The organism is Streptomyces olivaceoviridis, assembly GCF_014650115.1.
GTDB lineage: Bacteria > Actinomycetota > Actinomycetes > Streptomycetales > Streptomycetaceae > Streptomyces > Streptomyces olivaceoviridis.
Genome location: NZ_BMUI01000018.1, coordinates 1 through 114,505 on the forward strand (window position 1 = coordinate 1; position 114,505 = coordinate 114,505).

The 114,505-nt window shown below is 71.9% G+C and carries 99 protein-coding genes and 3 pseudogenes (1 of these 102 cut by a window edge); 61 read left to right on the forward strand and 41 right to left on the reverse strand.

The features are described from left to right. Positions 1 to 196: 196 nt before the first annotated feature. The 7 genes and pseudogenes from IE273_RS28650 to IE273_RS28680 form a co-directional block, all read right to left on the reverse strand. Positions 197 to 593: pseudogene (locus IE273_RS28650) on the reverse strand (Uma2 family endonuclease). Between the two features lie 420 nt (positions 594 to 1,013). Beyond that, positions 1,014 to 2,144: a DNA polymerase III subunit beta gene (dnaN, locus tag IE273_RS28655; protein ID WP_189818212.1), complete on the reverse strand. Its 1,131-nt coding sequence runs from the start codon at positions 2,142 to 2,144 to the stop codon at positions 1,014 to 1,016. An 83-nt stretch (positions 2,145 to 2,227) separates the two neighbouring features. Continuing rightward, complete coding sequence (locus IE273_RS28660) at positions 2,228 to 2,731, reverse strand: YbaK/EbsC family protein (protein ID WP_189818077.1); 504 nt, start codon at positions 2,729 to 2,731, stop codon at positions 2,228 to 2,230. A 32-nt stretch (positions 2,732 to 2,763) separates the two neighbouring features. Beyond that, on the reverse strand, positions 2,764 to 3,654 hold the full coding sequence (gene ddaH / locus IE273_RS28665) for a dimethylargininase (protein ID WP_373309404.1): 891 nt from the start codon (positions 3,652 to 3,654) through the stop codon (positions 2,764 to 2,766). Between the two features lie 173 nt (positions 3,655 to 3,827). Continuing rightward, positions 3,828 to 5,249 (reverse strand): MFS transporter, encoded by a 1,422-nt coding sequence (locus IE273_RS28670; protein WP_189818078.1) that lies wholly within the window; start codon positions 5,247 to 5,249, stop codon positions 3,828 to 3,830. 66 nt (positions 5,250 to 5,315) lie between these two features. Beyond that, positions 5,316 to 6,701, reverse strand: coding sequence for an FAD-binding oxidoreductase (locus IE273_RS28675; RefSeq protein ID WP_189818079.1), 1,386 nt, complete (start codon positions 6,699 to 6,701; stop codon positions 5,316 to 5,318). A 2-nt stretch (positions 6,702 to 6,703) separates the two neighbouring features. Further along, positions 6,704 to 7,036 (reverse strand): avidin-fold protein, encoded by a 333-nt coding sequence (locus tag IE273_RS28680; protein ID WP_189818214.1) that lies wholly within the window; start codon positions 7,034 to 7,036, stop codon positions 6,704 to 6,706. A 176-nt stretch (positions 7,037 to 7,212) separates the two neighbouring features. On the opposite strand from IE273_RS28680, the gene IE273_RS28685 reads away from it, so the two are divergent. The 9 genes from IE273_RS28685 (at position 7,213) to IE273_RS28725 (ending at position 17,628) form a co-directional block, all read left to right on the forward strand. Then, positions 7,213 to 8,472: an ATP-grasp domain-containing protein gene (locus IE273_RS28685; protein ID WP_189818080.1), complete on the forward strand. Its 1,260-nt coding sequence runs from the start codon at positions 7,213 to 7,215 to the stop codon at positions 8,470 to 8,472. Positions 8,473 to 8,561: 89 nt separating this feature from the next. Then, a complete protein-coding gene (locus tag IE273_RS28690; protein WP_189818081.1) occupies positions 8,562 to 9,860 on the forward strand; it encodes a lysine N(6)-hydroxylase/L-ornithine N(5)-oxygenase family protein in 1,299 nt (432 codons plus the stop codon). 33 nt (positions 9,861 to 9,893) lie between these two features. Beyond that, entirely contained in the window at positions 9,894 to 10,259 is a 366-nt protein-coding gene (locus tag IE273_RS28695; protein ID WP_189818082.1) for a cupin domain-containing protein, read from the forward strand. A gap of 3 nt (positions 10,260 to 10,262) precedes the next feature. Continuing rightward, positions 10,263 to 11,891, forward strand: coding sequence for a class I tRNA ligase family protein (locus tag IE273_RS28700; protein ID WP_189818083.1), 1,629 nt, complete (start codon positions 10,263 to 10,265; stop codon positions 11,889 to 11,891). 40 nt (positions 11,892 to 11,931) lie between these two features. Beyond that, the gene (locus IE273_RS28705) at positions 11,932 to 13,053 is read left to right on the forward strand and encodes an NAD(P)/FAD-dependent oxidoreductase (protein WP_189818084.1); all 1,122 of its coding nucleotides are present in this window, start codon (positions 11,932 to 11,934) and stop codon (positions 13,051 to 13,053) included. A 25-nt stretch (positions 13,054 to 13,078) separates the two neighbouring features. Beyond that, positions 13,079 to 14,335, forward strand: a complete 1,257-nt coding sequence (locus IE273_RS28710) for an ATP-grasp domain-containing protein (RefSeq protein ID WP_189818085.1) — start codon at positions 13,079 to 13,081, stop codon at positions 14,333 to 14,335. 23 nt (positions 14,336 to 14,358) lie between these two features. After that, positions 14,359 to 15,657 (forward strand): ATP-grasp domain-containing protein, encoded by a 1,299-nt coding sequence (locus IE273_RS28715; RefSeq protein ID WP_189818086.1) that lies wholly within the window; start codon positions 14,359 to 14,361, stop codon positions 15,655 to 15,657. Positions 15,658 to 15,679: 22 nt separating this feature from the next. Continuing rightward, positions 15,680 to 16,672: an MmcQ/YjbR family DNA-binding protein gene (locus tag IE273_RS28720; RefSeq protein ID WP_189818087.1), complete on the forward strand. Its 993-nt coding sequence runs from the start codon at positions 15,680 to 15,682 to the stop codon at positions 16,670 to 16,672. Between the two features lie 119 nt (positions 16,673 to 16,791). Further along, positions 16,792 to 17,628, forward strand: a complete 837-nt coding sequence (locus tag IE273_RS28725; RefSeq protein ID WP_189818088.1) for an isocitrate lyase/PEP mutase family protein — start codon at positions 16,792 to 16,794, stop codon at positions 17,626 to 17,628. Between the two features lie 49 nt (positions 17,629 to 17,677). On the opposite strand, the gene IE273_RS28730 is transcribed toward IE273_RS28725, so the two are convergent. Together IE273_RS28730 and IE273_RS28735 are read right to left on the reverse strand one after the other, a co-directional pair. Beyond that, positions 17,678 to 19,327: a DUF885 domain-containing protein gene (locus IE273_RS28730; protein WP_189818089.1), complete on the reverse strand. Its 1,650-nt coding sequence runs from the start codon at positions 19,325 to 19,327 to the stop codon at positions 17,678 to 17,680. Then, complete coding sequence (locus IE273_RS28735) at positions 19,324 to 20,799, reverse strand: NB-ARC domain-containing protein (RefSeq protein WP_189818090.1); 1,476 nt, start codon at positions 20,797 to 20,799, stop codon at positions 19,324 to 19,326. Before IE273_RS28735 ends, IE273_RS28730 begins: the two co-directional genes overlap by 4 nt. A 623-nt stretch (positions 20,800 to 21,422) precedes the next feature. On the opposite strand from IE273_RS28735, the gene IE273_RS28740 reads away from it, so the two are divergent. Then, on the forward strand, positions 21,423 to 24,446 hold the full coding sequence (locus IE273_RS28740) for an AfsR/SARP family transcriptional regulator (protein ID WP_308437066.1): 3,024 nt from the start codon (positions 21,423 to 21,425) through the stop codon (positions 24,444 to 24,446). A 53-nt stretch (positions 24,447 to 24,499) separates the two neighbouring features. On the opposite strand, the gene IE273_RS28745 is transcribed toward IE273_RS28740, so the two are convergent. The 3 genes from IE273_RS28745 to IE273_RS28755 all read right to left on the reverse strand — a co-directional run bounded on the left by IE273_RS28745 (position 24,500) and on the right by IE273_RS28755 (position 26,511). After that, positions 24,500 to 24,664 (reverse strand): hypothetical protein, encoded by a 165-nt coding sequence (locus IE273_RS28745; protein ID WP_189818091.1) that lies wholly within the window; start codon positions 24,662 to 24,664, stop codon positions 24,500 to 24,502. Positions 24,665 to 24,799: 135 nt separating this feature from the next. Next, positions 24,800 to 25,168, reverse strand: coding sequence for a hypothetical protein (locus tag IE273_RS28750; RefSeq protein WP_189818092.1), 369 nt, complete (start codon positions 25,166 to 25,168; stop codon positions 24,800 to 24,802). A 125-nt stretch (positions 25,169 to 25,293) separates the two neighbouring features. Next, positions 25,294 to 26,511: a serpin family protein gene (locus tag IE273_RS28755; protein WP_189818093.1), complete on the reverse strand. Its 1,218-nt coding sequence runs from the start codon at positions 26,509 to 26,511 to the stop codon at positions 25,294 to 25,296. A gap of 112 nt (positions 26,512 to 26,623) precedes the next feature. Between IE273_RS28755 and IE273_RS28760 the strand changes: the two genes are divergently transcribed. The 6 genes from IE273_RS28760 (at position 26,624) to IE273_RS28785 (ending at position 33,156) form a co-directional block, all read left to right on the forward strand. Continuing rightward, entirely contained in the window at positions 26,624 to 27,817 is a 1,194-nt protein-coding gene (locus tag IE273_RS28760; RefSeq protein WP_229887649.1) for a DUF4190 domain-containing protein, read from the forward strand. A 149-nt stretch (positions 27,818 to 27,966) separates the two neighbouring features. Then, positions 27,967 to 28,719 carry a GntR family transcriptional regulator gene (locus tag IE273_RS28765; protein WP_189818094.1) on the forward strand — a complete coding sequence of 251 codons (753 nt, stop codon included), beginning with the start codon at positions 27,967 to 27,969 and terminating at the stop codon, positions 28,717 to 28,719. A gap of 388 nt (positions 28,720 to 29,107) precedes the next feature. Next, positions 29,108 to 29,299 (forward strand): SPOR domain-containing protein, encoded by a 192-nt coding sequence (locus tag IE273_RS28770; protein ID WP_189818217.1) that lies wholly within the window; start codon positions 29,108 to 29,110, stop codon positions 29,297 to 29,299. Positions 29,300 to 29,329: 30 nt separating this feature from the next. After that, positions 29,330 to 29,755 (forward strand): (deoxy)nucleoside triphosphate pyrophosphohydrolase, encoded by a 426-nt coding sequence (locus IE273_RS28775; RefSeq protein ID WP_189818095.1) that lies wholly within the window; start codon positions 29,330 to 29,332, stop codon positions 29,753 to 29,755. 112 nt (positions 29,756 to 29,867) lie between these two features. Further along, entirely contained in the window at positions 29,868 to 30,296 is a 429-nt protein-coding gene (locus tag IE273_RS28780) for an ATP-binding protein (protein WP_189818096.1), read from the forward strand. Positions 30,297 to 30,567: 271 nt separating this feature from the next. Further along, positions 30,568 to 33,156 (forward strand): SpoIIE family protein phosphatase, encoded by a 2,589-nt coding sequence (locus IE273_RS28785; RefSeq protein ID WP_189818097.1) that lies wholly within the window; start codon positions 30,568 to 30,570, stop codon positions 33,154 to 33,156. A gap of 66 nt (positions 33,157 to 33,222) precedes the next feature. On the opposite strand, the gene IE273_RS28790 is transcribed toward IE273_RS28785, so the two are convergent. Then, positions 33,223 to 34,848 carry a hypothetical protein gene (locus IE273_RS28790; protein WP_189818098.1) on the reverse strand — a complete coding sequence of 542 codons (1,626 nt, stop codon included), beginning with the start codon at positions 34,846 to 34,848 and terminating at the stop codon, positions 33,223 to 33,225. An 80-nt stretch (positions 34,849 to 34,928) separates the two neighbouring features. On the opposite strand from IE273_RS28790, the gene IE273_RS28795 reads away from it, so the two are divergent. After that, on the forward strand, positions 34,929 to 36,206 hold the full coding sequence (locus IE273_RS28795; RefSeq protein WP_229887651.1) for a glycoside hydrolase family 18 protein: 1,278 nt from the start codon (positions 34,929 to 34,931) through the stop codon (positions 36,204 to 36,206). Here the strand turns inward: IE273_RS28795 and IE273_RS28800 are convergent. From IE273_RS28800 to IE273_RS28815, 4 genes are read right to left on the reverse strand one after another with little or no spacing between them, the layout of a single operon-like run. Next, a complete protein-coding gene (locus IE273_RS28800) occupies positions 36,184 to 36,957 on the reverse strand; it encodes a succinate dehydrogenase/fumarate reductase iron-sulfur subunit (protein WP_189818099.1) in 774 nt (257 codons plus the stop codon). The two genes, IE273_RS28795 and IE273_RS28800, sit on opposite strands and share 23 nt — an antisense overlap. After that, positions 36,954 to 38,909: a fumarate reductase/succinate dehydrogenase flavoprotein subunit gene (locus tag IE273_RS28805; RefSeq protein ID WP_189818100.1), complete on the reverse strand. Its 1,956-nt coding sequence runs from the start codon at positions 38,907 to 38,909 to the stop codon at positions 36,954 to 36,956. The genes IE273_RS28800 and IE273_RS28805 overlap by 4 nt, the downstream gene beginning before the upstream one ends. A 22-nt stretch (positions 38,910 to 38,931) precedes the next feature. Then, the gene (gene sdhC / locus IE273_RS28810) at positions 38,932 to 39,753 is read right to left on the reverse strand and encodes a succinate dehydrogenase subunit SdhC (protein ID WP_189818101.1); all 822 of its coding nucleotides are present in this window, start codon (positions 39,751 to 39,753) and stop codon (positions 38,932 to 38,934) included. A 28-nt stretch (positions 39,754 to 39,781) separates the two neighbouring features. Further along, a complete protein-coding gene (locus tag IE273_RS28815; protein WP_014674766.1) occupies positions 39,782 to 40,066 on the reverse strand; it encodes an Rv0250c family protein in 285 nt (94 codons plus the stop codon). A 313-nt stretch (positions 40,067 to 40,379) separates the two neighbouring features. On the opposite strand from IE273_RS28815, the gene IE273_RS28820 reads away from it, so the two are divergent. The 7 genes from IE273_RS28820 (at position 40,380) to IE273_RS28850 (ending at position 51,487) form a co-directional block, all read left to right on the forward strand. Continuing rightward, a complete protein-coding gene (locus tag IE273_RS28820; protein ID WP_229887653.1) occupies positions 40,380 to 42,707 on the forward strand; it encodes an ABC transporter family substrate-binding protein in 2,328 nt (775 codons plus the stop codon). Positions 42,708 to 42,878: 171 nt separating this feature from the next. Beyond that, a complete protein-coding gene (typA, locus tag IE273_RS28825; RefSeq protein WP_189818102.1) occupies positions 42,879 to 44,786 on the forward strand; it encodes a translational GTPase TypA in 1,908 nt (635 codons plus the stop codon). Positions 44,787 to 45,266: 480 nt separating this feature from the next. After that, positions 45,267 to 46,307 (forward strand): ABC transporter permease, encoded by a 1,041-nt coding sequence (locus IE273_RS28830; RefSeq protein WP_189818103.1) that lies wholly within the window; start codon positions 45,267 to 45,269, stop codon positions 46,305 to 46,307. Between the two features lie 104 nt (positions 46,308 to 46,411). Then, positions 46,412 to 48,205: an ABC transporter substrate-binding protein gene (locus IE273_RS28835; RefSeq protein ID WP_189818104.1), complete on the forward strand. Its 1,794-nt coding sequence runs from the start codon at positions 46,412 to 46,414 to the stop codon at positions 48,203 to 48,205. Positions 48,206 to 48,297: 92 nt separating this feature from the next. Next, on the forward strand, positions 48,298 to 49,275 hold the full coding sequence (locus IE273_RS28840) for an ABC transporter permease (protein WP_014674771.1): 978 nt from the start codon (positions 48,298 to 48,300) through the stop codon (positions 49,273 to 49,275). Between the two features lie 15 nt (positions 49,276 to 49,290). Then, positions 49,291 to 50,352, forward strand: coding sequence for an ABC transporter ATP-binding protein (locus IE273_RS28845; protein ID WP_189818105.1), 1,062 nt, complete (start codon positions 49,291 to 49,293; stop codon positions 50,350 to 50,352). Positions 50,353 to 50,365: 13 nt separating this feature from the next. Next, complete coding sequence (locus IE273_RS28850) at positions 50,366 to 51,487, forward strand: ABC transporter ATP-binding protein (RefSeq protein WP_189818106.1); 1,122 nt, start codon at positions 50,366 to 50,368, stop codon at positions 51,485 to 51,487. A gap of 52 nt (positions 51,488 to 51,539) precedes the next feature. On the opposite strand, the gene IE273_RS28855 is transcribed toward IE273_RS28850, so the two are convergent. The 6 genes from IE273_RS28855 to IE273_RS28880 form a co-directional block, all read right to left on the reverse strand. Further along, a complete protein-coding gene (locus tag IE273_RS28855) occupies positions 51,540 to 52,289 on the reverse strand; it encodes a class I SAM-dependent methyltransferase (protein WP_189818107.1) in 750 nt (249 codons plus the stop codon). A gap of 254 nt (positions 52,290 to 52,543) precedes the next feature. After that, entirely contained in the window at positions 52,544 to 53,587 is a 1,044-nt protein-coding gene (locus tag IE273_RS28860; protein WP_189818108.1) for an ABC transporter ATP-binding protein, read from the reverse strand. A 23-nt stretch (positions 53,588 to 53,610) separates the two neighbouring features. Beyond that, a complete protein-coding gene (locus tag IE273_RS28865; protein ID WP_189818109.1) occupies positions 53,611 to 54,645 on the reverse strand; it encodes an ABC transporter ATP-binding protein in 1,035 nt (344 codons plus the stop codon). Positions 54,646 to 54,697: 52 nt separating this feature from the next. After that, positions 54,698 to 55,678: an ABC transporter permease gene (locus tag IE273_RS28870; protein ID WP_189818110.1), complete on the reverse strand. Its 981-nt coding sequence runs from the start codon at positions 55,676 to 55,678 to the stop codon at positions 54,698 to 54,700. Positions 55,679 to 55,796: 118 nt separating this feature from the next. After that, on the reverse strand, positions 55,797 to 57,560 hold the full coding sequence (locus IE273_RS28875) for an ABC transporter substrate-binding protein (protein WP_189818111.1): 1,764 nt from the start codon (positions 57,558 to 57,560) through the stop codon (positions 55,797 to 55,799). An 80-nt stretch (positions 57,561 to 57,640) separates the two neighbouring features. Next, on the reverse strand, positions 57,641 to 58,669 hold the full coding sequence (locus IE273_RS28880) for an ABC transporter permease (RefSeq protein ID WP_229887654.1): 1,029 nt from the start codon (positions 58,667 to 58,669) through the stop codon (positions 57,641 to 57,643). Between the two features lie 472 nt (positions 58,670 to 59,141). Here IE273_RS28880 and IE273_RS28885 point away from each other — a divergent pair, with 472 nt between their 5' ends. Genes IE273_RS28885 through IE273_RS28905 form a run of 5 tightly spaced genes read left to right on the forward strand, consistent with a single transcriptional unit; the run spans position 59,142 to position 64,707 of the window. Continuing rightward, positions 59,142 to 60,767: a peptide ABC transporter substrate-binding protein gene (locus tag IE273_RS28885; protein ID WP_189818112.1), complete on the forward strand. Its 1,626-nt coding sequence runs from the start codon at positions 59,142 to 59,144 to the stop codon at positions 60,765 to 60,767. A gap of 6 nt (positions 60,768 to 60,773) precedes the next feature. Beyond that, positions 60,774 to 61,697 carry an ABC transporter permease gene (locus IE273_RS28890; RefSeq protein ID WP_189818113.1) on the forward strand — a complete coding sequence of 308 codons (924 nt, stop codon included), beginning with the start codon at positions 60,774 to 60,776 and terminating at the stop codon, positions 61,695 to 61,697. Beyond that, positions 61,690 to 62,673: an ABC transporter permease gene (locus IE273_RS28895; RefSeq protein ID WP_189818114.1), complete on the forward strand. Its 984-nt coding sequence runs from the start codon at positions 61,690 to 61,692 to the stop codon at positions 62,671 to 62,673. The genes IE273_RS28890 and IE273_RS28895 overlap by 8 nt, the downstream gene beginning before the upstream one ends. Positions 62,674 to 62,681: 8 nt before the next feature. Beyond that, the gene (locus IE273_RS28900) at positions 62,682 to 63,656 is read left to right on the forward strand and encodes an ABC transporter ATP-binding protein (RefSeq protein WP_189818115.1); all 975 of its coding nucleotides are present in this window, start codon (positions 62,682 to 62,684) and stop codon (positions 63,654 to 63,656) included. After that, positions 63,649 to 64,707, forward strand: coding sequence for an ABC transporter ATP-binding protein (locus tag IE273_RS28905; RefSeq protein WP_189818116.1), 1,059 nt, complete (start codon positions 63,649 to 63,651; stop codon positions 64,705 to 64,707). The genes IE273_RS28900 and IE273_RS28905 overlap by 8 nt, the downstream gene beginning before the upstream one ends. A 100-nt stretch (positions 64,708 to 64,807) precedes the next feature. Here IE273_RS28905 and IE273_RS28910 read toward each other — a convergent pair whose 3' ends face one another. Continuing rightward, positions 64,808 to 66,949: a S9 family peptidase gene (locus IE273_RS28910; RefSeq protein WP_189818117.1), complete on the reverse strand. Its 2,142-nt coding sequence runs from the start codon at positions 66,947 to 66,949 to the stop codon at positions 64,808 to 64,810. Positions 66,950 to 67,122: 173 nt separating this feature from the next. Between IE273_RS28910 and IE273_RS28915 the strand changes: the two genes are divergently transcribed. From IE273_RS28915 to IE273_RS28925, 3 genes and pseudogenes are all read left to right on the forward strand, one after another. Then, positions 67,123 to 67,317 (forward strand): hypothetical protein, encoded by a 195-nt coding sequence (locus IE273_RS28915; protein ID WP_014674786.1) that lies wholly within the window; start codon positions 67,123 to 67,125, stop codon positions 67,315 to 67,317. A 957-nt stretch (positions 67,318 to 68,274) separates the two neighbouring features. Further along, positions 68,275 to 69,936 (forward strand): annotated as a pseudogene (locus IE273_RS43885) (DEAD/DEAH box helicase family protein); the annotation flags it as partial. A gap of 529 nt (positions 69,937 to 70,465) precedes the next feature. Beyond that, the gene (locus IE273_RS28925) at positions 70,466 to 70,969 is read left to right on the forward strand and encodes an N-6 DNA methylase (RefSeq protein WP_229887663.1); all 504 of its coding nucleotides are present in this window, start codon (positions 70,466 to 70,468) and stop codon (positions 70,967 to 70,969) included. Positions 70,970 to 70,981: 12 nt separating this feature from the next. Here IE273_RS28925 and IE273_RS28930 read toward each other — a convergent pair whose 3' ends face one another. Together IE273_RS28930 and IE273_RS28935 are read right to left on the reverse strand one after the other, a co-directional pair. Further along, a complete protein-coding gene (locus tag IE273_RS28930) occupies positions 70,982 to 71,191 on the reverse strand; it encodes a DUF397 domain-containing protein (protein WP_189818118.1) in 210 nt (69 codons plus the stop codon). Continuing rightward, positions 71,188 to 71,913, reverse strand: coding sequence for a Scr1 family TA system antitoxin-like transcriptional regulator (locus IE273_RS28935; RefSeq protein ID WP_189818119.1), 726 nt, complete (start codon positions 71,911 to 71,913; stop codon positions 71,188 to 71,190). Before IE273_RS28935 ends, IE273_RS28930 begins: the two co-directional genes overlap by 4 nt. 214 nt (positions 71,914 to 72,127) lie before the next feature. Between IE273_RS28935 and IE273_RS28940 the strand changes: the two genes are divergently transcribed. The 11 genes from IE273_RS28940 (at position 72,128) to IE273_RS28990 (ending at position 82,749) form a co-directional block, all read left to right on the forward strand. Continuing rightward, complete coding sequence (locus tag IE273_RS28940) at positions 72,128 to 72,535, forward strand: ATP-binding protein (RefSeq protein WP_189818120.1); 408 nt, start codon at positions 72,128 to 72,130, stop codon at positions 72,533 to 72,535. 225 nt (positions 72,536 to 72,760) lie between these two features. Beyond that, positions 72,761 to 73,690, forward strand: a complete 930-nt coding sequence (locus IE273_RS28945; RefSeq protein ID WP_189818121.1) for a helix-turn-helix domain-containing protein — start codon at positions 72,761 to 72,763, stop codon at positions 73,688 to 73,690. A gap of 52 nt (positions 73,691 to 73,742) precedes the next feature. Next, positions 73,743 to 74,360, forward strand: a complete 618-nt coding sequence (locus IE273_RS28950; protein ID WP_189818122.1) for a Uma2 family endonuclease — start codon at positions 73,743 to 73,745, stop codon at positions 74,358 to 74,360. Between the two features lie 119 nt (positions 74,361 to 74,479). After that, positions 74,480 to 75,160, forward strand: coding sequence for a hypothetical protein (locus tag IE273_RS28955; RefSeq protein WP_229887656.1), 681 nt, complete (start codon positions 74,480 to 74,482; stop codon positions 75,158 to 75,160). 48 nt (positions 75,161 to 75,208) lie between these two features. Beyond that, on the forward strand, positions 75,209 to 76,069 hold the full coding sequence (gene mshB, locus IE273_RS28960; RefSeq protein ID WP_189818123.1) for an N-acetyl-1-D-myo-inositol-2-amino-2-deoxy-alpha-D-glucopyranoside deacetylase: 861 nt from the start codon (positions 75,209 to 75,211) through the stop codon (positions 76,067 to 76,069). Then, the gene (locus tag IE273_RS28965; protein ID WP_189818124.1) at positions 76,066 to 76,482 is read left to right on the forward strand and encodes a DUF6113 family protein; all 417 of its coding nucleotides are present in this window, start codon (positions 76,066 to 76,068) and stop codon (positions 76,480 to 76,482) included. Before mshB ends, IE273_RS28965 begins: the two co-directional genes overlap by 4 nt. Positions 76,483 to 76,675: 193 nt before the next feature. Continuing rightward, positions 76,676 to 79,135, forward strand: a complete 2,460-nt coding sequence (locus IE273_RS28970) for a hypothetical protein (protein ID WP_189818125.1) — start codon at positions 76,676 to 76,678, stop codon at positions 79,133 to 79,135. Between the two features lie 140 nt (positions 79,136 to 79,275). Continuing rightward, positions 79,276 to 80,202: an ABC transporter ATP-binding protein gene (locus IE273_RS28975; RefSeq protein WP_189818126.1), complete on the forward strand. Its 927-nt coding sequence runs from the start codon at positions 79,276 to 79,278 to the stop codon at positions 80,200 to 80,202. After that, positions 80,199 to 80,939: an ABC transporter permease gene (locus tag IE273_RS28980; RefSeq protein ID WP_189818127.1), complete on the forward strand. Its 741-nt coding sequence runs from the start codon at positions 80,199 to 80,201 to the stop codon at positions 80,937 to 80,939. The genes IE273_RS28975 and IE273_RS28980 overlap by 4 nt, the downstream gene beginning before the upstream one ends. A gap of 5 nt (positions 80,940 to 80,944) precedes the next feature. Further along, positions 80,945 to 82,138: a sensor histidine kinase gene (locus IE273_RS28985; protein ID WP_189818128.1), complete on the forward strand. Its 1,194-nt coding sequence runs from the start codon at positions 80,945 to 80,947 to the stop codon at positions 82,136 to 82,138. Continuing rightward, positions 82,135 to 82,749, forward strand: coding sequence for a response regulator transcription factor (locus tag IE273_RS28990; protein ID WP_189818129.1), 615 nt, complete (start codon positions 82,135 to 82,137; stop codon positions 82,747 to 82,749). The genes IE273_RS28985 and IE273_RS28990 overlap by 4 nt, the downstream gene beginning before the upstream one ends. 15 nt (positions 82,750 to 82,764) lie before the next feature. Here IE273_RS28990 and IE273_RS28995 read toward each other — a convergent pair whose 3' ends face one another. Together IE273_RS28995 and IE273_RS29000 are read right to left on the reverse strand one after the other, a co-directional pair. After that, positions 82,765 to 83,631, reverse strand: coding sequence for a transglutaminase family protein (locus IE273_RS28995; RefSeq protein WP_189818130.1), 867 nt, complete (start codon positions 83,629 to 83,631; stop codon positions 82,765 to 82,767). A 546-nt stretch (positions 83,632 to 84,177) separates the two neighbouring features. Further along, positions 84,178 to 85,182: pseudogene (locus IE273_RS29000) on the reverse strand (GNAT family N-acetyltransferase); the annotation flags it as partial. Between the two features lie 140 nt (positions 85,183 to 85,322). On the opposite strand from IE273_RS29000, the gene fdxA reads away from it, so the two are divergent. Both fdxA and IE273_RS29010 read left to right on the forward strand, forming a co-directional pair. Further along, a complete protein-coding gene (gene fdxA / locus IE273_RS29005; protein ID WP_014674796.1) occupies positions 85,323 to 85,643 on the forward strand; it encodes a ferredoxin in 321 nt (106 codons plus the stop codon). A 132-nt stretch (positions 85,644 to 85,775) separates the two neighbouring features. Continuing rightward, entirely contained in the window at positions 85,776 to 86,873 is a 1,098-nt protein-coding gene (locus IE273_RS29010; protein WP_189818131.1) for a bifunctional succinyldiaminopimelate transaminase/glutamate-prephenate aminotransferase, read from the forward strand. Positions 86,874 to 86,971: 98 nt separating this feature from the next. On the opposite strand, the gene IE273_RS29015 is transcribed toward IE273_RS29010, so the two are convergent. Both IE273_RS29015 and IE273_RS29020 read right to left on the reverse strand, forming a co-directional pair. Beyond that, on the reverse strand, positions 86,972 to 87,454 hold the full coding sequence (locus IE273_RS29015; protein WP_189818132.1) for an ATP-binding protein: 483 nt from the start codon (positions 87,452 to 87,454) through the stop codon (positions 86,972 to 86,974). Positions 87,455 to 87,740: 286 nt separating this feature from the next. Then, positions 87,741 to 88,757, reverse strand: a complete 1,017-nt coding sequence (locus tag IE273_RS29020) for a VldE C-terminal domain-containing protein (protein WP_189818133.1) — start codon at positions 88,755 to 88,757, stop codon at positions 87,741 to 87,743. Positions 88,758 to 88,862: 105 nt separating this feature from the next. Here IE273_RS29020 and dapE point away from each other — a divergent pair, with 105 nt between their 5' ends. Then, positions 88,863 to 89,942, forward strand: a complete 1,080-nt coding sequence (gene dapE / locus IE273_RS29025; RefSeq protein WP_189818134.1) for a succinyl-diaminopimelate desuccinylase — start codon at positions 88,863 to 88,865, stop codon at positions 89,940 to 89,942. 106 nt (positions 89,943 to 90,048) lie between these two features. Next, positions 90,049 to 90,807, forward strand: a complete 759-nt coding sequence (locus IE273_RS29030; RefSeq protein WP_189818135.1) for an LOG family protein — start codon at positions 90,049 to 90,051, stop codon at positions 90,805 to 90,807. 55 nt (positions 90,808 to 90,862) lie between these two features. On the opposite strand, the gene folP is transcribed toward IE273_RS29030, so the two are convergent. Then, entirely contained in the window at positions 90,863 to 91,723 is an 861-nt protein-coding gene (folP, locus tag IE273_RS29035; protein ID WP_189818136.1) for a dihydropteroate synthase, read from the reverse strand. 138 nt (positions 91,724 to 91,861) lie between these two features. Between folP and IE273_RS29040 the strand changes: the two genes are divergently transcribed. Together IE273_RS29040 and IE273_RS29045 are read left to right on the forward strand one after the other, a co-directional pair. After that, positions 91,862 to 92,227 (forward strand): DivIVA domain-containing protein, encoded by a 366-nt coding sequence (locus IE273_RS29040; RefSeq protein WP_189818137.1) that lies wholly within the window; start codon positions 91,862 to 91,864, stop codon positions 92,225 to 92,227. Continuing rightward, a complete protein-coding gene (locus IE273_RS29045; protein ID WP_189818138.1) occupies positions 92,224 to 92,811 on the forward strand; it encodes a DNA-3-methyladenine glycosylase I in 588 nt (195 codons plus the stop codon). The genes IE273_RS29040 and IE273_RS29045 overlap by 4 nt, the downstream gene beginning before the upstream one ends. Before the next feature lies 1 nt (position 92,812). Here the strand turns inward: IE273_RS29045 and chcB are convergent, their stop codons facing one another. Next, positions 92,813 to 93,616 carry a 2-cyclohexenylcarbonyl CoA isomerase gene (gene chcB, locus IE273_RS29050; protein WP_189818139.1) on the reverse strand — a complete coding sequence of 268 codons (804 nt, stop codon included), beginning with the start codon at positions 93,614 to 93,616 and terminating at the stop codon, positions 92,813 to 92,815. 376 nt (positions 93,617 to 93,992) lie between these two features. Here chcB and IE273_RS29055 point away from each other — a divergent pair, with 376 nt between their 5' ends. Further along, positions 93,993 to 94,160, forward strand: a complete 168-nt coding sequence (locus tag IE273_RS29055; protein WP_018544333.1) for a DUF3117 domain-containing protein — start codon at positions 93,993 to 93,995, stop codon at positions 94,158 to 94,160. A gap of 82 nt (positions 94,161 to 94,242) precedes the next feature. On the opposite strand, the gene IE273_RS29060 is transcribed toward IE273_RS29055, so the two are convergent. Further along, a complete protein-coding gene (locus IE273_RS29060) occupies positions 94,243 to 94,941 on the reverse strand; it encodes an O-methyltransferase (protein WP_308437068.1) in 699 nt (232 codons plus the stop codon). A gap of 235 nt (positions 94,942 to 95,176) precedes the next feature. Here IE273_RS29060 and sigE point away from each other — a divergent pair, with 235 nt between their 5' ends. Continuing rightward, positions 95,177 to 95,893, forward strand: a complete 717-nt coding sequence (gene sigE, locus IE273_RS29065) for an RNA polymerase sigma factor SigE (RefSeq protein WP_189818140.1) — start codon at positions 95,177 to 95,179, stop codon at positions 95,891 to 95,893. After that, positions 95,890 to 96,936: a zf-HC2 domain-containing protein gene (locus IE273_RS29070; protein WP_189818141.1), complete on the forward strand. Its 1,047-nt coding sequence runs from the start codon at positions 95,890 to 95,892 to the stop codon at positions 96,934 to 96,936. Before sigE ends, IE273_RS29070 begins: the two co-directional genes overlap by 4 nt. Positions 96,937 to 97,162: 226 nt before the next feature. Here IE273_RS29070 and IE273_RS45490 read toward each other — a convergent pair whose 3' ends face one another. Next, positions 97,163 to 97,546, reverse strand: coding sequence for a hypothetical protein (locus tag IE273_RS45490; RefSeq protein WP_444545928.1), 384 nt, complete (start codon positions 97,544 to 97,546; stop codon positions 97,163 to 97,165). Between IE273_RS45490 and IE273_RS29075 the strand changes: the two genes are divergently transcribed. From IE273_RS29075 to IE273_RS29085, 3 genes are all read left to right on the forward strand, one after another. Continuing rightward, positions 97,541 to 99,058, forward strand: a complete 1,518-nt coding sequence (locus IE273_RS29075; protein ID WP_444545927.1) for a S1C family serine protease — start codon at positions 97,541 to 97,543, stop codon at positions 99,056 to 99,058. The two genes, IE273_RS45490 and IE273_RS29075, sit on opposite strands and share 6 nt — an antisense overlap. Before the next feature lie 84 nt (positions 99,059 to 99,142). Next, positions 99,143 to 99,610 (forward strand): sec-independent translocase, encoded by a 468-nt coding sequence (locus tag IE273_RS29080; RefSeq protein WP_189818142.1) that lies wholly within the window; start codon positions 99,143 to 99,145, stop codon positions 99,608 to 99,610. Positions 99,611 to 99,859: 249 nt separating this feature from the next. Then, positions 99,860 to 100,525, forward strand: coding sequence for a hypothetical protein (locus IE273_RS29085; RefSeq protein WP_189818143.1), 666 nt, complete (start codon positions 99,860 to 99,862; stop codon positions 100,523 to 100,525). Positions 100,526 to 100,570: 45 nt separating this feature from the next. On the opposite strand, the gene IE273_RS29090 is transcribed toward IE273_RS29085, so the two are convergent. Then, on the reverse strand, positions 100,571 to 103,192 hold the full coding sequence (locus IE273_RS29090; protein WP_189818144.1) for a DUF6185 family protein: 2,622 nt from the start codon (positions 103,190 to 103,192) through the stop codon (positions 100,571 to 100,573). Between the two features lie 178 nt (positions 103,193 to 103,370). Between IE273_RS29090 and IE273_RS29095 the strand changes: the two genes are divergently transcribed. After that, positions 103,371 to 103,772, forward strand: coding sequence for a hypothetical protein (locus tag IE273_RS29095; protein WP_189818145.1), 402 nt, complete (start codon positions 103,371 to 103,373; stop codon positions 103,770 to 103,772). A gap of 131 nt (positions 103,773 to 103,903) precedes the next feature. On the opposite strand, the gene IE273_RS29100 is transcribed toward IE273_RS29095, so the two are convergent. Genes IE273_RS29100 through IE273_RS29110 form a run of 3 tightly spaced genes read right to left on the reverse strand, consistent with a single transcriptional unit; the run spans position 103,904 to position 106,974 of the window. Then, positions 103,904 to 105,037, reverse strand: coding sequence for an Mrp/NBP35 family ATP-binding protein (locus IE273_RS29100; RefSeq protein ID WP_189818146.1), 1,134 nt, complete (start codon positions 105,035 to 105,037; stop codon positions 103,904 to 103,906). A gap of 43 nt (positions 105,038 to 105,080) precedes the next feature. Further along, complete coding sequence (locus IE273_RS29105) at positions 105,081 to 105,695, reverse strand: DUF1003 domain-containing protein (protein WP_189818147.1); 615 nt, start codon at positions 105,693 to 105,695, stop codon at positions 105,081 to 105,083. Continuing rightward, on the reverse strand, positions 105,685 to 106,974 hold the full coding sequence (locus IE273_RS29110; protein ID WP_189818148.1) for a magnesium transporter MgtE N-terminal domain-containing protein: 1,290 nt from the start codon (positions 106,972 to 106,974) through the stop codon (positions 105,685 to 105,687). Before IE273_RS29110 ends, IE273_RS29105 begins: the two co-directional genes overlap by 11 nt. 229 nt (positions 106,975 to 107,203) lie before the next feature. On the opposite strand from IE273_RS29110, the gene IE273_RS29115 reads away from it, so the two are divergent. Continuing rightward, a complete protein-coding gene (locus tag IE273_RS29115; protein WP_373309406.1) occupies positions 107,204 to 107,947 on the forward strand; it encodes a hypothetical protein in 744 nt (247 codons plus the stop codon). A gap of 43 nt (positions 107,948 to 107,990) precedes the next feature. On the opposite strand, the gene IE273_RS29120 is transcribed toward IE273_RS29115, so the two are convergent. Together IE273_RS29120 and IE273_RS29125 are read right to left on the reverse strand one after the other, a co-directional pair. Next, positions 107,991 to 108,506 (reverse strand): hypothetical protein, encoded by a 516-nt coding sequence (locus IE273_RS29120; protein ID WP_189818149.1) that lies wholly within the window; start codon positions 108,504 to 108,506, stop codon positions 107,991 to 107,993. A gap of 33 nt (positions 108,507 to 108,539) precedes the next feature. Further along, complete coding sequence (locus tag IE273_RS29125; protein WP_014674820.1) at positions 108,540 to 109,664, reverse strand: magnesium and cobalt transport protein CorA; 1,125 nt, start codon at positions 109,662 to 109,664, stop codon at positions 108,540 to 108,542. Between the two features lie 458 nt (positions 109,665 to 110,122). Between IE273_RS29125 and IE273_RS29130 the strand changes: the two genes are divergently transcribed. Then, entirely contained in the window at positions 110,123 to 110,707 is a 585-nt protein-coding gene (locus IE273_RS29130) for a suppressor of fused domain protein (RefSeq protein ID WP_189818150.1), read from the forward strand. Positions 110,708 to 110,758: 51 nt separating this feature from the next. Here the strand turns inward: IE273_RS29130 and IE273_RS29135 are convergent, their stop codons facing one another. Then, the gene (locus IE273_RS29135; RefSeq protein ID WP_189818151.1) at positions 110,759 to 111,982 is read right to left on the reverse strand and encodes an MFS transporter; all 1,224 of its coding nucleotides are present in this window, start codon (positions 111,980 to 111,982) and stop codon (positions 110,759 to 110,761) included. Between the two features lie 170 nt (positions 111,983 to 112,152). Between IE273_RS29135 and IE273_RS29140 the strand changes: the two genes are divergently transcribed. The 3 genes from IE273_RS29140 to IE273_RS29150 all read left to right on the forward strand — a co-directional run. After that, a complete protein-coding gene (locus tag IE273_RS29140) occupies positions 112,153 to 112,794 on the forward strand; it encodes a DUF6758 family protein (protein ID WP_189818152.1) in 642 nt (213 codons plus the stop codon). A 186-nt stretch (positions 112,795 to 112,980) separates the two neighbouring features. After that, positions 112,981 to 113,838, forward strand: coding sequence for a PHP domain-containing protein (locus IE273_RS29145; protein WP_189818153.1), 858 nt, complete (start codon positions 112,981 to 112,983; stop codon positions 113,836 to 113,838). Positions 113,839 to 113,955: 117 nt separating this feature from the next. Next, on the forward strand, positions 113,956 to 114,505 hold the 5' portion of the coding sequence (locus IE273_RS29150) for a MarC family protein (RefSeq protein WP_014674825.1). The gene runs 56 nt beyond the window's last position; only the first 550 of its 606 coding nucleotides appear in the window; the start codon lies at positions 113,956 to 113,958; its stop codon lies off the right edge, out of view.

The window sequence follows — 114,505 nt, forward strand, 5'->3', positions numbered from 1 at the left end:
AAACAGAACACGACTCACGAGGCGGCCAAAGACCTCAAGACCAGATCACTAGGTGCGCACGTACGTCGCGGATGGACTCTATGGGGAGCGGCAGCGTCATGCGCCCAAGCGTGCCGAGTGTGCCATGTGTACACAAGCGCGGTTCGCGCCGGGTCCTGCGTCTTCCGCGTTCAGGTGGCGACCAGGTGCCGACTGTTCAGCCGCTCCGGGGAGGGGTGAGCTTGCCGAGGTCGACACTGATCTCGAAGGGCACCGGGCGCTGGAGGGCACCCCGGAAGATGCCGGCCGTGCCAGGTGCGGTCGGGGTCGTAGGGCAGGTCCGTCAGCAGGAGGTCCGGCTCGGGACGGTTGCGCGCGTCGAGGCGGATCGTCATCTCCCGCTCGACCTCGACGCCGGCCGGCGCCTGCGCCATGAGCGTGGTGGTCAGGGCGGTGACGAGACGGCCGTGCCAGGACCGCTTGGGCGACATCACGAATACGAGGGCCCCGTCGATCAGCTCCGTGTGGCGCGGAGCCTCGGGGAAGTGGTCCAGGTCCTCCGCGAACCAGCCTTCCGCGCGGGGCGGGCGCATCCAGGCGGGCAGTGCGGTCATGGCTTCACGGTAGCGCCTGCCGTGGGGGCGAGCCGGGTGCTCCGCCGGAGCCTGCGATCCGGGCCTCGCCACGGCCGCGAGCGCCTACGGGGTGGGGGATGACGCCTCCGTCCAGCGCGTCATGACGGATGTGCTTCGGCATCGAGCCCGGCCGGGTTACGCAGCCCTCCTGCGGTGCCCTCCAGCAGGCGGCGCGATTCACCAGCCGGTCAGCAGGCGGCGTGCGTCCGGCGCCGCGCTCGGCTGCTCCCGGGCGGGCGCCGAAATCGCCGGTCAGCGGTTCCGGAGAAGCTCCGGCCCAGGTCGGAGCGAGCGTGCAGCCAGAAGGGGCCGAGCCCTGCGGGGCCCGGCCCTTTCGTCGGTCGCGCGGCTGGATCGGTGCCGGGGTTACCGGCGGCCAAGGACCACCGGCCCCCTCCGTCAGCTCAACTGGCGTACCGACATGAGCAGATGGCGGTGTTCTTCGTGGGGCGTGTGGTCCGCGTCCGGCAGGCCGCTCAGCATCGCCCGTTGTCCGGAGCCCAGGAGTTCGAAGCGCACCTGCGGGGCGTTGAAGGAAGCGAGGGCTTCCAGCAGGTACGCCGGGTTGAAGGCGACCGCGATGTCGTCGGCGCCCTCCAGCGTGGCCGCGAGCCGCTGCGAAGCGACGTCGTCCTCGTACCCCGCCTGGAGCAGGACGGTTCCCTGGGCGGAGAAGTCGAGCCGGATGGGGCTGTTGGGCTCGGCGACGACCGCGACACGGCGGACCGCGTCGACGAGCGGCTCCCGCTGCGCGACCGCGACAGCCGGGCCGTCCAGCGCGAACAGCTTGTCGTAGCGCGGCAGTCGCCCTTCCAGCAGCCGCAGCGTCGTACGCATCCCGGCTGCCTCGAACGAGATCAAGCCGCCGCCCGAGCCGTTGAGTCCGACGCGAAGGGGGCCGGACTTCGCCAGCGAACGGGAGATCTCGGTCAGCCTGCGGCCTGGTACCACCACCTCCACGGCCTCGGAGCCGGTTTCCGCGGGCTGCCAGGACACCGTACGCACCGCATAGCGGTACCGGTCCGACGCGGCCAGCGTCATCGACTCGCCGTCCAGCCGCACCTGGATTCCCGTGAGCACCGGGAGCGTGTCGTCACGGCCCGCCGCGATCACGACCTGCCCGACGGCGGCAGCGAGTTCGGCCGCGTCCACCACTCCGCGACAGGCCGGAAGCTCGGGCAGCGCCGGGTACTCCTGTGTGGGCAGCGTCGACAGCCCGAAGCGCGTACCGCCCCCGTCCATCGTGAAGCGCACGCCCTCCAGCGCGCACCGCACCATCGCATCGGGCAGCACCCGGCAGATGTCGAGCAACCGGCGCCCGGGCACGAGCACCTGACCGGGTGCCGGCGTCTCCGCCGCCACCTCGATGTCGGCGGAAGCCTCGTAGTCGAAGCCCGAGACGCGCAGCCGGCCCTCCCGGGCGTCCAGCAGCAACCCGCCCAGCACCGGCACGGGTGAACGGGCGGGCAGCGACTTGGCCGCCCACCCCACTGCCTCCGCGAGAGCGCCCCGCTCGATCCGGAACTCCATCAGCGCATCCCCCATCACGTCGTACCCGTTGAACCGCGCACGCTATACGTCGCCACTGACAACGCCCGCGGACCACAGGCCGTTCAGGGGGCGCTCGCTATCGCGGCCACGCGGGGCGCGACCAGCGTGCGGTAGCAGGCCGTGCGCAGCGCCACCGACTCGTCGAGGCGCCCCGCGTTGAAGAAGATCTCCTCGTGCGTGAAGAGGGCCGGGTCGGCGACCACCTCCAGTTCCGGGTCGAAGCTCAACGGCATGATGCAGCCGCTGACACAGCCCGTCAGCTGCTCGGCGACCTCCCGCGCCGCGAAGGACGCCTCCCGGCCGGCGTACAGCGCGGTGAGCGCGGGCAGGTCGACCCTGCGGTCCCCGGGCACCACCGCGATCACGTACCGACGCCGCTTGCTGCTCAGCGCCACCCTGATGACCAGGCTCTTCGCGGCCTGGTCCAAGCGGTGGCCGCGCAGCGCGCTGGCCAGGTCGGTGCGTCCCTGCGGTGCATGGTTCAGCAGGCGGTACCGGGCGCCGCCCCTGGCGAGCAGGTCGAGCAGGCGGGTACGGCTGTCCGCAGTCGCGAGCGCGGAGGACATGGCGATCCTTTTCTGGGAGAGGTGTCGGCGGCTCAGCGGTCGCGCAGCTCCAACGTGCAGCACTTGACGCTGCCGCCCGCCTTGAGCAGTTCGGTGAGCTCGACCCCGATCGGTTCGAAGCCACGGGCCCGCAACTGGGCCTGCAATCCCTTCGCCGCGGTCGGCAGCAGCACATGGCGTCCGTCGGAGAAGGCGTTGAGCCCGAAGACGGCGGCGTCCTGCGCCGTGGCGATCACCGCGTGGGGGAACAGGGCCCGCAGTACGGCCTGGCTGCCCGGAGTGAAGGCGTCGGGGTAGTACATGATCTCGTCGTCGGACAGGACCGCGAGGGCGGTGTCCAGGTGGTAGTGCCTCGGGTTGACCAACGTCAGCGAGGTGACCGGCAGCCCGAAGAACTCCTGGGCCTCGGCGTGGGCACGGATGTCGGTGCGGAAGCCGGTCCCGGCCAGTATCCGTCGGCCGACGGTGAGGAGATCGCCCTCGCCCTCGTTGATGTGCTCGGGCCACAGCACGTCCTGGTAGCCGCGCTCCTCGAACCAGCGCAGGTAGGCGGGCCCCTCGGCGGTGCGCTCGGCGTGCCGGAAGCGGGCGCCGAAGACCCTGCCGTCGACGACGGTGGCGCCGTTGGCCGCGAACACCATGTCGGGCAGCCCCTCGACCGGCTTGATCTCCTCGACGCTGTGGCCCAGTTCGAGGTAGAGGTCGCGCAACTGCTCCCACTGGCGCACCGCGAGCATCGTGTCGGTGTCGCGGCCGGGGTTCATCCAGGGGTTGATCGAGTACGTGACGTCGTAGTGCCGCGGCCGGCACATCAGCAGCCTGCGGCGGGTGGCGGTACGGGTGCGCTGCTCCGCCGGGTGCGTCGAGACGCTGGGCGCGATGGTGTCGGTGACCGGCACGGTGGCTCCTTCGACTGTGCTCATGGGTGATGAGGTACGGAACGGGTCTCACGGGTGGTGAGGTGCGGAACGGGTCTCACGGGTGGTGAGGCGAGTGGGCTCACGGGTGGTGAGGGGCTCAGGGTGGTGAGGGTGTCCGGCCCGCGTGCGGTGGTGGGGCGGGCGGACGGGCGGGCCGGGGCGCGGGTGTCGGTCGTTCAGCGTCCGCTGGGGATCGCGGTCTCGCCGGGGACTTCCTCGACAGCGGCCGTCACGCGGGCCTCGCCGGCGTCCTCCGCCGCGACGGTCTTCTCAGCGGGGTCCGGCTCGGCCGGTTCGGTCCGCTCGGCCGCGTCCGTCCGCCCGGCCGGGTCCGTGTCCTCGGCCGCGTCCGTGTCCTCGGCCGCGTTCCGCGGTTCGTCCGACGACCGCAGGCCGGCGAAGGCCAGGGCCGCCGCCACCGTGCCGAGGACCGCGCAGGTCGCCCAGACACCGTCGCCGTAGTGGGTCCACATCAGCATGCCGAGCGCCGGGCCGACCGCCGAGCCGAGGCCGAACACGGTCTGGGACGCGGCGATGTAGCGACCGCGGACCTTCTCGTCGGCCTTCGCCGGGTGCGCCCACAGGGTCGGTCCGCTGATCATGAGGCCGCCCACGCTGACGGCGGTGGTCAGCAGGACCAGCGCGGGCACGCTGCCGGGCAGGCCGTAGCCGGCGATGCCGAGGCAGTAGACGAACGTGCCCACCGTGGCGGCCGTGCTCGCACGCCAGCGGCTGATCCGTGCGGTCACCGCCAGCTCGAAGCTGATCAGCAGGGCCGAGGACAGGGTCAGCACACCGCTGTACAGGGAGGTGGGGTGGCCCGCCTCGTCGAGGTCGACCGGCAGCACCGCGAAGAACTGGGCGTACACCAGGGCGCTGAGCAGCATGGAGCCCAGGTAGAGCAGGAAGCGGTGGTCGCGCACCATGGTCCCGTACGCCGAGCGGTGGGCCTCCCGCGCGGCGCCGGGGTGCTGTGCGCCGGCGGTCGGTGCCGGCCGGGGCAGCAGGATCGCGGCGAGCAGGGCGTAGGCCAGCGCCGTCGAGCCGTCCACCCAGAACAGCAGGTTCCAGTCGATCTGGATGAGGCCCGCGGCGAGCAGCGGGCCGGCCGCCGCGCCGATGTTCATGGCGATGCGCAGCATGGAGAAGCCCATGACGCGGAACTCGTCCGGCATCAGGTCGCTCAGCAGCGCGGAGGCGGCCGGGCGGTACGACTGCGTCATCAGGCCGAGGACGACGACCACGCCGAGCAGGAGGGGGTAGTCGCCGGGGTCGGCCAGCCAGGGGATGAGGAAGACCAGCACGGCCGAGCAGCCCATCGCCGTGGTGATGGTGTTGCGGCTGCCGAGCCGGGAGGTCAGTTCGCCGCCGAGGACGGTGCCCGCCACCGCGCCCACGCCGTAGGCGCCGAGCAGGAAGCCCGCCTTGTCGACGCCGTACCCGCGGTGCGTCAGGTACAGCACCAGGAAGGTCTGTACGAAGGCGCCGAGCTGGTTGAGCAGCACACCGCCGAGGAGGTAGCGGACCGAGCGGGGCGTGGCCCGCAGGGCGTCGAGGACACCGGGCGCGGCGTTCTCCTTGGACTTGGACACACTCATCGCTTCACCTTCGTAGGGGGGAGAGGGGCCCTCCCGGGCCTTCGGCAGCCCGGAGCGGACCGGGTGTCAGGAACCGACGGCCTGGTCGAAGGAGAAGACACCCTCGGGGTCGTACTTCTGCTTCACCTGGACCAGGCGCCCGTAGTTGGCGCCGTAGTAGGCCTCGCGCCAGTTCGTGAGGCGCGGGTCGACGAAGTTCTGGTAGGCGGACCCGGTGACGTGCGGGGCCATGTCGGCGTGCAGGCCGTCCAGCCAGTCGAGGTTGGCGGCGATCAGGCCGGGGTCGTCGTCGTCCGTCCAGGAGGTGTCCATGGAGACCAGGAACAGGGTGTCCCGGTGGACGAAGGCGGTGGCGTCCGGGGCCACCCGGTTGATGGCGCCGCCCCAGGAGAACAGGCCGACCCCGCCGCCGTCGGCGTTGTGGCTGCCGGGCCAGCGCTCGACCCAGGACAGCATGGTCTCGACGCCGTCGCCGGACAGCGGTTCGCGGATGTAGTTGGAGCGCAGCGCGAACTGGTCCCCGGAGGTGGCATGGACCATGTACTTGTTGGCCTCCCAGAACGTGCGCTCGGCGACGTCCCTGGACACCGGGGTGGCCGCGGTCAGGACCGGGTCCAGGATCTCCAGGCACTCGCTCGCCGGGCCGAAGTACTGCCCTTGCAGGGTGACTTCGGCGTTGTCCCGGATCGCGCCGGGTCCGGTGCCGTGCGTCCACACACCGAGCCGGGCCGCGAAGTCGTCCGGCGCCCGGCGGACCATGTGCTGTCCGGCCTCCAGGACGGCGGCGGAGTCGGACCACTTCCAGGTGACGTAGAAGGTGGTGACGTCCGGGACCGGGTGGGCCTGGAAGGTGAGGGAGACGTTGATGCCGAAGTTGCCGCCGCCGCCGCCCTTGCAGGCCCAGAACAGGTCGGGGTTCTCCCGCTCGTTGGCCACCGCGAGGGAGCCGTCGGCGAGGACCACTGTGGTCTCCACCAGGGCGTCGGCGGTCAGGCCGTAGCGGCGGGCGGCGAAGGCGGCGCCACCGCCGAGCGCCAGGCCCGCGACGCCGACGGTCGGGCTGGTGCCGGTGGAGAAGACCATCTCGTACGGCTGCATCGCGTCGTAGACATGGCTGATCTTGGCGCCGCCGCCCGCGACGACCAGGCCGGTGGAGCCGTCGGCGCGGGTCTCGGTGAGCCGGCTGAGGTCGATGACCAGGCCGTCGTTGACGGAGTAACCGGCGAAGCTGTGGCCGCCGTTGCGGGCGACGACCGGGACGCCCTGCTCGCGCGCCCACACGAGGGCCCGCTGGACGTCCGCGGTGTGGGCCGCGGTGAGCACGGCGGCCGGGGTGCGGTGCTTGTAGCGCGTGTTGAACAGGTGCGAGCCGACGCGGAAGCCGGGGCTGCCCGGCAGGAAGACGCGCCCCTCCACCTCGCGGGCCAGCCGGGAGTAGTCGACGCCGGCCACCGTCAGCGCACCTCCTCGATGGCGGAGACGCCGCTCGCGGCGTGGGCACCGTAGCGCTCCCAGCGCTCGTGCAGCCGTATCCGGCCGTCGGTCAGGACCTCGGGGGTGTTGACGCTGTGGCCGGAGATCACCCGGCCGTCGTCGAGAACCATGCTGTACGAAAAGCTGATCACACCGTCCGTGTCGCGGGTCCCCGCCAGGGAGCCGCGCCGTACGTCGCCGCCGGTGAAGTCGGCCCAGACCAGATCACCCTGCTGCCGGTACAGCGCGATGGGCGCGTCGTCGGCCGGGTCGGCCAGGACCTTCCGGAATCGCTTGCCGTCGTAGTTGATCACGTCAGCCATGGAACAGGCGGGCGCGATTGCCCGGAAGGGTCCTGCCGGACGGCCAATCAACCGGACGTGAACCCGGGCCGCGTCCGGGTTGATTGTCCCTCCCGGACATGGCTTCCGGGCAACCCGCGCACCCCGTGGAATCGCCCTGTCACTCGGATTCAGGAGGCGATCAGCGCGTGGACGACAACAGTGCCGGCGAGGCCGCGAAGGACGTGATCCTGCTCATCGGGTGCGGGCTGCGCAAGTACCGCGAGTACCTGCTGGCCGGTGCCGCGGCGACGCACCCGGTCTGGCTGTTCACGGACGACGAGCCCGACTGGCAGACACCCTGCCTCAGCGGGCACACGGTCGTGGACCTCACCGACCGGGACGCCGTGCTCACGGCCGCCCGGGAACTGGCGGAGCGCGTCACGGTGCGCGGTGTACTCAGCTGGGACGAGACCCTGATCGTGACGACCGCGCACGTGGCGGAGGCACTCGGCCTGCCCGGCGCGGGCGTGGACGGCGTGGAGGGCTGCCGGGACAAGTACCGCAGCCGCCGGCTGCTCACCGAGGCGGGCATCGACCAGCCCCGTTACGCCTGGGTGGACACCGCCGAGGAGGCGCTCGCGGCGGCGGAGGAGATCGGCTACCCGGTCGTCGTCAAGCCGCGCGGCATGGGCGCCAGCATCGGCGTCGTGCTCGCCGCGGACGCCGGCGAGGTCGCCGAGGCGTTCCGGACCGCCGACGAGTCCAGCCGGATCGGAGCGGTGTCCTACCGCGGCGGGGCGCTGGTCGAGGAGTACCTCGAAGGGCCCGAGATCAGCGTCGACGCGGCCGTCGTGGACGGCGAGTACCACCCGATGTTCGTGGCCCGCAAACAGGTCGGCCTCTTCCCCTACTTCGAGGAGATCGGCCACCACGTCGCCGCGGACGACCCGCTGCGCACCGATCCGGAACTGCTGGCGATGCTGCGGGCCGCGCACCGCGCCATCGGCTACGGCTCCGGCATCACCCACACGGAGGTCAAGCTGACCTCCCGCGGTCCGGTCATCGTCGAGATCAACGGGCGGCTCGGCGGCGACCTCATCCCGCGCCTGGGGCAGCTCGCCACCGGCATCGACCCGGCCCGCGCCGCCGTGCGCGCCGCGCTGGGACAGCGCCCCGACTTCACCGACACCGAGCACCGCACGGTCGGCATCCGCTTCGGTTACCCGCCCGAGGACTGCGTGGTCCGCTCGGTCACCCCGCCCGCCGCCGCCGAGGGCCTGCTCGCCGCCGAGGCGATGGCCGGACCCGGCACCGAACTGAGGCTGCCCCCGAACGGCTACCTCGCCCGCCACTCCTACGTCATCGTCGCCGGCGCGGACCCCGCGCAGACCGCCGCCCGCCTGGACGCGGCGGCGGCCCTGGTCGTCCTCGACCGGCAGCCGCTGACCGTGCCCGTCCCTGCGTGAACCGGGCCCACCGGCCCGGGACCGCCCGGCGTGAACCGGGCCCACCCCACCCCCGGAACCAGACCGCCGACACCTCTGAGGAGAACCACATGGCACACCGCACAGTCGAACTGCTCGCCGTCGGCGCGGGTCCGGCGAACCTCGCCCTCGCGGTCGCGCTGGAGGAACTGGCGCCCGACCTCGCGGACCAGGCCCTCGTCGTCGAGCGCGAGGAGAACGTCGTATGGCAGCGGGGCATGCTGCTCCCCGACGCCCTCAGCCAGGTCTCCTTCCTCAAGGACCTGGTGACCATGCGCAACCCGCGCAGCGAGTTCTCGTTCCTCAGCTTCCTGCACGCCCGCGGCCGGCTCGACGCGTTCGTCAACCTCGGCAGCTTCGTGCCGTACCGCAGCGAGATATCCGAGTACCTCCAGTGGGTGGCGGACTCGCTGGAGCGGACGCGGGTGGAGTACGGCCGGACCGTCACCTCGATCACGCCCGTGCACGGCGCGGACGGTGAGATCGACCGCTGGACCGTCGAGTTGGCGGACGGCGAGACCATCGGCTGCCGCTACCTGGTGATCGGCGCCGGACGGGACGCGCACGTGCCCGCCGTGTTCGAGGGGCTCCCGGCCGAGCGGGTCATCCACTCCACCGAGTACACCCGGCGGATCGCCGGCGTGCCGGCCGGCCGGCCGCCGCGGGTCGCCGTGGTCGGCGGGGCGCAGAGCGCGGCCGAGCTGTTCGGCGCGGCCCTGCGGGACCTGCCCGGCTGCCGGCCGACGATGATCATGCGCTCGATCGGTCTGAACGGCTACGAGAGCAGCAAGTTCACCAACGAGCTGTTCTACTCGTCGTTCGTCGACGAGTTCTACGACGCCGAGCCCGAGGCCCGCCGCCAGCTGCTGGCCGAGATGCACCGCTCCAACTACGGCGGTCTGGCCCCGGCCACCCTCGACTCGCTCTACCGGCAGTTCTACCAGGACCGGCGCACCGGCTCCGACCGCCTGGGCATGATCACCATGACCGACATCACGGGCGCCACGACCGACGGCGACGACATCGTGCTGACGCTCACCGACCGCCGCACCTCCGCCACCCGCGAGCTCCGCTGCGACCTGCTGCTCCTCGGCACCGGGTTCGTCCGCGAGATGCCCCGCATGGTGCGCGCGCTCGGCGGCGCGCTCGGCCTCGACCAGATCGCCGTCACCCGCAACTACCGCCTGGAAACCGGCCGCCAGGGTGCCGCCGCCTGCTATCTCCAAGGCGTCAACGAGGCCACCCACGGCATCGCCGATTCCCTGCTCAGCGTCCTCGCCGCACGCTCCGCGGAGATCACCGAGGACATCCTCGCGCACCGCGCCGGCCGGCCGGCCGGCGACCGTGAGCCCGCCCTCGCCGCGGCCTGACCACCACCGCTTCCCACCCAGCAGAGAGACGACATGCTCATCAAGCACCTCGACCGCGCCGGTCTCACCCACGAGAACGGCCTCGACGCCCAGCGTCTGCTGCCCTGGTCCGAACTGAACGCCCCCTTCGAGGGCTCCTGGTGCGTCATCCGCCCGGGTACCGCGTCCACCGCGCACTCCCACCACGAGTACGAGATCTTCATCGCCCTGCGGGGCGAGGCGTTCCTGGAGGCCGACGGCGAGCGCGTGCCGTTCGCCGCCGGCGACATCGTCCACTTCCCGCCGCACCACGAGCACCGCGTCGTCAACGACTCCGACGCCGACTTCGAGATGTACAGCGTCTGGTGGGACGCCGAGATGGCCGACCGCTTCACCCACCGCCACGCCCGGGAGGCCTGAGCCATGGACCAGCCGACAGGACAGCGGCGCACGGTCATCATCGGCCCGCCCCCCACCCCCAACGGCGACCTGCACGTCGGCCACATCGCGGGCCCGTACATGGCGGCGGACGTGCACGCCCGTTACCTGCGGGCCACCGGGCAGCCGGTGCTCTACACGACGGGCACGGACGACAGCCAGACGTACGTCGTCTCCAGCGCGGCCAAGCTGGGCACCACCCCGCAGGACCTGGCCGCGAAGAGCTGGCGGGAGATCCGGGAGACGCTCGGCCTGATGGGCGTCTCCGTCGACGGGTTCGCCCCCTTCGACGACGGCTACCGCGCGATGACACTGGACTTCCTCACCCGGCTGCACGACGCCGGCAAGTTCCGGCTGCGCACGGTGAAGTTGCCGTACGTCGAGGCGACCGGCGAGTTCCTGATGGAGGGCCTGGTCAGCGGCGGCTGCCCGGTGTGCCTGGCGGTCAGCCGGGGCGGGCTGTGCGAGGGCTGCGGGCACCCCAACAACTTCGCCGAGCTGACCGACCCGCGCTCCACCGTCGACCCCGCGGCCGAGGTGACCTACCGGGAGACGCAGATCCTGGTCCTGCCGCTGGAGGAGTACCGGGAGCAGCTGACCGCCTACCACCGGGCCAAGGAGTCCACCTGGCGCCCGCACATCGTGCAGCTGATGCGCGAGCTGCTGGCCCGCCCGCTGCCGGACTTCCCCATCACCTATCCCACCGGATGGGGGATCCCGGCGCCGTTCCCGCAGACGCCGGGCCAGGTCCTCAACGCCTGGGCCGAGGGCATGCCGGCCTCGATGTACTGCACGGCCGTGGCCCAGCGCGCGCACGGCGAGCGGCCCGCGAGCGACGACGAGTTGTGGCGCGCGGAGAACGGCATCCGGCTGGTCTACTTCCTCGGCTTCGACAACGCCTACTTCTGGGGACTGACCCACCTGTCGCTGCTGCTCGCCCACGAGGGCCGCTACGTGGTCCCGGACGCGATCGTCAGCAACGAGTTCTACGAGCTGGAGAACGAGAAGTTCTCCACCAGCAAGGGCCACGTGGTGTGGACGCGCGACCTGGTGCGCGAGGTCCCCCGCGACCTCGTCCGCTTCCACCTCGCGCTCACCGCGCCGGAGCACGCCCGCACCAACTTCTCCCGGGCCGCCCTGGAGAAGATCACCGGCGAGCGGCTGGTCGACCCGTGGAACCGGCTGGGCGCCCTGCTCGGCAAGGCGGTCGCCGAACTGGGCCTGGAGGGGCACGAGCTGCCGGTGTCGCCGCAGGCGAACGCGCGCCGGGCGGCGATGGCCGAGCGGTTCGAGGCCGGTTACCGGCTCACCGGCTACAGCCTCAGCCGCACCGCCGACCTGATCCCGCTGCACACCGAGCGGCTCCTGGGCCGGGCCGAGGCGCTGACGGCCGGGCCGGTCCCGGCCGACCGCACCGCGTCCGCGGCCGAACTGGGGGACCTCTTCGCGGAGCTGCGCACCCTGATCGCCGCGGCCTCGCCGATCCTCATCGACCTGGCCGAACAGGCGCGGGCCGAGGGCGGCTTCGACGGCACGTTCGCCGTCGCTCCCGAGGAGCGGACGACCACGCCGTTCACCGTTCCGGCGCTCGGCCGCACCACCGCCGAGAGCTGAGCGACCGCCGCACGACCGAGAGAAAGAAGGGAGGTGCCCGATGCGTGTCACCGTCGTCGGCGGCGGGGTGATCGCCCTGCTGACCGCCGTGGAGTGCGCCCTGGACGGACACCGGGTCACGGTGGTCGACCAGGGGCCCATCCCGTACAGCCGGGCCACCTCTTTCGACCAGCACCGGATCATCCGGGCCCTGCACCCGGACGATCCGCTCGCCACCGCCGCCGCGCTGCGCGCGCACCGCCGCTGGCTGGAACTGGAGGAGCTGTTCGCCACCCGCTTCTACGAGCGGGTCGGCGCGCTCACCGTGCTCCCGCCCGCGGCGGCGGACGCGGGCACGGTGCTGCTGGCCGACGCCGGGGGACGCGCGCGCACGCTCACGGCGGACGCGCTCGCCGACCGCTACCCGCACCTCTCCCTCGGCGGCGCCGCCGGCGCGGTCCTGGAGGACGACGCCGGAGTGCTGCTCGCCGAGCGGGTGCTCTCCGCCTGCGTCGGCTGGCTGAGGTGGCAGTCGGGCGTCGGTCTGCTCGAACACCGGCCCGCGGTCGCGGTGGACGGGGAGCGCGGACGGGTCACGCTCGCCGACGGGCAGGTGCTGGACGGTGACGGTGTGGTGGTCGCGGTGGGGCCGTGGGCGCGCCGTCTGCTGCCCGAGCGGGTGGCGAAGTCGCTCGCCCTGTACCGGCAGTCGTTGCTGTACTGCCGGGTGCCCAGGGGCGCGGCCGAGGCGTGGGCCGCCACACCGGCCGTCCCCGCCCTGGGCACCCGGCGCGGTGCCTGGCTGATCCCGCCGGTGGCCGGTACGGCGCTCAAGCTCAGCTCGGCCGCCGTCTGCCGCCAGGTCGACGACCTCACCGACAACGCCACGCCCGAGCGGTGGCAGCAGGAGCTGACGGCCGAGTTCGGCGACCTGCTGCCGGGCTTCGGACCGGCCTGGGTGCTCGGCACCAAGGACTGCTACTACCTGTCGCACGCCGAGACCGGTGGCCCCCTCGTGGTCTCCCTCGGCGGCTCGGCCCACGCGTACGCGGCGTGCGGCGGTTCGTCGTTCAAGTTCGCGCCGCTGATCGCCCGCACCCTCGCCGACCGGGTCCTGGGCCGCGTCCCCGACCGAACGGGCCTGGCGGCCCTGGACGCCGACCCCCTCGACGCCCGGCCCTGATCCCTTCCATCCGAGAGGAACCGCCATGAAACTCCTGGCGCTCGAAGCCCGGCAGAACGCCACCTACTACATCTCCCGCTACGAGCAGGTCGTCGGCCTCGGCGCGGACCTGTACGTGCTCAACGGCGAGGGCACCGAGGACTTCTGGCCCGCCGACCGCTACCGCACCGCCGGCTCACGGTCCATCGAGGCCCTGATCGCGGCGGCCAAGGAGTGGCACGCCGAGGAACGCTTCGAGGGCGTGTTCACCTTCTCGGAGTCGGGGGTGCTCGCGGTCGCCGCGGTGGCCGAGGCCCTCGGCCTGCCCGGCATCGGCGTGGAGGCCGCACGTGCCAGCCGGAACAAGCTGCTGATGCGCCAGGCCCACGAGCGCGGCGGCGCCGCCCACCCGCACTTCCGCTTCGTCACCACCGAGGCCGAGGCACTCGCCGCCGGCCAGGAGTTCGGCTACCCGGTGATCGTCAAGCCGACCCTGGGGGCCGCCTCGAACTACGTCTTCCGTGCCGACGACGCGGCCGAACTGCGTGAGCGCTACGCCCAGGCCGCCCAGGGCCTGACCGAGCTGTCCTGGTACGCGATGGAGGCCGACGGACTGGACCTGGGTCCGCACGGGCTGCTGGTGGAGTCCTTCCTCGACGGCGACGAGTTCCTCATCGAGGCCCTCGCCTGGGACGACGAGGTGTACCTCGGCTCCATCGTCGACCGGGTCACCGCCGAGGGCGACACCTTCGACGACGACGTCCACCACGCCCCGACCGCGCTCACCCCGGCCCAGGTCGAGGCCGTGCACGAGGTCGTCACCGCGGGCGCCCGCGCCCAGGGGCTGCGGCGCAGCGTGCTGCACGCCGAGGTCCGCTTCCACGAGGGCCGCCCGCACCTGGTGGAGATCGCCGTACGGCCGGGCGGCGGCGGCCTGGACCACATGGCCCGCATCTCCGCCGGCTACGACCCGATAGCCGCCGTCGCCGACGTGGCCCGCGGGGTCCGCCCGAAGGCCGGCCACTACCGGCCGACCGGGGTCCACACGGCGGCCCTGTGCCTGCTGCCCCCGGCCTCCGGTCGCGTGGCGCACGTGCACGTCCCCGACGGCCTGGCCGACCGGGACGACCTGTTCTTCCTCAAAGTCACCGCCAAGCCCGGCGACCTGGTCCGCCGCCCGCCCGCGGGCAACAGCATCCTCGGCTTCCTCGGTGTGACGGGCACGTCGTTCGAGGACGCCATGTCCACCGCCGAGGAACTCGCCGCCCAGGTCCGCGCCGACCTGACCGGCCCGGACGCCTGATCCATCCACCAAGGAGTACAGACATGCCCGAACGCCCTGTCGTCATGGTGGGCTTCGTGCCCGTGGCGGTGACCTCGCTCGCGCAGTTCCAGCCCGAGGGCTCCGTGATCGTCATCGACGAACCCGATGTGATCCGCAAGCGCGAGCTCGGGCCGAAGGCCGACGAGGCCCCGGTGGTACGGGAGCTGATCGCCTGGGAGTACCAGCTCGAAGGCGCGGCCGACGCCTTCTACAACGCCCACCCCGACCTCGACCCGGCCGCCGTCGCCCCGCTCCAGGAGTACGCCACGCCCTTCGCGGCCCGCCTCGCCGAACGGTACGGGGTGCCCACCGGCGGCTACGGGGCGCTGCGGATCCTGCGGGACAAGGCCGTGCTGCGCAGGGTCAGCCGGGCCGCCGGCATCCTCAACCCGGAGTCCGTGGAGGTGACCGGCCCCGACGAGGTCCGCGCCTTCATGGCGGAGCACCCCGGGCCGGCCGTGCTGAAGCCGGCCAACCGCCAGGCCGCCCTCGGCACCCGCATCCTCGCCTCCCCCGACGAGATCGACGAGGCCTGGGCGGAGACCACCGCCATGGACGAGGGCGTGATGGTCCCCGACCGCGGGTTCGAGCTCCGCATGCTCGTCGAGCGGTGCGTCCAGGGCCGCGAGTACAGCGTGGAACTGCTCGTGGAGCGCGGGCGTGCGGTGTTCGGCAACGTCACCGGCAAGGAGCTCTACCCCGGCGGCCGGCCGGTGGAGCTGGGCCACCTGGTGCCCGCCGACATCCCCGGCGAACTGGACGCGCTGCTGCGCGCCGAGACCGGGCGCCTGCTGGCGGCCGTCGGGTTCGGCACGGGCATCGCGCACTGCGAGTGGATCGTCGAGAACGGCCGCCCCTACCTGGTGGAGTGCGCCGGCCGCTTCCCCGGCGACGGCATCGTCGACCTGATGGACCGTGCGTACCGCGTCGACCTCGTCCGCGCCTTCTGGACCCTCATGAAGGGCGAACCGCTGAGCGCTCCGCTCCCGGAGAAGGCCCCCGGCGCCGCCGCCATCCGCTTCCTGCACACCGGGGCCGGGGTGGTGGAGGATGTCTCGGGGCTCGACGAGGCACGTGCGCTGCCCGGCGTCCAGGCGTGCTCGGTGACCGTGGAGCCGGGTGCCGAGGTGCGGGAGCTGCGCAGCTCGTGGGACCGTGTCGGTTCGGTCGTCACCGAGGCGGAGACCGGGGCCGAGGCGGTCGCCGCCGCCCGGCGGGCCCTGGACACGATCCAGATCAAGGTCCGCCCCGCGCAGGACGGCCCCGTGCAGGACGAACCCGCGCAGGACCGACCGGCGTAGGTTCCACGACAGAAGGAGAGACATGGCCACCGTCGAGGACGTGCGGCGCCTGGCGGTCGCGTTACCGCGCACCGAGGAGCACCTGATCCGGGACCGGGTGAAGTTCCGTGTCGGCCGGATCGTCTACCTGGCGCTGTCCCGGGACGAGACCACGCTGGGCTTCGCGTTCCCCAAGGAGGAGCGCGCGGCCCTGGTGGCCTCGGAACCGGAGAAGTTCTCGCTGCCCCGGACCTCCGACCTGCGCTACAACTGGGCCCAGGCGGCGCTCGCCGCGCTGAGCCTTCCCGAGCTGACCGAACTGGTCACCGACGCCTGGCGCATGTGCGTCCCCGCGAAGGTGGCCCGCGCCCACCTCGGACCCGACCCCGCGCCGCCCCCGCGCCCGGCCCCGACGCTGGCCGAACTGCGCCTGTCGGCCCAGGTGTTCGCCGCCTACCCGGGCGTCGACCGCAGCTGGCTGGAGCTGCGCGGGCCGGCCGCTCCCGCCCTCGACCTCGGCGACCCGGCCGGCCGCACGGCCCTGCACCGCTGGCTCAACACCTGGGGGTGCAGGCTCCCTTACCCGCGGGAGGGCGAACCGTACCCGCTCGGGGAGGGGCTGGCCGCGTGGACGGACAGCCACCCCCTGCCCGACACACCGCTCCCCGACCTGACCGACCCCGAGATCGACACCGTGGCCACCGCGTACGAGGAACTCGCCCGGCTTCCGGTCAGATTCGGGCCCCGGCCCCGGTCCCTCGGCCCGACGGCCGCCGCGAAGGCGCTCTACGCGCTGCGCCCGCACACCGTCATGCCGTGGGACGCGGCCATCGCCACCGAGCTGTACGGCGCCCGGGACGGCGCCGCCTTCGCCCGCCACCTGCGCACCGGCAGGGCCTGGGCACGGGCCGCCCTCGCCGAGAGCGGACTGAGCGCCGACGCGCTCGTCGCCGACCTCGGCCGGCCCGCCGTCACCCTCGCCAAGGTCCTCGACGAACACCTGTACGTGACCATCACCCGCCGCACGGCGGGCTGACCGTACGCCCGAGTCGTCCGAATACCGCCCCTGTTCCGACCCCCCGTGCAACGATCCGTCGCGATCGTCACCCGAACCGCGGCACAGAGCTGTGCCGACCACGAAAGGCACCGAGAACCATGACAGTTGACCAGAGCACCACGGACAAGGCGCGGCGGCTGCGCGCGCTCGGCTCCGAGTCCGTCCTCGTGCTGCCCAACGCCTGGGACGCGGGCAGCGCCGCCGTGATGGCCGCCGCCGGTGCCCAGGCGATCGCCACGACCAGCGGTGGTGTCGCCTGGTCCCTCGGCAGGGGCGACGGCGAGCAGGCCGACCGGGACGAGATGCTCGCGGCTGCCGCGCGCATCGCCGCCGTGGTCGACGTCCCGGTCACCGTGGACATCGAGAGCGGCTACGGCGCGGCCCCGGACGAGGTGGCGAAGACGGTCACCGCGGTGGTCGCCGCCGGAGCGGTGGGCATCAACCTGGAGGACTCCAAGGCCCCCGGCGGCCCGCTGTTCACCCCCGAGGAGCAGGCGGAGCGGATCGCGGCGGCGCGCGCCGCCGCGACCGCGGCCGGGCTGCCCGAGCTGGTCGTCAACGCCCGTACGGACGTGTACCTGTTCGGCATCGGCGAGGAGTCCGGCCGGCTGGAGGACGTGCTGACCCGCGCCGCCGCCTACGAGCGGGCGGGTGCCGACGGCATCTTCGTGCCCGGCCTGCTGGACCTGGCCGTCCTCGGCGAGCTGACCGCCCGCTCCCCGCTGCCGGTGAACGCCATGGCCGGTCCCGGCGGACCCGGCGTGGCCGAGCTGGCCAAGGCCGGGGTGCGCCGCGTCAGCGTCGGCACCGCGGTCGCCCAGGCCGCGTACACGGCGGCCCGCCGCGCCACCCTGGAACTCCTCGGCTCCGGCACCTACGAGGAACTGGCCGACTCGTTGGACTTCTTCCAGATGAACGGCCTCTTCAGCGCCTGAGCACGGCGGGGGGCCGGTGCCGGCCGCACCGGCCCCCCGCGCGGAACCCTCAGCCCCTCCGCGTCCAGCGCGCGACGACCTGGTCCAGCACGTCGAGCGGCAGCGCGCCGCCGCCGAGCACCAGGTCGTGGAAGGCACGTATGTCGAAGGCCGGCCCCAGTTCCCGGGCCGCGCGCGTGCGCAACCGCTGGATCTCCAGCCGGCCGGTCATGTACGACAGCGCCTGACCGGGCCACTCGATGTAGCGGTCGGTCTCGTTCTGGATCTCCGTCTCGGACAGCACCGTGTGCTCCCGCAAGTACGCCACCGCCTGCTCGCGCGTCCAGCCGAAGTGGTGCAGCCCGGTGTCGACGACCAGGCGGGCGGCGCGCAGCGAGTCCATCGCCAGCATCCCCAACCGGGCCAGCGGGCCCGAGTACAGCCCCATCTCGTCGGCGAGCCGCTCCGCGTACAGCCCCCAGCCCTCGATGTATGCGTTGATCCAGGCGATCCGGCGCAGCCGCGGCAGCCCGGTCAGCTCCTGGGCGAGGGAGAGCTGGACGTGGTGGCCGGGCACCGCCTCGTGGAAGGCGGTGGCCTCGGCGAGCACCCGCGAACGCTCCGTGGGCCGCTCGGTGTTGGCGTGGTACGTTCCCGGCCGCGAACCGTCCAGCGCGGCCGGCATGTACCAGGCCAGGGGCGCGCCCGGCGCCTCGGTGCCCTCCAGCGCACAGGGCAGGGCGGGCAGCCGCCCGAAGCGCCGGGGAGCGGCCAGCTCGGCCCGGGCGATCGCCGTACGGGCGGCCCCGAGCATCTCCTGCGCGCCGCTCCACCGCAGCCGGGTGTCCGTACGCAGCCGCTCCCGCACCTCGGCCGGGGTCGGCGCGCCGCCGAAGGCCAGTGCTCCGACGGGCACGTACTCCCGCTCGATGTGGGCGAGCAGCTCCACCCCGGTGTCGTGCAGCTCCTTGGGCGAGCGGCCGGTGGTGGTGTGGACGCGGGCCAGGGTGGCGTAGTGCTCCTCCCCGTCGGGCAGGTGGCACAGTCCCGGGCGCTCCGGGGACCGCCCCGGGGAGGCGAGGTCCGTGCGCAGTGCCTCGCGGTAGGCGGCGAAGGCCGGGCGCACCCGCTCGTCGACCAGCCGGTCCCGTTCGGCGTGGTGACGGGTGCGCAGCGGCACCGCGCGCAGCGGGTCCCCGGCGGGGTCGGCGAGGTAGGCGTCGAGCCGGGCCACCGCCGTGCGGACCCGCTCGGCGACGGGCAGCCGTCCCGCCCGCAGGCCCTCCCGGTGCCGCTCGGCCGCCTTCGCCAGGTACTCGGGCACCGCCGCCAGCCGTTCCAGGTGACCCCGCTCCTGTTCCTCGTCCGCCGGACGCACCGCGGGCAGGGAGCCCAGCAGCCGGCCGAGGGGGGAGTTCTGGTAGTCGGCGACGGTGTGTTCGATCAGCCGTGTCCCCAGCCGGTCGGCGACGGCCCGCGCCTGCTGCACCACCACGGCCCGGGTCACCTCCTCGGCGGCGTCCGCGACCGGCGCGCGGGCGGCCCGCTCGGCCAGCCGCGCCGCCTCACCGGCCAGGGCCTCCTGCGCCTGCCGTGACGGGTCGGCGAGCCGTCCGAGCGTCTCCGGGCACCCTTCGAGCGCGTCGTCCAGCGGGTCCTCGGCGGCGATCAGGCCGACGGCCTCCTCGGCGAGGCCGGCGACGGGGGTGGGAGTGGTCATGCTGGGGTCTCCTGTGTCATGGCGGGGAAGGGGTGTGCCGCGCCCGGTGCGGGCCGATCGCTGCGCGGACGGTGCCAGGCGGGCTCCGGGCCGTCCGCCGTGGCAGCCGCCCGGGCCAGCGCGAACTGCCTTACCAGCGGCGGCAGTCCGTACTGCCCGGGGACGTCGGTACGCTCCAGCAGCCCGCTGTCGACCACGGTTTCGAGGACGTCCTCCACCGTTTCCACCGTTTCCACCGGCTCTCGCGGCAGCTCCGGCGCGTGCGCGAGGGCGGTGGACGGGGTGCGGATCACCCCGTCCACGGCAGGTGCCGCCCCCGTCGCCGCGAACCGGTGCAGCAGGAGCCGGGCCGGGGGAGTGAGACGGCGGTAGGCGTCCTCGTAGCGCTCGGTGAGACTCTCGTCGCCCACCCGCAGCCGGCCGGACAGCCCGTCGGCGGCGAGGAGTTCGGCGACCGCCTCGGCGAGGAAGGCCTCCGGGCGCGCGGCCAGACGCCGGCCGGCGAGGGTGAGGGCGAGCGGCAGGTCGCCGCACGCCTCCGCGAGCAGCAGACCCGCCCGCGGGGCACCGGCCAGCCGTTCCGCGCCGACGATCCCCGCGAGCAGGTCCATCGACTCGTCCCGGCCGAGGACGGGCAGCGCCAGCCGCCGTACCCCGTCGAGGCCGAGCAGCCGGGACCGCGCGGTGACCACGATCCTGCTGTGGGGCGCGGCCACGAGCAGGTCGCGCACCTGGCGTTCCTGGAGCGTGCCGTCGAGCACGACCAGCAGGCGCCGCTCGTACAGCACCGAGCGGTACAGCCCGATGCGCTGCGCGGGATCGTCCGGGATGAGCTCGGGCGCGATGCCGAGGGACCGCAGCATCCCGCCCGCGATGCCCGGGGCGTCCTTGCGCCCGTCGGCGGCTGCGCCGAGGCTGACGTACACCTGCCCGTCCGGCAGGTCCGCGGCCAGCTCGTGGGCCAGTCGCAGCGCGAGCGCGGACTTGCCCACTCCGGTCGGTCCGTGGATGACCAGCGGCGGGACGGGGCCGGCACCCGCCGCCGTCAGCGCGCGTGCCTCACCCAGCTCCCGGCCCCGGCCGGCCAGCGGACGCGGTTCCATCGGGAGCTGGGCCGGTACGGGCAGCAGTGCCCGTACCGCGGCGGCCCGCAGCCGCGGTTCCGGTGCCTGCTGCGCCGGCTTGACGGCCGGCCCCGGCCCGTCGCCCGCCCGGCCCGCCGCCGCCCGCCAGCGCCGCTCCCAGGTCGCCCGGTCCCCGCCGCAGGCCTCGGCGAAAGCGAGGGCCACCTGGAGGGTGGGCAGCCGGTGACCGGCCGCGGCGTCCGAGAGCACCGAGGCCGAGAACAGCGCACGCCTCGCCAGCTCCCGGTAGCTGGGGGAGCCCGCCGCGACCCGGAGCCGGCGCAGCTCCAGGGCGAAGGCGGTGGCCGGTCCGGCGTCCGGCGCCAGCGGTTTCTCCGGTCTGCCCACGCTCATGCTCCTTGCGATGGTCGGGGGCGGTGTGCCACGGGTTCGCCGCGCGCCCAGCCCTCTCCTGCCTGCCCTCGCAGGGTCCGGCCGGCCGTTCCCGATCCCTTCCCCGAGCGGTACCGGACGGTCCCGGAGCCGGCCGGACGGTCCCCGAGCCGTCCGGCCGGGGCGGGCCGGGGCGGGCCGGGGCGGCCCCGGACGGAAGGCCGTGCACGGCACGGGGTGTTCGCGCCGCCAGGCGTTATGCTTCCGTGGGTTTGGGGGCCCGCCGGGTGAACCGGGGGCATGGGGGGTTGGGGAGCCGATGGCGGCCGAGCGTGGGCGAAACGGCGTGACGAACGCCGTGGGCAGTGCGGCTGCCGAGTCCCGCCGAGTCCTGCCGGTTGGCCGTGCCCGTCGGGCGCGGGGCCCGTCCGGTGCCCGCGAGCACCGGACGAGGACGGCGCACGGCCCGTCCTGTGTGCTGTCCGGTCCGCTGGGGGACCCGTCGGGCGGGGACCGACTGTGCCTCGGCGGTGCCCTTCGGGAGCGCGTTCCGGCGCTGCCGCCGGTGTCCGCGTGCCTGGTCGCGGTGCCCCGGCCGGCCGGGGCGGCGCGGGAGGACGGAATCAAGGGGGAGAAGCTTGCTGGGACAACATGCCGAAGACCGGCTGCGCTTCAACGTGCTGGGGCCGCTGGAGGTCTGGGCGGGGGAAACCCGGCTGAGACTCGGCGGACTGGTCCAGGAGCGGGTGCTCGCCACCCTGCTGCTTGAGCCGGGCAGGCTCGTTCCCGTCTCGCGGCTCGTCGAGGCGGCGTGGGAGGAGGAACCTCCGGCCACCGCGTCGCACCAGGTCCGCAAGGCGGTGGCCGATCTGCGGCGCCGCATACCCGGCGGGAGCCAGGTCGTCATCACCGACGGCCCCGGCTACCGCGTCGCCGTCCTTGAGGACCAGCTCGACCTGACCGAGTTCACCGTTCTGGTCCGCCGGGCCAGGGCCGCTGCCGAACAGGACCAGACGCCCCAGGCGGTCGAGGCACTGCGGACCGCCCTGGAACTGTGGCGCGGACCTGTCCTCTCCGATGTCGCCGGCCCGGTGATCTCCGCCGCCGCCGCCGCGCTGGACGAGCGCCGCCTCGCCGCCGCGGAGCAGCTCTTCGAGCTGTGCCTCGGCCTCGGCCAGGCCGCCGAACTCGTCGCCGACCTGCGCGACCTGACGGCGAAGTACCCGCTGCGGGAGAACCTGCGCCGGCAGCTGATGCTCGCGCTGTACCGCTCCAGCCGGCAGGCGGAGGCACTGGAGGAGTACGCCCGGGTCCGGGACCTGCTGGTGGAGGAGCTGGGCATCGACCCGGGCCAGCAACTCACCCAGGTCTACGAGGGGATCCTCCGGGAGAGCCCCGACCTGGCCGCCCCGGAGCCGCCCGCGCCCCCCGCGCCGGCCGCGCCGGTGCCGGCCCAGGCACCGTGCACCCTGCCCTACGACCTGGCCGACTTCTCCGGCCGCGACCGTGAACAGCGCGAGCTGCTCGACTGCGCACAGCGGTCCGTCGCCTCCACCCCCGGTATCGTCGCCATCGACGGCATGGGCGGCTGCGGCAAGACGGCCCTGGCCGTGCGCGTCGCCCACCGGCTGGCCGACGCGTACCCCGATGGCCGGCTCTACATCAACCTGCGCGGTTACACACCGGGCGAGCAGCCCGTGACCTCGGCGGCGGCGCTCGCCACCCTGCTGCGCGCGCTCGGCATCCCCGGCGACCAGATCCCCGACGACCTGGAGGGCCGGACCGCCGCCTGGCGGGCCGCGCTGACGGGCCGACGGCTGCTCCTGCTGCTCGACAACGCGGTCGACGCGGCCGACGTCCGCCTCCTCATGCCCCCGTCCCCGGGCTGCCTGGTCCTGGTGACGAGCCGCAGCCGGCTGCTGGACCTCGACGGGGCGCACTGGACCTCGCTCGACGTCATGTCCGGCGACGACAGCGTGCTGCTGGTGTCGAAGACGCTCGGCGCCGAGCGGGTCGCGGCGGAACCCGAGGCGTCGGCCGAGCTGGCCCGGCTCTGCGGCCATCTGCCGCTCGCCCTGCGGATCGCCACCGCCCGGCTGCGCAACCGGCCGCGCTGGACGGTCGGTTACCTGGTGGACCGGCTGTGCGACGAGACGCGCCGGCTCGACGAACTGAGCCTGGGCGAACGGAGCGTGGCGGCCACCCTGCGCCTGTCGTACCAGACGATGGCGGCGCAATCCCGCGTCGCCTTCCGGCTGCTGGCGCTGCACCCCGGCTCCGACATCGACGTCCACTCGGCCGCGGCCCTCCTGGGCACGGACACCCGTGACGCCGAGGACATCCTTGAGCACATGCTCGACGTCCACCTGCTCCAGCAGCCGGACGTGGGCCTGTACGCCTTCCACGACCTCGTGCGCAGCTTCGCGCTCAGCCTGCGCGGACCGGCCACGGAACAGGAGGACCACGCCGCGGTCGGGCGGCTGCTCGCCTACTACCTCACGGCCACCGAGCGGGCCTGCGACGTCCTCTTCCCCGGGCGGCGCCGCCGTCCGACCGGTCTGCCGGCCACCGGGGCGGAGCTGCCGGACCTGGGTGACGCCCACCGGGCCCTGACCTGGTTCACGCGGGAACACACCGCGCTCAGCGGCGCCGTCGCCCTGGCCCGGACGCACGGGCACGACCGCCACGCGGTGTGGCTGACCCGCGACGTGGTCTTCTACCTCAACGCCCGCGGCCACATCAGCGAGTTCCGCGACCTGAGCCGCAGCGCGGTCGACGTCGCCCGCCGGCTCGGCGATCTGGTGCTGCTCGCGGTGAGCCTGTCCAACCTGGGGGTCGCCTGCTGGAAGCTGGGCCGCTTCGAGGAGGGCGTGGAAGTGGCCCGGGAGGCGCTGGAGGTGGCCACCGAGCTCGGTGACCGGGACACCGAGGCCCACTCGGAGTCCACCCTCGGCCTGCTCAACAGCGTGCTCGGCCGTTTCGACGAGGCCCTGCCGCACCTGGTCCGGGCCGTCGACCTCGGCCGGGAGCTGGGGAACGCGCGCTCGGAGTCCGAGAGCCTGACCATTCTCAGCACCCTGTACGAGCAGTGGGGACGGTATCCGGAGGCGGTGGAGGCGGCACGGCGGGCCGTCGAACTCGACCGGCGACTCGGCAACCGCGAGAACGAGATCGTGTCCGTCACCGACCTCGCCCTCGCGCTGCTGGGCCTGGAGGAGTACACCGAGGCCCAGCAGTGCCTCGAACGGGCCCGGCGCATCGGCGACCAGACCCACGACCCCGGCAACGTCGGCGTCCTGCTCGCCCTGTCGGCCGACGTCCAGCACCGCCTGGGCGACACAACCGACGCCGCGCGCCTCGCGGACCACGCCCTGGAACTCGTCAGGTCGAGCGTGGTGCCGATCCGGCAGGTGAAGACCGAGAACATACTCGGCCGGCTGTGCACCCGGCAGGGCGATCCCGCCAAGGCGCTCCACCTGCACACCAGTGCCCTGAAGACCGCTTCGGGCATCGGGTACCGGATCGAGGAGGCCCATGCCCTGGCCGGCCTGGCGCGGGCCTGCGAGGCCCTCGGCGACCACGCGGCGGCCCGGCAGCACGCCGGGGCCGCCGCCGGGCTCTTCGACACGATGGGCGTACCCGAGATCGGCCGGAGCCGCTGAGGCGCCGCGGCGCGCGGCTCCCGCACCGGGCTCTGCCGTGCGGGAGGCGGTGGTCAGCCGGCGGAGGACGCGGTGATGACGGTCGGGCCCTGGTTCTCGGCGGTCACATGGTGCCCGGCCGGCCGGTCGGCCGCCGCGTTGTGCTGGGCCGCCGCGCCCAGTGCGAACACCAGCGCCACCGCGGCCATCCCGAACAGACCCGCCAGCTTGTCACGCATCGTCTTGTCCCCCCTGTGATGTCCTGTTCTCGACACCACTGATGCTGCTGGGAGCCGTTCCCGGACCGTTCCTCCCGCGATACCGGGAACCACGGCCCCCACGGGAACGGCTCCCCCGCCCGGCTACGGGTACGGCTACGGCTGCGGCGGGGCGGGGACCAGTCCGGTGCACGCCACCACCCGCGGGCCCTCCGCGAGCAGGACCACCGACGTGCGGACCGTCCCCGAGCTGTGTCCGGTCATGTCCAGCAGGGCCCGTACCACCGAACGGAGTTCGACCTGTTCGTCCGGGGTGGCCGGCGACGGCTCCGCACTGCCGCGCCGCCGGGCGTCCACGGCGACGACCTGGTGCATGCCGCTCTCGGTGACCGTGGTGATCAGGAACTCGGTACCCTCCGGCAGTGCCCGCGTCCCCCGGGGCCCCAGGCTGCCGACGCGGGCGAGTTCCTGGTTGATGCGGTGCAGGACCGAGTCGTCGGCCGGGCTGTACTCCGGACGCTTCACGGCATCCTCCTTCTCCAGACGTGTGTCCCGGTCAGAATTCCGGCACCCGGCCCCGTTCACCTCCCACGCCGTTCCCGTCCGGGTCCCGCTCGCTGTGCGCCGTCGGCAGGAGGACCGGTGCCGCCTCACCGAGCGGGGGACGGCACCGGGTACGGCGCCGGTTCCGTCACCCAGCCCGCCGCCAGCACCAGGCGGGACTCGCGGTGGGTGGCCAGGAACGCGAAGGGACGGTCGAAGGCGACGCGGACGACCGTCGTCTCGTACCGGTACTGCGGGACCCCGCCGGCCGGCACCGGCATGACCGCCGTCACCGCCGCCGCGCGGAAGCCGAGCGCGCCGAACTGGGCCACGGCCGACTGGCGGGCCTCCCCGACGGCCAACGGGTAAGGGCTCACCCCCGGGAAGTGGCCGGTCGCGGTGTCCGTCGCCGCGCCGAGGCCGAACAGGCCGGGCAGGGCGAGCAGATCGTGGTCGGCCCGTACCTCGTACGCCACCGTCGTCACGTCCAGCGTCGTCGGCTGCGGCGCGGTCGCCGGCTGCTGCTCCACGTGCAGGCCGGGGCCGACGTGCCCGTGCGGCAGCGCGCCGCCCCCGGTCAGCGGCAGCCCGCGCTCCACGACCCCCACCCCGGCCGCCAGCACCTGACCCGGAGTCATCCGCTCCTCGCCCAGTACCAGATGCACGTCGACACCGTTGTCCCCGGGCACCGTCAGCGCGGTGACGAAGCCGTCCGGCGTGCCCGTCACCCCCACCCGGTCCGGCCGCACGCTGCGCCGGTGCAGGCCGCGCAGGGTACGGCCCTGCCAGGGGCCGGAGCCGGGCCGCAGCGGCTGCTCCGTGAACGGCTGCCGCCACTCGGTGCGCAGCGCGAGGGCGGTGGCCAGCACCATCCGCGCCTCCCGGGTCAGCGTCACCGGCATGCGCTCGACCAGCCCGCCGGTCCGCTCGGCCGCCCAGGCGTCCAGCCGCTCCTGCGCGGTGACGAGGTCGTCCCCGAAGACCCCGTGGGTTCCGGCGGGCAGCCCGGCCCGCCACTCCTCCCGCAGGGCCAGCCCGTGGTGCGTCCACAGGCCGAGCGCCGCGTCCAGCCCGGTGACCCCCGCCAGCCCGGCCAGCAACTCCCGCGCGGCACCGGCCGCCTGCTCGGCGGGCACGCCCAGCGCGCCGGCCAGTTCCGCCCGCGCCGGGCCCGCCGCGCCGTCGGCCAGGAAGGCCAGCAGCGGCCACACGCCCGGCGCCGAGAACACCGTGCCCTCGCCGTTCAGGGCCTGTGCCCACCGGGCCGTCAGCCCGTTCACTCGCCGGACGGTCTCCCCGGCCACCGTGCTCGTCTCCACCCGCATTCCGCCCCCGCTCCGGTCACGCTTACCATGCGGCCAGTCGTACGTCAGTCCAGCCGCCGGCCGGCCGCCGGTCCCCTGTGCCGCCGCCGCCCGATCCAGGAGCACGGTACCGGTGTCCCTCCCGCCGCCTCCCGGCCCCCACCAGCCGCACGAGCCGTACCAGCCACCCCGGCCGCGGCCGGCGGAGCCGTACGGCCCGTCGCCGTACCCCCGACAGCCGGGCGGCGCCCCGGAATTGCCCGCCTACCGGGGGTGGTCGCAGGGCTACCACCCCCACAACCACCCGGCGCCGGTCAACGGCCTCGCCATCGCCTCGCTGGTGCTCGGGGTGCTGTGCTGCCTGCCCGGGGCGGGGCTGGTGCTCGGGCTGGCCGGGCTGCGTCAGATCCGCCGGCGCGGCGAGCGCGGTACGGGGCTGGCCGTGGGCGGCGCGGTGCTGTCCGGGGCCGGGCTCGTGCTGTGGGCGGTGCTGATCGCGACGGGCGGCGCCTCGGCGCTGTGGCACGGGTTCGAGGACGGCGTACGCGGCGGCAGGACCCTCGCGCCGGCCAAGGGCGAGTGCTTCGACACGCCGGGGGGCGCGCTGAGCGGTGACACGTATGACGTGGACAGGGTCACCTGCGCCGGCGCGCACGACGGCGAGGTGTTCGCGACCGTCACGCTCCCCGGCGGCCCCTACCCCGGGGACGACGCGGTCGGCGACGCCGCCGACGAGCGCTGCTGGAACCTCCGGGACAGCTACGCGATGGACGGCTGGGCGGTCCCGCGGGACGTCGACGTGTACTACCTGACGCCGACCGAGGACGGCTGGGCCGCCGGGGACCGCGAGATCACCTGCGTGTTCGGCAACACCGCCGAGGGCGAGGACCTGACCGGGTCGCTGCGCAACGACGAGACCGTTCTCGACACCGACCAGGTCGCCTACCTGAAGGCCGCGCACGTCCTCAACGCCGCCCTGGACACCGCTCCCGGGGAGGAGTACGTCGAGGACGACCTGCCGGGGCACAAGGCCTGGGCGGGCCGGGTGTCGGCCGCGCTGGGCGAACAGGCCCGGATGCTGCGCGCCCACGACTGGCCCGCCGGTGCCCGCGGGCCCGTGGCCGCGCTCGCCGCCGACCTGGACAAGGCGCGCGCGCAGTGGGCGAAGGCCGCGCGGGCCGGGGACGCGGACGCCTTCTACGAGCACTACGACACCGGCTTCGACCTCATCGACCCGTCCCGGGGGGTTCCCGCGCGCAGGGCCCTGGGGCTCGCCACCACCGTGCCGGCCGGCGACGGCGGATCCGACACGAGCGTCCAGGTGTGAGAGCGCGCCTATACGGGGCAGAAAGCGCCTGGGTAAAGCCCTCCCCGGGCCTTTGTCATCACATCGAGTGATTCTCTGGCCTTTGCTTGCACGGCTCAACCCACGGTTGCCAGGCTGTAGCTGTCTGTACAACCTGATGGGAGCGGCCAGTGACTTTCGGTGAGCAGCCGGCGTACCTGCGTGTCGCGGGTGATCTCCGCAAGAAGATCGTCGACGGTTCGCTGCCGCCCCATACCCGCCTCCCCTCGCAGGCCCGCATCCGCGAGGAGTACGGCGTCTCGGACACGGTCGCGCTGGAGGCCCGCAAGGTGCTGATGGCCGAGGGCCTGGTCGAGGGCCGCTCCGGCTCGGGGACGTACGTGCGCGAGCGGCCCGTGCCCCGGCGGGTCGCCCGCTCCGGATACCGCCCGGCCGGCGGCGCCACCCCGTTCCGGCAGGAGCAGGCCGACGCCTCGGTGCGCGGCACCTGGGAGTCCAGCAGCGCGCAGGCCGAGGCCGGCGCGGCCATCGCCGAGCGGCTCGCGATCCAGACCGGCGACCGGGTCATGCGCACCAAGTACCTGTTCCGGGAGGCCGGCGAGCCGATGATGCTCTCCACCTCCTGGGAACCCCTCGCCGTCACCGGCCGCACCCCGGTGATGCTGCCCGAGGAGGGGCCGCTCGGCGGGATGGGCGTGGTCGAGCGCATGCGGGCCATCGACGTCATCGTGGACAACGTCACCGAGGAGGTCGGCGCGCGCCCCGGCCTCGCCGAGGAACTGCATCTGCTCGGCGGTGTCCCCGGGCACGTGGTCCTGGTCGTGCAGCGCACCTACTTCGCCTCCGGGCGCCCGGTGGAGACCGCCGACGTGGTCATCCCGGCCGACCGCTACCGGGTCGCCTACCACCTGCCGGTCAAGTGAGCGCCCCCGTCCGGGCGGCCCTCCGCGCGCCCCTCCGCGTGAGGTAGCGCACACCCCGATGCGCCGCCCGGGCCGTCACGGGCGCCGTCCTGCCCTCGCCGACGCCGCCCGAGGCGCAGCAATCCGGCCGTTTTCGCAGGTGGCCCGGGGTGCCTCCGGCATGCCCCGCACCCGGGACGGCCGCGTTCCCGACGGCGCGTTCGGCCCCGTGCGCCCCCGGCGTTCTGGCTCGATGCGTACCTCTTTGTGAAAAGCCGTATTCGCAGCGTGAAGGTTGGGCGTACGCTCGGGCATATGCGGATTGCGGTTTCCTTATGCGGGGCCCGGCGGGGGCCCGGGCCCGGGGGAGGGCGGGGCGGTGCGAGAAGGAGCGCGGGCGGTGGGGGCCATGGGTGAGGGCACGGTGTCCCTGCCCTGGATCGTGATACGGCAGGACGACAACGGCAATCGCTACCGCGTCGGCCGGTACGCGACCCGCGCGGAGGCGCAGAAGATCGCCGACAGCCTCGACGACCGGGGGCACAAGCAGCTCTACTGGGTCGAGCGCATCGGGCAGAACGGGGACGGCACGCAGAACTGACCGGTCGCGTGCTCCCGTAGGCTCCGCTCCATGACGCGTACGACCCCCGAGGCGGAACGGATCGTGGTGGTGGGAGCCGCCCTGCTCGACGGTGGCAGACTGCTGGCCGCACGCCGCAGCGCGCCCGCCGACCTGGCCGGGCGCTGGGAGCTGCCCGGCGGCAAGGTCGAGGCGGGGGAGCGGCCCGAGGACGCGCTGGTGCGTGAGCTGTGCGAGGAACTGGGCGTCGACGCCGAGCCGGTCGACCGCGTGCCCGGCACATGGCCGCTGCCCACGCCGTACGTCCTCCATGTGTGGACCGCCCGCCTGCGCCCCGGCTCGCCCCCGCCCCGGCCCCTCCAGGACCACGACGAACTGCGCTGGCTGACGCCGGACCGGATCTGGGAGGTCGACTGGCTCGACCAGGACGTCCCGGCGGTCCGGGAGGTGGCGGCCACGATCGGGCGCGGGGCTTAGGTGCACGGCCCCGAGTGGAGCGCGCCCGTTCGTGCCACAGTGCGCCCTCTCACGCGGTACTGCGACCCGGATATCGGGTATGTGCCCAATAACCCCATGAAACCGGACATGGGTGGGCTCGCTGGCCTGGGAAGTGATCGGCGTGATCGACACCGATGGCGACTGCGCCGAGTGGACGTTTCCCGCGGAACCGGGCGTCGTGCGCAGCGCCCGTGCGGCCGTCCGGTCCCAGCTGCACGGCTGGCATCTCGACTGCGTCGCCGACCTGGCCGCGCTGCTGGTCAGTGAGCTGGTCACCAACTCGCTGCGGCATGCCACCGGCCCCATCGGCGTACGGCTCGTCCGCCCCGCCGGGCTCGACCGCACGCTGCGCGTCGAGGTCTCCGACCCGCTCCCCGACCTGCCGCGCGAACGCGTCGCCCACCCCGAGGACGAGAGCGGACGCGGCCTCCAACTGGTCGCCGGCTCCTCGCTCGACTGGGGAACCCGGCCCGGCGCGAGCGGAAAGACCGTCTGGTTCGAACTGGCGGTGCCCGGGTGACGGCACGACACGCGCAGGGGCACGGGGTGTACAGCCGACAGCGTGCCGTCCATCGTGCGCGCCGGGGGCGCACATGGTCCGACGGTGCGTGATTCGGCGGTGTGTTCCCTGGTTAGAAGAGTGGGAGTGTTGTCACGGACCGGTCCAAAAAGCACCTGGACCGAGCTGTGATCGTGAACACCGTGTCGTGCGGCGCCGTAGTGCTGGATACTGCGGGCAGCCGCCCCCGGTGACCGGTGCCGGACGCGGTGAGTTGGAGGGGACGGTTCGCGTGAGCGAGATACCAGCGAAGGCCACGGAGTCCGAGGACCCGTCGGACGGCGCGAGGAGGCATGCCGTGGAGGCCGCCGCGGCGCCCGGTGACGCCATGTGGCAGAGCAGTCCGCCCGGTTCCATCTACGACTACATCAAGGTCGCGTCCTTCTCCATCAGTCCCGGCGGGCTGGTCGACCAGTGGAGCCTGCGCGCCGAGCAGCTCTTCGGCATCCCCGCCGCACGCGCCGTCGGCATGGACCCCATAGAGGCCTTCGTCGATCCCGACCTGCGCGAGCGCGGCCAGCGGAAGATGGCCGAAATCCTCGACGGGCGGGAGTGGACCGGAGTGGTGCCGTTCCGGCTGCCGGACCGGCCGGACGGCACGCGCGGCGAGGAGGGCCTGGCCGAGGTGTACGTCATGCCGACGCGCACCGCCGAGGGCGACAAGGCCGCCGTGTGCATCGTCGTGGACGTCCGCACGCTGCGCAGCATCGAGACCGACCTCGCCGCCTCGCAGGCAATTTTCGGTCAATCCCCTTTCGGATTCCTGCTGATCGACACGGACCTGCGGGTGCGCCGCGTCAACCTGCGGTTCGTCTCCGTCTTCGGCGGCACCCCGGACGACCACCGGGGCAAGGGAGTTCAGGACTACCTGCCGCGCGGTGAGGCCGAGCGGGTCTCGGCCACGCTGCGGCGGGTGCTGGAGAGCGGCGAGTCCATCACCGACATGCACGTCACCGGCTTCGTCCCGGGCTCCGAGGAACGCCGGCACTGGTCGGTCAACCTCTACCGCGTGCAGAGCGGCAGCGGCCGGCCCATCGGCGTCGCCTGGCTCGGCACCGACATCACCTCCCGTCGCGCCGCCGCCCGCGAGGCCGCCGCCGCCCGGCGCAACCTCGCCCTGCTCAACGAGGCCGGCGCCCGCATAGGCAACTCCCTCGACCTGGAGACCACGGCCCGCGAACTCCTCGACGTCGTCGTCCCCGGCTTCTGCGACCTCGCCACCGTCGACCTCTACCAGGGCCTGCTGACCGGCGACGAGACCCCGCCCGGCCTCGCCGACGGCAGCGCCGAACTGCGCCGCGTCGCCTTCGCCAGCGCCGTCTCCGGTGCGCCCTTCGGCAGTTCCGGGAAATCCGTCGAGGTCGGCGCGGTGCACCACTTCCCGTTCACCTCGCCCTGCGCGGACGCCCTGCGCACCGCCCGTCCGCAGCGCGTGCCCGCCGAGGAGGGCGGTCTCGTGCAGTCCACGCTGGCGGTGCCGATGGTCGCCCACGACACCGTCGTGGGACTCGCTCAGTTCGCCCGGACGAAGGGCAGCGAGCCGTTCGGCGACCGCGACCGGGACCTCGCGGTCGAACTGGCCGCACGGGCCGCCGTCTGCATCGACAACGCGCGCCTGTACCGCCGGGAACACGAACGGGCGTTGATACTGCAACGCTCCCTGCTCCCACCCGGCGACCCCGAGGCCTCCGGCCTGGACATCGCCTGCCGCTATCTGCCCGGCAACACGGCGACGGAGGTGGGCGGTGACTGGTTCGACGTCATCGAGCTGCCCGGTCACCGCACGGCGTTGGTGGTCGGCGACGTCATGGGCCGGGGCCTCAGGGCGGCGGTGGCGATGGGCGAACTCCGCACCGCCGTACGCACGCTGGCCCTGCTGGACCTGGAACCGGCGGAAGTGCTCTCGGCGCTGGACGAGATCGCGCGGGGCCTCGGCACGCCGGGCGGCGTCCAGCAGGCGACCCGTACGGCCCGTCAGCCCCGGGACGCGGACCTCTCCGAGGTGTACCTCGCGACCTGCGTGTACGCCGTGTACGACTCCGTCACCAGACGCTGTACGTTCGCCAACGCCGGGCATCTGCCGCCGGTGCTGGTCGAGCCCGGTGAGGCGGCGCTGATGCTCGACGTGCCGCCCGGCATGCCGCTGGGCGTGGGCGGCGAGCCGTTCGAGGAGGTCGAGGTCGAACTCCCCGAGGGCGCGCTGCTCGCGCTCTACACGGACGGCCTGGTCGAATCCCGCGACCACCCGCTGGACGAGGGGCTCCAGGCCTTCGTCGGCGCGCTCACCGACCCCTGCCGGCCCCTGGAGGACGTCTGCGACCACGTCCTCAACACCCTCGACACCCACCACGGCGAGGACGACATCGCCCTGCTGATGGCCCGGGTGCAGGGGCTGCCCGCCGAGTCCGTCGGCGACTGGACGCTGCCGCGCGAGCCGCGCAGTGTGGGCCGGGCCCGGGAGTACGCCCGCGGACAGTTGCTCTCCTGGGATCTGGAGCCGCTGGTCGACACGACGGAACTGCTGGTCAGCGAGCTGGTGACGAACGCGTTGCGGTACGGCGAGGGGGACATCAGGCTACGGCTCCTTCTGGACCGCACCCTGGTCTGCGAGGTCTGGGACTCCGGCCTGGTCCAGCCCCGGCGCCGACGGGCCCGGGACACCGACGAGGGCGGACGCGGGCTCCAACTGGTCGGGCTGCTCAGCGCGGCCTGGGGCTCCCGGCGGACGCCTCACGGCAAGACGGTCTGGTTCGAGCTGCCGCTGCCCGGCGGAGAGGGCAACCTCACCGACCCGGCGGAGGCGCTGCTGAGCCTGTTCTGACCCCGGCCCGCCTGGAGGAGGTCCCCGCCGCCGGTGCCGGTGTGGGGGCGTCCCCGGACGACGGCCCTACCTGTGCAGCCGGGAGCGGCTCTGTGGGCCGCCGAACGCGGGCGGGGGACCGCCGTCCGGGTCCTCTCCGAGGAGGATGCCGCCCAGCACCGCACCGGCGGGGCCGGTCGCGTCCCCCTCGCTGCCGTGGGCCCGGACATCCCGGTCGGCCAGCCTCCGCGCCTCCCCGGCCACGACGTCGGCGCACCCCGTGTTGCCCGCGCCCAGCTCGCGTACCGCCTCCGCCAGCCGGGCCCGGGCCTCCGCACCCACCGCCCCCCGGTGCACCCCGACGAACTCCTCCGCCCCGGCGACCGAACTGCGCGCCACGAGCAGCGCCGCCGCGCCCAGCACCCCCGACCGCACCCCCGTCAGCCGCTCGACGGCCCGAGTGATCCGGCGCAGCGCGTCCAGCGGGTCGTACGCCCCACCGGTCAGCTCCTCGCGGACCACCGCCAACACCCCGTCGACGTGGGCCGACCGGGCAGCCGGTTCCCCCAAGGCCGGCGAGCCCCGCTCGGTCTCACGCCGGACCACCGCCGGCCCCTCGTCGGCGGGCGCCGGCCGGGCCTCCGGCTCACCCGGTGTCGGTGAGGTGCGCCGGGCCGCCGCCAGCTCCGCCTCCGCGCCGGTCAGCGTGGCCGGTACCAGTCCGGCCGCCTCCCGTACCTGGGCCGCGAGCCGCTCCACCCCGCCCACCAGCACCCCCGCCTGGGCCACCGCGCCCTCGCCCGCGCGCAACTGCCACGCGGCCCGCCGTGTCTCGCCCACATCGGCGGCCTGCCGGGCCTCGTTCAGCCGGGCGCCGGCGAACACCAGCCGGTCCTTGGCCTGTTCGACGTACCCGGTGACGGACCCGGCGACCGAGCGCGCGTACCGCTCCCGCAGCGCCGCCAGGGTCCTCTGCGCGGTCATCGTCCGCGCCGCCAGCTCCCGGAACCGCTCCTCGGCCACCTCCAGCGCCGCGCGCATCCCCTCCTCGTCCGCCGTGAGACCCCGCAACCGGTCCAGCGCCTCCGCCTCGGCGTCCAGCCGGCGCCCGGCCTCCGCACAGCGGCCGATCACCCCGACCAGCGCCTGACGCCGGGCCCCCGCCTCCTCGGGGACGCCCTCCTCGTACCGCCGCCAGACGGCGAACGCCGCCGACAGCTCGGTCCCGGCGGCCCGCAGCGCGTGCGTGAACGGCTCGGTCCGCTGCTCCCCGAACCGTTCCCGCACGAAGGACAGTTCCTCCCGGCTGGTCCGTACGCAGTCGTCGGCCAGTCGCAGTGCCGTCCGGGCCTGGCGTTCGGAGGCGGCCGGGGCGGGCACGGGAGGATGCGCGGGGAGGCTCCCCGGGGTGGTCCGGGTCCGGGTCCGGCGGGTGCGCCGCAGCCAGCCGTATCCGGCCAGGGCCACGGCCGCGACCCCGGCGATGAGCGGCAGCACGAGGTCGGCGGTCGACGTGCCGGTCTGCTGCGGCGCGGCGGCGCTCGCCACCGCGCCGGCGGGCCCCACGGGAACCGGAGCATGGGTATCGACCGTCATCACCGGCAACACCAGCCACCCGGCCCCCACCAGGGCGCCCAGCACGGTATGCGCCACCCGCACCCGTATGTGCGCGGTGGCCCGCCGGGGCCGGCCCCGGAACAGGGAGGACGTCACATTTCGGAGCGTATGGGCAGGTAGACGGCTCCGCGAGCGGGACGGATACGGGTGGGGGACCAGGCGGACAGGGGGGCGGAATGGACGAGAACCGGACGGACGAGAACCGGACGCGCGGAAACCGGACCGATGGCGTCCGGACCGAGGACGTCGGGACCGAGGACGTCGGGACCGATGACGTCCATACCGACGACGCCGATACCGACGGCGTCCCTCCCGACAGCGTCCCTCCCGGCGGCGCCCCGACCGGCGAAGACCACCCGGCGCCGGACCGCGTCCAGCAGGACCGCCCCCACCCGGACGACGCCGGACCCCAGACCGCCCCCCGCCCCCGCCCCCGCACACGCCGCATCCTCCGGATCGCCGCCGGCCTCCTCGCCCTGCTCCTGCTCCCCCTCCTCACCGCCGAGACGGCCCTCCGTCTCAACTACACCGGCGACCCCGCCCCCGGCACCCGCACCCGGCACCAGGACGCCCTCTGGCTCGGGCACGCCTGGGTGGACGGACGCAGGACCGACCGGGACGTCGAGGCCCTCGCCCGCCGGCTGAGGGGCACGGGGATCCGCGATCTGTACGTCCACGCGGGGCCGCTCGAACACGACGGGACCCTTCCGGCGTCGGCGTACCCGAAGGCCCGCCGGCTGATCGCGGCCGTCCACCGGGAACTCCCCGGCGTCCGCGTCCATGCCTGGCTCGGCGACAAGCTGGCCAGTGAGAGCCCGCACGGCCTGCGCCTGGAGCGCGCCGCGACCCGGGCGGCGATCGTCGCCTCGGCCCGGCAGATCCTCGCCGCCGGTTTCGAGGGCACCCACTTCGACCTGGAACCGCTCCACTCCGGCGACCGCGACTACCTGTCCCTCCTCGACGACCTGCGCGACCTCACCCACGCCCGGGGCGCCGTCCTCTCCGTCGCGGCCCACCAGATCGACCCGCTGCCCGCCTTCCACTCCTTCTGGGGCGCGACCACCGGCCACCCCAAGTGGTGGTCGCAGGCGTACTTCGGGCAGGTGGCCCGCCGGGTGGACCAGATCGCCGTCATGTCGTACGACACCATGCAGCCGCTGGAGAGCCTGTACGGCGGCTATGTGGCCCAGCAGACCAGCCTCGCCCTGGAGGTCACCCCCGAGAGCACCGACCTGCTGATGGGCCTGCCCTTCTACCACGAGAACCGGTTCGGTCACCGGGCGCGCGCCGAGACCGTCCCGGCCGCCGTCCGCGGGGTCCGTCTCGGGCTGAGCCGCACGGACGCCGGCCGCGCCCGCTTCGGCGTGGCCCTCTACGTGGACTTCGCGGCCACCGAGGCGGACTGGCGGGCATACCGGGAGGACTGGGTGACTACGCCCCCGACCGCCTCCTGATCTTCGAACCCAGCCAGACCAGCGGGTCGTACTTGCGGTCCACCGCGCGTTCCTTCAGCGGGATCAGGGCGTTGTCGGTGATCTTGATGCCCTCGGGGCAGACCTCGGTGCAGCACTTGGTGATGTTGCAGTAGCCGAGGCCATGGTCGTCCTGGGCGGTGCGACCGCGGTCCAGGCCGGTCTCGGCTGCCGCGTCCAGCGGGTGCATGTCGAGTTCGGCGACGCGCATCAGGTAGCGCGGGCCGGCGAAGGCATGCTTGTTCTCCTCGTGGTCCCGCACCACATGGCAGGTGTTCTGGCACAGGAAGCACTCGATGCACTTGCGGAACTCCTGCGGGCGGTCCACGTCCTCCTGGAACATGCGGTACTCGCCGGGGCCGAGACCGGGGGGCGGCACGAAGGCCGGGACCTCGCGCGCCTTTTGGTAGTTGAACCCGACGTCCGTCACCAGGTCCCGGATCACCGGGAAGGCGCGCAGTGGGGTGATCGTGATCGTCTCCGCGCGGTCGAAGACCGACATGCGGGTCATGCACAGCAGCCGGGGGCGGCCGTTGACCTCCGCCGAGCACGAACCGCACTTGCCCGCCTTGCAGTTCCAGCGCACGGCGAGGTCGGGGGCCTGGGTGGCCTGGAGGCGGTGGACGATGTCCAGGACCACCTCGCCGTCGTTCACCTCGACCGTGAAGTCCTTCAGGCCGCCGCCCTGTTCGTCGCCCCGCCACACCTGGAAGCGGGCTTCGTAGCTGCTCACTCGTACAGCTCCTCTTCGGCGAGGTACTTGACCAGCTCCTCCTTCTCGAAGAGGGCGAGCAGGTCCGGGCGGATGGGTTCGGTGGTCTCGCGGGTGAGGCGGATCTGGCCGCGGGCCGGGTCGGTCGCCGCGAGGCCGCCGGCGGGGTCGGCGAGGGTGCACAGCAGGTTCACGTTGCGCCAGGCCCGGTCCATCCGGGGATGGTCCTCGCGGGTGTGCCCGCCGCGCGACTCGGTGCGCTCCAGCGCGGCCCGGGCCACGCACTCGCTGACCAGCAGCATGTTCCTGAGGTCCAGGGCGAGGTGCCAGCCGGGGTTGAACTGGCGGTGGCCCTCGACGCCGGCCCGCCGGGCCCGCACCCGCAGCTCGGCCAGCTTGTGCAGGGCCTGCTCCATCTCGCCCTCGCGGCGGATGATGCCGACCAGGTCGTTCATCGCCTGCTGGAGTTCCTGGTGCAGGGTGTACGGGTTCTCCCGCGGGCCCGCCTCGCCCTCCGCCCCGGCGGAGAACGGCCGCAGCGCCTCCGCCGACGCCGCGCCGACCTGGGCGTCGTCCACGGGCGGGCGCCGGTGGGCCAGTGCCCGCGCGTACTCCGCCGCGTGCCGGCCGGCCCGGCGCCCGAACACCAGCAGGTCCGAGAGGGAGTTGCCGCCGAGCCGGTTGGAGCCGTGCATGCCGCCGGCCACCTCACCGGCCGCGTACAGCCCGGGCACCCCGCGCGCCGCCGCCGTGTCGGAGTCGACGGCGATGCCGCCCATCACGTAGTGGCAGGTCGGCCCGACCTCCATCGCCTCCGCGGTGATGTCGACGTCCGCCAGCTCCTTGAACTGGTGGTACATGGACGGCAGCCGGCGCCGGACCACCTCGGCGGGCATCCGGGTCGACACGTCCAGGAAGACCCCGCCGTGCGGGGAGCCCCGGCCCGCCTTCACCTCGGCGTTGATCGCGCGGGCCACCTCGTCGCGGGGGAGGAGTTCGGGCGGCCGGCGGTTGTGGTCGGGGTCCTCGTACCACCGGTCGGCCTCCTCCTCCGACTCGGCGTACTTCTCCTTGAAGACCTCCGGGATGTAGTCGAACATGAACCGCTTGTCCTCGGAGTTCCGGAGCACCCCGCCGTCCCCGCGCACCGACTCGGTGACGAGGATGCCCTTCACCGACGGCGGCCAGACCATGCCGGTCGGGTGGAACTGCACGAACTCCATGTTGAGCAGCGGGGCGCCGGCCAGCAGCGCCAGCGCGTGGCCGTCGCCCGTGTACTCCAACGAGTTGGACGTTACCTTGAAGGACTTGCCGATGCCGCCGGTCGCGAGGACCACGGCCGGCGCCTGGAGGACGAAGAAGCGGCCGGTCTCACGGTCGTAGGCGAAGACGCCGCTCACGCGGCCCGCGGCGGAGCCGCCGTCGGACGCGGTGTCCTTGAGGATCCGGGTGACCGTGCACTCCTGGAAGACCTTCAGCCGGGACTCGTAGTCCCCGGTCTCCTGGAAGTCCTCCTGCTGGAGCGCGACGATCTTCTGCTGGAGCGTGCGGATCAGCTCCAGGCCCGTACGGTCGCCCACGTGGGCCAGGCGCGGGTACTCGTGCCCGCCGAAGTTCCGCTGCGAGATGCGGCCGTCCTTCGTACGGTCGAACAGCGCGCCCCAGGTCTCCAGCTCCCACACCCGGTCCGGGGCCTCCCGCGCGTGCAGTTCGGCCATCCGCCACTGGTTGAGGAACTTGCCGCCGCGCATGGTGTCGCGGAAGTGGACCTGCCAGGTGTCGTGCTCGTTGGCGTTGGCCATCGCCGCCGCGATGCCGCCCTCGGCCATCACCGTGTGCGCCTTGCCGAACAGCGACTTGCAGATCACCGCCGTACGGGCGCCCCGCTCGCGCGCCTCGATCGCCGCGCGGAGGCCCGCGCCCCCGGCGCCGACCACGACGACGTCCCACTCCTGCCGGTCGACCACGGACATCAGTCAGTCCCTCACTGGATCTCTAGAAGAAGCGCGGATCGTCGAAGACCCCGGACGCGACCAGGTAGACGTAGAAGTCGGCGAGCGCCACGCTGAGCAGCGAGGCCCAGGCGAGCTGCATGTGGCGGGCGTTGAGCCGGCCGACGAACTGCCAGGCGCGGTAGCGCACGGGGTGCCGGGAGAAGTGCTTGAGCTTGCCGCCGACGATGTGCCGGCAGGAGTGGCACGAGAGGGTGTACGCCCAGATCAGCAGGATGTTGGCGAGGAAGACCAGGGTGCCCAGGCCCATGTGCCCCCACCGGTAGTGCTGGTCCCGGAAGGCCAGCACGGTGTCGTACGTCAGCACGCCGGCCACCAGCAGGGCGGCGTAGAAGAAGTACCGGTGGATGTTCTGGAGGATCAGCGGGAAGCGGGTCTCGCCGGTGTACGTCCGGTGCGGCTCGGCCACCGCGCAGGCGGGCGGGGACGCCCAGAAGGCACGGTAGTACGCCTTGCGGTAGTAGTAGCAGGTCAGCCGGAAGCCGAGCGGGAAGATCAGGATGATGACGGCGGGGGAGATGCCCCACCAGCTCCCGAAAAGGTCGGCGTTGGGCCCGGCGCGCATGGTCCGGCAGTTCTCCGCCAGGCACGGCGAGTAGAACGGCGAGACGTACGGGGCCGCGTAGTAGTGGGCGTTCGCGAAGGCCCGCCAGGTCGAGTACACGACGAAGGCCAGCAGGCCGGCCGCGGTGGCGGCGGGCGCCAGCCACCAGCGGTCGGTCCGCAGGTGCGGGGCGGCGATCGCGGCGCGCGTACGGGTGCGTACGCCACCGCTGTTCTGTTGGGGTTCCGTACCAGTAGCCAAGGGGGACTCCGGTCGGTTCGGGGGAGTGTCAGGGGGCGCGGCGGTCGCGGGCGCCCAGGCCCTCGTCGTCCGAGTCCGTCCACAGGCTGATGTCGTACGGCGCGTCGGAGATGGTGACGAGGTCGGGCCGGCGTGGCGTGGCCGGGGCGGCGGCCTCCCGCAGCAGTGCCACGCTCTCACGCAGGTGGTCGGCGTCCAGGCGGACCCGGCGTATCTCCAGAGCGCTGCCGAGCTGGTGTTCCAGGCGGCTCACCGACCGGTTGAGGTCGTCGAGGCAGCGCTGGACGGCGTTGATGTCGTCGTGCACGGACATGACTTGCCCTCGCTTCCGCGGGTCCGGCGGCCATGGGCGGCAACGTTCATGCGCCTTGGAGTGTTGCGCCTCACGCACGCCGGTGTGAAGGGATGTGCAGCGATTGGCCGAGGCGCACGGATGCACCGCCCGGTGTGTTGCGCCGCACGGGTGGGCTTGCCGGCCGTCGTCGCCGTGTCGCCCACCGTGGCCGGATCCTTTCCTCTTCAGTGGCCGCATAGATCTGATCAGCTCCATATACCGCCAAACGTGATCAGCTCCATATACCGACAAATGCGAGCATAAGGCCCGTGGCTTCCTGGAGGTAGCAGAGATGTCCTACGACGGCGTTGGGCAGCGCCCCACAGGGGTGCGGGGCTCCCTCGACGGGCGGCTCTGCCGCGGGGCGCGACCAGCCACGACGCACCCGCAGCCGGCCGGCGGCCGGTCCCGGCACGTGAAGCGCGCCCTCGTCTTCCTCGGCGCGAGCGCCCTCGCCGTCCCCCTCCTCGCCGGCTGCGGCGAGGACGACGAGGCCGGCACCCCCCTCGCACCGCAGGACATCGCTCTCGTCACCCGCGACAAGGTCGCCGACGGCGGCACCCTGAAGTGGGCCGTGGACGCCGTACCGGAGACCCTGAACACCTTCCAGGCCGACGCCGACGCCGGCACCAGCCGCGTCGCCCAGGCCGTGCTGCCGTCCATGTTCCGGCTGGACGCCGCCGGGCGGCCGGTGCCCAACCCGGCCTACCTGGAATCGGCCAAGGTCATCGAGACCGAGCCGCGCCAGGTCGTGCTGTACAAGCTGAACCAGCAGGCCGTCTGGACCGACGGCCGGGAGATCGGCGCCGCCGACTTCGTCGCCCAGTGGCGCGCCCTGTCCGGCAGGAACAGCGCCTTCTGGACCGCCCGCAACGCCGGCTACGACCGCATCGCCAAGATCGAGCGCGGCGCCAGCGACCTCCAGGTCCGGGTGACCTTCTCCCGCCCCTACGCCGACTGGAAGTCGCTGTTCTCCCCGCTGTACCCGAAGGACGTCACGGGCACCCCGGACGCCTTCAACGACGGCGCCCGGCGCAAGCTGAAGGTCACCGCCGGGCCCTTCAAGGTCACGAAGGTCGACACCGCCAAGAAGGACGTCGTCCTCACCCGCAACCCGCGCTGGTGGGGGAAGCCCGCCAAGCTGAACGAGATCGTGCTGCACGCCGTGTCGCGCGACAAGCGGGCCGCCGCCCTCGCCGACGGCAGCGTGGACCTCGCCGAGATCGACTCCGGCGACGCCCAGCGGATCGCGCTCGCGGGCCGCGAGAAGGGCACCGGCACCCCGCTCCAGGGCGCCGGGGGCAAGACCTCTGCGAAGAAGCTGCGCGACTGGGCGCTCGCGCACGGCTTCGACTCCGACCAGGTGCACGCCGGCCAGAACAAGCTGCGCAAGGCCATCACCCGGTACCTGGAGCAGCAGCAGGCGCTGCGGGACGTCGAGGTCCGCAAGTCCCTGGAGCCCGCCTACACCCAGCTCGCCCTCAACGGCTCCACCGGTCCCCTCGCCGACGACCGGGTCCGCCGGGCCGTCGCCCGCGCCCTGGACCGTGTGGAGCTGGCCCGGCTGGTGCTCACCCCGCTGGGGCTGCCCGCCGTGCCCGTCGGCAGCCACCTCGCCCTGTCCGGGCAGGCCGCCTACGCGGACGCCAGCGGCGCGATCGGCGGCCAGGACGCCAAGGAGGCGCAGGCGCTGCTCGCCGACGCCGGCTGGGTGCGCGGCGGCCCGCTCAAGGAGCAGAAGAAGCCCGAGAAGGCGGCCGGCCCCGAGCGCCCCGCCGAGGACGTGTCGAACGGCGGCAAGGACGGCGAGTACATCGTCGGGGAGGACGACGACGAGAAGGGCCGCGACGACGGGCCCGGCGACGGCGGCGGCCAGGCCGGCGGCGGGAACCACGGCGGTCCGGACCGCGACGGCAAGGGCAAGCACCACGAGTCCGCCGGCGACCAGCACGAGCACCCCGACCAGCACCTCGTGCGGGAGGGCAAGCACGGCGGCGCGCCCGGCGCCTACGCCCCCCAGGGCACGGCCGCCCCGGCCGCCGCGCCCGCCGGACCGCTCGCGAAGGACGGCAGGCCGCTCGCGCTGCGCTTCGTCCTGCCCTCCGGGTCCGGCTCGCAGACGCTGAACTCGGTCGCCGAGCGGATCTCCGCGATGCTGGAGCAGGTCGGCATCCGCACGACGATCACGAAGGTCTCCGACGAGAGCTACTTCAAGGACCACATCGCCGCCGGCGACTACGACCTCGCCCTGTACTCCTGGCCGTCCTCCGCGTTCCCGGCGACGGACGCCCGGCCCATCTACGCCAAGCCGGTCGCGGCGGCGGACGGCTCGGTGAACGTCGAGCAGAACTACACGCGGGTCGGCACGGACCAGGTCGACCAGCTCTTCGACCAGGCCGCCACCACGCTGGACGAGGACGAGGCGCGTTCCCTGATCCGCAAGGCCGACGCCCGCATCTGGGCCGCCGCCGGCTCGATCCCGCTCTACCAGCGGCCCCAGCTGGTGGGGGTCCGCAAGAACGTGGTGAACGCCGGGGCCTTCGGCTTCGGGACGCCGGTCTACGAGGACATGGGCTTCCTGAAGAAGGGGGCGAAGGTTTCGCCGAGCCCGGCCAAATAGCCGTCGCCGGGGGCGTGGGAGGCGGCCTGAGCTGCACCTTCGTATCCCGGCGAGCTCCCGCGGCAGAGGCCACGTACCATGGGGTGAGGCCGTGGCGTGTCCAGCCCGGCAGGGCCCGCGCGACGGACGTACGCGCAGGGCAGTCCGCACACTCCGGGAGTACGCCACACTATGGCCACGCGCCACGACATTCGCAACGTCGCCATCGTCGCCCACGTCGACCACGGCAAGACCACCATCGTCGACGGGATGCTGAAGCAGGCCGGCGCCTTCGCCGCCCACCAGCTCGACCAGGTCGACGACCGCGTCATGGACTCGAACGACCTGGAGCGTGAGAAGGGCATCACGATCCTCGCCAAGAACACGGCGGTGAAGTACCACCCCAAGGACGGCGGGGAGCCCATCACCATCAACATCATCGACACCCCCGGCCACGCCGACTTCGGCGGCGAGGTCGAGCGCGGTCTGTCGATGGTCGACGGCGTCGTGCTGCTCGTGGACGCCTCCGAGGGCCCGCTGCCGCAGACCCGCTTCGTGCTGCGCAAGGCGCTCCAGGCCCGGCTCCCCGTCATCCTGTGCATCAACAAGACGGACCGTCCGGACGCCCGTATCGACGAGGTCGTCAACGAGACCTACGACCTCTTCCTCGACCTGGACGCGGACGAGGAGCAGATCGAGTTCCCGATCGTCTACGCCTGCGGCCGTGACGGCATCGCCTCGCTGACCAAGCCGGACAACGGCACGGTCCCGGCGGACTCCACCAGCCTGGAGCCGTTCTTCTCCACCATCCTGGAGCACATCCCGGCCCCGACCTACGACGAGGACGCCCCGCTCCAGGCGCACGTCACCAACCTGGACGCCGACAACTTCCTCGGCCGTATCGCCCTGCTCCGGGTCGAGCAGGGCGAGCTGCGCAAGGGCCAGACGGTCGCCTGGATCAAGCGGGACGGCTCCGTCAGCAACGTCCGCATCTCCGAGCTGATGATGACGGAGGCGCTCACCCGCAAGCCGGCCGAGAAGGCGGGCCCGGGTGACATCTGCGCGGTGGCCGGTATCCCGGACATCATGATCGGCGAGACGCTGGCCGACCCGGAGAACCCGGTCGCGCTGCCCCTGATCAAGGTCGACGAGCCGGCGATCTCCATGGTGATCGGCACCAACACCTCCCCGCTGGTCGGCCGTGGCGCCACCGGCAAGGGCGCCGACAAGAAGGCGGCCGTCAAGGACCGCAAGGTCACCGCCCGCCAGGTCAAGGACCGCCTGGACCGCGAGCTGATCGGTAACGTCAGCCTCCGTGTCCTGGAGACCGAGCGTCCGGACGCCTGGGAGGTGCAGGGCCGTGGTGAGCTGGCGCTCGCCATCCTGGTCGAGACCATGCGCCGCGAGGGCTACGAGCTGACCGTCGGCAAGCCGCAGGTCGTCACCAAGGACGTCGACGGCAAGACGTACGAGCCGATGGAGCGCATGACGATCGACGTGCCCGAGGAGCACATGGGTGCCGTCACCCAGCTCATGGGCGTGCGCAAGGGCCGCATGGACAACATGTCCAACCACGGCTCCGGCTGGGTCCGCATGGAGTGGGTCGTCCCCTCCCGTGGCCTGATCGGCTTCCGCACCGAGTTCCTGACGCAGACCCGTGGCACGGGCATCGCCCACTCCATCCACGAGGGCTTCGAGCCGTGGGCCGGCCCGCTCCAGACCCGGAACAACGGCTCCTTGGTCGCCGACCGCTCCGGTGCCGTCACCGCGTTCGCGATGACGAATCTTCAGGAGCGCGGCGTGCTCTTCGTGGAGCCGGGCACCGAGGTGTACGAGGGCATGATCGTCGGCGAGAACTCCCGTTCCGACGACATGGACGTCAACATCACCAAGGAGAAGAAGCTCACCAACATGCGGTCCTCGACGGCCGATGTGACCGAGTCGATCGTTCCGCCGCGCAAGCTGTCGCTGGAGCAGTCGCTGGAGTTCTGCCGCGACGACGAGTGCGTCGAGGTGACCCCGGAGGCCGTTCGCATCCGCAAGGTCGTGCTCGACCAGCGGGAGCGGGCGCGTGCCGCGAGCCGCGCCAAGCACGGCTGATTCCCGGCCAGCTGAGCCCGGGTTCCCCCACGGTGGGGGAACCCGGGCTTTTTGCAACCCGTTTTCGGGCGCCCCATGTCCGACATGCGGAGATCGCTGCCCGATAGCCATGTAACAAGTCCGTTTCGCGCCTTCTTCTGACGAACAGTTTGTCCAGATTTTGGAAGGTGTAGGCGTCAGCTGTGACTGAATTGAGATCTACGGGCAGTGGTCGGTGGTCGACCCATGGCAGATAGTTAGCCGCGTAGCGCTCGGGTCAATGGGTCTCGCGCTGTGGGGACAGCGCCGACTCACGAGCACCACGGGGTTTCTGACCCTCCGTCAGGGGTGTCGGAGGGAAGACGGAAACCCTCGACAGTTGGTGAACACGTGAAGTCATGAGGAGGGAACCCCGGTAACTACGCGCGTCCGACTGCGGTCACGCGCGTTCTCGGAGTACGCGGACACCTCTCACGCTTATACCTGTGAAACGGACGAACCGTGACAAGTCCTATCAATGTAGAGGGCGGCGGGGCTCCGGTCGTCGTCGACGGCGCACCAGGGCCGGAGACGAAGAGCGAACCCGTCACGCTCGCGGGCCGGTCCCCCGGCCAGCTGATGTGGCTGCGCTTCAAGCGCGACCGCACGGGCGTCATCTGCGCCGTGGTGGTGATCGGCTACTTCGTCGTCGCCCTGCTCGCCCCGCTGCTGGTGAAGCTGACGGGAACTGATCCGTACACCCTGTACGGCCAGGATCCCACCTACGCCGACAAGCCCGTCCTCGACGAATTCGGGCTTCCGCTGGGTTACTTGGGGGGCGTCTCCGGCGACCACTGGTTCGGCGTCGAACCGCAGTACGGCCGCGACCTCTACGCCATGCTGCTGTACGGCATGCGCACCTCGCTGTACATGGCGCTCGGCATCACCGTGCTCATCATGGTCACCGGTGTCGTGATCGGCCTGATCGGCGGGTACTCCGGCGGTCGCACGGACTACTGGATCGGCCGCGGCACCGACTTCTTCCTCTCCTTCCCGCAACAGCTGTTCTTCATCGCCTTCATGCCCGTCGTCACGTCCTTCTTCGTGGATCCCCGCGAGGAGACGCCGACCTACTTCCGCGCCCTGGCCATGCTGATCGTGCTGTGGCTGCTGGGCTGGATGGGCATGGCCCGCATCGTCCGGTCGACCGTACTGTCCCTGCGCGAACGGGAGTTCGTGGAGGCGGCCAAGGTCTCGGGCGCCTCGCCGTGGCGGATCGTGCGCAAGGAGATCCTGCCCAACGTCGTCACCCCGATCCTGGTGCAGTTCACGTACCAACTGCCCAGCACCATCCTCAGCATCGCCTTCCTGTCCTTCGCGGGTGTGGGGTTCGTCGAGCCGACGCCCGACTGGGGACGCCTCTTCGCCGCCGGCGCCCGGTACGCCGAGCAGGACCCGGCGTTCATGTTCTTCCCCGGGGTGGCGCTGGTGGTCTTCGTCCTGTGCTTCAACCTCCTGGGGGACTCCGTACGGGACGCGTTCGACCCCAAGTCCGGGCGGTAGGTCGTCCGTTGGGTGGGGGGTGGCTGCCGCCCCCGTCGGCCCGCACCCGGCCGGCGCCCGGCAGATCTCACGGATAACAACCGACAGGTAGGTGGATTCGCCACATGATGTCTCATCGCGCCCGCGGAGCGCGTGCCGTAGTGATCGCCATCGCGGCCGGCTCCCTGGCTCTCACGGGCTGCTCCAAGAACGAGGGCGGCAAGTCCGGCAAGGACTCCAAGAAGGACCAGAAGGAAGCGGCGGTCCAGTCGAAGGCGGTCACCTATGTCGACGCCGCGGGCTCGACCGGACCCGCGAAGGACGTGCCCGGCGCCAAACCCGGCGGCACGATCACGGTGTACCAGGAGGCGGGCCTGTCCCACCTGGACCCCGCCCAGATCTACGTCTCCGACGCCGGCCAGGTCGCCAACCTGCTCTTCCGCCGCCTGACCCAGTTCCAGGAGGACGACAAGGGCAACGTGTCCGTCGTCGGCGACCTCGCCACCGACTCCGGCAAGTCCTCCGACGGCGGCAAGACCTGGACCTTCACGCTGAAGGACGGCATCAAGGACGAGAACGGCAACCCGATCACCGCGGCCGACGTCCGGCACAGCGTCGAGCGCCTGTACGCGAAGTTCGTCTTCGACGGCCCGACCTACCTCCAGACCTGGCTGAGCGGGGCCGACTACCGCAAGGCCCTGCCCGGCGGCGGCTTCGACGGCAAGCACCTGCCGGCCTCGGTGCTGGACACCCCGGACGACAAGACGGTGGTCTTCCACTTCGACCAGCCGCGCCCGGACCTGCCGCAGACGCTCGCCATGGCCGGCTACTCCATCGTCCCGGCGAAGGGCGACACCAAGGAGAGGTACGAGAAGAAGCCGGTCGCCACCGGCCCGTACAAGATCGCCGAGAACAAGGCCGGCAAGACCCTGAAGCTGGTCAAGAACACCAACTGGGACCCGAAGACCGACTCCGTGCGCCACCAGTACGTCGACGGCTTCACCATCCAGTTCGGCGTCACCGAGTCCACCCAGACCAAGCGCCTGATCGCCGACGAGGGTGACAACAAGAACGCCATCCAGCTCACCAACGGCGTCGAGGCCACGCAGATCCAGGACGTCATCAACAACCCGGAGGCCAGCAAGCGCACGGTCAAGGGCTACCAGCCCTACGTCATGACCCTGACCTTCAACCTCGACCGGGTCAAGGACAAGAAGGTCCGCGAGGCCGTCACCTACGCGGTCAACTCCAAGTCCCTCATCGCCGGTGAGGGCGGCGCCTACGGCGGTGACGTCGCGCCGAACTACTTCGCGCCGACGCTGCCCGGCTACGAGCCGAGCTACGACCCCTACGGCCGGCTGAAGACCCCGCAGGGCAACATCGCCAAGGCCAAGGAGATCCTCAAGAGCGTCCCGGCCGCCGAGAAGAAGATCGTCTTCGCCTACGCCAACAGCGAGGCCGGCCAGAAGCGCAAGGTCGCCATCGAGGACGCCCTGACCAAGGTCGGGTTCGACGTCGTCGCCAAGGAGGTCGACTCTGCGAGCTACTACGAGCAGATCGGCAAGCTCAAGAACCCGTACGACGCCTACATCACCGGCTGGGGCCAGGACTGGCCGTCCCCGGGCACGGTCGTCACCCCGATCTACGACGGCTCGCAGGTCTTCGACGGCTCCTCGAACTACTCGCACGTCAAGGACCCGAAGGTCGACGCCCTCATCAAGAAGGCCATGACGCAGAACCCGACCGACGCCGCCAAGACCTGGAAGGAAGCGCACCACTACCTGCTGGAGAACGTCATCCCGGCGGCGCCGCTGTGGTACACGAAGCAGTTCCAGATCTCCGGCTCCAACGTGGGCGGTGCCCGCTACGGCTCGGTGTCCAGCCTCATCGACATCAACCGGCTGTACCTGAAGTCGTGACCCGCGGCTGACCCAGGGGGCGCGCTCCGCAGCGAGCGCGCCCCCTGTCCGAGCGCCCCCTACCCACCGTCTCCGCAGAGAGCCAGCCCGCCATGCTTCAGTTCATCATCCGGCGCACGGTCGGCGCCTTCGTCACGCTCTTCCTCATCGGGGCGGCGACGTTCTTCCTCTTCGTGGCCGCACCCTCCGACTACGCCTCCCTGGCCTGCGGCAAGGACTGTTCGCCCCAGCGGCTCGCGGACATCCGGGAGGCCCTCGGGCTCAACCTGCCCCTGGCCCAGCAGTTCTGGGACTTCATGTCCGGCATCGTGACGGGCCGCGACTTCCCGACCGGGCACTGCTCGGCCCCCTGCCTGGGCGTGTCGTTCTACTCGGGGGACATGGTCTGGAGCACCATCATGGACCGGTTCCCGCTGACCCTCACCCTGACCGCCGGAGGCGCGATCGTCTTCCTCGTCATCGGCGTCGGCGCGGGCATGATCGCCGCCTACCGGCGCGGGACACTGGTCGACAAGGTCGCCACCGGCGCGTCCATGGTGCTGAGCTCGTTCCAGATCTACTTCCTCGGCCCGATCGTGCTGACGGTCCTCGTCTACAGCACCGGCTGGATGGAGGACCCCAAGTACGTGCCCCTCACCCAGGACCCGGTCGGCTGGTTCGTCGGGATGTCGATCCCGGTCTGCGTGATGGCCACGATCTTCACCGCGCAGTACACCCGTATGGCACGCTCCTCGATGATCGAACAGCTCGCCGAGGACCATGTGCGCACCGCCCGGGCCAAGGGCATGTCACGCAAGTACGTCTTCCTGCGCTACGCCTGGCGCGGCTCGCTCATCCCGATCGTCACCGTGCTCGGCATCGACGTCAGCTCCATGCTGGGCGGCGCCGTCGTCACCGAACTGACCTTCTCCCTCCAGGGGATCGGCCGGCTCGCCGTGGACGGCGCGGTCAACAAGGACCTGCCGCTGACCATGGGGGTCATGCTGTTCGGCGCCTTCTTCATCCTGATCATCAACATCCTGACCGACATCACCTACGCGTGGATCGACCCCCGCATCCGGCTCTCCTAGGAAGAACCAGCCATCGTGACCACAGTGACCAAGGCCGAGGGGGCACCGGCCCCGACCGGGCCGGACGGATTCCTCTCGGTACGCGATCTCCAGGTGACGTTCTCCACCGAGGACGGCCCGGTCAGGGCCGTCGACGGCCTCTCCTTCGACCTGCACCGCGGGAAGACCCTCGGCATCGTGGGCGAGTCGGGCTCGGGCAAGTCGGTCACCAACCTGACGATCCTCGGGCTGCACGACCCGATGTTCACGACGATCGACGGGGAGATCCTCCTCGACGGCAAGGAACTGATCACCGCCACCGAGAAGGAGATGGAGAAGCTCCGCGGCAACCGGATGGCGATGATCTTCCAGGACCCGCTCACCGCGCTGTCGCCCTTCTACACGATCGGCCGGCAGATCGCCGAGCCGTACATGAAGCACACGGGCGCCTCGAAGCGCGCCGCCTGGGAGCGGGCCGTGGAGATGCTCGCCAAGGTCGGCATCCCCAACCCCAAGGAGCGCGCGCGGGACTACCCGCACCAGTTCTCCGGCGGTATGCGCCAGCGCGCGATGATCGCCATGGCGCTGGTCTGCGACCCGGACCTGCTGATCGCCGACGAGCCGACCACGGCGCTGGACGTGACCGTGCAGGCGCAGATCCTGGACCTGCTCAAGGACCTCCAGCGGGAGTTCGGCACGGCGATCGTCTTCATCACCCACGACCTCGGGGTCATCGCCGACATGGCCGACGACATCATGGTCATGTACGCCGGGCGCGCGGTGGAGCGCGGCACCGTCGACGAGGTGCTCAGGGCGCCGCAACACCCGTACACCTGGGGCCTGCTGAACTCCATGCCCCGGCTGGACTCCGACCTCGGCACCCCGCTCTCGCCGATCCCCGGCACCCCGCCGAGCCTGCTCAACCCGCCGACCGGCTGCCGCTTCCACCCCCGGTGCACCTTCCGGGACCGGGTCGCGGGTGACCGGTGCGTCACCGAGCGCCCGCTGCTGGGACCGGACCGTGCCTCGGCGTGCCATCTGGGCACGGAGCAGAAACGCACCATCTTCATCGAAGAGATCAGGCCCCGTCTGGGCTAGGAGGACAACCGTCATGAAAGAGGACCTGGTCCTCCCCACCACCCGCGAGGCCGGTGACGACGCGGTGCCCGAGCCGCTGCTGAAGGTCTCGGGGCTGGTCAAGCACTTTCCGGTCAAGGGCGGCTTCCCGATCCGGCGGACGGTCGGCGCGGTGCAGGCCGTCGACGGCCTGGACTTCCAGGTCGCCGAGGGCGAGAGCTTCGGCCTGGTCGGCGAGTCGGGCTGCGGCAAGTCGACCACCGGCCGGCTCATCACACGCCTGCTGGAGCCCACGGCCGGCACGATCACCTACCGCGGCCAGGACATCAGCCACGCGAACCGCAAGCAACTCGCGCCGATCCGGTCCGAGATCCAGATGATCTTCCAGGACCCGTACGCCTCGCTGAACCCGCGCCAGACCGTCGGCAAGATCATCTCCGGTCCGATGGAGATCAACGGCATCAACCCGGAGGGCGGCCGGGAGCGGCGAGTCCGCGAACTCCTGGAGATCGTCGGTCTCAACCCCGAGCACTACAACCGCTTCCCGCACGAGTTCTCCGGCGGTCAGCGCCAGCGCATCGGCGTCGCCCGCGCCCTCGCCCTGGAGCCGAAGCTGATCGTCGCCGACGAACCGGTCTCCGCGCTCGACGTCTCGATCCAGGCCCAGGTCGTCAACCTGCTCCAGAAGGTGCAGCGGGAACTGGGCATCGCGTTCGTCTTCATCGCCCACGACCTCGCGATCGTGCGGCACTTCTCCCAGCGCGTCGCGGTCATGTACCTCGGCAAGATCATCGAAGTGGGCGACCGGGACTCCCTCTACACCCGCCCGCGGCACCCCTACACCCACGCCCTGCTCTCCGCCGTCCCCGAGGTGACCCTGACGGCAGGGGAGGCGCAGCAGCGCGAGCGCATCCGCCTCGCCGGCGACGTGCCGTCCCCCATCTCCCCGCCCTCCGGCTGCCGCTTCCGCACCCGCTGCTGGAAGGCACAGGACAAGTGCGCGGCCGAGGAGCCCCCGCTGCTCCAGCTCTCCGGGAACCGGGGCGGCCACCTGACAGCCTGCCACTTCCCGGAGGAGCCGACCGTCGAGGCCCGCGAGGAGGACATCGTCCTGGACCCGGCACTGGCGGCACTGGAGGAGGACCAGGCGGACTAGGGTCCTTCGCTCGGACCGCGCCGGGCTCGCGGGGTGACCTGACCGAAAGGCGCTAGCGGGACCCGGCCCGGCGGGCCACCGTGATGATCTCCGGGGCGGTGTCCGTCAGCGGGCCCCGGTTCCAGTCGCCGTACTGTTCGGTGACGGTCAGGTCCGCCTCCGTGAGGAAGGCCGCCAGCGTCCCGCCGTCCAGGAAGCGCAGGACGCTGTGGTTGATCCGGGGGGCGGGCCAGGCGGGGCCGGCGTAGGTTTCCGTGAAGTGGACCCGGCCCCGGTCCAGGTCCGCGCCCCGCACCTCGTGCCACACCCGCGCCGGCGTGCCGTCGCCGGCGGTGATCTCGTGCACCCGGTCCGGGGTCCACCGCTCCCAGGCACGGGCACCCGGGTTGCGGGTCTCGAACACCAACCGCCCCCCGTCCCGCAGGGCCGCGCGGGCGGCGCGCAGGCAGGCCCGGATCTCCTCGTCCGTCACCAGCTCCTGGAAGGCGTGCCCGGTCATGACGACGAGGTCGAACTCCTCCTGCCACCGCCGCACCCGCACATCGCCGAGCACCCACTCGACGTCCGGCCGGGCCCGCCGCGCCTGGACGAGCATGGCGGCGGCCGGATCGAGGCCCATCAGCCGCCCCCGGTGCCCCTCGGCCCGGGCCCGCCGCAGCAACCGACCGGTGCCGCACCCGATGTCCAGCACGGAGCCGGCGTCCCGCAGCAGACCGAGGTAGAAGTCGTCACCCGGTCCCCAGGGATTGAGGCTGTCGTAGAGAGCGGCGAGCGAGAGATCGGCAAAGACGTGATCCACCACCGCGGCAGTCTGACACACGGTGTTGAACGGTGGGTCAGGAACGGGGTACTTCTCGACGTCTTCCTACCGACGGGGTCGTCGGCGCCGGCCGACCCGGAAGGCGGACCCGCGGACAGCGGGCGCCCGGAACGCGGAAGAGGGCCCGTGCCTGGGGAGGCGCGGGCCCTCGTCCCCTGGAACGGACGATCAAGGGCTCGGGTCAATGGGCCGTGAAAGTCCGATCCGCAAGGGGGCGGCTGACGGAAAGGGGTGTGTCAGGCCGCCGCCTCGGGGTCCTTGGAGAGACGGGGGGCCGGGATCGTGGGCTCCGTCTCCGGGTAGTGGCACGCCGTCAGGTGGCCGGGCTTGTTGCCCTCCGCCTGCACCAGCGGTGGTGCCTCCGTGGCGCACTTCTCGGTCGCCTTCCAGCAGCGGGTGCGGAAGCGGCAGCCGGAGGGCGGGTTGATCGGCGACGGCACGTCGCCGGTCAGGCGGATGCGCTCGCGCGGCTCCTCGTCCACCGTGGCCTCGGGCACGGCGGAGAGCAGGGCCCGGGTGTAGGGGTGGCGCGGGTTGTCGTACAGGTCCTCGCGGTCACCGATCTCGACGATCTTGCCGAGGTACATGACCGCGACGCGCTGGGAGAAGTGCCGCACGATCGCGAGGTCGTGGGCGATGAAGACGAACGCGATGCCCAGTTCCCGCTGCACCTTCTGGAGCAGGTTGACGACCTGGGCCTGGATCGAGACGTCGAGCGCGGAGACCGGCTCGTCGGCGACGATCAGCTTCGGCTCCAGGGCGAGGGCGCGGGCGACGCCGATGCGCTGGCGCTGACCGCCGGAGAACTCGTGCGGGAAGCGGTTGTAGTGCTCGGGGTTGAGACCGACGATCTCCAGCAGCTCGCGGACCCGCTTCTCCCGGCCGCCGGGCGGGTTGATGCCGTTGATCTCCATCGGACCGGAGATGATCTTGCCGACCGTGTGCCGCGGGTTCAGCGAGGCGTACGGGTCCTGGAAGATCATCTGGATCTCGGACCGGATCGGCGCGAGTTCCTTGCGGTTCGCGTGGCTGATGTCCTGGCCGCGGTAGGTGATCGTGCCGGCCGTGGGCTCCAGCAGGCGGGTGATGAGCCGGCCGGTGGTCGACTTGCCGCAGCCCGACTCGCCGACCAGGCCCAGGCTCTCGCCCTCGGCGACCTGGAAGTCCAGGCCGTCGACGGCCTGCACCGCGCCGACCGTCCGCCGGATCGGGAAGCCGCCCTTGATCGGGAAGTGCTTGGTCAGCCCGGAGACGTCCAGGAGGGGAGTGGTGTCGCTCATTGGTGAAATCCGTCTCTTGTACGTCAGTGGGCCTTGGCAGCCGTGTCGGTGAGGTACTCGCGACGCTGCTCGTCCGTCAGATGGCAGGCGCTGCCGCGACCGTCCACGATCTCCAGCAGCGGGCGCTCCTTGGCGCACCTGCCGTCCGGGACCTTCTCCGCGAAGGCACAGCGCGGGTGGAAGCGGCAACCGGTCGGCGGGTTCAGCAGCGACGGCGGCGAGCCCGGGATCGGGTTGAGCGGCACGTCCACCGGGCCGTCCAGGCTCGGCATGGAGCCGAGCAGACCGAAGGTGTACGGGTGCTGCGGGGTGCGCAGCACCTCCGCCTTCGGGCCGCGCTCCACGCACCGGCCGCCGTACATCACCAGCACGTCGTCGGCGATGTCCGCGATCACACCCAGGTCGTGGGTGATGAAGATGATCGCGGTGCCGAACTCCCGCTGGAGGTCCTTGAGTAGGTCCATGATCTGGGCCTGCACGGTCACGTCGAGCGCGGTCGTCGGCTCGTCGGCGATCAGCAGCTCCGGGTCGCACACCAGCGCCATGGCGATCATCGCGCGCTGGCGCATACCGCCGGAGAACTCGTGCGGGTAGCTGTCCACCCGGCGGTCGGGCTGGGGGATGCCGACGCGTTTGAGCATCTCGATGGCCCGCGCCCGCGACTCGGCCTTGGAGGCGCCGGTGTGCTTGCGGTACACCTCGCCGATCTGCGTGCCGATGGTGTGGTACGGCGACAGCGAGGCCAGGGCGTCCTGGAAGATCATCGCCATCTTGTTGCCACGGAGGTGCTCCAGCCTCTTCTCCGGGGCGCCGTTCAGCTCCTCGCCGTCCAGCTCGATGGAGCCGTCGATCGCGGTGCTGTCCGGGTTGTGCAGGCCCAGGATGGCCAGGTTGGTGACCGACTTGCCGGACCCCGACTCACCCACGATGCCCAGCGTCTTGCCGCGTACGAGGTCGAAGGAGAGGCCGTCGACGGCCTTGACGACGCCGTCCTCGGTCGAGAAGTGCACCTTCAGGTCCTTGACGGACAGGAAGGGCTGCGAATCGGTGCTCGTCACGGGGACGCTCCAGAGGGGGGTGATGCGGGGTAGCTGGCGGAGGAGGGCGGGGTCAGGCGAGCCGGATCCGCGGGTCGATCATGGCGTAGCAGGCGTCGACGACGATGTTGGCGATCACCACGAAGGAGGCCGTGATGATCATGACGCCGAGCAGCATCGGCAGGTCGTTGTTGATCACCGACTTCACGGCGAGCAGGCCGATGCCCTGGAGGCTGAAGGTCTTCTCGGTGATCATCGCACCGCCGAGCAGCACGCCCATGTCGATGCCGAAGATGGTGACGATCGGGCCCATGGCGCCGCGCCAGGCGAAGCGGAAGAACACGTTGCGCCGGGACATGCCCTTGGCGCGGGCGGTGCGGACGTAGTCCTCGGTGAGCGTCTCGACCAGCTGAGAGCGGGTCATACGGGTGTAGTTGGCGGTCCAGATCAGCGCCAGCACCAGCCAGGGCACGAGCAGACCGGTGAACCAGGCACCCGGGTTCTCGCTGAACGGGGTGTAGGAGGGCTGGTCCAGCAGGTGCGACTGGTAGACGAGGAGGTACAGGGCGACCGGGCCGACGAAGTAGATCTGCATCGAGGAGGCGACCAGCGAGGCCGAGCTGGCGATCTTGTCGAGCGGCTTGCCCTGCTTGACCGCGGCGAGCATGCCGGTGCCGATACCGAAGATCAGGAAGACGACGGCGGAACCGATGGCGAGGGAGGCCGTGGTCGGGAAGCGGTCCCAGACGGTCGCGAGGACGGGCTCGCGGTTGATGAACGAGTAGCCCAGGCAGGGGGCGTCGCAGTGGCCGAAGCCGGGGTAGTCGCGGCCCACGAAGATGGCCTCGAGCCAGTGCCAGTACTGGACCGGCAGCGGGTCCGAGATCCCCATGTTGTGCCGGATCACGTCGAGCGTCTCCGGGGTGCAGACCTTGCCGCAGGCGATCCGGGAAGGGTCGCGCGGCACCGCGTAGAAGAGCATGTACGTGACCGCGCTGATGATCAGCAGCGTGACCACGGCGCCGAGGAGCCGGCGGACGAGGAAGCGAAGCATGGGGGTTGGCTTTCCTGGGAGGGCCGTCGTGCGGAACGGGCCGGGACGGGATGACCGGGGGCCCGGTGGACGAGCCGAGGGTGGGGCGGCCGGAGCCGCCCCACCTCTCAGGTGTGGATCAGGCCTTGACGTACATCTTGTAGAGCATGCAGCCGTCGAAGTTCGGGTCCATCTTGACGTTGCCGAGCTTCGAGCCGTGGAGGTACAGGCGCTTCATGTAGACGTCGGGGATGAAGGCACCCAGCTCCGTGACCTGCTTGTCCAGGGCGGCCCACATGGCGTTGGCCTTGTCCTGGTCCGTCTCCGCCGTGGCCGCCTTGATGGCCGCGTCGACGTCCGGGTTCTTCAGGTGGCAGTAGTTGGTGCCCTGGTCCACCACGTTGTGGCTGTCGAACAGCGGCTGGAAGACCGAGTAACCGGTCGGCCAGTCGGCGGACCAGCCACCCCAGTAGATGTCGTACTCGTTGTCGACCTTGCCGATCTGGTCGTACCAGGTGGTGGAGTCGATGCCCTTGGTGACGACGTCGAAGCCGGCCGCCTTGAGGGCGTTCTCGACGACGACCTTGACCTTGGCGTTGATCGGGTCCTGCTGGTAGGCGTAGACGACCTTGGTGCCGAGCTTGCCGGCCTTCTTCAGGACCGCCTTGGCGGCGGCCGGGTCGCCGGCCGGGTTCTTCAGCTTGCCCCAGACGTCCTGCGACTTGTAGCCGGCGACGAGCGGGCTCATGATGCCGGTCGCGTAGTCACCGCGGTGCGTGCCGCCCTGGATGGAGCGGATGCCGGCGGTCGGCCAGGCCTTGATGATGGCCTCGCGGACCTTGATGTCGGTGACGCGGGTCTGGTTGATCCAGTAGACGCTGGTGCCGCTGCTCAGGTCCTCGAAGAGGCGGTCCTTGGCCTTGGCGGTGGCCTGCTGGACCTTCGCCTGCGGGACGGTCCGCCAGGACACGGCGTACTGGTCGTTGCCCGAGTCGGCGATCAGACGGTCGGCGGCGGTCTCCGCCTCGATGCCGAAGGTGAAGTCGAACTCGTCCGGGTAGGCGTTGCGGATCGGGTCCGTCTTCGGGTCCCAGTGCTCGTTGCGGACCAGGACCATCGACTTGTCGGTCTGGTGCGACTTGACCTTGTACGGGCCGTTGGAGAACGGCTTCTTGTCGTAGTTCTGCTTGGTGTCGTGCTTCACCGGGTTCGGCGCGTACGAGTGCATCGCGACGACGTAGTTGAAGTCCGGACGCGCCTCGGAGAGGTGGAAGGTGATGGTCTTCCCGCTCGTCGTGATCGACTTGAGGTGCTTGTTGCCCTTGAAGGGACCGGGGTAGGACTTGCGGTACTCCTGCGTGCCCGTCAGCCAGGTCTGGGCGTACACGGCGCCCTCGGTGATGAAGTTGGCGAAGGCGCGCTCGAAGCCGTGGCGGACGTCGTCGACGGTGACGTCGGAGCCGTCCTCCCACTTCACGCCGTCCTTCAGGGTGAAGGACCAGGTCTTGCCGCCGTCCTTCATGGTGCCCGTGTCGGTGGCGAGGTCACCGACCAGGGTCATGGAGCCGTCGTCGCCGACCTTGTAACCGGTCAGGGTGCGGGCGAGGACGATCACGGCCAGCGAGTTCCACGCGTAGTAGACGCGCTGCGGGTCGAGGTGCGAGAAGTCGTCGTCGTTCAGCAGGTAGACCTTGCCGCCCTTCCTGGCGCCGGAGACCTCCGGAGCCGGGCCCTGCGAGTCCGCCGCCGTACCGATCTTGACGGTGGTGGTGTGGGCCTTGGCCGCTTCCTGCTTGCCGGTGCCGGTGCTGCTGGAGTTGCCGCTGCTGCACGCGCTCAGCACGGTGCTGGAGGCGGCGGCAACACCGGTGGCTATCAGGAAGTTTCTGCGCGAGAAGGACATCGCATCCTGCCTTGAAGTGGGTTGATGAGAGAAGCCCGGCACCCCGGCGTCCTTGCCGTGGTCCTGAAGGAGGGCCGGAGTCAGCGCTTGGTCTTCGGGTCGAGCGCGTCGCGCACCGAGTCACCGAGGAGGTTGAAGGCCAGTACGAACATCACCATCGAGATGCCGGGGAAGAGCAGGAAGGTGAAGTCGTCCTGGTAGAAGCCGGCGGCGTACCCGATCATGACGCCCCAGTCGGGGGTCGGGTCCTGCATGCCGACGCCGAGGAAGGCGAGGCCCGCCTCCGTGGTGACCATCGCGGGCAGCAGGAGCGTGCCCTGGATCAGGATGGGCGTCCACAGGTTGGGCAGGAGTTCCTTGAAGATGATGCGGGCCGGAGACGCGCCCGTGACCTTCGCGGCCTCGACGAACTCCCGCTCGCGCAGGGCCAGCACCTGACCGCGCAGCAGCCGGGCGATGGAGGCCCAGCCGAAGACGACCAGGAGGGTGATCAAGGAGACGACGACGATCGAGGTGGGCGTGTCCTCGTTGCTGGCCACGAAGAGGCTGAGGACCACGGGCGTGAACGCCACGAAGAACAGCTGCTGCGGGAAGGCGAGCAGGATGTCGATGACCCGGCCCAGGATCCAGTCCGTCTTGCCGCCGATGTAGCCGGCCGTGACGCCGATCACCACACCGACGATCATGATGAGCACCGTGATCACCGTCGCGAGCAGCAGCGAGTTGCGGACCGCGTACAGCAGGAAGGTGAAGACGTCACGTCCGAGCTGCGGGTCGATGCCGAACCAGAACTCGCTGTCGATGCCGCCGTTCGGCTTCGCCGGGAGGCCGTTGTCGCCCAGCAGTCCGGGCGTGTTGATGCCGTACGTCGTGTACGGGTCCTTGCCGTACAGCTTGGCTATGAGCGGCGCCGCGAGGCCGATCACGAAGAAGAGGATCACGATGATCGCCGAGGCGACGCCAACGCGGTCCCGCTTGAAGCGGCGCCAGGCCAGCTGCCCGGGGGACCGGCTCTCGCTGCCCTTCGACCCGTCCGAAGTGATCGACTTCTCGACGGTCTCGTCGGTCACCTCAAGCGGGGCAGCCGCGGATGGAGTTGGGGGGGTCATGGTGCTCCTGGCCCAAGGGAGGGTCTGATGACTCCGCAGGGCGCTCCCCTACGGGCTACGCCGGACTTTTTCAACGCAATTCATTCAAGGTCAATAAATTCTCGGCCGCCTTGGTTTTGTCTTTACCTTCTTTACTCTTCCTTGATCGTTCCGTAGCTACGCGGGTAGCGCGCCGTAATCAATCCGTGCTTCACATCGGGCCAATCGGACTAAACGGGCAAGGAGTTCGATATGCGGACGGTGGAGTGTCGACATGCGTACATCGGCCCGCCTCAATCCAACGTTTCGGCATCGTTACGCGAAGATCTATTGCGCTCGTCGCCCAAGATCATCAGGGCGGTCGAGGGGGCGGTGCCTGCATTCGGATGACGTCTCCCCCCAAAGGCCGCTCAATCGGGCGGCGGGCATGCGATACATGCCTTATATGACGATATTGACCGGTAGTGGATCAACGTCGCGGAGGAGGCACGCCATGCGGGGAGTCACGCATGCCCGGGGGGCCGTGTGCGCGGTGGCGCTGGCTCTCGCCGCCACCGGCTGCGGGGGCGGCGGCTCAGGCGGCGGCGCCTCGGGCGCGGTGCTCAGTTCCTCCTGGGGCGACCCGCAGAACCCGCTGGAGCCGGCCAACACCAACGAGGTGCAGGGCGGCAAGGTCCTCGACATGATCTTCCGGGGCCTGAAGAAGTACGACCCGAGGACGGGCAAGGCCACCGACATGCTCGCCCGGTCCATCGACACCCACGACTCGCGCGACTTCACCATCAAGGTGAAGCCCGGCTGGACCTTCTCCAACGGCGAGAAGGTCACCGCCCGCTCCTTCGTGGACGCCTGGAACTACGGCGCGAGCCTGCGGAACAACCAGAAGAACGCCCTCTTCTTCGGCTACATCGACGGCTACGACAAGGTCCACCCCAGCGGCGGCAGGCAGACCGCCGACACCCTGTCCGGGCTGAAGGTGGTGGACGACCACACCTTCACCGTCCGGCTCAACCAGAAGTTCTCCACCTTCCCAGACACCCTCGGCTACGCGGCCTTCGCCCCGCTGCCGCGCGCCTTCTTCACGGACCACGCGGCCTGGCTGAGGAAACCGGTCGGCAACGGTCCGTACACGGTCGCTTCCTATACGAAGGGGTCTCAGATGTCCCTGCGGAAGTGGGACGGCTACCCGGGCCCGGACAAGGCGCGCAACGGCGGGGTCGACCTAAAGGTCTACACCGACAACAACACCGCCTACACCGACCTGATGTCCGGCAACCTCGACCTGGTGGACGACGTGCCCGCCGCCCAGCTGAAGAACGTCAAGGCCGACCTGGGCGACCGCTACATCAACACCCCGGCCGGCATCCTCCAGACCTTCGCCTTCCCCTACTACGACAAGGCGTGGGACAAGCCGGGCTCGGAGAAGGTCCGCACGGGCCTGTCCATGGCGATCAACCGGAAGCAGATCACCGAGACGATCTTCCACGGGACCCGCACCCCGGCCACCGACTGGACCTCGCCCGTCCTCGGCGTGGCCGGCGGCTTCAAGGAGGGCCTGTGCGGCAAGGCCTGCGAGTACCACCCGGACGAGGCCAAGAAACTGATCAAGGAGGGCGGCGGGATCCCCGGCGGCCAGGTGAAGATCACGTACAACGCGGACACGGGCTCGCACAAGGAGTGGGTGGACGCCGTGTGCAACTCCATCAACAACGCCCTCGGCAACGACAAGGCGTGCGTCGGCAACCCGGTCGGCACCTTCGCCGACTTCCGCAACCGCATCGGGCAGCACAAGATGACCGGACCGTTCCGCGCGGGCTGGCAGATGGACTACCCGCTCATCCAGAACTTCCTCCAGCCGCTGTACTACACGAACGCCTCCTCCAACGACGGCAAGTGGTCGGACAAGGAGTTCGACGAACTGGTCGACCGGGCCAACGCCGAGAGCGACCAGACCAGGGCCGTGAAGCTGTTCCAGCAGGCCGAGGGGGTCGTCCGGGACAACATGGCCGCCATCCCGCTCTGGTACCAGAACGGCAGCGCCGGCTACTCCGAGCGGCTGTCCGACGTGGCGCTCAACCCGTTCAGCGTGCCCGTCTACAACGAGATCAAGGTCAGCTGAGCCGCCATGGGGCGCTATGTCGTCCGGCGACTGCTCCAGATGGTCCCGGTCTTCGTCGGGTCCACCCTGCTGATCTTCCTCATGGTCAATGTGATGGGCGACCCCGTCGCGGGGCTGTGCGGGGAGCGGGCGTGCGATCCGGCGACGGCGGCCCAGCTGAAGCGGGAGTTCGGCTTGGACAGGCCGGTCTGGCAGCAGTACCTCACCTACATGGGGCACCTGTTCACCGGCGACTTCGGTACGGCGTTCAACGGGCAGAAGGTCACCGAGCTGATGGGCACGGCGTTCCCCGTCACCATCCGGCTGACGATCGTGGCGATCCTGTTCGAGATCGTCATCGGCATCACGCTGGGCGTCGCCACGGGCCTGAGGCGCGGCCGGCCCATCGACACCACCGTGCTGCTGCTCACCCTGGTGGTGATCTCGGTCCCCACCTTCGTCACCGGTCTGCTGCTCCAACTGCTGCTCGGGGTGCGGTGGGCCTGGATCAAACCGTCCGTCTCCCCGGACGCCGCCTTCGGCGAGCTGATCGTGCCGGGCCTGGTCCTCGCCTCGGTCTCCCTGGCCTACGTCACCCGGCTGACCCGCACCTCCATCGCGGAGAACAAGCGCGCGGACTACGTCCGTACGGCCATCGCGAAGGGTCTGCCCCGGCGCCGGGTCATCACCCGGCACCTGCTGCGCAACTCGCTCATCCCCGTGGTCACGTTCATCGGCACGGACATCGGCGCGCTGATGGGCGGGGCGATCGTCACCGAGCGGATCTTCAACATCCACGGCGTCGGCTACCAGCTCTACCAGGGCATCCTGCGCCAGAACACCCAGACGGTCGTCGGCTTCGTGACCGTGCTCGTCCTGGTCTTCCTGGTCGCCAACCTCCTCGTGGACCTCCTGTACGCCGTACTCGACCCGAGGATCCGCTATGCCTGAGCAGCAGCCGTACGAGGCCGGGCGTGCCATCGCCGGTACCGGGATGGGCGGCGCGATGGACCTCGCGGCGAGCGAGGCGACCACGCTGGAGCGGACACCGGGCGGGCCGGAGGGCACGGGGCCGGCGGGCAAGCCGCGCTCCCTGTGGTCGGACGCCTGGCGCGACCTGCGCCGCGACCCGGTCTTCCTCGTCTCCGCCCTGGTCATCCTCTTCCTGGTGTTCATCTCGGTCCGGCCGTCGGCCATCGCTTCCGGGAACCCGCTCACGTGCGACCTGGCCAGGGCGCAGGACGGCTCGGCTCCCGGGCACCCCTTCGGTTACGACGGTCAGGGCTGCGACGTCTACACCCGCACCGTGTACGGGGCCCGTACGTCGGTGACGGTCGGGGTCCTGGCCACGCTCGGGGTGTCGGTGTTCGGGTCGGTGCTGGGCGGGCTGGCGGGCTACTTCGGGGGCCTGTGGGACGCGGTGCTGTCCCGGATCACGGACATCTTCTTCGCCATCCCGGTCGTCCTCGGCGGACTCGTCCTCCTCTCGGTCGTGACCTCCAATACGGTCTGGCCGGTCATCGGGTTCATGGTGCTGCTCGGCTGGCCGCAGATCTCCCGCATCGCGCGCGGCTCGGTCATCACCGCCAAGCAGAACGACTACGTCCAGGCCGCCCGTGCCCTGGGCGCCTCCGACCCCCGCATCCTGCTGCGGCACATCGCACCGAACGCCGTCGCCCCGGTGATCGTGGTGGCGACCATCGCGCTGGGCACCTACATCGCCCTGGAGGCGACCCTGTCCTACCTCGGTGTGGGCCTCAAACCCCCCAGCGTCTCCTGGGGCATCGACATCTCCGCCGCCTCCCCCTACATCCGCAACGCCCCCCACGCCCTGCTGTGGCCCTCGGGCGCCCTGGCGGTCACGGTGCTGGCGTTCATCATGCTGGGCGACGCGGTCCGCGACGCCCTCGACCCGAAGCTGAGGTGACGTCCGCCGTGCTGCTCGACGCACGCGACCTGCACGTGGAGTTCCACACCCGCGACGGGATCGCCCACGCCGTCAACGGAGTCGGCTACGCCGTCGACGCGGGTCAGACGCTGGCGGTGCTGGGGGAGTCGGGGTCGGGGAAGTCGGTCACCGCGCAGGCCGTGATGGGCATCCTCGACACACCGCCCGGGCGGATCACCCAGGGGCGGATCCTGTTCCGGGGACGGGACCTGCTGACGCTGAAGGGCGAGGAGCGCAGGAGGATCCGCGGCACCGAAATGGCGATGATCTTCCAGGACGCCCTGTCCGCCCTCAACCCGGTGATGACGGTGGGGGACCAACTGGGGGAGATGTTCGTCGTCCACCGGGGCATGTCACGCAAGGACGCGCGCGCGAGGGCCGTGGAGCTGATGGAGCGGGTGCGGATCCCGGCCGCCGCCCAGCGGGTGCGCGACTACCCGCACCAGTTCTCCGGCGGGATGCGCCAGCGCATCATGATCGCCATGGCGCTGGCCCTGGAACCGGCCCTCATCATCGCCGACGAACCCACCACCGCCCTCGACGTCACCGTCCAGGCCCAGGTCATGGACCTCCTCGCCGACCTCCAGCGCGAGTACCGCATGGGACTGATCCTCATCACCCACGACCTGGGCGTGGTCGCCGACGTCGCCGACAGGATCGCCGTGATGTACGCGGGACGGATCGTGGAAACCGCCCCCGTCCACGACCTCTACAAAGCCCCCGCCCACCCCTACACCCGGGGCCTGCTGGACTCCATCCCGCGCCTCGACCACAAGGGCCGGCAGCTCTACGCCATCAAGGGCCTGCCACCGAACCTGACACACATCCCGCCCGGCTGCTCCTTCCACCCCCGCTGCCCCATGGCCAGGGACGTCTGCCGCACCGACGAGCCCCCGCTGTACGAGGTGTCCGAGACGCGGGGCAGTGCCTGCCACTTCTGGAGGGAGTGCCTCGATGGCTGAACCGATCCTCGAAGTCAGCGGCCTGGTCAAGCACTACCCGCTCACCCGGGGCGTCCTGTTCAAGAAGCAGATCGGCGCGGTCAAGGCCGTCGACGGCGTCGACTTCACCCTCGCCCAGGGCGAGACCCTCGGCATCGTCGGCGAATCGGGCTGCGGCAAGTCCACCGTCGCCAGACTCCTGTGCGGCCTCGAACGACCCACCGCCGGCACCATCACGTTCAAGGGCGAGGACATCACCCGGCTGTCCGGCAAGGCCCTCAAAGCCGTGCGCCGCAACATCCAGATGGTGTTCCAGGACCCGTACACCTCCCTCAACCCCCGCATGACGGTCGGCGACATCATCGGCGAGCCCTACGACATCCACCCCGAAGCGGCCCCCAAGGGCGACCGCCGCCGCAGGGTGCAGGAACTGCTGGACGTCGTCGGCCTCGACCCCGAGTACATCAACCGCTACCCCCACCAGTTCTCCGGCGGCCAGCGCCAGCGCATCGGCATCGCCCGCGGACTGGCACTGCGCCCCGAGATCATCGTCGCGGACGAACCCGTCTCCGCGCTCGACGTCTCCATCCAGGCGCAGGTCGTCAACCTCCTCGCCCGGCTCCAGACGGAGTTCGACCTCTCCTACCTCTTCATCGCGCACGACCTGTCCATCGTCCGCCACATCTCCGACCGCGTCGCCGTGATGTACCTGGGCCGCATCGTGGAGACCGGACGCGACAGCGAGATCTACGACCACCCCACCCACCCCTACACCCAGGCCCTGCTCTCCGCCGTCCCCGTACCCGATCCCGACGCCCGCGAACACCGCGAACGGATCATCCTCACCGGCGACGTGCCCTCCCCCGCCGACATCCCCTCCGGCTGCCGGTTCCGCACCCGCTGCTGGAAAGCACAGGAACGCTGTGTCGTGGAGGTCCCCGCGCTCGCCGTGCCGGCCGCCTTCCGCGACGCGGCCGGTCCCGCCGCGCACCCGTCGGCCTGTCACTTCGCGGAGGAGAAGCAAGTGGTGCCGCCGGAGGAGTCCCGGCTGAACGGCAACGGGCCGGGGTGACATGGCGCACCCCGGCCCGTTCACGGCACCCGCACGGCCGTACGTCCTTCAGGATGCCGTGTCCGTATAGCGGCACGACTTCCGTGAAGTTGCCTGTGTGTTAACGCGGTTCACCGGCGTCTGCGGGCCGGGACAGGGACCGGCGGAGGAAGTCCAGCTGGAGCAGGAGCAGGTTCTCCGCGACCGTCTCCTGCGGGGTCATGTGGGTCACCCCGGACAGCGGCAGCACCTCGTGCGGGCGGCCGGCGGCCAGCAGGGCGGAGGACAGGCGCAGGGAGTGCGCGACGACCACGTTGTCGTCCGCCAGCCCGTGGACGACCAGCATCGGGCGGTGCGGCTCGGCGGGGTCGACCAGGCCCGCGTCGTCGATCACCGAGTTGCGCCGGTACACCTCCGGCTGCTCGTTCGGGTCGCCGAGATAGCGTTCCTGGTAGTGGGTGTCGTACAGCCTGAGGTCGGTGACCGGCGCGCCGACCACCGCCGCGTGGAAGACGTCCGGGCGGCGCAGCACCGCCAGCGCCGCCAGGTAGCCGCCGAAGGACCAGCCCCGGATCGCCACCCGGGTCAGGTCCAGCGGGAACCGCTCGGCGAGCGCGTGCAGGGCGTCGACCTGGTCCTGGAGGACGACCGCCGCCACGTCGTCCCGGATCGACTTCTCCCAGGCGGGCGAGCGGCCCGGGGTGCCCCGTCCGTCGGCGACGACCACCGCGAAGCCCTGGTCGGCGAACCACTGGGAGGTGAGGTGGGCGTTGTGCGCGGCGGCCACGCGCTGGCCGTGCGGACCGCCGTAGGGGTCCAGGAGAACCGGCAGGGGAGTGTCACCGGGGTAGTCCCGTGGCATAAGCACGGCGCACGGAATTCGGCGTGCGCCCCCCTGCGTGAGAGTGACCCGGGGGGACAAACCGGGATCTTCGGCGTACGACCGGACAGTAGCCGTCTGTTTTCCGTCACACAGCACCTGGACCCGGGCGCCCGGCCGGTCCAGCGCGGCGGACACGAGGACGGTCACGTTCCCCGCGCGCACCGCCGAGTGCACACCGGGCTCCCGCGACAGGCGCTCCACGCCCAGTTCGTTCACCCGGTACACATGAACTTCGCCAATTTCCGGCGCCTCGGCCTCCGGGCCGGAAGAGGCGGAAACCAGTACGTCGTCCGCACCCACGTCCAGAACCGCCCGCAGATGCAACTGACCGCTGGTCAAGGGACGTTCGCCGACCGCCAGGACTCGTGCGCCGCCCTCGTCCGCGATACGGACAAGCTGCCCCGAGGGGCTCCAGCAGGGCACACCGGCGAACAGTTCCAGCCAAGTTGGATCTTCATCGGCGTGCACCATCCGCGTGGCCCCGGAATCCGGCTCCACCGCCAGGTACAGCTGGCTGCGCTGATCCCGCGCCTGCACCAGCAGCAGCGGCGCACCCGCCTCTGACCAGTGCACACGTGCCAGATACGGGTAGCGCCGGCGGTCCCACACCACCTCCGTGCGCGTCCCGTCCAGCCCGTACACGAACAGGCGGACGTCCGCGTTGGGGGTGCCCGCGGCCGGGTACCGGATGCCGGCCGGCTCACGGTCCGGGTGGGCCGGATCGGAGATCCACCACCGCCGTACCGGCGTGTCGTCCACGCGTGCCACGAGCAGCCGGTCCGATCCCGGCGCCCACCAGAAGCCCCGCGAACGCGCCATCTCCTCCGCCGCGATGAACTCCGCGAGGCCGTAGGAGACGTCCGCCGACTCCGGCTCGGCCAGCGCCCGGTCGCCGTCGCCCCCGGCGCCCACGACCCGCAGCGCGCCCCCGGCGACGTACGCGATGTGCCGGCCGTCGGGGGCCGGGCGCGGGTCGATCACCGGACCTGGGACGGGGAGTTCGCGTGCCGTCCCGGCGCGCAGCTCCGCCGCGAAAAGCCGCCCTGACAAGGCGAAAGACGCCAACTCCAGGGCACTGTCGGTGGCATAGCCGATGATCCCGGCGCCGCCCTCGCGGCTGCGCTCGCGGCGCGCCCGCTCCTCGGCCGAGAGCTCCTCGGCGGCACCCTGGAGGAGCGCGCGCGGATCGGCCGCCAGGCGCTCCGCACCCCCCGGAAGATCCATGACCCACAGGGAGTTGGCCCGGTCGGTGCCCGAGCCGGAACGCAGGAACGCGACACGCGAACCGTCGGGTGCCACGGTGAACGCACGCGGCGCGCCGAGCGTGAACCGCTGGGTCCGGGCGTGCCGACGGGGGAAGGAGTCAGCCTCGGTCGTCATACCCCGACCATATTGGCCATGCGCCCCCTTGTGCGGCTGTGCGCCGATCGATGCGCGAGTACGGATAGTTATGATCACTACCGCAGAGTGGGTAGGAACCTGCTGTCGTCTGCATGGAATTGCTCTACTGATCTGGAACCCGCGTCCCCTGGGATCTTTGGAGGTGAGCCGCCGTGGCACTCTCGATTTCGGCGGTGGTGCTGCTGGCGATCATCGTCTTCCTGCTGATCAAGAAGTCAGGGCTGAAGGGCGGCCACGCGGTCGTCTGCATCCTGCTCGGCTTCTATCTCTCCTCCTCGACCGTGGCTCCCACGATCAGCGAGCTGACGACCAACGTTGCGAGCATGATCGGCAGCATCAAGTTCTGACGGCCGGCGTGGCGACGGCGGCTGGACGACTGGCGACCTGATCCGGTCGCCAGCTGTCCGATCCCGCTGCTCGTAGCCGCCTGACTCCGTAAGCTGTGCCGTCCTGGACGAGCGAGGCTTAGGGGCCGGAGGGCGCACGACGAGAGCGTGGACAAGCGGCTTCGGGGGCTTGCGAAGGCGTCCCCCAACTTCGGGCGCCTTTACGGGTACCAGCCGCTGCTCGCCATCTATGGTTCGCAAGCGGAGCTCACCGTCTTCACCAATCCGAACGTCGCCTACGTCAGCGCAGGCCAGTTCGGTGAGGTGCTGGCCGAGGAGTTCGTCACGCGGACGGGCACGCGTGTCCAGGGGACGAACCAGGTCGACCGCATCAACGCTCTGACCCGGGCCGGCGTCCTCGTCGGCTGGAGCCGTGATGCCTTCCACAAGCTGCGCCGGGGCCGCAACGATGCCGCGCACAACCATCTCTTCGACACCACGAAGGCCCTGGAAGCCCTGAAGCTGTGCTGGCAGCTGGGTGACCTCTTCGACCGCGCCATGGGCGGCACCCGCGCGGTGACCGCGTTCGTCCCCCCCACCTTCCCGGCCGAGACGCCGGAGACCGATCCGCAGGAGATCGCGGAACTGCGCGTGGCGCTGGAGGGGCACCAGCGCACGCTGGCGGAGTCCCGGGTAAAGCTGTCGGAGGTCGGCGACCGCCTGGAGGCGGAGCGCCGAGCCCGTGCCGAGGCAGAAAGGATCATCGCTGGCGCCGAGCAGGCCAAGGCGACGTACGCCGCACAGGTCGAGGAACTGCGGGCACAGGTCGCGGAACTGAGGGCCACCCATCAGCAGCGGTACGACGTCGAACGGCTCAAGCCCCGCCCGATCGCCTCCGCCGCCCGTGACGCGATCGTGGAGCGCGCCCAGCGCCCCGCCCCGCTCAACGAGGTACAGGCACGGGAGAAGATCGATGCCATGCTGGCCAAGGCGGGCTGGCTGATCCAGGACAAGGCGGACGCCAACCCGCTGGCGGGTACGGGCGTCGCCATCCGCGAGTTCACCCTCGCCACCGGCCGCGCCGACTACGTCCTCTACGTCGACGGGAAGATCGTCGGCGTCATCGAGGCCAAGCGCGAGGGGACCCCCCTGGCCGGTGCCCTCGCCCAGAACGAGCGGTACGCGGCGGGCGTGCTCAAGGAGCACGCCCTGGCCGTGTGGCGCCGCGACGAGCCCTTCGCGTTCCGCTACGCCACCACCGGCACCGAGACGTACTTCCTCAACCGTGTGGACCCGGACGCCCGCTCCCGCGAGGTCTTCACCTTCCACCGCCCGGACACCGTCCTCGCGTGGATGCGGCACGCCGACGAGCACCCGGACGCGCCGACCTTCCGAGCGGCCCTGCGGACCCGTATGCCGCTGCTGGAGACCCATGGCCTGCGCATGGCCCAGGTGGAGGCCATCACGGGCCTGGAGGGCTCCCTGGCGGCCGACCAGCCGCGCGCCCTCATACAGATGGCCACGGGCGCCGGCAAGACGTTCACCGCCGTCACCGAGACCTACCGGCTGCTCCGGTACGCGGGTGCCCGCCGGATCCTCTTCCTCGTCGACCGCAACAACCTCGGCCGCCAGGCCCGCGCGGAGTTCGACAAGTACCGCACGCCGGACGAGAACCGGAAGCTCACCGACCTCTACAACGTCGACATGCTGGGCCGCGGCGGCCTCCAGGAGACCTCCTCGGTCGTCATCTCGACGATCCAGCGGATGTACGCCCTCCTGAAGGGCGAGCCGCTGGACGACGGGCCGGAGACCGAGGACCGCGAGGACGACGCGGCCTCGCCCCTGGACGAGTCCTACGTGGCGGACGAGCCGATCACGGTCGAGTACAACCCCGACGTCCCGATCGAGTCCTTCGACGTGATCGTCGTCGACGAGTGCCACCGCTCCATCTACGGCCTGTGGCGCGGGGTCCTGGAGTACTTCGACGCCCACCTCGTCGGCCTCACCGCCACGCCCACCCGCCAGACCAAGGGCTTCTTCGACCACAACGAAGTCTCGCGCTACACCTACGAGCAGGCTGTCGCCGACGGCGTGAACGTCGACTTCGACATCGTGCGCATCAAGACCGACCTGCGGGACGAGGGCGCCGTCGCGACGATCGAGGCGGGCACGACGGTCCGCATCCGCGACCGGCAGACCCGTGCCCAGCGGTACGAGGAGCTGGACGAGGACTTCACCTACACCGCCCCGCAGATCGGCCGCACGGTCATCACGGAGGACGAGGTCCGTGCCGTGCTGACGGTCTACCGGGACAACTGGAAGCGTTGGTTCCCCGGCCGGGCCGACCTCCCCAAGACACTGATCTTCGCCGGTCCCTACGACGACCACGCCGATGAGGTGCTCAAGCAGGTCAAGCAGGTCTTCGGCCGGGGCGACGAGTTCGCCAAGAAGATCACCTACCGCTCCCGCGACAACGGCGACGACCCCGAGGCCCTGATCAACGATCTGCGCAACTCGCCCCGGCTGCGAGTTGCGGTCACCGTCGACATGATCGCCACGGGCACGGACGTGAAGCCGCTGGAGTGCGTGATCTTCCTGCGGCCGGTGAAGAGCCCGGTGATGTTCGAGCAGATGAAGGGGCGCGGTGCCCGTTCCATCGACGCGGACGAGCTGAAGGCGGTCACCCCGGAGGCGGCGCCCGACCTGAAGAAGGACCGTTTCGTCCTGATCGACGCGGTCGGCGTCACGGACTCCCCGCTGGTGGACGCCCGCCCGCTGATCCCGGCCGGAGCCGAACGCGGTGTCTCGCTGGCCAAGCTCCTCGACAAGGCCGGCACGCGGTCCCTGACGGCCGACGAGGCGGAGACGCTGGCGCGCCGCCTGGCCCGCATCGACCGACAGCTGGGCGACGAGGAGAGGACGCTCCTGGCCCGGACGTCCGGGGGAGTGAGCCTGGCCGACCTGGCCCGCCGCATCACGGACGCGGTGGATGTGGACACCCAGGACCGGGCCCGGCACGAGGGCGGCCCCGAACTGGCGCAGAAGCTGGTCCAGGACGCGGTGGCCCCGCTCACCGCCCGCCCGGAGCTGCGCAAGCTGATCCTGGAGATCCGTCACCAGCAGGACCTGTCTCTTCGAGGGCGGCGCGGGCGAGAAGGTCCGCCGCAAGCTGCTCGACGAGTTCGACCTGCACACCATCCTGCGGCTGCCCACTGGCATCTTCTACGCGGGCGGCGTGAAGGCGAACGTCCTCTTCTTCGAGAAGAAGCCCCCGCGCGCGGACGGCAAGCCCCACACCACCGAGACGTGGGTCTACGACTTCCGCACGGGCCAGCACTTCACGCTCAAGCAGCGCCCGCTCACCCGCGCCCACCTGGACGACTTCGTGACGGCCTACCGGCCGGGCGAGCCCCGCTCCTCCCGCGTCGAGTCCGAGGACGAGAACGGGCCGTTCAAGAAGTTCAGCTACGAGGACCTGATCGCCCGCGACAAGGTCAACCTCGACATCACATGGATGAAGGACCCATCCCTCGACGACGCCGACAGCGGCCTGCAGCCCGAGGTGATCGCCGAGGAGATCGTCCGCGACCTCCAGTCCGCCCTGACGGAGTTTACGGCCATCGCCCGCTCCCTGGGCGGCGACGTGGACGTACCGGAGGTCGAGGCCGAGTAGGGGAGTGCCCGGTCAGCCCCCGCTCGCGTACGGCACGAAGCCGGCCCACGCGGCGGGGGCGAAGGCCAGCTGGGGACCCTCGATGTTCTTGGAGTCACGCACGTGGACGGTGCCGGGCTCGGTGGCGATCTCGACGCAGGAGTCGCCTTCTGGCCCGCTGCTGTAGCTGCTCTTGAACCAGGCCAGGTCGGAGGTGTCCGTGGCGGAGGCCTTGCGGATCATGTTTCTCCCAGCATTCGCTCGATGAGGGCCAGTGTCTCCCCGGGCGGAAGAGCCTGCGCCCGGATCGTGCCATACCGCAGGTCGAGAATGCGTAGCTGCCTCGGATCAGAGGCAGGGCGGCCGTTGAATGCGCCGTCGGAACGCCCTACCGCTGTTCCGTCCTCGAACTTCAGCAGTTCGATCCTGCCGCTCATGCCTGGGTGGGCAACGCTGTCCATCGGCATGACCTGAAGTGAGACGTTGTTCAACCGCCCGACTTCCAGCGGGCGTTCGAATTGCTGTTCGAAGAGAGCGCGTGCGTAGTCAGGCGTCTGCAGCAGGCCGGCGATGCTGCTGCACTCGTACACCCCGATCTCGACCGCCCGCGCCTCCAACTGCGCCAGGTCCCGCACCTTCTTCGGATACCGGACCTTCTTCACGTCCTCCCTCATCGCCGCGATGAGGCCCTTGGCGTCCAGCACCTCGTCCGCCGTGTCCAGGTACTCGGGCCGGGGGATGCGCTTCCCGGCCTCGATCTTGTAGACGAGATCCTCGCCGTACCCGACCGCCACCGCGAACTCACCGACCCGCATGCCAGCCGCCTCCCGGCGGAGCCTCAACTGCCGGCCCACCGTGGCCACCACGGCAAGCGCCCAGTCGTCGTTCGGATCCACCTCCCACCCCGGCTCCTCGGACTGGTCCGTCCCGGTCCTGACCCGCACCGCCTCACCGTTCACCGACATGCGTGCCCCTCCGTTGCGTTGCTCCGTACCGTCACGTCCTGCGCGCACGAGCCGTACCGACAGTCCGGACAGCACCGGACAAGCCTTGGGTGATCACGGTACGCAACCCTGTGATTACTCCTCACGGTATGCCCGGTCGGCCACGCTGAGTGACGTGAATCAGGGATTCGCCGAAGCTAGGACTCAACCCGACGGCAGGGTCCGCAACTTCAGCATGCTGCTGTCCTGCACTCCGCGCCGTGCCCGCCTCGCCCGGCTGCTCGCGGTGAACGCGCTGCGGAACCGGGCGCTCCCGGACGAGCGGGCGAGTCACGTCGTCGCCGAGCCGGCGGCCAACGCGGCCATCCACGGCCGCGTACCCGGACGCAGCTTCCGCCTGACGCTCTACGTGGTCGGCGGCACGCTCCGCATCGAGGTCGCCGACACGCGCGGTGACCGGCGGCCCGTGCTGCGGGAGCCCGGAGCCGGCGCCGAGTCGGGCCTGGGGCTTCTCCTCGTGGACGCACTCGCCGACCGGTGGGGAACCAGCGAAGGGTGCTTTCCGCGCAAGACCGTCTGGGCGGAGATCGGCTTCACGGCACCGGAACCCGACCCCACGCGCTCCGGTGCCGTCGGCGACTGAAAGACAAAGAACGCTGGGGGAAAGCACCCCCGCCAAACCCCACCTCCCGCCCGTGGTCGCACTCACTCGGGCGGGTGAACATCTCCGGTCCCACTGGATTTCGCAGCCGCCGAGGCCCGACGCTCGGCGCAGCGCACCACCACAACCGCAGACATGAGACGGCCCCCGCCGGGACGGCAATCCCAGTGCGAGGGCCTGACCACCGAGGAAGAAGAGAGCTTCCCGATGGGTACCGAGAACCCTAGCGTGCCCCCGCACGCCCAGGCCCGCCTTGCGGGCAACAAGCACCCGAACCAGGGGCCCGGCACGGCCCACCGCTCCGGTGGGCTCCAGCACGACAACTCCCGTCACACCACACGCTTCACGGTGGTCGGCAACCACCTGGCGCAGCACAGGGAACTCTCGCTCCTCGCGATCGGACTCGGCGTGCACCTCCAGTCGCTGCCGCAAGGTGCCCCGGTCGACATCAAGACCCTCGCCGCCCGGTTTCCCGAGGGAGCCACCCGTATCGCCGCCGCCCTGCGCGAGCTGGAGGCCCACGGCTACCTGCGGCGCGAGCGCCACCGCACCCCTGCCGGCCGCATCGTCACCCGCACGGTCTCCTGCAACCAGCCGGCGGCGGCCCGCCACCGCTCCGATGCTCACGGCCACCCGGAGGCTCACGCGGAGGCACCGCAGCGGCGGGAGGCGCGCCGGGGGAGCACGCCGTGCCGGGCGCGCGAGAAGCCGACGCCCCGCAAACCGCTCCCCGCCGTGCCGAGCCCCGCGTACGCCGCCCCCGCGCTCCTGGAAGCCGCCACCGGCCTCCTCGCGGACCTCCACCGCCACGACCCCCGGCTGCTCCTCTCCGCCCGCGACACGGCCCACCTGGCCCTCGGCGTCGCCGCCTGGCTGGAGCGAGACGTCACCTCCGCCGCCGTACGCCGTGCCTTGACCGCCGACCTGCCGCCGGAGGGCGTTCGACGCCCCGCGGTGCTCCTGGCACACCGCCTGACCGCCCAGCTACCGCCTCCGCCGCCGTTCCGGGCGCCGGCTGTCCCGCAGCCACCCCGGCACCCGATGCGGAACTGCGACGGCTGCGACCGCGCCTTCCGCTCACCCGACCCCGGAACCCGCTGCCGGGAGTGCCGAACCGAACTCCGGGAGGCCGCCTAGCATGAACGTGACGATCCTTGCCCCTGGGCACAGACGACGAGGAGCGAGCGCCATGACCATCGCACCCGACAACGCGCAGCAGGGCGCCTCCCACGTCTACCGGGCCATGCGCGACTTCGTGCAGTCCATGGACGACACGCTGCCCGGCAAGTTCGAGATCACCAAGGAAGGGATCGTCCACGACATGATGTCGCCCGTGAAGCAGCACGAGCTCACCGTGCTGCGCCTCCGGAAGCGCCTGGAAAAGGTCATGCCGGAGGAGATCGTCGCGCACACGGGTGAACCCGATGTGGAGGGCGAATTCGAGGGGATCATGCGCCGTCCCGACGTCATGGTGATCGCCGAGGAGGACATGGAAGGGGACGGGACCTTCGATCCTCGTACGCTTCTCGCGGCCGTCGAGATCGTCTCCCGTTCCAACCCGGACAACGACTGGGTCGGAAAGATGCGCGACTACCCGCTGCTCGGCATCCCCGTCTACGGCGTGTTCGACCCGCGCACAGGCACCGGTGCCGTATTCACGGACATCCACTCCACACCGGACGGCCCCCGCTACGCCACCCGCAAGGACTTCGTCTACGGCGAGGACGTCACCATCGGGGAGTGGACCATCCCCACGAGCGGCCTGCCGCGCTACCACGACGACGAAGCGGAAGAGACCGAGTCCTGAGGGAGTCGATCCGGAAGCAGAAGGACTTGTTTCGGTCACCTTCGATCGAATTTTGCTCGCCAGCTTGGCCGCCCCCCCTGGCGATTCCGCGATCGTACTCATAAAGATCTTGAGGGAGAGTGATCACGGGGCTGCGCATGGCTGTTTCCAGACCGCAGACGCGTCAGTTCGAGGCGTTCATGACGAACCTGTCCTACGCCCGGCGGATGGTCGAGGCGGGTCGGATGCTCACGCCCTTTCGGTCACCCACGATCGACATCGACGACTTCTATCGGGCGGCCTGGGTCCAGGCCGTCGGTGCCATCGACCACTGGCTGCACGAGGAGGTTCTGCGTCGGGTGGCCGAACTGACCATCAAGGACAGCCCCGAGATGCCGCACCAGCTGCGGATGTGCGAACTGCCGTTGCACCGGGTCGAAGCGGTTCGGCGGGGGGAGGTCACGCTCTCCGAGGCCGTCGTGGAGCACCTGCACGACAAGCTGGCCGTGCAGGCGCTCCAGCACCCCGGCAAGATTTCCGAGGTGCTCAAGCTGGTGACGGAGAAAAAGGTCTGGTTCGAGGCGGCGGGGTGTATCAATCAGCACTTCTTCCAGGGGCGGACCACGTTCAACGAGAAGAAGCTCCGCGGCCGGTACCTGGAAATCACTCAGCGCCGCAACAAAATCGCGCACGACGCCGACCTGATCGACGGCGACCTCAAACAGCGCCGCCCGATCGACGAGGCGGAGGTGACGGACGCCATCGACTGGATCGAGCGGATCGCCCTGGCCATCGCGCACGTCCTCGACGGCGAGGGATGACCGACCGGGGTTCGGCGAACCGCCCGGCCGCCTCATAGGCTGGCCTCCATGACGGAACTGCCCTCCCGGCGTCTTCTCCTGGTGCACGCGCACCCGGACGACGAGTCGATCAACAACGGCGCGACCATGGCCCGGTACGCGGCCGAGGGTGCCCATGTGACCCTGGTCACCTGCACCCTGGGGGAGCGGGGCGAGGTCATCCCGCCCGAGCTGCGGCACCTGACGGGTGCCGCGCTGGGCGCGCACCGGCGCGGCGAGCTGGCCGCGGCCGTGTCCGCGCTCGGCGTCACGGACGCCCGGCTGCTCGGCGGCGCCGGGCGGTACGGCGACTCGGGCATGATGGGCCTCGCCGACAACGACGACCCCGGCTGCTTCTGGCGGGCCGACGTCGACGAGGCCGCCGGGAGGCTCGCCGAGGTGATCCTGGAGGTCCGCCCCCAGGTCCTCGTGACGTACGACGACGACGGCGGCTACGGCCACCCGGACCACGTCCAGGCCCACCGCGTCGCCATGCGCGCGGTCGACCTCGCGGCCGAACGCGGCCACCGGATCGCCAAGGTGTACTGGAACCGCGTCCCGCGCTCCGTCGCCGACGCGGCCTTCGCCCGCCTCCAGGACGAGCTGTCCGCACTGCCGTTCGACAAGGGCGCCGCCGTGGACGACGTACCCGGCGTGGTGGCCGACGAGCGGATCACCACCACGATCGACGGCACCGCGTACGCCGCCGCCAAGGCCGCCGCCATGCGCGCCCACGCCACCCAGATCGAGGTCGCCGAACCGTACTTCGCGCTCTCCAACGAACTCGCCCAGCCGCTGTTCACCACCGAGTACTACGAGTTGGTGCGCGGTCCGGGGCAGCGCGGGGAGACCGACCTCTTCGCCGGCCTCGACCTCGGGGAGGCGTCATGAGCGACGGCGGGAACGGCTCCCTGCTCGCCCAGCCGCTGCGCCCGCCCTCCGCGGGACGGGCCGCCGCCCTCGTCGGCCTGTTCCTGCTCGGCGCCGTCACGGGCCTGGCCGGGGCCCTCCTCCAGGCCGCCTGGTTCCCCGGCGGGCTGCTGCTCGCGCTCGCGGGCGCCGCCGGACTGTTCCTCGGCGGCGCGTACGCCACCGGCGGCCGGGGCGGGGCGGTCGCGCCGGCGGCGGGCTGGGTCGTCGCCGTCCTCCTGCTCACCACCACGCGCCCGGAGGGCGACTACCTCTTCGGCGCGGGCGGCAGTTCCTATCTGTACCTGCTCGGCGGCATGGCCCTCGCTGTGATCTGCGCCACCGTTGGCGCGGGACGGCAACCGCGCGGCGGCCCTGCCCGACTTGGCAAGTGACGTACCACTTCGCCGCGCGGCGCGGGCGCGAGTCCGGTGGGGGTTTCCTCGGCGGTCATGGGATACGCGCCAGAAGTGGCCAGTATGGTGGTGCGCGCCGCCGAGCCTCCCCCAAGTTCTCGACTGCGCTCGAACAGGGGGCACCCCCAGCTGAGGTCGAAACGGGCGGCGGAGCCAACCGGGAGAACCTGCCTTGAGTCGTGAAACTGACACTCCGTCCTCCGGGCCCAACGGGCGCGGCGGAGCCGCATACCCCTCCGGCACGCCGCCGTACGGGACCCCCATGGCTTCCGACGACGGTACGGGCGCGGGCCGTTCGGGCACGCGGCCGGAGGAGAAGAAGACCGAGACCACGCTGACGACCCGGATCCGGATCAACATCCCCGGGTCCCGGCCCATCCCGCCGGTCGTCGTGCGCAAGCCCGTCGGGGACGGCGAGGGCGCCGAGGAGGCGCCGGCCGCCGAGCCGCTGCCCGTGGCCGACCAGCCGTCCGCCGGTACCGCCGAGGCCCCGGCCGAGCCCGCCGCCCAGGCGGAGGAGAAGACCAGCGACTGGTTCGCGCCGCGCAAGTCCGGCGCGCCCAAGGGCGGTCCGGGCGGCGGTGGCACGAACGGCGCCGGGATGTCCGGCGGTTCCGCCGCCACCCCCGCCTCCTCCGGCGTGTCGGGTGCCCGTTCGAGTGGTCCGGGAGCTTCGGGTGCGGCCGGTACCACCGGCGCACGCTCCGGCGGCGGCCGTCCCGGTGGCGTGGTCGGCTCCATGAGCGCGCCGGGCGCTCCCCGCTCCGGCGGCACGAACGGCAAGGGCCTGCCCGGCGCCACCGGCGGCCCGGTCGCCCCGGGGCACGGCGGCGGCACCGGCTCCTTCGACGTGACCGAGGCCCTGACCGCGGGCCCCCTCGGCGGCGGCTCCCGACCCGGCTCCACCGGCTCCGAGGAGCCCCGCCGTGACGACCTGCCGTACTTCTCGGAGAACGGCGGCCAGGACGACTTCGGTACGGGCACGTCGGGCGCCGGGGGCCAGGACGGCTACGGCGCCGGCGCGGCCGGGGCCAACAGGCACGACGGCTACGGCGGTGCCGCGGGCGGTGCCCGCGGGAACGGCGGTCCCGGCGGCGTCAGCGGCTTCGACGGCCCCGGTGGCCATGGCGGCCCCGGCGGCCCGCAGGGCGGACCGGCCGGTCCCACCAGCGGCCCGGTGACCGGCGACGGCACCCTCGTCCCGCCGGCCGCCGGTGGCGTCGGCATGGGGCCGGGCGAGCCCTTCGACGGCCCGGCGGGCGCCGGCTTCGGCGGCCAGGGCACCCCGTCGGCACGCAGCGCCCTTGCCGACATCGCCGATCTCGACGCGCCCGGCGTGGCGGGTGGCTTCAACGGACCCGGCGGTGCCGGCCGGCCCGGCGGTCCCGGCGTCCCCGGCGGTCCGGGGCTCAACCCCGGCGGCCCGGCGGGCCGTGGCCCCGGTGGCGGGCTCAGCGACGACACCGCGATCCTCACCCCGCAGAAGCCGGCCCCGGAGCCGGGCACGCCCGGATACCGGCCCCCGTCCGCCGACAACGTCTCCGGACACACCGTCACCAGCGGCATCCCGGTCGTCCCGAACGCCGGCAAGCCCCCGTTCGGCACCCAGCCCGGCGGCCCGGCGGCGTCCACGGCGCCCAAGCCGGAGCCGGCCGCCGCGCCCAAGGCTGCGGGCAAGCCGAAGAAGAAGGGCCGCAGCAAGCTTATGCTGCTCGTCGTCGGCGTGTTCGTCGTGGCGGGCGGTGCCTACGGCGCCGGACTGCTGATGAACCACACCGACGTGCCCAAGGGCACCACCGTGCTCGGTGTCGACATCGGCGGCGGCACCCGCGACGACGCCGTCAAGAAGCTGGACGACGCCTTCGGCAGCCGGGTGAACAAGCCGCTGAAGCTGGCCGTGGGCGGCAAGACGGTCACCCTCACGCCGGAGAACGCCGGTCTCCAGTTCGACTACCAGGCCACGGTGAGCGGGGCCGCCAAGAGCGACTACAACCCGGTCCACGTCGTCGGCTCCCTCTTCGGGCAGAAGCGCGTGGTCCAGCCGGTCATGCCGGTGGACGAGGAGAAGCTCCAGGCCGCGCTCCAGCAGGCCGGCGGCGGTTCGGGCTCGGCCACGGACGGCACCATCAAGTTCGAGTCCGGCGGCAAGGCCGTGGCGGTCTACGGCAAGGCGGGCAAGGCCATCGACGCGGGCCGCTCGACCACGGCGGTCGAACAGGCGTACCGCACGCTGGTGGAGACGGGCAGCACGCCCCCGGTCGCCGTGCCGACCACCATCAAGCAGCCGACGGTGTCGAACGCCGAGGTGGACCGAGTGATGAACGACTTCGCGAAGCCCGCGATGTCCGGCATCGTCAAGGTGCAGACCGACGCGGCGCACGTCATCCGGTTCGGTCCGCTGTCGCTGCCGAAGATCCTCGGCTTCAAGGCCGTGGACGGCAAGCTCGTGGACACGTACGACCTGGGCGCGCTCAAGGAGGCCTACGGCACCACCTTCGACGGCGTGCAGATCCAGACCGCGACCGGGAAGCGCGGCGTCCTGCCGCAGGACGTGGTCGGCGCGCTGCGCCAGGCCCTGCGGGGCAAGACGGAGGCGGAGCGGGTCGGGGTCATCGACACCAACCCGAGCTAGCCGGCTGATTCCGGGGGCGCCCCTGCCCAGGGGGCGCCCCCTCGCCGTGTCCGTCACCCGCACCGCGTGACATCTGTCATGCGGCACTGAGGACCCCCGACACTGCCCGCTCCCGGGCCCCCGCCGCCAGCATGGACGGCATGACGACGACAGCGGCACCGGCCACCACCCCGGTGGTCGGGTTCGACCAGGTGACCAAGACGTACGGGAGCGTGCGGGCCGTCGACGGCCTCTCGCTCCGGCTGTACCCGGGCGAGACCGTCGCCCTCCTCGGCCCGAACGGGGCCGGCAAGTCCACCACCCTGGACCTGCTCCTCGGGCTCAAGCAGGCCGACGGCGGCACGGTGGGCCTGTTCGGCGGCAGCCCCCGCGAGGCGATCGTGGCCGGCCGGGTCGGGGCGATGCTCCAGAGCGGCGGCCTGATGGACGGCGTCACCGTCGCCGAACTGGTGAAGCTGGCCTGCTCCCTGCACCCGCGGCCGTACCCGGTCTCCGACGTGCTGGCCCGGGCGGGCATCGCCCAGATCGCCGACCGCAAGGTGGACAAGCTCTCCGGCGGCCAGGCGCAACGGGTCCGGTTCGCCCTCGCCACCGCCGGCGACAGCGATCTGATCATCCTGGACGAGCCGACCACCGGCATGGACGTCGCCGCCCGCCAGGCCTTCTGGGCCACCATGCGCGAACAGGCCGACCAGGGCCGTACGGTCCTCTTCGCCACCCACTACCTGGAAGAGGCCGACGCCATCGCGGACCGGGTCCTGGTGCTGCACCGGGGCCGGCTCCTCGCCGACGGCACGGCCGCCGAGATCAAGGCCAAGGCGGGCGCGCGGCGGATCTCCTTCGACCTGGCCGGCGAGATCGACACCGGCGCCCTGCGCGGGCTGCCGTTCCTCACCTCGATCGACGTATCGGGCCAGACCGTCCGCATCCAGTCCGCCGACGCCGACGCGACCGTGCACGCCCTCTACGGCCTCGGTGTCTACCCCCGCAACCTCGAAGTCGCCGGGCTCGGTCTGGAGCAGGCCTTCGTCGCCATCACGGAGGCCGAGGAGGCCAAGCAGTCGTGAACGCCCTCATCAAGCTCGAACTGGCCCGCGCCCTGCGGAACAGGAAATTCCTGTTCTTCTCGGTGCTCTACCCCTCGATCATCTACCTGATCTTCTCCAGCAGCGCCGGCTCGGCCGGGCGGGTCGACGGCACCGGTCTGACCGTCGCCACCTACCTGATGGTCTCCATGGCCTCCTTCGGCGCCCTGACCGCCGTCCTGATGGGCAACAGCGAGCGCATCGCCAAGGAGCGCGAGAGCGGCTGGGTACGGCAGCTACGGCTGACCCCGCTGCCCGGACGCGGCTACGTCCTCGCCAAGACCGCGAGCGCCGCGGTGGTGAGCCTGCCGGCCATCGTCGTCGTGTTCGCCGTCGCCGCCGGCGTCAAGCACGTACGCCTGGACGTCTGGCAGTGGCTCGCGCTCACCGGGGTCATCTGGGCCGGCAGTCTCGTCTTCGCCGCGCTCGGCGTCGCCATCGGCTACCTCGCCTCCGGGGACGCGGTCCGCCCGATCACGATGATCGTCTACTTCGGCCTGTCGATCCTCGGCGGCCTGTGGATGCCGTCCACGACCTTCCCGCGGGTCCTCCAGGACATCGCCAAGTGGCTCCCCACGCACGCGTACGCTGCCCTGGGACGGGCGATCGAGCAGAGCCAGGCCCCGCACGCGGCGGACATCGCCGTCCTCGCCGGCTACTTCGTCCTCTTCGCGGGCGGCGCGGCCTGGCTGTACCGGAAGGACACGCTGAAGGCGTGAGCGCGATGACGGAAGACCCCCTGACCGGCGAGAAGCCGCCGGAACACCAGGTGCGGCTGGGCCAGCGCCCCCGCACCCGGCGGGACCTGCCGGCCAAGGTGCTGTGGATCGGCGTGTGGCTGGTCTTCCTCAGCTCACCGGTCGGCGACCTGGTCGGCGGCCACCACACCGCGCGCGCCACCCTCGCCGGCTCCCTCGGCCTGGCCGCGTTCGTCGGGGTCTACCTGACGCTGGTCTTCCGCAACATGGGCCGGTCCTTCGCGCCCCGGACCGTCGTCGGCCTCATCGCGGTCCTGGCCGTCCTGGCCCCCGTCCTCGCCTACACCCTCGGCAGCGCCTGGCTCGGCCTCTTCGTCTACCTGTCGGTGGCGTGCGGGGCCACCCTGCCGGTCCGGGCGTCGTACTGGGCGATCCCGGCGACGGCCACGCTGATGTACCTCGTCGGGCTGCGCTCGAACGAGAAGGAGGCCCGTGGCCTGCTGTTCCTCGTCGTGCTCATCGGGTTCGCGATGGTCGGTGTCGGGCAACTGGTGCGCACCACGATCGAGTTGCGCAAGGCGCGGGCCACCGTCGCCCAGCTCGCCGCCAACGAGGAGCGGCTCCGCCTCGCCCGCGACCTGCACGACCTGCTCGGCCACTCCCTGTCGCTGATCACGCTCAAGAGCGAGCTGGCCGGCCGGATGCTGCCCGACCACCCCGACAAGGCGGCCCAGCAGGTCGCCGACATCGAGCAGGTCAGCCGGCAGGCCCTGGTGGACGTCCGGGAGGCCGTCACCGGCTACCGGCGGCCCCGGCTCGCCGCCGAACTCGCCGGCGCCCAGGTCGCGCTGACCGCCGCCGGGGTCGTCGCCGAGGTGCCCGCCGAACCCGACCTCGCCGGCGTGCCCGAGGAGGCCGAGTCCGCGCTGGCCTGGGCGCTGCGCGAGGCGGTCACCAACGTGGTCCGGCACAGCGGCGCCGACCGCTGCGTCGTACGGCTGCTGCGCCGTCAGACCCTGGACGGACCGGTGCTCGAACTCTCTGTCGAGGACAGCGGGAGCGGGGGCTCGGGGAAGGGGCCCGGCAATGGCCTGACCGGGCTGACCGAGCGCCTGGAGAAGGCCGGCGGCAGCCTGGAGGCGGGCCGGGCCCGGCACGGGTTCCGGCTCGTCGCCCGTGTGCCCACGGCCGCCGGGGCGGACATAGGATCCGGGGCATGACGAGCATGATCAAGGTCCTCCTCGCCGAGGACCAGTCGATGGTCCGCGAGGCGCTGGCCGCGTTGCTCGGCCTGGAGGACGACATCGAGGTCGTCGCCCAGGTGGCGCGCGGCGACGAGGTCCTCGCGGCCGTCGGCGCGCACGGCGTGGACGTCGCGCTGCTCGACATCGAGATGCCCGGCTGCACCGGCATCGAGGCCGCGGCCCGGGTGCGCCGCGCACATCCAGGGGTCAAGCTGGTCGTCCTGACCACCTTCGGGCGCCCCGGCTACCTGCGCAGCGCCATGGAGGCGGGCGCCGACGCCTTCCTCGTCAAGGACGCCCCGGCCGCGCAGCTCGCCGAGGCGATCCGCAAGGTGCTGGCCGGCGAGCGGGTCATCGACCCCACGCTGGCCGCCGCCGCGCTCGCCGAGGGCGCCAACCCGCTCACCGAGCGCGAACGCGAGGTGCTCCGCGCGGCGGCCGACGGCTCCACCAACGCCGAACTCGCCCAGGCGCTGCACCTGTCCCAGGGCACGGTCCGCAACTACCTGTCGACCGCCATCCAGAAGCTGGCCGCGCGCAACCGGGCGGAGGCGGTACGGATCGCCCGGGACAAGGGGTGGCTGTGAGGGACCACCCCGGACTCAGTTGAGCTTGGACCTCGCCGTGCGCGCCTCCTGCCGGACCTTGCGGGCCGCCGACTCGTCCACCACCTCGATCAGGTCGGCGTAGTGCTGTAGTTCCTCGGCGCCCGCGACGAACTCGCCGCGCTGCACCAGCAGTTGCCCGCGCTCGTAGCGAAGGCGTGCCGGGTGCGAGGGGATGAGCAGCGCCAGCTCCACCGCCCGCAGCGCGACGTCCGACCGCTCCGGCCGGGCCGCCGCCCACGCCCGGATGTTGTTCAGGACGCGCTGGACGACCTCCAGGGGAGGCGCCGGCTCCAGCATCGAGGGGTCCAGGGACGTGCCCGTGGCGCCCACGACCAGCAGCTCGGCGTCCGGCCCGGTGAGCACCCGGCCACCGTCGAACGGATCGGCCAGCACCTGCTCCGCCGCCGACCCGAACCCGACCACGAAGTGCCCCGGCAGCGCGACGCCGTACACGGGGGCGCCCGCCCGGCGCGCGACCTCCAGCCACACCACCGACAGCAGGATCGGCAGCCCGCGCCGTCGCCGCAGCACCTCGTGCAGCAGGGAGGACTCCAGCCGCTGGTAGTCGCCCGGCGTCCCGTGGAACGCGTGGCGGGTGCCGAGCAGCCGCCGTACGGCCTCCGCCCACGCCCGTGGCCCGCCCGGCCGGAACGGCAGCTCGCCCGCCAGCCGGTCCAGCTCCGCCTGCGCGGCGTCGATACCGGCCTCGTCCAGCGAGCCGTCCGTCACCGCGCCGATCAGCAGACACAGCGCCGACAGGTCCGGCCGCTCGGACCGGGCCTCCTCGGCGAACCGCCGCCGCAACTCGGCGGAGCGGTCCTCGGAGGGAGGGTACGGGGGCGGCAGATACGGATGGCTCATGGCAGCCTCATGCCCTTCCACGGCACGTTCTACGGCTCCCCGAAGCGGGATGCCCGCGGTGCTCGGGTCGCCGGGTGGCCGCCGGGCTGCGCCGGGCCGCCACAGCGGCTGCCCGGCAGGGTCGGGCTGCTGGGGTGGTTGGCGGGCTGGGTTCGGCCGCCGGGGCGGTTGCTCGGGTGGGTCGGGCTGCCGGGGTCACTACCCGGCCGGGTCGCGCTGCCGGGATGGCTGCTCGCGCGGGTCCGGCCGCCGGGGCGGTCGCTCGCGCGGGTCCGGCCGCTGGGTATGGCGCCGTGCCGGGGGCGGGTACGGGGCGCGTCACTTGCCTGGGTCCAGGGTCTCGGGGTTCTCGCCCGGCAGGAACCGGGTCTCGGGGTTGTCCTCAGGCAGGGGCCCGGTCTCGGGGGCGCCTTCCGGTAGGGGCCCGGTCTCGGGGGCGCCTTCCGGCAGGGACCCGGTCCCGGGCGTGTCGCCCGGTGAGGGCCGTGTCTCGGGCGTGTCCGCCGGCGAGGGCCGGTCGGCGGTGGTGGGGGGCTGTTCCGGCAGGCCCTGCTCTTCGGGGGCCCGGTAGTGGTGGTAGGCGTGGTGGGGGGTGAAGCCCAGGGCGCGGTAGAGGGCTCGGGCGGAGTCGTTGTCGGTCTCCACCTGGAGCCAGGCCGCCGAGGCGCCCTCCTCCAGCGCGCGCCGGGCCAGCGCGGCCATGACCTCGGTGGCCAGCCCCTGCCGCCGCCGGCCGGGGTCCACCTCGACGGCGGCGAACCCGGCCCACCGTCCGTCCACGACACACCGCCCGATCGCCGCCGGCGGCTCGCCCTCCCCGGCGCCGGGCACGGAGGCGAACCACACCGACGGTCCGGAACCGAGCACCCGCAGGGCCACCTCGCTCACCCCCTTGCGCTGGTACCGCGCGAGCCACGCCTCGTCCGCCGTCCGGGACAGGACCACCCCCGCGCCCCCGGCCCGGTCCGCGACCGGCGCCAGGGCCCCGGTCCACAACTCGGCGGTCACCTCGCGCACCCAGCCGCGCCGCTCCAGCTCCGCGCACAGCATCTCCTGCGTGCCCTCGGCGCCGGTCGCGGTCTGCGCGTACGCGGGCAGGCCGCGCTCGCCGTACCAGCGTCGTACGGCCGCCAGGGCCGCGTCGAGCGGAAGCCCGGGGTCCCCGAGCGGCAGCACGCTGTTGGCGCGCCGCGTGAACCCGCCGGCCGCCCGCAGCTCCCACTCGCCCAGCCGCTCGCTCTCCACCGGCCGCCACGCCCGGGAGGAGATCCGCACGAGTTCCGGGTACGTGGCGGCGGGCCCCCTGCGCCGCGCCGGGGCGGCGGGCACGACCTTCCCGGCGACCAGCGCGGATTGCGGGATCCGGACCCGTTCGCCGTCCCGCCGTGTGATCATGAGCACGCCACCGTCCCATGATGTGAGAACACCCACCGTGTCAGTGAACTTCTCCGGTCCGCCACCGGGTTCGCCCAACCGCCGTACAGAGACCCGTTTCCCCACGTCAGCAGGGGTGATTCGGACCTCCAGGCGTCCTTTCGCCGAGATTTCCACTGGTCAGTTCACCCCTCCTGTTCGGATCATGCTCCGGAACGGAGATACTAGGGGCGGGCATCGACGACGCCGCGCTCCCGCGCGCCAGGCGGCGGAGCCTGAGGAGGCCCGCCAGCGCCCTATCGAGGAGGAACGACAGCGTGACCTACGTCATCGCGCAGCCTTGTGTCGACGTCAAGGACAAGGCGTGCATCGAGGAGTGCCCGGTCGACTGCATCTACGAGGGCCAGCGGTCCTTGTACATCCACCCGGACGAATGCGTCGACTGTGGTGCCTGTGAGCCGGTCTGCCCGGTCGAGGCGATCTTCTACGAGGACGACGTCCCGGAGGAGTGGAAGGACTACTACAAGGCGAACGTCGAGTTCTTCGACGAGCTGGGCTCGCCCGGCGGCGCCAGCAAGCTGGGGCTGATCGAGCGCGACCACCCCTTCGTCGCCGCGCTGCCGCCGCAGGGCGAGTGACCGACTGAGCACCAAGCGGCCGCCCGCCACACAGCGCCGCGCCGCCTCGGTCCCGTACGGCCCGATCAGCCCGATCGGTGCCGCACGGGACCGAGGTGTTTGCCGCACCGTACGAAAGTGAGCCTGATTCCCGTGTCCGCAGTCTCCGACCGGCTTCCCACCTTCCCCTGGGACAAGCTGGAGCCGTACAAGAAGACGGCCGCGGCCCACCCGGACGGCATCGTCGACCTCTCCGTCGGCACCCCGGTCGACCCGGTCCCCGAGCTGGTCCAGAAGGCCCTGATCGACGCGGCCGACTCCCCGGGCTACCCGACCGTCTGGGGCACCCCCGCCCTGCGCGACGCGATCACCGGCTGGCTGGAGCGCCGCCTGGGCGCGCGCGGGGTCACCCACCGGCACGTCCTGCCGGTCGTCGGCTCCAAGGAGCTGGTGGCCTGGCTGCCGACCCAGCTCGGCCTCGGCCCCGGCGACAAGGTCGCCTACCCGCGTCTGGCCTACCCCACGTACGAGGTCGGCGCCCGCCTGGCCCGCGCCGAGTACGAGGTCTACGACGACCCGCGCGACCTGGACCCGGCCGGCCTGAAGCTGCTCTGGCTGAACTCGCCGTCCAACCCCACGGGCAAGGTCCTCTCCCGGCAGGAACTCACGGACATCGTCGCCTGGGCCCGCGCCCATGACGTCCTCGTCTTCTCCGACGAGTGCTACCTGGAGCTGGGCTGGGAGGCCGACCCGGTCTCGGTCCTGCACCCGGACGTCAACGGCGGCTCCTACGACGGCATCGTCGCCGTCCACTCCCTCTCCAAGCGGTCCAACCTGGCGGGCTACCGCGCGGCCTTCGCCGCCGGCGACCCGGCCGTCCTGGGCCCGCTGCTGGAGATCCGCAAGCACGGCGGCATGATGACCTCCGCGCCGACGCAGGCGGCGGTCGTGGCCGCGCTCGGCGACGACGCCCACGTGCACGAGCAGCGCGAGCGCTACGCCGCCCGCCGCGAGGCGCTCCGCGCGGCGCTCCTCGCCGACGGCTTCCGCATCGAACACAGCGAGGCGAGCCTCTACCTCTGGGCCACCCGCGACGAGTCCTGCTGGACCACGGTCGCCCGCCTGGCCGACCGGGGCATCCTGGTGGCCCCGGGCGACTTCTACGGCGAGGCGGGGAAGAACCACATCCGCGTGGCCTTCACGGCGACGGACGAACGAGTGCGAGCAGCGGTGGCCCGCCTGACCGCGTAGCCGGCCCGTCCGTGTCGACGGGGCACAGACCGACGGCGCACAGACCGACGGGGCCCAGGAGAGGCGCCTGGACCCCGTCGGCGTTCACAGCCGGGCGCTCAGCCGCCCAGCGGCAGACCCTTGGTCGGCAGGGAGGACGTCGGCAGGGAGGACGTCGGCAGGGAGGACGTCGGCAGCCCGCCCTTGGTGAGGGCGTCCGTCGGCAGCCCGCCCTTCGTGGCACCGGAGGCCGTGTCCCCCAGGACACCGCCCGCGGTCCCGGCCACGTCGCCCGCGGCCTTCTGCGCCGCCGGGGCCGCCTTCTTCACGGCGGCGCCGCCGGTCTTGCCCGCGGCCGGCACCGCCTGCTCGACCGCCTTGCCGCCCGTGCGGCCCGCGACCGTGGTGACGCTCTGCGCGGCACCGTCGACGGCGTTGCCGACGTGCGCGCCGTCCAGGGCGGTCAGACCGCCCAGGTTCGGGGTGGCCGCCGGCAGATTCGTGGCCGCTCCGGCGGAGCCGGCCGCACCGACCCCGGCAGCCGCTCCCGCTGCGACGAGCAGCGCGGCACGGGCGATCCGGCGGGTCAGAGGGAGGGACATGATGCTCCATTCGACGGGAGAGAACGGTGTCTGTGTCCAAGCCCGTCTCCGGCTCGGACGCCGTGACTACCGCTCGAAGCCCGCGAAGGTTGCGGACGCCCCAGGTAAAGAATGGATAACGCGTCGCATTATCAGGTGTGGATAAAAACGGGCAAAGGACGTCCGCCGGAAATCGTGCAGAATCCTTCCCGCCCTTGATTCCCAAGGGTTCCCGGGACGGGCACGCCATCCGCCCGAACCGTCGTACGCCCCGGCCGCGCACAACCCGCCGGAGTGATCGTCCGTACTACTGTCCGGCCACGATCCGCACCGAGCCCACGGACGTCTCCACGGACTGCCCGGCGGAGCTCTGCGCGCCCCCGGCCCCGTCCGACCCGGCCGTCCGCCACTCGCCGCCGTCGCTCCCCGCGGTCCACACCCGGCCCGCGTACGCCACCCGCTCGATGTGCAGCGCCGAGGAGTGGGCCACCGCCCACTGCGCCAGCTGCCAGCCCCGCTCCCGTTCGCCCCGCCCGGTCGCGTCCGTCTTCGTACCGTCCGGCACCGGGACCGTCACCGTCCGCCCGCGCGCGGTCGCGGTCACGCTCGGCGACGGGGACGGCGACGGCACGGGCGTCCCGCCCACCACCGCGCCGGTCTCCTGGAGCGCGTCCCGCCCGAAGTCCCGTACCAGCGCGGCGCGCACCGCGTCCGGGCCGGTCGCCGAGGTCGTGCGCTGCGGGCGCCCGTCGCAGGTCAGCGTGGCCGCCGCCCGCCCGGTCAGGGCCGCCGCCAGCAGCGTGGCGTCCTGCTCGTGCTTGGCGTACGCCTCCGGGTAGCCGCTGCGCTGCACCCGCTGCGCGGCCACCGTCAGCGGCAGGTCGGTGTAGTCCGGCACCCTGGCCAGGTGCGCGTAGAAGATGCCCGCCGCGTAGGCCGGGTCCATGATCTGCCGCTCGGTGCCCCAGCCCTGCGAGGGACGCTGCTGGAACAGTCCCAGCGAGTCCCGGTCGCCGTGCTCGATGTTCCGCAGCCCCGACTCCTGGATGGCGGTCGCCAGCGCGATCGTCACGGCCCGCTCGGGCATCCCGCGCCCGGTCCCGACGGCGGCGATCGTCGCCGCGTTCGCCGCCTGCTCGGGCGTGAACTCGTACGACGCCCCGTCGTCCGAGGGCGAGACCACCGTGCAGCCGCGCGCACCGCCGCCTCCGGTGACGTACTGCACCACGAGGTACGCGGCGACACCGCACAGGACCAACAGGGCCGCGGCGTAACGGAAGAGGCGCCCGCGGCGCTTGGGACGGGTGGGGGACGGCTCTGACACGCGTACAAGGTACTGGAGCTCCCCGGGCCCCCTGCGCCGGGTCCGCAGGACCGCGCCGTCGTTCGCGCCCCCGGCCCCGGCGGGTGGCGCGTTAGGGTCGTGGCCATGGCCGACACCTCGCTTGACCTCACGCTGGACGCCGCCGCGCTCACCGCGCAGCTCGTGGACTTCCCCTCCGAGAGCGGCACCGAGAAGCCGCTCGCGGACGCCATCGAGGCCGCGTTGCGCGGCCTGCCGCACCTGACGGTGGACCGCCACGGCAACAACGTGATCGCCCGGACGGACCTGGGCCGCGCCGAGCGCGTCATCCTGGCCGGGCACATCGACACCGTGCCGATCGCGGACAACGTGCCCTCGCGGCTCGACGCGGACGGGGTGCTGTGGGGCTGCGGCACGTGTGACATGAAGTCGGGCGTGGCGGTGCAGCTGCGCATCGCGGCCACCGTCCCCGCCCCCAACCGCGACCTGACCTTCGTCTTCTACGACAACGAGGAGGTCGCCGCCGACCTCAACGGCCTGGGGCACGTCGCCGAGGCCCACCCGGAGTGGCTGGCGGGCGACTTCGCGGTCCTGCTGGAGCCCTCCGACGGCGAGGTGGAGGGCGGCTGCCAGGGCACGCTGCGGGTGCTGCTGAGGACGAAGGGCGAGCGGGCCCACTCGGCGCGCGCCTGGATGGGCTCCAACGCCATCCACGCGGCGGCCCCCGTCCTGGCCCGGCTGGCCTCCTACGAGCCGCGCCGGCCGGTCATCGACGGACTGGAGTACCGCGAGGGACTGAACGCGGTGGGCATCAGCGGGGGAGTGGCCGGGAACGTCATCCCGGACGAGTGCGTGGTCACGGTCAACTTCCGGTACGCCCCCGACCGCACCGAGCAGGAGGCCGTCGCGCACGTCCACGAGGTGTTCGCGGACTGCGGCGTGGAGGAGTTCGTGGTGGACGACCACAGCCCCGGCGCGCTGCCCGGCCTCTCCCAGCCGGCCGCCGCCGCCTTCATCGAGGCGGTGGGCGGCACCCCGCGGCCCAAGTACGGCTGGACGGACGTGTCCCGCTTCTCCGCGCTCGGCGTCCCCGCGGTCAACTACGGCCCCGGCAACCCGCACCTGGCGCACAGGCGGGACGAGCGCGTGGAGACCGCGAAGATCCTGGCGGGCGAGGAACGACTGCGGAACTGGCTCACCGCCTAGCCCGTGCGGGGCGCGCCACCGCACGCCGGACATGCCCGGGTCCCCCCGCGGTGACCCGCGTAGATCTAGTCTGAGATCGAACTACCTGCAAGCGGAGGGAGCGCACATGCCTACCGGCAATCCCGAGGGGAAGAAGCAGCCGCCGGACGAGCAACGGCTCGGACCGGTCCTCCGACGGCGGGGCCAGGTGACGGCCAGTACGACCGACCAGCGGCTGCTGGACGAGCGCGCCCCCACGGACTGGGTCCACACCGACCCCTGGCGGGTCCTGCGGATCCAGTCGGAGTTCATCGAGGGCTTCGGCACGCTCGCCGAACTCCCGCCCGCCATCAGCGTGTTCGGCTCGGCGCGGACCCCGGTGGACTCCGCGGAGTACGACGCGGGCGTGCGGCTCGGCCGGGGGCTCGTGCAGGCCGGCTGGGCGGTCATCACGGGCGGTGGCCCGGGAGCGATGGAGGCGGCCAACAAGGGGGCGTGCGAGGCGGGCGGCGTCTCGGTCGGCCTCGGAATCGAACTTCCCTTCGAGCAGGGGCTCAACCCCTATGTCGACATCGGCCTCAACTTCCGCTACTTCTTCGTCCGCAAGATGATGTTCGTGAAGTACGCGCAGGGCTTCGTGGTCCTCCCCGGCGGCCTCGGCACCCTCGACGAGCTCTTCGAGGCGCTGACCCTGGTCCAGACCCAGAAGGTCACCCAGTTCCCGATCGTCCTGTTCGGCGGCGAGTACTGGGGCGGACTGGTGGACTGGCTGAAGAACACGCTGGTGGCCCAGGGCAAGGCGTCGGAGAAGGACCTCCTGCTGTTCCACGTGACGGACGACGTGGACGAGGCGGTGTCCCTGGTGTCCAAGGAGGCGGCCCGCTAGGCGCCCCCACCGGGGGGCCGAGGGGGACGTCCACCCGCCCCGGCCCCCCGGCCGGTCAGGCCAGACCCCGGCGAGCCACGGCGGGGACCCGGTGGCCGGCGATGGACGCCACCATCTCCAGCACCTGACGGGTCTCGGCCACCTCATGCACCCGGTACACCTGCGCCCCCAGCCACGCGGAGACGGCGGTCGTCGCCAGCGTGCCGATCAGCCGTTCCTTCACCGGCCGGTCCAGCGTCTCCCCGACGAAGTCCTTGTTGGACAGCGACACCAGCACCGGCCACCCGGTGGCCGCCATCTCGTCCAGCCGCCGCGTCGCCTCCAGGCTGTGCCGCGTGTTCTTCCCGAAGTCGTGCCCGGGGTCGATCAGCACCGACTCGCGCGGCACACCGAGCGCGACCGCCCGCTCGGCCAGCCCCACGGTCACGTCCAGGATGTCGGCCACCACGTCGTCGTACGTCACCCGGTGCGGACGCGTACGCGGCTCCACGCCCCCGGCGTGCGTGCACACCAGCCCCACCCCGTAGCGCGCCGCGACCTGCGCGAGCCCCGGGTCGACCCCGCCCCACGCGTCGTTCAGCAGATCCGCGCCGGCCTCGCACACGGCCTCGCCGACCTCGGCCCGCCAGGTGTCCACGCTGATGATCACATCGGGGAAGCGCCGCCGTACCTCCGCGACGAAGCCGACCGTCCGGCGCGCCTCCTCCTTCGCGGTGACCTCTTCCCCGGGCCCGGCCTTGACCCCGCCGATGTCGATGATCGCCGCGCCCTCGGCCACCGCCTGCTCCACACGCGCCAGGGCCGGCTCGTCGCCGAAGGTGGCTCCCCGGTCGTAGAAGGAATCCGGCGTCCGGTTCACGATCGCCATGATCACCGGCTCGTGCGGCCCGAATTCCCGCCTGCCCAGCCTGAGCATCCGCTGTGACCTCTCCTAGTACGTTCCGCAGTACGGCCGCCTGCGACCCTAACTGTCAGACTCGCATGGCACGATCGGACCCTGACAGTTTCGGCTTCCGGCACAGCGTCCGGTAACGAGCGTGGGGACCCTGAGGCGATGGTGATGTTCTTTTTCCTGGTCGTCGCGCTGGCCGTCGTGGTCGCCGCGGTGACCCTGGCCGTGGTGGGCGGCGGGGAGAGCGCCCCGCTGCCCGAGGTGGCGCCCGAGCGGCTCCAGGACCCCCTCCCCGCGGACCGCCCGGTGGGCCGCGCGGACGTGGAGGACCTGCGCTTCCCCCTCGCCCCGCGCGGCTACCGCATGGCCGACGTCGACGACGCGCTCGGCCGGCTCGCCGCGGAACTGGCGGAGCGGGACGCCCGTATCGCCGACCTGGAGTCCGCGCTGGCGGGCGCGAGAGCCGCCGCCGCTGACGCGCACCACGCACCGCGGGACCGCGGCGAGGGCCCGGAGGAGGAGCGATGACCACCGGAGCGGCCGTCCCCGGGCCGGACGGCGCCCTGCGCTGTCCCTGGGCCCTGTCCACCGTCGACTACGTGTCGTACCACGACGAGGAGTGGGGCCGCCCGGTCCACGGCGACGACGCCCTCTTCGAGCGGCTCAGCCTGGAGGCCTTCCAGTCGGGCCTGTCCTGGATCACGATCCTGCGCCGCCGTCCGGGCTTCCGCGCGGCCTTCGCCGGCTTCCGCATCGAGAAGGTCGCCGCCTTCACCGAGACCGACCGCGACCGCCTGCTCGCCGACCCCGGCATCATCCGCAACCGGGCCAAGATCGACGCCACCCTCGCCAACGCCCGTGTCCTCGCCGACTGGACCGAGGGCGAGCTGGACACCCTGATCTGGTCCCACGCCCCCGACCCGGCCACCCGCCCGGCCCCGAAGACCCTCGCGGACGTCCCGGCGGTGACTCCGGAGTCGACGGCCCTGTCCAAGGCCCTGAAGAAGCGGGGGCTCAAATTCGTGGGCCCGACGACGGCGTACGCCCTGATGCAGGCGTGCGGCCTGGTCGACGACCACCTGGAGACGTGCGTGGCGAGGAGCGCCCCCTGAGCTACCGCCCCAGGTACTTCGGCTTCTCCTTGTCCACGAACGCCTGGACGGCGATGGCGTGGTCCTCGGACCGCCCCGCCCGGGTCTGGAGCTCGTCCTCCTTCTCCAGCGTCTCGGCGAGGGAATGCGTCAGCCCGAAGGCCACCGCCTCCTTGATCGCCGCGTACGCCACCGTCGGCCCCGAGGCCAGCGCCCGCGCCGCCTTCCCGGCCTCCGCGCGCAGCTCGGCCGAGGGGACGACCCGGTTGGCGATCCCCAGCTCCAGCGCGTCCTGCGCGCCGATGCTGCGCGGGAAGAGCAGCAGGTCGGCGGCGCGGCTCGGGCCGATCACCCGGGGCAGCGTCCAGGAGATCCCGGAGTCGGCGGTGAGGGCCACACCGGCGAACGACGTGTTGAAGGAGGCGCTGTCGGCCACCAGCCGGTAGTCCGCGGCGAGCGCGAAGCCGAACCCGGCCCCCGCCGCCACGCCGTTCACCGCCGCGACCACCGGCTTCGGCGCCCCGGCGAGCGCCCGCACGATCGGGTTGTAGTGCTCCCTGACCGTGGTCATCGTCTGCCCGGCCCCGGTCTCCCGGTCACTGGCCAGCAGCCCGATGTGCTCCTTGAGGTCCTGGCCCACGCAGAACGCCCGGTCCCCGGCGGCGGTCAGCAGGATCGCCCGCACGGCCGGGTCGCCGGCCGCCGATTCCGCCGCCTCCCGCAGGGCGACCTTGGTCGCGATGTTCAGCGCGTTCATCGCCTCGGGGCGGTTCAGCGTGATCGTCGCGAGTCCGTCGCTCACCTCGTAGAGCACGGTGTCGGCCATGGCGCATCCCCTCCGGTTCGCGGCTGGTGACGTACCGCTCAGTACGTCCATGTCTGAGGACAGCATGGCGGAGATCGCCATCCAGGGGCCGGACCGGACGTGTGACCTGCGTCAAAGAAAACCGGGGCGGAAGCCGTCGGCGGATCTTCGTGCGGGGGCGCAGTATCGCAGCCACATCGCCGAATTGGGTGGTTTTGCTCGCGCGCGTTGCCCAAGCGATGCCGACTGATGTTGGTCATCGGGTCCTGCGATGCGGGATAATGGCTTGGAAGCAATGTGTTCGATGCCGGTGTCGCGTGTCCGTTGCGGATGGCGGGTGCCCCGAGGGGCCGTCGGCAGACGATCGATGAGCTGGGTTTCAGGAAGGGGAACGAGCATGGCGGCCATGAAGCCGCGGACGGGTGATGGCCCGCTCGAGGTGACCAAGGAGGGGCGGGGCATCGTCATGCGCGTTCCGCTCGAAGGCGGCGGTCGACTCGTCGTCGAGCTGACCCCTGACGAGGCCGAGGCGCTCGGCGACGCCCTGAAGAAGGTCGTCGTCTGACGTCCCAGCGATCAGTCCTTCCGGCTGCCCCGGCATCGTACGCGGTGCCGGGGCAGCCGCGTTCCCGCCCCCCGGCGCGGCCTCAGCGCTTGACGGCGCACAGCAGGCCGTCGCCCACCGGCAGCAGCGAGGGGACCAGTTCCTGGCTCTCCCGCACGGTGCGCAGCAGCTCGCGCAGCCGCAGCACCTCGGTCGGCTGCGGCCCGGAGTCGACCGTGCGGCCGTTGGCGAACACGCCCTCGAAGACCACCAGGCCACCCGGCCGCAGCAGGCGCAACGATTCATCGAGGTAGTCCGGGTACTCCAGGCGGTCCCCGTCGCAGAAGACGAGGTCGTAGCCGGCGTCCGCGAGACGCGGGAGCACGTCCAGCGCGCGGCCGGGGATGAACCGGGCCCGGTTGCTGGCGAAGCCGCAGACGCGGAAGGCCTGCCGGGCGAACTGCTGGTGCTCCGGCTCCGGGTCCACCGTGGTGAGCACCCCGTCCGGCCGCATCCCGTGCAGCAGATGGATGCCGGACACCCCGCAGCCCGTGCCGATCTCCGCGACCGCCTTCGCGTCCACGGAGGCGGCGAGCAGTCGCAGCGCGGCGCCCGTGCTGGGCGACACCGAGCGCAGCCCTGCCTCGCGGGCCCGGTCGCGGGCCCAGCGCAGCGCTTCGTCCTCGGCGACAAAGGCGTCGGCGAACGCCCAGCTCGTCTGCCGGTTGCCGGTAATGACCCTCTCCTGTCCCCGTGGTTGCCTGGGCGTGACTGTATCCGTTGGCGTCGGGAACCCGCAGATGGGACCGGGCGTTTACGAGGAAGAGCCGGTGACCGGGGATACGACGGGGGGGCGAGAGGTGGATCAGGACGCCGAGCAACTGCTGACGCAGGCGCATGAGCCGTATCAGCGTGCATCAAATTCTCGTAAAACCGCTTATCCGGAGCTAACGGGCGAGGTGGCTATGGTAGGGGCTCCACTGGACACCACCAGAGCCGACAGGGGAGGTGCGGCTGCGCCCGGGGACCGGGGCGGAGTGCTGCGGCGCTTCCTCGGGTCGGCGGGCAGGCCGAAATCCGTGACCGACACCGCTGCCGACAGCCACGCCGCCGGTCTCGCCACAGGCGAGACCCAGACCGCGACCTTCGCCACCGACGCGGACGGGCAGGCGTGGACTCCGCCCGCGTGGGAGGAGATCGTCAGCACACACAGCGGCCGGGTCTACCGACTCGCCTACCGCCTGACGGGCAACCAGCACGACGCCGAGGACCTCACCCAGGAGGTCTTCGTCCGTGTCTTCCGTTCCCTGTCGACGTACTCGCCGGGCACCTTCGAGGGCTGGCTGCACCGCATCACCACCAACCTCTTCCTGGACATGGTCCGGCGCAAGCAGCGCATCCGCTTCGACGCCCTCGGCGAGGACGCGGCCGAGCGCCTGGCCAGCCGCGAGCCCACCCCCCAGCAGCTCTTCAACGACGCCCACTTCGACGCCGACGTCCAGCAGGCCCTCGACACCCTCGCGCCCGAGTTCCGCGCCGCCGTCGTCCTGTGCGACATCGAAGGACTGTCGTACGAGGAGATCGCCGCGACCCTCGGCGTGAAGCTCGGCACGGTCCGCTCCCGCATCCACCGCGGCCGGTCCCAGCTCCGCAAGGCCCTCGCGCACCGCTCCCCGGAGGCCCGCGCGGCCGAGCGGCGCTCCTTCCTGGCCCCCCGTGTCCCCGCTCTGGGGGGAGGGGGCGCGACCGCGTGAGTGGATCTCGGCCGAAACCTGTCGAGGAGGCGCGCCTCGCAGAGCAGCACCTGGGAGACCGGCTCTCCGCCCTCGTGGACGGAGAGCTCGGTCATGAGACGCGTGAGCGCGTCCTCGCCCACCTGGCCACCTGCGCCCGGTGCAAGGCGGAGGCGGACGCCCAGCGCGCGCTGAAGAACGTGTTCGCGGAGGCGGCCCCGCCCCCGCCCTCGGCGAGCTTCCTGGCCCGCCTCCAGGGCCTCTCCGGGGGAGGTGACCCGAACGGCGGCGGCACGCCGTCGCCCGGGGGTGGATTCCTCGGTGGTCCGGCCACGGGACCGTCCGACGCCTCCGACGCCACCGGGCCGTTCGGAGTGAGTCGCGGCGAGCGCCTCCCGTTCGGGTACGTCCCCGCCCGCGCCCCCGGCTTCCTCCCCGCCCGCGCGAACCGCGTCGCGGTTCCCGAGGACCGCGGCTTCCGCATCCATCCCGTCGGCCGCCCGGACGACGGCCGCTCCGCCTCGCGCGGGCTGCGGTTCGCGTTCGCCGCCGCCGGCGCGGTGTCGCTGGCCGCGGTCGCCCTCGGCGGCGTCACCACCTCCCTCCCCGGCGACCTGACCACGGACTTCCGCGGCGGCACCGGCGTCGGCAGCAATGTGATCCCGGCCGGCACCGGCGCGGGCGGAGGCGCGGCCACGCCGGAGACCCAGCGCCGCCGCCCGGCGGGGCCGCTGCTCGCCCAGGGCGGTGCGCCGCTCGGACCGGTCCCGGCGGCGCCGACCACCCTGTCCGCGCCGCTGCTCCCCGGAGTGCCGTCTCCCGTCGCCGGGCAGGACCGGGCCGAGCCGGTGCGCGCCGTGACCGCGCCCGTGCTGGCCGGTGTGGCCGCCGTCTCCCCGTTGATACGCAAGCTCGACGAGACCGTGGCCCTGCCGCTCGCCGACTGGTCCACCACCCCCGGAGTCGCCGGCTTCGGCCTGCTGTCCGCCCCCGTCCCCGACACCGTCCCCTCCGCCGCCCCGGCTTCCCCGGCCGCTCCCGCCGTGCCCCACCAGTCGCCCTGACCGGCCGTTGCGCCCCGGCTCCGCGAACCTGGTTGAATCCTGTGAGACCGCTCCCGCGGCGATGACCCGGGGGCGGTGGACGACGTTCCATGGCCGCGGCAGCGCGCGGTCGCGGCCCAGCCGTGGGGAGAGCATGAACGAGGGGAACCGTGTCCCGCCGGTGGACGGACCGGAGGGGGCGGCGGGAGTGACGCCGGCCGACCGCGTCGAGGCAGCCGGGGGCGCCCTACCGGAAGTCACCGGATCCGACGGCGACTTCGAACTGGCCAAGCCGACAGGGCTGCCGGCCGGCGCGGACGGAGGGGAGACCCACGGGGAAGGCACGGAGGGAGACATCGCGGGAGGGGCTGGGGGAGGAACCGAGGGCGGAACCGGGCCGGCCTTCCGGGGTGGCGCCGGGAGAGACAGCCGGGGTGGCGCCGGGGGAGACCTCCGCGGTGGCGCCGGTGGCGGCGTTCGGGGAGAGGCGGGTGGAGACATCCGCGGGGACGCCGATGGAGACCTCCAGGGAGGCGCCGGCGGAGACGTCCGGGAACGCGCCGGTGGAGACGCCGTAGCGGCCCGGGAGGCCGCCTGGGCGGCCCCCGTAGAGCGGCCCAAGCCGCTGCACGACCCCGACCCGTACAGCACCCCGCCGTACGGCGAACCAGGCCCCTGGGCGCCCGCGCCGCCGGTGCAGCATCCGGCGGCGACCCCGGCGCACGGAACGGTCGTGCCCGCGCCGACGACGCCACCGTCGGCCGCGCCCACGGCACCCCTGCCCGCGGCCATGGCGCACGCACCGGCCCCCGTTCCCTCCGCGCTCGCACCGCACGTGCCCGGCCCCGCGTCGGCCCCGGCCGCCCACGCACCGGCGCCCACCGCCCCCGCCGTCACCGCCCCCGCTCCGGACGGCTCCGACCCCTGGGGCCGTTACGACCCCTGGGCCGGTGGTTCCGCCAAGGAGCAGGTGCCGGCCCGGGGGCCGCTCCAGCAGACCGGTGCGGGCGTGCCGACGGAGCAGCAGCGCAAGAGGAGCGCGCGGCGCATCCTGTTCGCGTGGACCCTGGTCGTCGCCCTGTTCTCCGCGGGCGTCGGCGGAGCCGCCGGCGCCTATCTCCAGCGCGAGGGCTTCGGCGACGACGTACGGCTGCCGCAGGCCGGGAGCGTGCCGGCCGGCCGGGCGCCGGACAGCGTGGCCGGGATCGCCGCCCGCGCCCTGCCCAGCGTGGTCACGCTGCACGTCCGTGGCGCCGACGAGGCGGGCACCGGCACCGGCTTCGTGCTCGACGCCGAGGGGCACATCCTCACCAACAACCACGTGGTCGAGCCCGCCGGGACGGGCGGCGAGATATCCGTGACGTTCAGCAGCGGCGACACCGTCAAGGCCAAGGTCGTCGGCCGGGACAGCGGCTACGACCTCGCCGTGGTCCAGGTGCACGGCGTCCACGGGCTCACCCCGCTGCCCCTCGGCAACTCCGACGACGTCAAGGTCGGTGACCCGGTCGTCGCCATCGGAGCCCCCTTCGACCTCGCCAACACGGTCACCTCCGGCATCATCAGCGCCAAGGAGCGGCCGATCACCGCCGGTGGGGAGAAGAGCGACGGCAGCGACGTGTCGTACGTCGACGCGCTCCAGACCGACGCCCCCATCAACCCGGGCAACTCCGGCGGCCCGCTGCTCGACTCCCGGGCCCAGGTCATCGGCATCAACTCCGCCATCCGCTCCGCAGGCAGCGGCTCGGAGGCCGACGGCGGCCAGGCCGGGTCCATCGGCCTCGGCTTCGCCATACCCGTCAACCAGGCCAAGCGCGTCGCCGAGGAACTGATCAACGACGGCCACGCCACGCACCCGGTGATCGGCGTCACCCTCGACATGGGCTACACCGGTGACGGCGCCCGTATCGACAGCAAGAGCGCGAGCGGAGGCTCCGCCGTCACCCGGGGCGGCCCCGGCGAGCGGGCCGGGCTCAGGGCGGGCGACGTCATCACCGAGGTCGGCGGTGAGCGCGTCCACACCGGGGAGGAGCTGATCGTCAAGATCCGCGCCCACCGGCCGGGGGACCGGCTGCGGCTGACGGTCGAGCGTGACGGCATCGAGCGGGACGTGTCACTCGTGCTGGGCGCGTCGGAGCAGAACTGACAGAAGTCTCACCTCGGGACGGTACCGGTCGGACAGGAACGCCGGGTACCGTTGAGCGACCGAGGACATCGCAAGGAGCGTCAGGTGTTCAATGACATAGGACCACTGGAGCTGGTGACGATCATCGTGCTCGCCGTGCTCGTCTTCGGTCCGGACAAGCTCCCGAAGGTCATCCAGGACGTGATGCGCACGATCCGGAAGATCCGCGAGTTCTCGGAGAGCGCGAAGCAGGACATCCGTAGCGAGCTGGGTCCCGAGTTCAAGGACTTCGAGTTCGAGGATCTCAACCCCAAGACGTTCATCCGCAAGCAGCTGGACAACGACGAACTGGGGCTCAAGGAGATCCGCAACGGCTTCGACCTGAAGAAGGAGATGGCGGAGGTCACGGACGCGGTCCACGGCCGCGACGGTTCGTCCTCCTCGTCCCCTTCCCCGTCGTCCCCGTCGTCCCCGTCGTCCCCGTCGTCCTCCGGCGGGCGCGTCGACATGACCAAGAAGCCCGAGACGCCCGGGGGCGACGAGCGCCCGCCCTTCGACGCGGACGCCACGTAAGCGCGTCCGCCGGCGCTCCCCCGCCGACACGCGCACGCGTGCGTACGCCGCGCACGTGACGCGTTTCATACCGCACGCCCGTCGCGCACGGCCCGCACGGGCCGTTCGCGCGACCCACGCGTCCGGCGCCTGCCCTGCTGCCCTCAGTGGTGTGGATATGCTGCCGAGTTGTTGTGCGGACCGGACGCGTACGCCCGAATGGGGGGCGGGCCACCCCGGTTCGACGAGAGCGAGGAGGCGTCCGGGTAGATGGAGACGACGAGTCGGGTGGGCGCGCAGGTGCCGGCCGCGGAGGGCGGACAGCAACTCCCCTCCGCCCGGAGTACGGTCGACGGTTACCTGCGGGCGCCCTTCCCGTGGTACGGGCTCGACGAGGCGTTCACGGGGCCGCGTTGGCTGATGCAGGTCGGCACGGCCGCCGACGGTGCCGTCGAGCACGGTTCGGTCGGGCACGGCGACGAGCCCTCGGTGCGGGGCGAGACCGGCTCCGCCGGCGAGCCCCGGGAGAAGTTCGCGGTCGTGGTCACCGTCGCCGCGCAGCCGTCCCGGCGGAGCGCCGACGGTACGGGGCTGCTGGAGGCCACCTCGGTGTCCTCGGCGGCGTGGCTGGCCGGAGTGGGGCTGCTGTCGTTCACATGGCCCGGGCAGATGGACCACAGCCTGCGGGACGACTGGCTGGACCAGCAGACGGAGACGGCGTGGGCCCTGGCCGACGACCTGGAGGGCCCGGAGTGGTCCCGGCTCTCCCTGCCCGTCGACGGGGTGTCCGCCTCGTTCCACTACCGGGAGTCCGAGTACGGCTGGGTGCTGGCCGGCACCACGGAGGCGGGGGTGCACCTGGGCGCGTACGGGCGGGGGATGAGCGCGTACGGCCTCGGCTTCGCCGCGATCAAGGACATCGCCGCCTACGCGTGACGGGCCGGGCCCGGGTGTGGTGGCCGCCCGGGCCCGGCCGGCCGTTCAGTGGGTCAGGCTCTTGAAGATCGTCACGACGGCCGCGAGCTGGGCCAGGATCCAGGTGATCCCTACGGACAAGCCGCGCAGCTGGTGGATGGACAGCAGCAGGGCGAAACCGCTGGGCCAGTACTTCCGTTCCTTCTGGAACGTCGCCAGGTCCATCCAGATGCTGGTGAGTGTCAGGATGACGAGCAGGAGCGCGGCGTACAACAGGAGCTGGCGGGGGTCCGTGTCCATGATCTGGATGAGCGCGGCGGCCAGCACCGCGGGAAATCCGTAGGCAGCGGTGAGCAGCCAGGCCCGTGCCTGGCTGCGGTGTCCGGGCAGCAGACGCCACAGCGCCCCCAGCGTGAAGCCGGCGACCGCCCACCCCAGCTGGTAGAGAATCAGGTCCGCGGCGAACTCCGGGAGGCCGATGGGGGAGTACAGGGCTTGCTGTCGCGCGTAGGAATCCCGTGCCTCGTAGTAGACGAGCAGCACGGTGGCCGGCGTTCCGAACCAGAACGCCAGACGTGCCGCGCGCACCGCGTTGGACCACCAGTGCCCCTCCGGTCCCCAGGCCAGGGCGATGTCCAGCACCGAGATCTGCTCCGGCGGGTCGGCTCCTTCGCACGCGGTGACCACCCACTGGTGCAGCCCGTTCAGTTTCTCTTCCAACTGCTCGCCGGTCACTCCGGCGGCGCGGCCCTGGTCCAGCAGGTGCATCTGATGGTTCGCGTTGCGGTATTGGCGGGCCTTCTCCAGCAGTTCGCTCCTGTCCTGCTTGCTGGCCAGCCGCACCCGGTAGAAGCGGTCCCCCATCCGGCTCAGCACGGACCACCGCCGTCCCAGGGCGAGGAGGACGTACAGGGCGAGGATGTTCAGCCCCAGCCAGACGCCGTACAGCGCGCCGGCGCCCGCGAACCTCGCGGCCCGGATGCCGACGAAGAAGGCGAACAAGGAGACGGTCAGCAGGAGATCCGGCTTGCTCGGCCCCAGGGGGGATCGCTCGTGTCCCTGGAGGCCGTGTGTCCGGGGCGGTCTGCTGCGAAAGCGGAGCAGGGCCAGCAGGGCGATTCCCGTCAGCACCCAGCTGTAGGCGTAGAGCCATCTCAGGTCGGTGTAGAAGAAATTCGCGAACGTGTGGCTCAGGGACGCGTTGTGAGCGGAGGGGTCAGGTTGCTCGACGAGCCAGTTGACGCGCTTCCACCGTCGTTCGTTCACCCACCAGGCGCATGCGAGGAGTGCCACGGCGACGGCGGCCAGCAGGCTTCCGACGACGGCCACGCACCGGACGGGGGCTTCGTCCCACCGCCTGGTCCAGCGTCGCCCCTGGAGCAGTCCTCCCTCACGCACGAAGCGCCAGGCCCAGGCGGCCATCGCGGCCAGCCACAACCACACGGTCACCAGCCCCAGCAGGGCGAGCCCGGTGCGGCCGAAGGCGGTCGTCGTCTTCGGTCCCAGGCCCCCGGGAAGCCCGAAGACATCGTGGGCCAGGAGCACCAGCAGGCCGATGCCCGCCACCGCACACGTGGTCGCCGTGACGGCGAGTGCCTGACGATGCTGGACATCTGCCGGCCGGGCCGGCTCGTCCGGGCCGGCGCCGGCCGAGGTCCGTGACGCGCCCACGCTCCACGGGCGGGCGGCGAAGACCAGGACCACGCCCGCGGGAATGCACAGAAGGGCGTGCCATCGGGGGGAGAACCGGCCCTGCGGGACGAACAGGAGCAGTGCCAGAGCGACCCCCGCGCTCAGCCCGGCCCACTCCAGCAGTGTGCGCGTGAAGCTGACGTCCTGTCGGGAGCCGGTGTCCGGGGGGTCCGCCGTGGACCGCCGGGCCACCTCCCGCCGCGCTGGCCGCCGTGCCGCTCCGGGCCCGGTGGCTGCCTCGGCGGGCTCGGCACGGAGTGCGGCCACGACGATCAGGATCGAGGCGCACACCCACCACGAGGCGATGCCCGCGGTGGCCCAGATCGACTGACCGAGCTTCATCGGCAGCAAGCGCTGCCAGGGTGGATCGACCTCCACCTGCACCTCTTCGGGCAGCGCGTTCTTCCACACCAGCTGGTTCCCGGTGGAGGACGACGCGTGCTCCACGAGGTCGTTGAAACTGAGGCCGCCCAGATCGACCTCGATCCGCTTCCACCGGATGGTCTGGAGCGTCGGCGGCCACAGGTAGATCATCCATGTCCTCCCCGTGGGGATGACCTGCCAAGGACCCACGAGGACGGGATTTTCCGAGGTGATCCAGTCGTAGGCGACGTAGTGCACCGTGACCGAGGTGTCGGTGGCGGTCACCACCGGGTCGTGGGGGCGCCATTCGCTCCGTTCCCCGGGTGCCTCGTCCCCGAGCAGCAGGCATCGCATCGCCTGGCGGTACTGCGGGGACTTGTCACCGAAGGTCAGATGCCGGGCGTGCGGCCACTGTCTGGGCACCCGCACCGTCATGTCGGAAACAGTCCGGGGAGTTGAGAGCTTGTGCTGCTCCAGCCGCAGTGTGGCGCTGACGGTGCTTCCCCTGAGGCGGTCCGACATGCAGTCGGTACCGGCATCGCGCTGTCGCGCCTGAGCCGGTCCGCACTCCCCCGCCCATGCCACCAGCACCAGGAGCGGCAGCAGCAGCCGCCACCACCGAGTCATCGCCATAGGGCTGACACCTCTCCATGTCCCCGGCGAATGTAGACAAAGCGGTGTGTATGTCATGCTCAGACACACGGCGGATCGCCGACACGCACCTGCTTGGGCGTGCCAGTGGCATTTGCGGGGGCGGGTTCGGCGTCCGACAATGGAAGCCGCTGACCGTCAGTCGATTGACGGAGGACCCATGACCGACACCGAAACGGGCGTCCCGCGGAATCCGCTTCCCCGCTTCGAGGAGGCCGAAGGACTGGGGCCCCAGGACGCCGAGTTCGTCGAGGATCTGGTGGCGGTGCTGGCCAAGCACGGGAATCTGGACCGGTTCGGCCTCTGCCTGTTGCACGACCACTTCCCGCTCCGCGCCGGCGAAGTGCTGGTGGAGACGAACGACCCCGTGGCCCGCACACTGCACGCCCATGTCGAGAAGGCGGACAGGACGCAGCACACCAAAGCATCGCAATGGCGGTTCGTGCCGCATGCCGGCCGGGAGCCGGGCGCGGGGTCCGCGGACGGCTCCTTCCAGGAGATCATGCTGTGCACCACGCTCGACCTCTGCCCCGGGCGCACGGACGACCGCGACGGCCGTTGAGCGCGCCGGGTACGGCGACAGGGACGCCGTCCTGAGCGCTCCGGATAGGCGACAGGGGCGCCGTCCTGAGCGCTCCGGGTACGGCGAAGGGGCGCCGCCCGTGCGGACGACGCCCCTTCGCCGTGGCAGACCTAGAACTTGTTCTTCGGCGTGATCCCCAGCGACAGCCCCGCCAGCCCCCGCTGCCGCCCGCCCAGCTTGCCGGCGATCGCGCGCAGCGCGGAGCCCGCCGGGGAGTCCGGGTCGGTCAGGACGACCGGCTTGCCCTCGTCACCGCCCTCGCGGAGGCGGACGTCGATCGGGATGCTGCCGAGGACGGGCACGGACGTGCCCGTGGTGCGGGTGAGACCGTCGGCGACCAGCTGGCCGCCGCCCGTGCCGAAGACGTCGACCATCTCGCCGCAGTGCGGGCAGGGCAGGCCGGACATGTTCTCGACCACGCCGACGATCTTCTGGTGGGTCTGTACGGCGATGGAGCCGGCCCGCTCGGCCACCTCGGCCGCCGCCTGCTGCGGGGTCGTGACGACCAGGATCTCGGCGTTCGGGACCAGCTGCGCGACGGAGATCGCGATGTCGCCGGTGCCGGGCGGGAGGTCCAGCAGCAGGACGTCCAGGTCGCCCCAGTAGACGTCCGCCAGGAACTGCTGGAGCGCGCGGTGCAGCATCGGGCCGCGCCAGACGACCGGGGCGTTGCCGGGCGTGAACATGCCGATGGAGATGACCTTCACGCCGTTCGCGGACGGCGGCATGATCATGTTCTCGACCTGGGTGGGCCGGCCGTCGGCGCCCAGCATGCGCGGCACGCTGTGGCCGTAGATGTCCGCGTCCACGACGCCGACCTTCAGGCCGTCGGCCGCCATCGCCGAGGCCAGGTTCACCGTCACCGAGGACTTGCCGACGCCGCCCTTGCCGGACGCGACCGCGTAGACCCGGGTGAGGCTGCCCGGCTTGGCGAAGGGGACCTCGCGCTCGGCCTGGCCGCCGCGCAGGGCCGCCGCCAGTTCCTTGCGCTGCTCGTCGCTCATCACGTCCAGGGTGACGTCGACGCGGGTGACGCCCTCGACCCGGGAGACCGCCTCGGTGACGCGCTGCGTGATGGTGTCCCGCATCGGGCAGCCGGACACCGTCAGGTACACGGTGACCGCGACCGCTCCGTCCGCGCCGATCTCCACCGATTTGACCATCCCGAGTTCGGTGATCGGGCGGTTGATCTCGGGGTCGTTCACCGTCGCCAGTGCCTCGCGCACCGCGTCTTCCGTAGCCATAAGGACGATGGTACGGCGCGCCGAGGGGCGTCCGGGATGCCCCTCAGCGGTCGTCTGTGTCACGTCCCGGCGGTCGTTCCGTCCGTTCCGCCGGGAATACGACGTGACCCGGGTGCCCGTCGTGACGGCGGCGCTCCTCCAGCTCCTTGACCAGGTCCTGGAGCTCCGAGCGGATCCAGTCGCGGGTGGCCACTTCGCCCAGGCCCGTGCGCAGGGCGGCGACCTCCCGGGTCAGGTACTCGGTGTCGGCGATGGACCGCTCGTTCTGCTTGCGGTCCTGCTCCAGGTTGACCCGGTCGCGGTCGTCCTGCCTGTTCTGCGCGAGCAGGATCAGCGGGGCCGCGTAGGACGCCTGGAGGGACAGCATCAGCGTGAGGAAGATGAACGGGTACTCGTCGAAGCGCAGGTGGCGGGGCGCGGCGATGTTCCACACCACCCACACGATGATGACGACCGTCATCCAGACGATGAAGCGCCCGGTGCCCAGGAAGCGGGCGATCTTCTCCGACAGCCGGCCGAAGGCCTCCGGGTCCCACTCGGGCAGGAGCCGGCGGCGTGGCGAGCGTGGCTGGTCCAGCCGGGTGGTCCGGGGCCGGCCGGCGGCCGTGGCGCCCGCCGGAGGACGCTCGCGGGTCGTGGTCTCGCGCTCAGGAGCCATGCGTGGGCGCCTCCTCTCCCTGATCGAGGTGGAACTCGGTCTCCCGCCAGTCGTCGGGCAGCATGTGGTCCAGTACGTCGTCCACGGTCACCGCGCCGAGCAGCGACCCGGACTCGTCCACCACGGGCGCCGCCACCATGTCGTACGTCGCGAAGAACCCGGCGATGATCGGCAGGGACGCGTCCGGGGACAGCGGTTGCAGATCGTCGTCCACGAGCGAGCTGACCAGGGTGTACGGCGGGTCGCGCAGCAACCGCTGGAAGTGGACGGTGCCCAGGTACTTGCCGGTCGGGGTCTCGTCGGGCGGGCGGCAGACGTAGACCTGGGCGGCCAGGGCGGGGGACAGGTCCGGGTTGCGGACCCGGGCGAGCGCGTCGGCGACGGTGGCGTCGGGCCGCAGCACGATCGGCTCCGTCGTCATCAGGCCGCCGGCCGTGTGCTCCTCGTACGACATCAGGCGGCGCATGTCGGCCGCGTCGGCGGGCTGCATCAGGCTCAGCAGCCGCTCCTTGTCCGCCTCGGGCAGTTCGGCGAGCAGGTCGGCCGCGTCGTCCGGGTCCATCGCCTCCAGCACGTCCGCCGCGCGCTCCTCCTTCAGCTTGCCGAGGATCTCGATCTGGTCGTCCTCCGGCAGCTCTTCCAGCACGTCGGCGAGCCGGTCGTCGTCCAGGGCGGCGGCCACCTCGGCCCGCCGTTTCGGGGAGAGGTGGTGCAGGACGTTGGCGAGGTCGGCGGGGCGCAGCTGCTCGAAGGTGGCGAGCAGGCTCTCGGCGCCCTGTCCGTGCTCCTCCAGGGAGAACCCGGTGACGGCCGACCACTCGGCGGTCAGCGTCTCCCCCCTGGCCCGCCGGAAGGCGCCGCCCTTCCTGCCCTTGCGCAGGAAGACGCGGTCGACCTCCCAGTCCCGGCGGGCGGGCAGCTGCTGCACGGACACGTCGAGGACGGTGACCTCCTCGCCGGTCTCCACCAGCGTCACCCGCCGGTCCAGCAGCTCGCCGAAGACCAGCCGCTCGGTGGGCCGCTGCTCGAACCGGCGGACGTTGACCACGCCGGTGGTGATGACCTGGCCGGACTCGATGCCGGTGACCCGGGTCATGGGCAGGAAGATACGGCGCCGGGTGGACAACTCGACGACCAGCCCGAGGACGCGCGGGGGCCGTCGCCCGACGCGCAGCATGACGACCAGATCGCGGACGCGACCCACCTGGTCGCCGGTCGGATCGAAGACGGGAACCCCGGCGAGGTGCGAGACGAAGATCCGGGGGGCGCCGGCTGCCATGGCTCTGCTTCCTTTGCCTGGGAGTCGCTGGGAGTCTGCCTGGGAGTCACTGAGGACTGCTGTGGGTGGAATTTGCTCGGATTTGCCCGCGCGGGTGCGCTTCAGGCTAGCCCGTACCGCCCGGATACGCCCTGGTGGGGTGTCCGGACGGACTGGCTCCGCCGGGCGGCCGGGGCACCGGTACGCTGCGGTACGCCGCTCAGGAACCGTCAGGAAGGCGACCTCACCCGTGACTGCGATGCCCCGGGGCCGTACCCGCCGGACCGCGCTGCTGACCGCGACCTGCGCACTGGCCGTGACGGGAGCGATGGTGCTGTCGGGGTGCGGCGGCGACGACCCGGACGCGGGCACCAACGGGGTGGGCAAGCTGCCCGCCGACAGGATCCAGGCGAAGACGCGGGCGGCGGCGGAGGCGGCGTCTGCCGTGCGGCTGGCCGGGACCGTGGTCAGCGGTGGCCGTACGTACCGGCTGGACATGCGGCTCAAGAACGCCGGCGGGACCGGGTCGGTGACCTCGCAGGGGGCGACCTTCAAGCTGCTGCGGATCGGCGAGGAGCTGTACCTGAAGGCCGACGCGGACTTCTGGAACCACGCCGACGGCAGCGACGGCGCCGCGGGCAAGCTGGACGGCAAGTATGTGAAGGTGCCGCAGGGCGATCCCTCGTACAAGAAGTTCAGCGGTTTCACGGACAAGGACGTCCTCCTCGACGGTCTCCTCACGCTGCACGGCGCGTTGGCGACGGACGGCCACCACACCGACGGGGCGGGTACCCGCACGATCCGCATCACCGGCGACAAGGGCGCCGGCGGCACCCTGGACGTGTCCCTCCAGGGCACGCCCTATCCCCTGCGCCTGGTCCGCGCCGGCGACGCGGGGACGCTCCGCTTCTCCGACTGGGGCAAGAACTTCACCGTCGAGGAACCGGCCGAGTCGGAAACGGTGGACTACGGCAGACAGCTGCCGACGTCGTAGGGGAGTGGCGGGGGCGTGGGACGGTTGCCGCGGGGGCTGCCGGTCACTTGCCCTTCCGGCGTCCGAGCAACAGTTTCGGCAGGCCCGCCGGTACCGGTCTGCGGGTGGTCGCGGGCGTCGTCACCGGGCGCTGCGCCAGGTCGCCGTCCGGCAGCGGGGCCACCGGTCCCGTCGGTGCCAGGCGGAGCACCCGGCACTCGCGGGCCCAGCGGGCCGGCATCCGCTCGCCGTCGGGGGCGTTCAGCCGCTTGCCCTTCAGCTCGGCGACGGCCGCCTCCCACTGAGGCGAACCGGACGCCAGCTCGGACACGGTCGCCGTGAACGTCACCAGCCGGCCGCCCTTGTCCTTGCTGCGCACGCTCACCTCGGCGGAGCCCCCGTCGGCCAGCCCCTCCAACGGCTGCTCACCGGGACCGTCACCGACCACGCACACCGCGCCCTCGTGCCACACGTGCCACAGCGCACGCGCGGCCGGTGCCCCGGTGCCCCTGACCCAGATCAGGCCGGACTTCTTCGCGGCCTCCTCGATGAGGGCCCGGTCGAGCAGCTCGCTTGTCATGCGTCCCAGCCTAACCAGGCCGTACCGGCCCGCTCACAGCCAGCCGTTGCGCTTCAGCGTGCGGTGGATGCCCAGACACAGCGCGGCCGTGATGCCCATGATCACCGGGTAGCCGTACCTCCAGTGCAGCTCGGGCATGTACTGGAAGTTCATGCCGTACACCCCGCACACCATCGTCGGTACGGCGATGATGGCCGCCCATGCGGTGATCTTGCGCATGTCCTCGTTCTGCGCGACGGAGGCCTGCGCGAGGTTGGCCTGGAGGATGGAGTTGAGCAGTTCGTCGAAGCCCAGCACCTGCTCCTGGACCCGGGCGAGGTGGTCGGCGACGTCCCGGAAGTACTTCTGGATGTCCGGGTCGATCAGCCGCATCGGCCGCTCGCTCAGCAGCTGCATCGGCCGCAGCAGCGGTGCCACCGCCCGCTTGAACTCCAGTACCTCGCGCTTGAGTTGGTAGATCCGCGCGGAGTCCACACCGCGCGAGACCCCGCCCCGGCGGCCGGGTGAGAACACCTCGGTCTCCACCTCGTCGATGTCGTCCTGGACGGCGTCGGCGACCGCGATGTAGCCGTCCACGACGTGGTCGGCGATGGCGTGCAGCACGGCCGAGGGGCCCTTGGCGAGCAGCTCCGGGTCGTCCTGGAGGCGGTGCCGCAGGGCGCGCAGCGAACCCTGGCCGCCGTGCCGGACGGTGATGAAGAAGTCCCGGCCGGTGAAGCACATCACCTCGCCGGTCTCCACGACCTCGCTGTTGGCGGTGAGCCGGTCGTGCTCGACGTAGTGGATGGTCTTGAAGACGGTGAACAGCGAGTCGTCGTACCGCTCCAGCTTCGGCCGCTGGTGGGCCTGCACGGCGTCCTCGACGGCCAGCGGGTGCAGTCCGAACTCGCCCGCGATACCGGCGAATTCGGCCTCGGTCGGCTCGTGCAGCCCGATCCAGACGAAGCCGCCGTCACGGCGCACCAGCCGCATGGCCTCCTGTGGGCTGAGCGGCCCCGGGCTCTGCACGCGGGCGCCGTCGCGGTAGACGGCGCAGTCGACGACGGCCGAGGGGGTGCCGGGGGCGCGCGTGGCGTCGTACGACGTGCTCGTGTCCTTGCGCAGCGAGACACGGGACGACGGGCGGACCACGGCGCGCAGGTCGCGGATCATCGACATGGGCAGGCTCCTTCGCGGGCGGGCAGCGAGGGCACGCGGCGACGGGTGGAACTACCCGGAATGGGGACGTCCTGAGTGCGTGTGTTTGGCACGTCCACAAAGCGGGGAGCACCGCACCGTCACGGTGGCGACTTCGCTGCTGACGCAGAACTGATTCAGGTCAGACAGATCAGGCAAAGCGAAACGAAGTGCTCTTCCGAACGACGGAGCGCAAGGGAAGGCGGCGGCCAGCCGGTAACTACATCAGCAGCCGGAAGAGCGAGTGGTACTGCACGGTCGACTTCGATCCATGACAGCCCCACCTCCTCCGGCCGGTCCCTCGTAAGGGAGTCCCATCGGCGTCGGGACCCGACGGCACGCTTCGGCGTGCTGGCCCCGAACCACCGGCTCAGAGTACCAGCCGCCCGTACTGTCAAGGCGCCGCTTTGCCCGCTGCTGACGAGTTCTATGCTCGGCACATGGCTGATGTTCTTCCTCTGGTCGAAGCCCGGTTGACCACCGCGCTGGGCGAACCGGACGCCCGCGCCTCGGTCACCTTCCTCGGCACGGACCGCATCGAGGTGCTCCGCTTCCAGGAGGGGGACGTCGTCCGCTACGCCACCCTCGGCATGTCCCAGCACCCCATGACGGACCCGACGGCGATGCTCGCCGACCCGGTGGGGGGTCCCCGCGCCGAACTGGTCCTGTCGGTCCGCGCGGGCCTCGCCGACACCGACAAGGTGCTCCGCCCGCTCGCCGTGCTCGCCGCGACTCCACAGGTGGAGGGCCTGGTGGTGATCCCGGGTGCCTCGCTGGACGTGGGTGAGCCGCTGTGGCCCGGCGCCCCCTTCAGCTCCGTGCTGGTGGGCGAGCCCGGCGGGCTGGTGGAGGACCTGGAGCTGGACGCCCCGATGGACCCGGTGCGGTTCCTGCCGCTGCTGCCGATGACCCCGAACGAGGCCGCCTGGAAGCGGGTGCACGGCGCCCAGGCCCTCCAGGAGCGCTGGCTCGGACACGGGACGGACCTGCGGGACCCCGCCCGCGGATCCGTCCCGCTGGACTGACACGGCACCGGCCGCGAGTGACCGATCTCACCAACACAAGGCCGGATCCGGTCAGTTGGCGAAGACGCCGCCCCCGTCCTCGGTGGCGTGCCTCGGTTCCAGTTCCTCGGCCTCGTGGGTGAGGGCCCGCCGCCGGACGACGACCACGAGCGCGCCGAGCACCGCCGTGACGGCCGCGACCACGAACGGGACGTGGATGTCGGTCCACTCCTCGATCTTCGGCGCGAAGTAGGGCGCCGCGGCGGCGGCGAACCAGCGGACGAAGTTGTAGCCCGCGCTCGCCACCGGGCGCGGGGCGTCCGACACCCCGAGGGCCAGCTCGGTGTAGACCGTGTTGTTCACGCCGATGAAGGCACCGGACAGGATCGTGCAGACGACGGCCGCGGTGTGGCCGCCGTAGCCGAGCACGAGCACGTCCGCCGCGAGCAGCACCAGCGAGCCGCCGAGCACCCTCAGCGAGCCGAACCGGGCCTGCATGCGCGGGGCGACGATCACCGAGAAGACGGCGAGCAGCACACCCCAGGCGAAGAAGACCGCGCCCGAGCGGTACGGCGTCATGTTGAGCACGAACGGCGTGAAGGCCAGCACGGTGAAGAACGTGTAGTTGTAGAAGAACGCCGAGACCGCCGCCGAGGCCAGGCCGCCGTGGCCGAGCGCCTTGAGCGGGTCCAGGACCGAGGTCTTCCGGGCCGGCTTCGGCTGCTCCTTCAGGAACGCCGTGATGCACAGGAAGCCGATCGCCATCAGCGTGGCCGTGCCGAAGAAGGGGTAGCGCCAGCTCACGTTGCCGAGGACCGCGCCGAGCAGTGGGCCGCAGGCCATGCCGAGGCCGAGCGCGGACTCGTAGAGCAGGATCGCCGCCGCGCTGCCCCCGGCCGCCGCGCCGACGATCACCGCGAGGGCGGTGGAGACGAAGAGCGCGTTGCCGAGCCCCCAGCCGGCCCGGAACCCTACGAGCTGGCCGACGGAGCCGGAGGTGCCGGCCAGGCCCGCGAAGACCACCACGAAGGCGAGACCGAGTAGCAGGGTCTTGCGCCCGCCGATGCGGCTGGAGACGAAGCCGGTCAGCAGCATCGCGACGGCGGTGATCAGGAAGTACGAGGTGAAGAGCAGGGACACCTGGCTGGCGGTGGCGTGCAGGCCCTGCGCGATCGACGGCAGGATCGGGTCGACGAGGCCGATGCCCATGAAGGCGACGACGGAGGCGCCGGCCGTGGCCCAGACCGCCTTGGGCTGTCGCAGGAGGCCGCCGGCTCCCGCGTCGAAGGGGTCCATGTGCTTCTCCCGTTCTCACATAGATAGTTGGGTTATGCATATAGTAAGTTAGCTCGACTAAATAATGCAAGATGCATCTATCGCCTTCGGCGGGGGATCGGGACGGCTGTTCGGTCCGGACGGGTGATCGTCCTTGACGTGGGCGGGCAGGGGTAGGACCGTGGAGCCCTATGAGGGGCGAACCCAGTTGCCCGAGGTGCGGTGGCCGGGTCAGGGCTCCCGGACTCTTCGCCGACGCGTGGCAGTGCGACGTGCACGGCACGGTGTATCCGCTACAGCCCGTGATCCCGCCCAGCGTCGAGGCGCTCAACGTCGTGGTGCACCGCACACAGGTGCCGGTGTGGATGCCGTGGCCGCTGCCGGTCGGCTGGCTGTTCACGGGTGTGGCGTACGCCGGCGACGACCGCAGCGGCGGCCGGGCGACCGCGGTGGCCTGCTCCGGCCCCGGACCGCTCGGCGGGCCGGGCGAGCTGATCCTGATCGCCGAGGAGCTGGGCGTCGGCCTCGGCGCGCACTACGCCGGCATCGACGGTCCGGACCCGGGGTCGTACATGAACGTGGAGAAGCCGCCGGAGGCCAAGGTGCTGGCCGCGGGTCGCCCCACCCCGCTCTGGCACGTCTACCGCACCCCGGACGACCGCGCCGTCTTCGCCGGCGAGGCGCTCGGGATGTGGCTGTGGGCGGTGATGTGGCCCGAGCAGGCCGGTCTGCTCATGTACGACGAGCTGGTGCTGACCGACCTGCGGGAGGCGGGGGCGGAGCTGGATCTGGTGCCCTGCGGAGCGTTGTCGCCGCGCTTGCTCCGGCCGTAGCGCCCACGGGGGTGCCGAGTGCGCTCCGCGGGCGGTCGCGGGTGCGTCGTGGCGTGTCGCGCGGCTCCCCGCGCCCCTGAGGGGTCGCAGTAGGGGGCGCTGAGTGGTTTCGGGTGTGACAGGCGGAGTCGAAAACACCGTTATCCTTAGGTGTCCCCTTGCTTCCGCCGGTGTTCTGGAGTTGTCGTGCGCATTGACCTGCACTGTCACTCCACGGCGTCCGACGGTACGGACAGCCCGGCCGAGCTGGTGCGGAACGCCGCCGCCGCCGGCCTGGACGTCGTCGCGCTGACCGATCACGACACCACGCGGGGGTACGGCGAGGCGATCGGCGCGCTGCCCGAGGGGCTGACGCTGGTCACCGGGGCCGAGCTGTCCTGCCGGGTCGACGGCGTCTCGATGCACCTGCTGGCCTACCTGTTCGACCCCGAGGAGCCCGCTCTGCTCGCCGAGCGCGAGCTGGTCCGGGACGACCGGGTGCCGCGGGCCAAGGGGATGGTCGCCAAGCTGAACGCGCTGGGCGTGCCGGTCACCTGGGAGCAGGTCGAGCGGATCGCCGCCGGAGGCTCGGTGGGGCGTCCGCACGTCGCCTCGGCGCTGGTCGAGCTGGGCGTCGTACCGACGGTGAGCGACGCGTTCACCGAGGAGTGGCTGGCCGACGGCGGGCGGGCCTTCGTGGAGAAGCACGAGACCGACCCCTTCGAGGCGATCCGGCTGGTCAAGGCCGCCGGCGGGGTCTGCGTGTTCGCGCACCCGGCCGCCGCCAAGCGCGGCCGTACCGTGCCGGAGTCCCGAATCGCGGAGATGGCCGAGGCCGGTCTGGACGGCATCGAGGTCGACCACATGGACCACGACGCCGACGCCCGGGACCGCCTGCGGGGCCTGGCGAAGGAGCTGGGGCTGCTGGTCACGGGCTCCTCGGACTACCACGGCAGCCGCAAGACCGTGGCGCTGGGCGCCTTCACCACCGACCCCGAGGTGTACGGGGAGATCACCCGGCGGGCGACGGGCGCGTTCCCGGTGCCGGGGACCGGCGGAGCCTGAGGCCCCGGGGTCGACCCGCCGTACCGCTTCACACCTGCGGTCCGTACTGCCTCATGCCCGCGGTCCGGACCGCCTCACGCCCGTAGTTCCTCTTCCCGCAAGGCCTGCACTTCCCCCATGTTCGACATCGCCGTCTTCGGCTCCCTGTTCCTGACCCTCTTCGTCATCATGGATCCCCCCGGGATCACCCCGATCTTCCTCGCCCTGACCGCCGGGCGGCCGGCCAAGGTGCAGCGGCGGATGGCCTTCCAGGCCGTCTGCGTGGCGGGCGGGGTCATCGCCGTCTTCGGCGTCCTGGGGCACCAGATCCTGAACTACCTGCACGTGTCCGTGCCCGCCCTGATGATCGCGGGCGGGCTGCTGCTCCTGCTGATCGCGCTGGATCTGCTGACGGGCAAGACCGACGAGCCCAAGCAGACCAAGGACGTGAACGTGGCGCTCGTACCGCTGGGCATGCCGCTGCTGGCGGGGCCCGGTGCGATCGTGTCCGTGATCCTGGCCGTGCAGAAGGCCGACAGCGTGTCCACGCAGCTCTCGGTGTGGTCCGCGATCCTCGCGATCCATGTGGTGCTGTGGCTGGTGATGCGTTACTCGCTGCTGATCATCCGGGTCATCAAGGACGGCGGTGTCGTCCTGGTGACGCGGCTCGCGGGCATGATGCTCTCCG

Excerpts from the sequence above, each read along its gene's own strand:
- IE273_RS28940 (WP_189818120.1), top strand. The coding sequence starts at position 72,128 with ATGCTGCTGTCCTGCACTCCGCGCCGTGCCCGCCTCGCCCGGCTGCTC.
- folP (WP_189818136.1), bottom strand. The coding sequence starts at position 91,723 with ATGCTCAGGCTGGGCAGGCGGGAATTCGGGCCGCACGAGCCGGTGATC.
- IE273_RS28950 (WP_189818122.1), top strand. The coding sequence starts at position 73,743 with ATGACCATCGCACCCGACAACGCGCAGCAGGGCGCCTCCCACGTCTAC.
- IE273_RS29135 (WP_189818151.1), bottom strand. The coding sequence starts at position 111,982 with ATGGACCCCTTCGACGCGGGAGCCGGCGGCCTCCTGCGACAGCCCAAG.
- ddaH (WP_373309404.1), bottom strand. The coding sequence starts at position 3,654 with ATGAGCACAGTCGAAGGAGCCACCGTGCCGGTCACCGACACCATCGCG.
- IE273_RS28890 (WP_189818113.1), top strand. The coding sequence starts at position 60,774 with ATGGGGCGCTATGTCGTCCGGCGACTGCTCCAGATGGTCCCGGTCTTC.
- IE273_RS28715 (WP_189818086.1), top strand. The coding sequence starts at position 14,359 with ATGCCCGAACGCCCTGTCGTCATGGTGGGCTTCGTGCCCGTGGCGGTG.
- IE273_RS28695 (WP_189818082.1), top strand. The coding sequence starts at position 9,894 with ATGCTCATCAAGCACCTCGACCGCGCCGGTCTCACCCACGAGAACGGC.
- mshB (WP_189818123.1), top strand. The coding sequence starts at position 75,209 with ATGACGGAACTGCCCTCCCGGCGTCTTCTCCTGGTGCACGCGCACCCG.
- IE273_RS28975 (WP_189818126.1), top strand. The coding sequence starts at position 79,276 with ATGACGACGACAGCGGCACCGGCCACCACCCCGGTGGTCGGGTTCGAC.
- IE273_RS28745 (WP_189818091.1), bottom strand. The coding sequence starts at position 24,664 with ATGCGTGACAAGCTGGCGGGTCTGTTCGGGATGGCCGCGGTGGCGCTG.
- IE273_RS28700 (WP_189818083.1), top strand. The coding sequence starts at position 10,263 with ATGGACCAGCCGACAGGACAGCGGCGCACGGTCATCATCGGCCCGCCC.
- IE273_RS28730 (WP_189818089.1), bottom strand. The coding sequence starts at position 19,327 with ATGACCACTCCCACCCCCGTCGCCGGCCTCGCCGAGGAGGCCGTCGGC.
- IE273_RS29120 (WP_189818149.1), bottom strand. The coding sequence starts at position 108,506 with ATGACAAGCGAGCTGCTCGACCGGGCCCTCATCGAGGAGGCCGCGAAG.
- dapE (WP_189818134.1), top strand. The coding sequence starts at position 88,863 with ATGGCCGACACCTCGCTTGACCTCACGCTGGACGCCGCCGCGCTCACC.
- IE273_RS28870 (WP_189818110.1), bottom strand. The coding sequence starts at position 55,678 with ATGCTTCGCTTCCTCGTCCGCCGGCTCCTCGGCGCCGTGGTCACGCTG.
- IE273_RS29140 (WP_189818152.1), top strand. The coding sequence starts at position 112,153 with ATGAGGGGCGAACCCAGTTGCCCGAGGTGCGGTGGCCGGGTCAGGGCT.
- typA (WP_189818102.1), top strand. The coding sequence starts at position 42,879 with ATGGCCACGCGCCACGACATTCGCAACGTCGCCATCGTCGCCCACGTC.
- IE273_RS28875 (WP_189818111.1), bottom strand. The coding sequence starts at position 57,560 with ATGTCCTTCTCGCGCAGAAACTTCCTGATAGCCACCGGTGTTGCCGCC.
- IE273_RS28985 (WP_189818128.1), top strand. The coding sequence starts at position 80,945 with ATGACGGAAGACCCCCTGACCGGCGAGAAGCCGCCGGAACACCAGGTG.
- IE273_RS28820 (WP_229887653.1), top strand. The coding sequence starts at position 40,380 with ATGTCCTACGACGGCGTTGGGCAGCGCCCCACAGGGGTGCGGGGCTCC.
- IE273_RS28770 (WP_189818217.1), top strand. The coding sequence starts at position 29,108 with ATGGGTGAGGGCACGGTGTCCCTGCCCTGGATCGTGATACGGCAGGAC.
- IE273_RS28815 (WP_014674766.1), bottom strand. The coding sequence starts at position 40,066 with ATGTCCGTGCACGACGACATCAACGCCGTCCAGCGCTGCCTCGACGAC.
- IE273_RS28885 (WP_189818112.1), top strand. The coding sequence starts at position 59,142 with ATGCGGGGAGTCACGCATGCCCGGGGGGCCGTGTGCGCGGTGGCGCTG.
- IE273_RS28995 (WP_189818130.1), bottom strand. The coding sequence starts at position 83,631 with ATGAGCCATCCGTATCTGCCGCCCCCGTACCCTCCCTCCGAGGACCGC.
- IE273_RS28710 (WP_189818085.1), top strand. The coding sequence starts at position 13,079 with ATGAAACTCCTGGCGCTCGAAGCCCGGCAGAACGCCACCTACTACATC.
- IE273_RS28775 (WP_189818095.1), top strand. The coding sequence starts at position 29,330 with ATGACGCGTACGACCCCCGAGGCGGAACGGATCGTGGTGGTGGGAGCC.
- chcB (WP_189818139.1), bottom strand. The coding sequence starts at position 93,616 with ATGGCCGACACCGTGCTCTACGAGGTGAGCGACGGACTCGCGACGATC.
- IE273_RS28850 (WP_189818106.1), top strand. The coding sequence starts at position 50,366 with ATGAAAGAGGACCTGGTCCTCCCCACCACCCGCGAGGCCGGTGACGAC.
- IE273_RS28755 (WP_189818093.1), bottom strand. The coding sequence starts at position 26,511 with ATGCGGGTGGAGACGAGCACGGTGGCCGGGGAGACCGTCCGGCGAGTG.
- IE273_RS29045 (WP_189818138.1), top strand. The coding sequence starts at position 92,224 with ATGACCACCGGAGCGGCCGTCCCCGGGCCGGACGGCGCCCTGCGCTGT.
- IE273_RS29105 (WP_189818147.1), bottom strand. The coding sequence starts at position 105,695 with ATGGCTCCTGAGCGCGAGACCACGACCCGCGAGCGTCCTCCGGCGGGC.
- IE273_RS28660 (WP_189818077.1), bottom strand. The coding sequence starts at position 2,731 with ATGTCCTCCGCGCTCGCGACTGCGGACAGCCGTACCCGCCTGCTCGAC.
- IE273_RS28720 (WP_189818087.1), top strand. The coding sequence starts at position 15,680 with ATGGCCACCGTCGAGGACGTGCGGCGCCTGGCGGTCGCGTTACCGCGC.
- IE273_RS29030 (WP_189818135.1), top strand. The coding sequence starts at position 90,049 with ATGCCTACCGGCAATCCCGAGGGGAAGAAGCAGCCGCCGGACGAGCAA.
- IE273_RS28835 (WP_189818104.1), top strand. The coding sequence starts at position 46,412 with ATGATGTCTCATCGCGCCCGCGGAGCGCGTGCCGTAGTGATCGCCATC.
- IE273_RS28860 (WP_189818108.1), bottom strand. The coding sequence starts at position 53,587 with ATGAGCGACACCACTCCCCTCCTGGACGTCTCCGGGCTGACCAAGCAC.
- dnaN (WP_189818212.1), bottom strand. The coding sequence starts at position 2,144 with ATGGAGTTCCGGATCGAGCGGGGCGCTCTCGCGGAGGCAGTGGGGTGG.
- IE273_RS28990 (WP_189818129.1), top strand. The coding sequence starts at position 82,135 with ATGACGAGCATGATCAAGGTCCTCCTCGCCGAGGACCAGTCGATGGTC.
- IE273_RS28910 (WP_189818117.1), bottom strand. The coding sequence starts at position 66,949 with ATGACGACCGAGGCTGACTCCTTCCCCCGTCGGCACGCCCGGACCCAG.
- IE273_RS29130 (WP_189818150.1), top strand. The coding sequence starts at position 110,123 with ATGGCTGATGTTCTTCCTCTGGTCGAAGCCCGGTTGACCACCGCGCTG.
- IE273_RS29110 (WP_189818148.1), bottom strand. The coding sequence starts at position 106,974 with ATGGCAGCCGGCGCCCCCCGGATCTTCGTCTCGCACCTCGCCGGGGTT.
- IE273_RS28880 (WP_229887654.1), bottom strand. The coding sequence starts at position 58,669 with ATGACCCCCCCAACTCCATCCGCGGCTGCCCCGCTTGAGGTGACCGAC.
- IE273_RS29085 (WP_189818143.1), top strand. The coding sequence starts at position 99,860 with ATGGAGACGACGAGTCGGGTGGGCGCGCAGGTGCCGGCCGCGGAGGGC.
- IE273_RS29100 (WP_189818146.1), bottom strand. The coding sequence starts at position 105,037 with ATGGCTACGGAAGACGCGGTGCGCGAGGCACTGGCGACGGTGAACGAC.
- IE273_RS28930 (WP_189818118.1), bottom strand. The coding sequence starts at position 71,191 with ATGATCCGCAAGGCCTCCGCCACGGACACCTCCGACCTGGCCTGGTTC.
- IE273_RS28965 (WP_189818124.1), top strand. The coding sequence starts at position 76,066 with ATGAGCGACGGCGGGAACGGCTCCCTGCTCGCCCAGCCGCTGCGCCCG.
- IE273_RS28805 (WP_189818100.1), bottom strand. The coding sequence starts at position 38,909 with ATGTCCGTGGTCGACCGGCAGGAGTGGGACGTCGTCGTGGTCGGCGCC.
- IE273_RS28840 (WP_014674771.1), top strand. The coding sequence starts at position 48,298 with ATGCTTCAGTTCATCATCCGGCGCACGGTCGGCGCCTTCGTCACGCTC.
- IE273_RS28945 (WP_189818121.1), top strand. The coding sequence starts at position 72,761 with ATGGGTACCGAGAACCCTAGCGTGCCCCCGCACGCCCAGGCCCGCCTT.
- IE273_RS29125 (WP_014674820.1), bottom strand. The coding sequence starts at position 109,664 with ATGTCGATGATCCGCGACCTGCGCGCCGTGGTCCGCCCGTCGTCCCGT.
- IE273_RS28905 (WP_189818116.1), top strand. The coding sequence starts at position 63,649 with ATGGCTGAACCGATCCTCGAAGTCAGCGGCCTGGTCAAGCACTACCCG.
- IE273_RS29090 (WP_189818144.1), bottom strand. The coding sequence starts at position 103,192 with ATGGCGATGACTCGGTGGTGGCGGCTGCTGCTGCCGCTCCTGGTGCTG.
- IE273_RS29095 (WP_189818145.1), top strand. The coding sequence starts at position 103,371 with ATGACCGACACCGAAACGGGCGTCCCGCGGAATCCGCTTCCCCGCTTC.
- IE273_RS28705 (WP_189818084.1), top strand. The coding sequence starts at position 11,932 with ATGCGTGTCACCGTCGTCGGCGGCGGGGTGATCGCCCTGCTGACCGCC.
- IE273_RS28795 (WP_229887651.1), top strand. The coding sequence starts at position 34,929 with ATGGACGAGAACCGGACGGACGAGAACCGGACGCGCGGAAACCGGACC.
- IE273_RS28725 (WP_189818088.1), top strand. The coding sequence starts at position 16,792 with ATGACAGTTGACCAGAGCACCACGGACAAGGCGCGGCGGCTGCGCGCG.
- IE273_RS29015 (WP_189818132.1), bottom strand. The coding sequence starts at position 87,454 with ATGTCCCTCCCTCTGACCCGCCGGATCGCCCGTGCCGCGCTGCTCGTC.
- IE273_RS28895 (WP_189818114.1), top strand. The coding sequence starts at position 61,690 with ATGCCTGAGCAGCAGCCGTACGAGGCCGGGCGTGCCATCGCCGGTACC.
- IE273_RS28935 (WP_189818119.1), bottom strand. The coding sequence starts at position 71,913 with ATGTCGGTGAACGGTGAGGCGGTGCGGGTCAGGACCGGGACGGACCAG.
- IE273_RS28670 (WP_189818078.1), bottom strand. The coding sequence starts at position 5,249 with ATGAGTGTGTCCAAGTCCAAGGAGAACGCCGCGCCCGGTGTCCTCGAC.
- IE273_RS28690 (WP_189818081.1), top strand. The coding sequence starts at position 8,562 with ATGGCACACCGCACAGTCGAACTGCTCGCCGTCGGCGCGGGTCCGGCG.
- IE273_RS29040 (WP_189818137.1), top strand. The coding sequence starts at position 91,862 with ATGGTGATGTTCTTTTTCCTGGTCGTCGCGCTGGCCGTCGTGGTCGCC.
- IE273_RS29055 (WP_018544333.1), top strand. The coding sequence starts at position 93,993 with ATGGCGGCCATGAAGCCGCGGACGGGTGATGGCCCGCTCGAGGTGACC.